General features: G+C 43.8%; 90 protein-coding genes, 2 pseudogenes and 1 riboswitch (1 of these 93 running past the window's edge). Of the genes and pseudogenes, 43 read left to right on the forward strand and 49 right to left on the reverse strand.

What is annotated here, in order from left to right:
- Positions 1 to 5: 5 nt before the first annotated feature.
- Positions 6 to 527 (reverse strand): crossover junction endodeoxyribonuclease RuvC, encoded by a 522-nt coding sequence (gene ruvC / locus AC3CID_RS10170; protein WP_004736470.1) that lies wholly within the window; start codon positions 525 to 527, stop codon positions 6 to 8.
- Between the two features lie 211 nt (positions 528 to 738).
- Positions 739 to 2,511 carry an aspartate--tRNA ligase gene (aspS, locus tag AC3CID_RS10175; protein ID WP_171309080.1) on the reverse strand — a complete coding sequence of 591 codons (1,773 nt, stop codon included), beginning with the start codon at positions 2,509 to 2,511 and terminating at the stop codon, positions 739 to 741.
- Between the two features lie 314 nt (positions 2,512 to 2,825).
- On the opposite strand from aspS, the gene AC3CID_RS10180 reads away from it, so the two are divergent.
- The 6 genes from AC3CID_RS10180 (at position 2,826) to AC3CID_RS10205 (ending at position 9,267) form a co-directional block, all read left to right on the forward strand.
- Complete coding sequence (locus tag AC3CID_RS10180; protein ID WP_065204894.1) at positions 2,826 to 3,731, forward strand: DUF72 domain-containing protein; 906 nt, start codon at positions 2,826 to 2,828, stop codon at positions 3,729 to 3,731.
- A 139-nt stretch (positions 3,732 to 3,870) separates the two neighbouring features.
- Complete coding sequence (cmoA, locus tag AC3CID_RS10185) at positions 3,871 to 4,599, forward strand: carboxy-S-adenosyl-L-methionine synthase CmoA (protein WP_017078176.1); 729 nt, start codon at positions 3,871 to 3,873, stop codon at positions 4,597 to 4,599.
- Between the two features lie 182 nt (positions 4,600 to 4,781).
- Positions 4,782 to 5,753: a tRNA 5-methoxyuridine(34)/uridine 5-oxyacetic acid(34) synthase CmoB gene (gene cmoB, locus AC3CID_RS10190; protein ID WP_054547297.1), complete on the forward strand. Its 972-nt coding sequence runs from the start codon at positions 4,782 to 4,784 to the stop codon at positions 5,751 to 5,753.
- Positions 5,754 to 6,019: 266 nt separating this feature from the next.
- Positions 6,020 to 6,760 (forward strand): ATP-dependent zinc protease family protein, encoded by a 741-nt coding sequence (locus AC3CID_RS10195; protein ID WP_488526505.1) that lies wholly within the window; start codon positions 6,020 to 6,022, stop codon positions 6,758 to 6,760.
- A gap of 17 nt (positions 6,761 to 6,777) precedes the next feature.
- Positions 6,778 to 8,283, forward strand: a complete 1,506-nt coding sequence (locus AC3CID_RS10200; RefSeq protein WP_054547295.1) for an inactive transglutaminase family protein — start codon at positions 6,778 to 6,780, stop codon at positions 8,281 to 8,283.
- 3 nt (positions 8,284 to 8,286) lie between these two features.
- Positions 8,287 to 9,267, forward strand: a complete 981-nt coding sequence (locus AC3CID_RS10205) for an alpha-L-glutamate ligase-like protein (RefSeq protein WP_004736463.1) — start codon at positions 8,287 to 8,289, stop codon at positions 9,265 to 9,267.
- 111 nt (positions 9,268 to 9,378) lie between these two features.
- Here AC3CID_RS10205 and fdhF read toward each other — a convergent pair whose 3' ends face one another.
- From fdhF to cmoM, 5 genes are all read right to left on the reverse strand, one after another.
- A complete protein-coding gene (gene fdhF, locus AC3CID_RS10210) occupies positions 9,379 to 13,608 on the reverse strand; it encodes a formate dehydrogenase subunit alpha (protein ID WP_488526506.1) in 4,230 nt (1,409 codons plus the stop codon).
- Positions 13,609 to 13,941: 333 nt separating this feature from the next.
- Positions 13,942 to 18,402 (reverse strand): chromosome partition protein MukB, encoded by a 4,461-nt coding sequence (gene mukB, locus AC3CID_RS10215; RefSeq protein WP_488526507.1) that lies wholly within the window; start codon positions 18,400 to 18,402, stop codon positions 13,942 to 13,944.
- Complete coding sequence (gene mukE / locus AC3CID_RS10220; protein ID WP_054547292.1) at positions 18,399 to 19,205, reverse strand: chromosome partition protein MukE; 807 nt, start codon at positions 19,203 to 19,205, stop codon at positions 18,399 to 18,401. The genes mukB and mukE overlap by 4 nt, the downstream gene beginning before the upstream one ends.
- Positions 19,186 to 20,523 carry a chromosome partition protein MukF gene (gene mukF, locus AC3CID_RS10225; protein ID WP_488526508.1) on the reverse strand — a complete coding sequence of 446 codons (1,338 nt, stop codon included), beginning with the start codon at positions 20,521 to 20,523 and terminating at the stop codon, positions 19,186 to 19,188. Before mukF ends, mukE begins: the two co-directional genes overlap by 20 nt.
- Positions 20,524 to 20,648: 125 nt before the next feature.
- The gene (cmoM, locus tag AC3CID_RS10230; RefSeq protein WP_171327786.1) at positions 20,649 to 21,434 is read right to left on the reverse strand and encodes a tRNA uridine 5-oxyacetic acid(34) methyltransferase CmoM; all 786 of its coding nucleotides are present in this window, start codon (positions 21,432 to 21,434) and stop codon (positions 20,649 to 20,651) included.
- A 115-nt stretch (positions 21,435 to 21,549) separates the two neighbouring features.
- On the opposite strand from cmoM, the gene elyC reads away from it, so the two are divergent.
- Positions 21,550 to 22,404 carry an envelope biogenesis factor ElyC gene (elyC, locus tag AC3CID_RS10235; protein WP_171310799.1) on the forward strand — a complete coding sequence of 285 codons (855 nt, stop codon included), beginning with the start codon at positions 21,550 to 21,552 and terminating at the stop codon, positions 22,402 to 22,404.
- 226 nt (positions 22,405 to 22,630) lie between these two features.
- Here the strand turns inward: elyC and torR are convergent, their stop codons facing one another.
- Positions 22,631 to 23,344: a two-component system response regulator TorR gene (gene torR / locus AC3CID_RS10240; protein ID WP_054547289.1), complete on the reverse strand. Its 714-nt coding sequence runs from the start codon at positions 23,342 to 23,344 to the stop codon at positions 22,631 to 22,633.
- A 284-nt stretch (positions 23,345 to 23,628) separates the two neighbouring features.
- Between torR and torD the strand changes: the two genes are divergently transcribed.
- The 5 genes from torD (at position 23,629) to AC3CID_RS10265 (ending at position 27,734) form a co-directional block, all read left to right on the forward strand.
- Positions 23,629 to 24,276 carry a molecular chaperone TorD gene (gene torD / locus AC3CID_RS10245; protein ID WP_108149821.1) on the forward strand — a complete coding sequence of 216 codons (648 nt, stop codon included), beginning with the start codon at positions 23,629 to 23,631 and terminating at the stop codon, positions 24,274 to 24,276.
- Positions 24,277 to 24,592: 316 nt separating this feature from the next.
- The gene (gene purR / locus AC3CID_RS10250) at positions 24,593 to 25,597 is read left to right on the forward strand and encodes an HTH-type transcriptional repressor PurR (protein WP_065204902.1); all 1,005 of its coding nucleotides are present in this window, start codon (positions 24,593 to 24,595) and stop codon (positions 25,595 to 25,597) included.
- A gap of 170 nt (positions 25,598 to 25,767) precedes the next feature.
- Positions 25,768 to 25,853: riboswitch (cyclic di-GMP riboswitch) on the forward strand.
- Between the two features lie 127 nt (positions 25,854 to 25,980).
- A complete protein-coding gene (locus AC3CID_RS10255) occupies positions 25,981 to 26,571 on the forward strand; it encodes a TfoX/Sxy family DNA transformation protein (protein ID WP_004736448.1) in 591 nt (196 codons plus the stop codon).
- A 135-nt stretch (positions 26,572 to 26,706) separates the two neighbouring features.
- Positions 26,707 to 27,387 (forward strand): TVP38/TMEM64 family protein, encoded by a 681-nt coding sequence (locus tag AC3CID_RS10260; RefSeq protein ID WP_004736447.1) that lies wholly within the window; start codon positions 26,707 to 26,709, stop codon positions 27,385 to 27,387.
- A 29-nt stretch (positions 27,388 to 27,416) separates the two neighbouring features.
- Entirely contained in the window at positions 27,417 to 27,734 is a 318-nt protein-coding gene (locus AC3CID_RS10265) for a putative signal transducing protein (RefSeq protein WP_017078165.1), read from the forward strand.
- A gap of 148 nt (positions 27,735 to 27,882) precedes the next feature.
- On the opposite strand, the gene AC3CID_RS10270 is transcribed toward AC3CID_RS10265, so the two are convergent.
- From AC3CID_RS10270 to topA, 4 genes are all read right to left on the reverse strand, one after another.
- Positions 27,883 to 28,680 carry an alpha/beta fold hydrolase gene (locus tag AC3CID_RS10270; RefSeq protein ID WP_488526509.1) on the reverse strand — a complete coding sequence of 266 codons (798 nt, stop codon included), beginning with the start codon at positions 28,678 to 28,680 and terminating at the stop codon, positions 27,883 to 27,885.
- Between the two features lie 285 nt (positions 28,681 to 28,965).
- Complete coding sequence (glgA, locus tag AC3CID_RS10275; RefSeq protein WP_488526510.1) at positions 28,966 to 30,420, reverse strand: glycogen synthase GlgA; 1,455 nt, start codon at positions 30,418 to 30,420, stop codon at positions 28,966 to 28,968.
- A complete protein-coding gene (gene glgC / locus AC3CID_RS10280; protein WP_017078163.1) occupies positions 30,410 to 31,627 on the reverse strand; it encodes a glucose-1-phosphate adenylyltransferase in 1,218 nt (405 codons plus the stop codon). The genes glgA and glgC overlap by 11 nt, the downstream gene beginning before the upstream one ends.
- Positions 31,628 to 32,162: 535 nt before the next feature.
- Positions 32,163 to 34,793 carry a type I DNA topoisomerase gene (gene topA / locus AC3CID_RS10285; protein WP_054547284.1) on the reverse strand — a complete coding sequence of 877 codons (2,631 nt, stop codon included), beginning with the start codon at positions 34,791 to 34,793 and terminating at the stop codon, positions 32,163 to 32,165.
- 439 nt (positions 34,794 to 35,232) lie between these two features.
- Here topA and AC3CID_RS10290 point away from each other — a divergent pair, with 439 nt between their 5' ends.
- Entirely contained in the window at positions 35,233 to 35,478 is a 246-nt protein-coding gene (locus tag AC3CID_RS10290; protein WP_004736440.1) for a YciN family protein, read from the forward strand.
- 62 nt (positions 35,479 to 35,540) lie between these two features.
- Here AC3CID_RS10290 and aroA read toward each other — a convergent pair whose 3' ends face one another.
- Entirely contained in the window at positions 35,541 to 36,821 is a 1,281-nt protein-coding gene (gene aroA / locus AC3CID_RS10295; protein ID WP_488526511.1) for a 3-phosphoshikimate 1-carboxyvinyltransferase, read from the reverse strand.
- A gap of 162 nt (positions 36,822 to 36,983) precedes the next feature.
- Complete coding sequence (locus AC3CID_RS10300) at positions 36,984 to 37,439, reverse strand: outer membrane lipoprotein (protein WP_146455903.1); 456 nt, start codon at positions 37,437 to 37,439, stop codon at positions 36,984 to 36,986.
- 53 nt (positions 37,440 to 37,492) lie between these two features.
- Here AC3CID_RS10300 and aat point away from each other — a divergent pair, with 53 nt between their 5' ends.
- The 3 genes from aat to infA all read left to right on the forward strand — a co-directional run bounded on the left by aat (position 37,493) and on the right by infA (position 39,201).
- Entirely contained in the window at positions 37,493 to 38,206 is a 714-nt protein-coding gene (aat, locus tag AC3CID_RS10305; protein WP_488526512.1) for a leucyl/phenylalanyl-tRNA--protein transferase, read from the forward strand.
- A complete protein-coding gene (locus AC3CID_RS10310) occupies positions 38,203 to 38,901 on the forward strand; it encodes an arginyltransferase (RefSeq protein ID WP_108161193.1) in 699 nt (232 codons plus the stop codon). The genes aat and AC3CID_RS10310 overlap by 4 nt, the downstream gene beginning before the upstream one ends.
- Before the next feature lie 81 nt (positions 38,902 to 38,982).
- Positions 38,983 to 39,201: a translation initiation factor IF-1 gene (gene infA / locus AC3CID_RS10315; RefSeq protein ID WP_001040192.1), complete on the forward strand. Its 219-nt coding sequence runs from the start codon at positions 38,983 to 38,985 to the stop codon at positions 39,199 to 39,201.
- Between the two features lie 399 nt (positions 39,202 to 39,600).
- Here infA and clpA read toward each other — a convergent pair whose 3' ends face one another.
- Positions 39,601 to 41,874, reverse strand: coding sequence for an ATP-dependent Clp protease ATP-binding subunit ClpA (gene clpA / locus AC3CID_RS10320; protein ID WP_004736550.1), 2,274 nt, complete (start codon positions 41,872 to 41,874; stop codon positions 39,601 to 39,603).
- Positions 41,875 to 41,913: 39 nt separating this feature from the next.
- A complete protein-coding gene (clpS, locus tag AC3CID_RS10325) occupies positions 41,914 to 42,234 on the reverse strand; it encodes an ATP-dependent Clp protease adapter ClpS (RefSeq protein WP_488526513.1) in 321 nt (106 codons plus the stop codon).
- Positions 42,235 to 42,820: 586 nt separating this feature from the next.
- Here clpS and cspD point away from each other — a divergent pair.
- Positions 42,821 to 43,042: a cold shock domain-containing protein CspD gene (gene cspD / locus AC3CID_RS10330; RefSeq protein WP_004736548.1), complete on the forward strand. Its 222-nt coding sequence runs from the start codon at positions 42,821 to 42,823 to the stop codon at positions 43,040 to 43,042.
- A 336-nt stretch (positions 43,043 to 43,378) separates the two neighbouring features.
- Here the strand turns inward: cspD and AC3CID_RS10335 are convergent, their stop codons facing one another.
- Complete coding sequence (locus AC3CID_RS10335; RefSeq protein WP_065605485.1) at positions 43,379 to 45,604, reverse strand: NADP-dependent isocitrate dehydrogenase; 2,226 nt, start codon at positions 45,602 to 45,604, stop codon at positions 43,379 to 43,381.
- Between the two features lie 321 nt (positions 45,605 to 45,925).
- Here AC3CID_RS10335 and AC3CID_RS10340 point away from each other — a divergent pair, with 321 nt between their 5' ends.
- Entirely contained in the window at positions 45,926 to 46,654 is a 729-nt protein-coding gene (locus AC3CID_RS10340; RefSeq protein ID WP_102552830.1) for a pseudouridine synthase, read from the forward strand.
- Positions 46,655 to 46,791: 137 nt separating this feature from the next.
- Here the strand turns inward: AC3CID_RS10340 and AC3CID_RS10345 are convergent, their stop codons facing one another.
- The gene (locus AC3CID_RS10345; protein ID WP_171327798.1) at positions 46,792 to 47,823 is read right to left on the reverse strand and encodes a porin; all 1,032 of its coding nucleotides are present in this window, start codon (positions 47,821 to 47,823) and stop codon (positions 46,792 to 46,794) included.
- Between the two features lie 516 nt (positions 47,824 to 48,339).
- On the opposite strand from AC3CID_RS10345, the gene dinG reads away from it, so the two are divergent.
- From dinG to AC3CID_RS10370, 5 genes are all read left to right on the forward strand, one after another.
- Positions 48,340 to 50,415: an ATP-dependent DNA helicase DinG gene (gene dinG, locus AC3CID_RS10350; protein ID WP_488526514.1), complete on the forward strand. Its 2,076-nt coding sequence runs from the start codon at positions 48,340 to 48,342 to the stop codon at positions 50,413 to 50,415.
- A gap of 127 nt (positions 50,416 to 50,542) precedes the next feature.
- The gene (locus AC3CID_RS10355) at positions 50,543 to 51,322 is read left to right on the forward strand and encodes a sulfite exporter TauE/SafE family protein (RefSeq protein WP_004736543.1); all 780 of its coding nucleotides are present in this window, start codon (positions 50,543 to 50,545) and stop codon (positions 51,320 to 51,322) included.
- Between the two features lie 22 nt (positions 51,323 to 51,344).
- Positions 51,345 to 51,893 (forward strand): primosomal replication protein, encoded by a 549-nt coding sequence (locus AC3CID_RS10360; protein ID WP_428784947.1) that lies wholly within the window; start codon positions 51,345 to 51,347, stop codon positions 51,891 to 51,893.
- Positions 51,883 to 52,053: a pleiotropic regulatory protein RsmS gene (gene rsmS, locus AC3CID_RS10365; protein WP_004736541.1), complete on the forward strand. Its 171-nt coding sequence runs from the start codon at positions 51,883 to 51,885 to the stop codon at positions 52,051 to 52,053. Before AC3CID_RS10360 ends, rsmS begins: the two co-directional genes overlap by 11 nt.
- 43 nt (positions 52,054 to 52,096) lie before the next feature.
- On the forward strand, positions 52,097 to 53,230 hold the full coding sequence (locus AC3CID_RS10370) for a ribosomal protein uL16 3-hydroxylase (protein WP_076648125.1): 1,134 nt from the start codon (positions 52,097 to 52,099) through the stop codon (positions 53,228 to 53,230).
- A 166-nt stretch (positions 53,231 to 53,396) separates the two neighbouring features.
- On the opposite strand, the gene AC3CID_RS10375 is transcribed toward AC3CID_RS10370, so the two are convergent.
- Positions 53,397 to 55,514: a methyl-accepting chemotaxis protein gene (locus AC3CID_RS10375; protein WP_017078152.1), complete on the reverse strand. Its 2,118-nt coding sequence runs from the start codon at positions 55,512 to 55,514 to the stop codon at positions 53,397 to 53,399.
- A gap of 499 nt (positions 55,515 to 56,013) precedes the next feature.
- Between AC3CID_RS10375 and emrD the strand changes: the two genes are divergently transcribed.
- The 3 genes from emrD (at position 56,014) to xthA (ending at position 60,902) form a co-directional block, all read left to right on the forward strand.
- The gene (emrD, locus tag AC3CID_RS10380; RefSeq protein WP_488526515.1) at positions 56,014 to 57,219 is read left to right on the forward strand and encodes a multidrug efflux MFS transporter EmrD; all 1,206 of its coding nucleotides are present in this window, start codon (positions 56,014 to 56,016) and stop codon (positions 57,217 to 57,219) included.
- Positions 57,220 to 57,834: 615 nt separating this feature from the next.
- On the forward strand, positions 57,835 to 59,925 hold the full coding sequence (locus AC3CID_RS10385; RefSeq protein ID WP_488527291.1) for a S9 family peptidase: 2,091 nt from the start codon (positions 57,835 to 57,837) through the stop codon (positions 59,923 to 59,925).
- Between the two features lie 170 nt (positions 59,926 to 60,095).
- A complete protein-coding gene (xthA, locus tag AC3CID_RS10390; RefSeq protein ID WP_171310789.1) occupies positions 60,096 to 60,902 on the forward strand; it encodes an exodeoxyribonuclease III in 807 nt (268 codons plus the stop codon).
- Positions 60,903 to 61,037: 135 nt separating this feature from the next.
- Here xthA and AC3CID_RS10395 read toward each other — a convergent pair whose 3' ends face one another.
- The 6 genes from AC3CID_RS10395 to AC3CID_RS10420 form a co-directional block, all read right to left on the reverse strand.
- A complete protein-coding gene (locus AC3CID_RS10395) occupies positions 61,038 to 63,794 on the reverse strand; it encodes an ImpA family metalloprotease (RefSeq protein WP_488526516.1) in 2,757 nt (918 codons plus the stop codon).
- Positions 63,795 to 64,019: 225 nt separating this feature from the next.
- Positions 64,020 to 64,697 carry an ABC transporter permease gene (locus tag AC3CID_RS10400; protein ID WP_488526517.1) on the reverse strand — a complete coding sequence of 226 codons (678 nt, stop codon included), beginning with the start codon at positions 64,695 to 64,697 and terminating at the stop codon, positions 64,020 to 64,022.
- A 2-nt stretch (positions 64,698 to 64,699) separates the two neighbouring features.
- A complete protein-coding gene (locus AC3CID_RS10405; protein WP_171314136.1) occupies positions 64,700 to 65,440 on the reverse strand; it encodes an ABC transporter permease in 741 nt (246 codons plus the stop codon).
- Between the two features lie 79 nt (positions 65,441 to 65,519).
- Positions 65,520 to 66,290: an ABC transporter substrate-binding protein gene (locus AC3CID_RS10410; RefSeq protein ID WP_017078148.1), complete on the reverse strand. Its 771-nt coding sequence runs from the start codon at positions 66,288 to 66,290 to the stop codon at positions 65,520 to 65,522.
- 169 nt (positions 66,291 to 66,459) lie between these two features.
- A complete protein-coding gene (locus AC3CID_RS10415) occupies positions 66,460 to 67,230 on the reverse strand; it encodes an ABC transporter ATP-binding protein (RefSeq protein WP_017076713.1) in 771 nt (256 codons plus the stop codon).
- Positions 67,231 to 67,467: 237 nt separating this feature from the next.
- Positions 67,468 to 68,931: a hypothetical protein gene (locus AC3CID_RS10420; protein ID WP_171327808.1), complete on the reverse strand. Its 1,464-nt coding sequence runs from the start codon at positions 68,929 to 68,931 to the stop codon at positions 67,468 to 67,470.
- 434 nt (positions 68,932 to 69,365) lie between these two features.
- Between AC3CID_RS10420 and AC3CID_RS10425 the strand changes: the two genes are divergently transcribed.
- The 5 genes from AC3CID_RS10425 to AC3CID_RS10445 all read left to right on the forward strand — a co-directional run bounded on the left by AC3CID_RS10425 (position 69,366) and on the right by AC3CID_RS10445 (position 76,312).
- Complete coding sequence (locus AC3CID_RS10425) at positions 69,366 to 70,907, forward strand: DUF3360 family protein (RefSeq protein ID WP_017083998.1); 1,542 nt, start codon at positions 69,366 to 69,368, stop codon at positions 70,905 to 70,907.
- A gap of 307 nt (positions 70,908 to 71,214) precedes the next feature.
- On the forward strand, positions 71,215 to 73,491 hold the full coding sequence (pflB, locus tag AC3CID_RS10430) for a formate C-acetyltransferase (protein ID WP_004736530.1): 2,277 nt from the start codon (positions 71,215 to 71,217) through the stop codon (positions 73,489 to 73,491).
- Between the two features lie 202 nt (positions 73,492 to 73,693).
- Positions 73,694 to 74,683, forward strand: a complete 990-nt coding sequence (locus AC3CID_RS10435) for a lipid A deacylase LpxR family protein (protein WP_171310786.1) — start codon at positions 73,694 to 73,696, stop codon at positions 74,681 to 74,683.
- Between the two features lie 164 nt (positions 74,684 to 74,847).
- Positions 74,848 to 75,588 (forward strand): pyruvate formate lyase 1-activating protein, encoded by a 741-nt coding sequence (gene pflA, locus AC3CID_RS10440; RefSeq protein WP_004736528.1) that lies wholly within the window; start codon positions 74,848 to 74,850, stop codon positions 75,586 to 75,588.
- A gap of 223 nt (positions 75,589 to 75,811) precedes the next feature.
- Positions 75,812 to 76,312, forward strand: coding sequence for a YfbU family protein (locus AC3CID_RS10445; RefSeq protein WP_004736527.1), 501 nt, complete (start codon positions 75,812 to 75,814; stop codon positions 76,310 to 76,312).
- A 106-nt stretch (positions 76,313 to 76,418) separates the two neighbouring features.
- Here AC3CID_RS10445 and AC3CID_RS10450 read toward each other — a convergent pair.
- A pseudogene (locus AC3CID_RS10450) lies at positions 76,419 to 76,529 on the reverse strand (MipA/OmpV family protein); the annotation flags it as partial.
- 82 nt (positions 76,530 to 76,611) lie between these two features.
- Positions 76,612 to 77,112 (reverse strand): CPBP family intramembrane glutamic endopeptidase, encoded by a 501-nt coding sequence (locus tag AC3CID_RS10455; RefSeq protein WP_171314133.1) that lies wholly within the window; start codon positions 77,110 to 77,112, stop codon positions 76,612 to 76,614.
- Between the two features lie 254 nt (positions 77,113 to 77,366).
- On the opposite strand from AC3CID_RS10455, the pseudogene AC3CID_RS10460 reads away from it, so the two are divergent.
- Positions 77,367 to 77,598 (forward strand): annotated as a pseudogene (locus AC3CID_RS10460) (transposase); the annotation flags it as partial.
- 73 nt (positions 77,599 to 77,671) lie between these two features.
- On the opposite strand, the gene AC3CID_RS10465 reads toward AC3CID_RS10460, so the two are convergent.
- Entirely contained in the window at positions 77,672 to 78,427 is a 756-nt protein-coding gene (locus AC3CID_RS10465) for a MipA/OmpV family protein (protein WP_488526518.1), read from the reverse strand.
- 354 nt (positions 78,428 to 78,781) lie between these two features.
- Here AC3CID_RS10465 and AC3CID_RS10470 point away from each other — a divergent pair, with 354 nt between their 5' ends.
- From AC3CID_RS10470 to AC3CID_RS10480, 3 genes are all read left to right on the forward strand, one after another.
- Positions 78,782 to 80,716: a PrkA family serine protein kinase gene (locus AC3CID_RS10470; RefSeq protein WP_004736581.1), complete on the forward strand. Its 1,935-nt coding sequence runs from the start codon at positions 78,782 to 78,784 to the stop codon at positions 80,714 to 80,716.
- Positions 80,717 to 80,798: 82 nt separating this feature from the next.
- The gene (locus AC3CID_RS10475; RefSeq protein WP_102512516.1) at positions 80,799 to 82,070 is read left to right on the forward strand and encodes a YeaH/YhbH family protein; all 1,272 of its coding nucleotides are present in this window, start codon (positions 80,799 to 80,801) and stop codon (positions 82,068 to 82,070) included.
- 11 nt (positions 82,071 to 82,081) lie between these two features.
- Positions 82,082 to 83,644, forward strand: a complete 1,563-nt coding sequence (locus tag AC3CID_RS10480) for a SpoVR family protein (protein ID WP_146455931.1) — start codon at positions 82,082 to 82,084, stop codon at positions 83,642 to 83,644.
- Positions 83,645 to 83,849: 205 nt separating this feature from the next.
- Here AC3CID_RS10480 and sohB read toward each other — a convergent pair whose 3' ends face one another.
- Entirely contained in the window at positions 83,850 to 84,917 is a 1,068-nt protein-coding gene (gene sohB / locus AC3CID_RS10485; RefSeq protein ID WP_171327816.1) for a protease SohB, read from the reverse strand.
- Between the two features lie 137 nt (positions 84,918 to 85,054).
- On the opposite strand from sohB, the gene AC3CID_RS10490 reads away from it, so the two are divergent.
- The 4 genes from AC3CID_RS10490 to AC3CID_RS10505 all read left to right on the forward strand — a co-directional run bounded on the left by AC3CID_RS10490 (position 85,055) and on the right by AC3CID_RS10505 (position 91,380).
- Positions 85,055 to 85,795: a YciK family oxidoreductase gene (locus AC3CID_RS10490; protein WP_004736577.1), complete on the forward strand. Its 741-nt coding sequence runs from the start codon at positions 85,055 to 85,057 to the stop codon at positions 85,793 to 85,795.
- A 155-nt stretch (positions 85,796 to 85,950) separates the two neighbouring features.
- Positions 85,951 to 86,658 (forward strand): translesion DNA synthesis-associated protein ImuA, encoded by a 708-nt coding sequence (gene imuA, locus AC3CID_RS10495; RefSeq protein WP_114633794.1) that lies wholly within the window; start codon positions 85,951 to 85,953, stop codon positions 86,656 to 86,658.
- Positions 86,659 to 86,661: 3 nt separating this feature from the next.
- Complete coding sequence (locus AC3CID_RS10500) at positions 86,662 to 88,146, forward strand: Y-family DNA polymerase (protein ID WP_488518104.1); 1,485 nt, start codon at positions 86,662 to 86,664, stop codon at positions 88,144 to 88,146.
- A gap of 141 nt (positions 88,147 to 88,287) precedes the next feature.
- The gene (locus AC3CID_RS10505) at positions 88,288 to 91,380 is read left to right on the forward strand and encodes an error-prone DNA polymerase (RefSeq protein ID WP_488526519.1); all 3,093 of its coding nucleotides are present in this window, start codon (positions 88,288 to 88,290) and stop codon (positions 91,378 to 91,380) included.
- 309 nt (positions 91,381 to 91,689) lie between these two features.
- On the opposite strand, the gene AC3CID_RS10510 is transcribed toward AC3CID_RS10505, so the two are convergent.
- Both AC3CID_RS10510 and mlc read right to left on the reverse strand, forming a co-directional pair.
- Positions 91,690 to 92,631 carry a chemotaxis protein CheV gene (locus AC3CID_RS10510; RefSeq protein ID WP_004736572.1) on the reverse strand — a complete coding sequence of 314 codons (942 nt, stop codon included), beginning with the start codon at positions 92,629 to 92,631 and terminating at the stop codon, positions 91,690 to 91,692.
- A gap of 168 nt (positions 92,632 to 92,799) precedes the next feature.
- Entirely contained in the window at positions 92,800 to 94,017 is a 1,218-nt protein-coding gene (gene mlc / locus AC3CID_RS10515; protein WP_488526520.1) for a sugar metabolism global transcriptional regulator Mlc, read from the reverse strand.
- A 319-nt stretch (positions 94,018 to 94,336) separates the two neighbouring features.
- Here mlc and pyk point away from each other — a divergent pair, with 319 nt between their 5' ends.
- Entirely contained in the window at positions 94,337 to 95,785 is a 1,449-nt protein-coding gene (pyk, locus tag AC3CID_RS10520; RefSeq protein WP_017088594.1) for a pyruvate kinase, read from the forward strand.
- Positions 95,786 to 95,956: 171 nt separating this feature from the next.
- Here pyk and AC3CID_RS10525 read toward each other — a convergent pair whose 3' ends face one another.
- Positions 95,957 to 97,159 (reverse strand): patatin-like phospholipase family protein, encoded by a 1,203-nt coding sequence (locus tag AC3CID_RS10525; RefSeq protein ID WP_114633798.1) that lies wholly within the window; start codon positions 97,157 to 97,159, stop codon positions 95,957 to 95,959.
- A 41-nt stretch (positions 97,160 to 97,200) separates the two neighbouring features.
- Positions 97,201 to 97,290, reverse strand: a complete 90-nt coding sequence (gene cydH, locus AC3CID_RS10530) for a cytochrome bd-I oxidase subunit CydH (protein WP_102466665.1) — start codon at positions 97,288 to 97,290, stop codon at positions 97,201 to 97,203.
- A 145-nt stretch (positions 97,291 to 97,435) separates the two neighbouring features.
- Between cydH and AC3CID_RS10535 the strand changes: the two genes are divergently transcribed.
- Positions 97,436 to 98,029, forward strand: coding sequence for a porin family protein (locus tag AC3CID_RS10535; protein WP_488526521.1), 594 nt, complete (start codon positions 97,436 to 97,438; stop codon positions 98,027 to 98,029).
- A gap of 111 nt (positions 98,030 to 98,140) precedes the next feature.
- On the opposite strand, the gene AC3CID_RS10540 is transcribed toward AC3CID_RS10535, so the two are convergent.
- The 15 genes from AC3CID_RS10540 to yceD all read right to left on the reverse strand — a co-directional run bounded on the left by AC3CID_RS10540 (position 98,141) and on the right by yceD (position 111,252).
- Positions 98,141 to 98,545 (reverse strand): hypothetical protein, encoded by a 405-nt coding sequence (locus AC3CID_RS10540; RefSeq protein WP_488526522.1) that lies wholly within the window; start codon positions 98,543 to 98,545, stop codon positions 98,141 to 98,143.
- Positions 98,546 to 98,773: 228 nt separating this feature from the next.
- Entirely contained in the window at positions 98,774 to 100,204 is a 1,431-nt protein-coding gene (gene ptsG / locus AC3CID_RS10545) for a PTS glucose transporter subunit IIBC (RefSeq protein WP_004736562.1), read from the reverse strand.
- Positions 100,205 to 100,648: 444 nt separating this feature from the next.
- A complete protein-coding gene (locus AC3CID_RS10550; RefSeq protein ID WP_488526523.1) occupies positions 100,649 to 101,416 on the reverse strand; it encodes a TatD family hydrolase in 768 nt (255 codons plus the stop codon).
- A complete protein-coding gene (locus tag AC3CID_RS10555) occupies positions 101,407 to 102,372 on the reverse strand; it encodes a DNA polymerase III subunit delta' (RefSeq protein WP_488526524.1) in 966 nt (321 codons plus the stop codon). Before AC3CID_RS10555 ends, AC3CID_RS10550 begins: the two co-directional genes overlap by 10 nt.
- Positions 102,373 to 102,378: 6 nt before the next feature.
- Positions 102,379 to 103,011, reverse strand: coding sequence for a dTMP kinase (gene tmk / locus AC3CID_RS10560; protein WP_488526525.1), 633 nt, complete (start codon positions 103,009 to 103,011; stop codon positions 102,379 to 102,381).
- Between the two features lie 10 nt (positions 103,012 to 103,021).
- Positions 103,022 to 104,038, reverse strand: coding sequence for an endolytic transglycosylase MltG (mltG, locus tag AC3CID_RS10565; RefSeq protein WP_488526526.1), 1,017 nt, complete (start codon positions 104,036 to 104,038; stop codon positions 103,022 to 103,024).
- Positions 104,035 to 104,913, reverse strand: a complete 879-nt coding sequence (pabC, locus tag AC3CID_RS10570) for an aminodeoxychorismate lyase (RefSeq protein WP_488526527.1) — start codon at positions 104,911 to 104,913, stop codon at positions 104,035 to 104,037. The genes mltG and pabC overlap by 4 nt, the downstream gene beginning before the upstream one ends.
- A 104-nt stretch (positions 104,914 to 105,017) precedes the next feature.
- The gene (gene fabF, locus AC3CID_RS10575; RefSeq protein ID WP_004736554.1) at positions 105,018 to 106,262 is read right to left on the reverse strand and encodes a beta-ketoacyl-ACP synthase II; all 1,245 of its coding nucleotides are present in this window, start codon (positions 106,260 to 106,262) and stop codon (positions 105,018 to 105,020) included.
- Between the two features lie 93 nt (positions 106,263 to 106,355).
- Positions 106,356 to 106,589, reverse strand: coding sequence for an acyl carrier protein (acpP, locus tag AC3CID_RS10580; RefSeq protein WP_012603569.1), 234 nt, complete (start codon positions 106,587 to 106,589; stop codon positions 106,356 to 106,358).
- Positions 106,590 to 106,755: 166 nt separating this feature from the next.
- A complete protein-coding gene (gene fabG, locus AC3CID_RS10585) occupies positions 106,756 to 107,490 on the reverse strand; it encodes a 3-oxoacyl-ACP reductase FabG (RefSeq protein WP_010437280.1) in 735 nt (244 codons plus the stop codon).
- Positions 107,491 to 107,515: 25 nt separating this feature from the next.
- Positions 107,516 to 108,439: an ACP S-malonyltransferase gene (gene fabD, locus AC3CID_RS10590; protein ID WP_017078125.1), complete on the reverse strand. Its 924-nt coding sequence runs from the start codon at positions 108,437 to 108,439 to the stop codon at positions 107,516 to 107,518.
- 79 nt (positions 108,440 to 108,518) lie between these two features.
- Positions 108,519 to 109,469: a beta-ketoacyl-ACP synthase III gene (locus tag AC3CID_RS10595; protein WP_086049072.1), complete on the reverse strand. Its 951-nt coding sequence runs from the start codon at positions 109,467 to 109,469 to the stop codon at positions 108,519 to 108,521.
- Between the two features lie 5 nt (positions 109,470 to 109,474).
- Entirely contained in the window at positions 109,475 to 110,500 is a 1,026-nt protein-coding gene (gene plsX / locus AC3CID_RS10600; RefSeq protein ID WP_017062152.1) for a phosphate acyltransferase PlsX, read from the reverse strand.
- Between the two features lie 9 nt (positions 110,501 to 110,509).
- A complete protein-coding gene (gene rpmF, locus AC3CID_RS10605) occupies positions 110,510 to 110,680 on the reverse strand; it encodes a 50S ribosomal protein L32 (protein WP_004737376.1) in 171 nt (56 codons plus the stop codon).
- A 44-nt stretch (positions 110,681 to 110,724) separates the two neighbouring features.
- The gene (yceD, locus tag AC3CID_RS10610; protein ID WP_004733994.1) at positions 110,725 to 111,252 is read right to left on the reverse strand and encodes a 23S rRNA accumulation protein YceD; all 528 of its coding nucleotides are present in this window, start codon (positions 111,250 to 111,252) and stop codon (positions 110,725 to 110,727) included.
- A gap of 149 nt (positions 111,253 to 111,401) precedes the next feature.
- Here yceD and AC3CID_RS10615 point away from each other — a divergent pair, with 149 nt between their 5' ends.
- Positions 111,402 to 111,983, forward strand: a complete 582-nt coding sequence (locus AC3CID_RS10615) for a Maf family protein (protein WP_488526528.1) — start codon at positions 111,402 to 111,404, stop codon at positions 111,981 to 111,983.
- A gap of 281 nt (positions 111,984 to 112,264) precedes the next feature.
- Here AC3CID_RS10615 and rluC read toward each other — a convergent pair whose 3' ends face one another.
- Complete coding sequence (rluC, locus tag AC3CID_RS10620) at positions 112,265 to 113,209, reverse strand: 23S rRNA pseudouridine(955/2504/2580) synthase RluC (RefSeq protein WP_488526529.1); 945 nt, start codon at positions 113,207 to 113,209, stop codon at positions 112,265 to 112,267.
- 618 nt (positions 113,210 to 113,827) lie between these two features.
- Between rluC and rne the strand changes: the two genes are divergently transcribed.
- Positions 113,828 to 115,343, forward strand: partial view of a ribonuclease E gene (gene rne, locus AC3CID_RS10625; protein ID WP_488526530.1) — the beginning only. 1,667 nt of this gene lie beyond the right edge of the window; 1,516 of the gene's 3,183 nt are visible here — the first part of the coding sequence; it begins with the start codon at positions 113,828 to 113,830; its stop codon lies off the right edge, out of view.

Genomic DNA, 115,343 nt, shown 5'->3' on the forward strand with positions numbered 1-115,343 from the left:
GGGACTTAACGGTAACGCCCTTTTCTTGCTCCTGTTGCTTTACCTGCCAGTGCGACCAAGGTTTTATTGGTGTTGGCGTGCGTGATCGCTACGCCTAGAGCATCGGCAGCATCAGCCTGTGGTTTGGCAGGTAGCTTAAGCATGCTCATCACCATGTTCTGAACCATCGACTTATCAGCGCCACCGTTACCTGTCACCGCTTGTTTGATTAGACGAGCCGCATACTCATGAACGGGCAAATCCGCATTCACCGCTGCCACAATCGCGCTACCACGAGCTTGGCCAAGCTTAAGTGCAGAGTCGGCATTTTTCGCCATGAACACTTGTTCGATCGCGAATACGTCAGGCTGAAACTGAGTAATGATCTCACTCACGCCCGCATAGATTTGCTTTAAGCGACCTGGCAGTTCTTTTTCGGAAGTGCGAATACAACCACTGCCTAAGTAATATAGATGGCGACCATTTTGACGAATCACGCCATAGCCGGTAATGCGAGAGCCAGGGTCAATCCCTAAGATAATAGACATAACTTCAATACTGATTATTTATACATGCTTTATGAGCTTAGTATATCGAACGCAAAAAAAAATGCCCGTCAAATTAACGGGCATTTCGTTGTTCTGCGAAAGAAAAAGTTCTAACAAAAACTAAGTTTTGTTGAAAGCTTAAGTGCTATTTAAGACTTAAGCTCCATCGAAAACTCACTGCTTGATTAGAAAGTTGAGCTTAATCGTTTGATTAGTCTTCTTTCTTCGCTAAGTTAACAGCGATTGCTAGCTCTTCCAGTGATGCTGGGTTTGCTAGGCTTGGCGCGTCTGTTAGCAGACATGCTGCAGCTGTTGTTTTCGGGAATGCGATAACGTCACGGATGTTCTCTGTACCACAAAGAAGCATTGCTAAACGGTCAAGACCGAATGCTAGACCTGCGTGTGGTGGCGTACCGTACTTAAGCGCTTCAAGTAGGAAACCGAACTTCTCTTGCTGCTCTTTAGCTTCGATACCTAAGATACCGAATACAGCCGTTTGCATTTCTGCGCTGTGAATACGTACAGAACCACCGCCTACTTCGTAGCCGTTGATTACCATGTCGTAGGCATCAGAGTTAGCTGCTGCTGGGTTCGATTTTAGCTCTTCCGCGTTCACACCAAGTGGTGATGTGAATGGGTGGTGCATAGCGTGAAGATTGCCTTCGCCATCTTCTTCGAACATTGGGAAATCAATAACCCAAAGTGGAGCCCACGCTTTCTTATCTGTTAGCTCTAGGTCATCACCTAGCTTGATACGAAGTGCGCCCATTGCTTCAGCAACGATGTTCGCTTTATCTGCACCAAATAGGATGATATCGCCAGATTCAGCTTGAGTGCGCTCAAGAAGACCGTTGATCACGTCTTCGTTTAGGAACTTAGCAACTGGAGATTGAATGCCTTCCATGCCAGCAGCACGGTCGTTAACCTTCATCCAAGCTAGACCTTTCGCGCCGTAAATACCTACGTGCTCTGCGTAACCGTCGATTTGCTTACGAGTTAACTTAGCGCCACCTGGTACACGGATTACTGCTACGCGACCTTTTTCGTCGTTCGCAGGGCCAGAGAATACTTTGAACTCAACATCTTTCAGTAAATCAGCAACGTCTACTAGTTCTAGTGGGTTACGTAGATCTGGCTTATCAGAACCGAAACGACGAATCGCTTCAGAGAATGGCATTACTGGGAATTGACCCAGTTCAACATCTAGAAGCTCTTTCCACATATCGTGAACTAGCTTTTCAGTGATGTTACGTACTTCTTGAGAAGACAGGAATGATGTTTCGATATCGATCTGAGTAAATTCAGGCTGACGGTCAGCACGTAAATCTTCATCACGGAAACATTTAACGATTTGGTAGTAACGGTCAAAACCAGACATCATCAGCAGTTGCTTGAACAGCTGAGGAGATTGAGGAAGTGCGTAGAAGCTACCTTTGTGAACACGGCTTGGTACTAGGTAATCACGAGCGCCTTCAGGTGTCGCTTTCGTTAGTACTGGTGTTTCGATGTCTAGGAACAGGTTCTCGTCTAGGAAACGACGAACGAAACTAGAAGCACGTGCACGAAGCTTAATACGATCGCTCATTTCTGGACGACGAAGATCGATGTAACGGTACTTAAGACGCTGTTCTTCAGAGTTCGTTTGGTTGAAATCTAGTGGAAGCGCTTCTGAACGGTTGATGATCTCAAGGCCAGTTGCGTAAAGCTCAACTTCACCCGTCGCCATATCTTTATTTACTTGGCTGTCAGGACGAACACGTACCTCACCAGTAAACTTGATACAGAATTCATTACGCAGTTGGTTAGCGATCGGGAAGATATCTTTCATATCTGGATCGACAACAACCTGAACGACGCCTTCACGATCTCGCATATCGATAAAGATAAGACCGCCTAAATCACGGCGACGGTTTACCCAGCCGCACAATTCTACAGTTTGTCCCGCCAGGGACTTGTTCAGGTTACCACAGTAATGGGTACGCATAATGAATTTCCCAATCTCTTAATTATTTACTAGTTTCCAAGCTGTCAGTGGTCATTCCACACAACAGAGCAAAGGAACATTTATACGCGGAAACTCGTTTAAAATCGACCTTCCACATTCGAATTTATTATGTTTTATCTGGCTTTGCTGCTTTTTAGCCCATCAAGTGCGCAAAGATTCATCAAAACCGAAAAAATTGCGCTAATTATATCTCGAAAGTACCTTAATCAGCAAAACTCTCGTAAAGTAGATTTTCGTTTCAAACCAAAAACTTTTTGTAATGACTGATAGCGTGATGAATAACGGTGTAATAGATGGATGATCGTGTAATAACAACAGAAACTTTACCTCTAAGACTTGGATTAACCATGTGGTCTCATTCCGAGTGGCAAAGTCAGTTCTATGGTAAGGGAACAAAACCTGCTGAACGCTTAGAGAAGTACACACAAGTTTTTCATACGGTTGAAGGCAACACGACCTTCTACGCCACACCGAGTATGTCGACCGTTAACAACTGGAAAGCCGCCAGTCACGATGATTTTAGGTTCACCTTCAAGCTGCCAAAGTTCATCACCCACCAGCAACAACTTAGGCACTGCCAAGCCGAGCTCAAAGAGTTTTTAATGACCATGTCGCCACTGCACGACCGTATTGGCCAATGGACGATTCAGCTACCACACAGTTTTGAACCTAGTATGCTCCCTGCCCTGCAAAAGTTTTGTACCTTGTTCCCCAAAAATATGCAGCTCGGCGTAGAGGTTCGTCACCTTGGTTTTTTTGATAAGGGCGATGCGGAAAAGCGCTTCAATCATTGGTTAATAGAAGAAGGGATCAATCGCATTATTATGGATAGCCGTCCCGTTTTCTCCGCACCACCAACCACAGAAGCGGTGATCGATGCTCATCAGAAAAAACCACGCGTTCCCGTGCATGCGATTGCGACCGCCAATAATCCTATGATTCGATTTATTGGCCACCCAGATCAAGAACCTAATATTGAATTTTTTAAGCCTTGGTTTGCCAAAATTCCAAACTGGCTTAATGAAGGCAAACAACCCTATTTAATGATCCACACCCCAGACAATAATCACGCACCTGAACTCGCTATTGCTATTTATAAGCAGCTACAAAAACAAGTGTCTGAAAATACATCACTTATATTGCCTGATCTCGCTCAATTTCCAGCACAGAAAGGCAATCATCAAATCTCGATGTTCTAGCCCATCACCTATCAGTAACTTCGAACCTTGAGCTAAATCTCAGTTTTCGTGACAGCCGCGCTTTTTTTACGTAAAATACGTCCCCTTTTATTTGGTATGAATTTTGTGCCAATTACGCTGACTGTCGAGAGAAAATGCCATGAGCAACACAGACAATATCTTTTCCGCTCCTATTGATAAAATTGGAGACTTCACCTTTGATGCAAGGGTTGCTGAAGTATTTCCGGATATGATTCAACGCTCGGTGCCTGGCTATAGCAATATCATCTCTGCAATCGGCATGTTGGCTGAGCGCTTTGTAAAGCCACATTCAAATATTTATGACCTAGGCTGCTCTCTTGGCGCGGCGACACTTTCTATGCGTCGCCATATTCAGCAAGAAGGCTGCACCATTTTCGCTGTTGATAATTCGCAAGCGATGGTTGAACGCTGCAAGTTGCACGTTAATGCTTATCGCAGTGACACGCCAGTTGAAGTCATTGAAGCCGACATCCGTGAAGTAGAAATTAAAGACGCCTCTGTTGTGGTTCTTAACTTTACGCTGCAATTTCTGTCTCCAGACGACCGATACGCTCTGCTTGAGAGAATTTATGCAGGCTTGCGCCCGGGCGGGATCTTAATTCTGTCAGAAAAATACGTATTCGAAGATGAAAGTTCAAATGAACTGCTTATCGACCTGCACCATGATTTCAAACGTGCCAATGGATACAGCGAACTTGAAGTAAGCCAAAAACGCAGTGCAATCGAAAACGTGATGCGTCCAGACTCGATCCCTGTCCACAAAGAACGCTTTGATAAGATTGGCTTCTCAAGCAGCGAAGTCTGGTTCCAATGCTTCAACTTTGGTTCAATGTTCGCGATTAAATAGCGCACATACCCAGTCAGATCGAACTAAAACGTCATCCTCAAGAGCGAGGAACGAGCGAGTTGGGGATCTCTATCAAGTACGATAAACCGAGATTCCCTATCATGTTCGTCACTCACTGTAGGGAATGACAAATTTAATTTTTATTTTAGGGTTTATTGACCCTATTAACTCAGTGAAAAACTATGTTTAATTTTGCCAATTTTTATCAACTCATTGCCCAAGACACTCGCCTACAGCCGTGGCTCAATGTTCTTCCTCAACAGCTGACGGATTGGCAAAATGCAGAGCACGGTGACTTCGACCGTTGGTTACGTGCACTGAATAAAATCCCTCAAGGCGTGCCTGACCAAGTTGATCTGAAAAACTCAGTAACCATTGGTAGCTCGACACCATTTCACACGGGTGAACTTAAGAAGTTAGAAAGCTTACTAAAGACCTTCCACCCGTGGAGGAAAGGTCCTTACACCGTTCACGACATTCATATCGATACGGAGTGGCGCAGTGACTGGAAATGGGACCGTGTCCTTCCGCATATTTCTCCATTGAAAAACCGCTCTGTGCTCGATGTGGGTTGTGGCAATGGTTACCACATGTGGCGCATGCTAGGTGAAGGCGCACGTCTAACGGTGGGTATCGACCCTTCTCATCTATTCTTGGTTCAGTTTGAAGCAATTCGTAAGTTAATGGGCGATGATCAACGTGCTCACCTATTACCTTTAGGTATTGAGCAACTGCCAAAACTAGAAGCCTACGACACTGTATTTAGCATGGGTGTGTTGTATCACCGTCGTTCACCACTGGATCACTTGATTCAGCTGAAAGACCAATTGGCATCTGGCGGTGAGCTGGTTCTTGAAACCTTGGTGATTGAAGGTGACGAGAATGCGGTATTGGTCCCTGTTGACCGTTACGCGCAAATGAGAAATGTGTACTTCTTCCCTTCTGCTCGCGCGCTGAAACGCTGGCTTGAACAGGTTGGCTTTGAAGACGTACGTATCGTTGACGAAAATATCACGACAATTGGCGAACAACGCACAACAGAATGGATGACACACAACTCTCTTCCAGATTACCTCGATCCGAACGATCCAACTAAAACGGTTGAAGGTCACCCGGCACCGAGACGTGCTGTTCTTGTCGCGACGAAACCGTAATTTCTATAGGACCAAGCCATTAACTCTGTGGTCACTAAGTCTTAGTTATTTATATGTGTAAGTTTTGATTAGCAAGAGCATGAATTGTATAAAACTTACGCTCATGCTTAACAAATGAACGAACTCAGATCACAATAATTTTCGTAGCGCTCACATAGCGATTCAATATGACCAGACTCTTACAATAGGATGCTTCACGCGTCCTTTTTTGTGGGATAAACTACTAAATAGTCTGAACTATTCTCTAATTCTCAAAGGTTTTTTATATGTTTAAGCGATTATCGCCTATCGTGGCGGTTGGTTTGCTCTCTGGTTGTACCCTCACGAACGGTGCTACCTACCACCAAGAAACTCTCGACGCTATTGCCCGCTCAGAGACAAACATCGCAAATAAGGTTCAAAATCTTGAACTACAACTAAGTAATCAAAGTGATTATATTGAAAGCTTAGAAGACGAAATCACCACTCTTTCTAGTCAATTAGATGTTCATCTGACCAGCATGGAACATAAGGTTATTGAAGAGCTAGAGGAAGAAGAACCCGTCGTCGTTGCCGCTACTCCTGTCACTACTACGTTACAACCGACCATCCTTGGCGGAATCGAAAAAGTGTCTATCGACTCGATCAAACAAAGCTTTGATGCGCGTGTTGATACTGGCGCAACCACCTCTTCTTTAAATGCTGTCGACATCAAAGAATTCGAACGTAACGGTAAAGACTGGGTGAGATTCCATTTGGCCGATAAAGCACAAGCTGTAGAAGACCAAAAATGGATTGAAGCGCCCGTTGTGCGGTATGTGAAAATCCGTCAGTCAACCAATGACCAGACAGAACGTCGAGCTGTGATCGAATTATGGGTAAAAGTTGGAAAAATCCATGAAAAAGCGCAATTTACATTGGCGGATCGCTCTCAAATGAGTCACCCTGTATTACTAGGGCGCGAATTTATCAAAGACATAGCGCTAGTAGATGTAAGTAAAAAGTACGTACAAACGGAAGTTAAATAACAATAGTAGGGTAAGCTATGACGTCAAGAATTCCATTTTATATCTCTATATTCCTGCTTATCGTGGCAGGTATAACACTGAGTATGTTCAGACATACCACCTACGGTGTACCTTGGACTCCAGGGGAAACCAGACAGGTTTGGGACGTTGAAGCTCGTATTGAGTTCAACGCAGTAGGCAAAGAAGCAAAAGTTTCATTAGCAGCTCCTCACACTCAGTCTAATTACACACTTATTGGTGAGTCAGCTTCGTCACCAGGTTACGGCATCTCTTACTTGAACACCGAGTCAGGTCGTCGTGCTGAATGGTCTATTCGCCACGCTGATGGCCCGCAAACTATCTACTACAAGACTCAATTCCTTGTCGATAACCAAGCGAAAGTTGATGCTATCCCACCAGAAGGTGAAATCACGCAACCAAGCTTTGATGGCCCAGAAGAAGCGGCAGCGTTGGCACTGATTGACCGAGCAACTAAGCGCTCAGCAGACAACATCACCTTCACTCGTGAACTTATCAAAACACTTAATGATCCAGACAGCCAAAACTCTGCGCTGATTCTGAATAACATGAGCAAAGTTGAAGCAACACACAAGCTACTTTCAGCAGCAAATATCCACAATAAAGTGGTTGGCGTTATCGAGCTAGAAGATGGCCGTCGTCGTCAATCTATCCAGCAAATGAACCAGATCTGGGATAACGACCAATGGGTTTTATTCTCTCCTGAATCAAGCGAACAGCAAGTTCAGCCAAACCTGCTAATTTGGGATGAATCAAATGTATCTCTATTAGACGTGGTTGGCGGTCAGAACAGTAAAGTACACTTCTCTATGATTGCTCAGGAGGTGACTCCCACTGAAGCAACCAACAGTAAAGTCTCTGCGGATCAACTGTTAAACCTTTCCATTCACAGTCTGCCGTTAGAAGAGCAAGCGATGTTTAAAACCATCATGCTGATTCCTATCGGTGCTCTGATTGTTGTGTTCCTACGAGTCATCATCGGTCTGAAGACGTCTGGTACGTTCATGCCTGTACTGATTGCGGTAGCCTTTGTACAAACACAATTGGTAACGGGTATTGTCGGCTTCCTACTGATTGTAGGTACAGGTCTTATTATTCGAAGTTACTTATCCAAGCTCAACTTGCTACTGGTCGCCAGGATATCCGCCGTAATCATTACGGTAATCATGATTATCTCTGTGTTTACTGTAGTGGCGTTTAAAGTCGGTCTGACTGAAGGTCTATCGATTACGTTCTTCCCAATGATTATCCTATCTTGGACTATCGAACGTATGTCTATCCTTTGGGAAGAAGAAGGGGCGAAAGAGGTAGTGCTACAAGGTGGTGGTTCTCTATTTACCGCTGTTCTTGTTTATTTAGGTATGACTAACCCGTTCATCCAGCATTTAACGTTTAACTTTATTGGTTTACAGCTTGTTATTCTAGCGACCATCTTGCTACTAGGTAACTACACAGGCTACCGCCTAACCGAGCTTCGTCGCTTTAAACCGCTAGCGGAGGACTAAGTTATGTTTGATCAATTTACTTCACCGTTTAAGTTGAAAGACAAAGGCATAATGGGAATGAACAAGCGTAACCATAGTTATATTGGTCGCTACAATGATCGTTCCAAGTATCCACTCGTTGATGACAAGCTTAAGACTAAGATTATTGCTGAACAAGCTGGTGCAACCGTACCAACACTGATTGGCGTTATTGGTCACCAAGCTGAAGTAAAAACAATCCACAAGATGGTTAAAGAGTGGCCGGGGTTTGTAATCAAGCCCGCTCAAGGTAGTGGTGGTAAAGGTATCCTTGTTGTTATTTCTCACAAGGATGGTGTTTATACCAAGCCATCGGGTTCGACTATCAATGAAGAAGACGTAGAGCGTCACATCAGTAACGCTCTCGCGGGTCTTTTCTCACTGGGCGGTAAGAACGACGTAGCCGTGGTTGAAAACCTCATCAAGTTTGACGAGTGTTTTGATGGCTTCAGTTATGAAGGTGTGCCCGATGTACGAATTATCGTATTCAAAGGCTACCCTGTGATGGCGATGATGCGTCTTTCTACTTCAGCTTCTGACGGCAAGGCAAACTTGCACCAAGGCGCTGTGGGTGTGGGCATCTGTATTGCTACAGGCAAAGCCGTTCGTGCGGTTCAATTTGACCACCCTGTGACTCACCACCCGGATACGGACAAAGAGTTGGCACAACTTCAAGTACCGCATTGGGAAAAACTGCTTACGCTAGCATCAAGCGCGTGGGAAATGACAGGCCTTGGTTACATGGGCACTGACATGGTTTTAGACCAAGAAGAAGGCCCAATGGTACTAGAGCTAAACGCTCGTCCAGGATTAGCAATACAGATTGCAAACGGCGCGGGTTTATTGCCTCGCTTGCATCATATTGAAAACCTAGGCACGCCAGCTGAATATCCAAAACCTGCCGAGCGCGTGGCATACGCCGCAAAGCAATTTGGTGTTCACGGTAACGAACTCGCTTCAAACTAAGCGACTAACTCGGTCATTTGACACCGAGTCTAGCTCAAGAAATAAAGCCGCATAACTCTGAGAGTTACGCGGCTTTTTAATGCCTATCGTTAATTAGCTTAACGCTCGGAACTAAACTTCTGTTGTTTCTGCTTCAGACTCACGAATTGGGTCAATGCGGACTGCCGCCACCTTAAACTCTGGGATCTTAGCGTGCGGATCGGTTGCAGTCGTAGTTAAGCGGTTAACTGGAGATTCGACAAAATGGAATGGAATAAATACCACCCCCTTTTGCATTCGCTTAGTGACAAATGCCGCGATTTCAATTTCTCCACGACGGGTTGATACTTTGAGCATCTGGCCATTCGAGATCCCTAACGCTTCGGCATCATGAACACTCACCATCGCACGTGGTCCTGCCAAGTTATCAAGCCCTTTGGTTTTACGTGTCATGGTCCCGGTGTGGAACTGTTCTAGGATGCGACCTGTCGTTAATACTAGCGGGTATTCCGCATCAGGAAGTTCTGCTGCGTATCTAAACGGAATCGCTTCCATTTGACCACGCCCGCGAGTGAATTGAGTCTGGTGCATGATGCGTGTACCGTCAGGGTTATTCTTATTACTTGGCCATTGGACGCCGTTCACCGTAATATTCTCCCAACGTAAACCACCATACTGCGGCGTTACACGTGCTATCTCATTGGTGATATCAGCAACGGTTTTATAGTCCCAACCGCCGTCCATTGCATTGGCTAGCATTTGAATAATCACCCAATCTTCTTTCGCGTCACCGGGCGGATTAACAGCAGGATTAATACGTTGGACTCGGCGCTCTGTATTAGTGAAGTGGCCAGACTTTTCAGCAAACGAACAAGACGGCAGAACCACATCGGCATACTGAGCGGTTTCGGTTAAGAAAATATCTTGAACCACTAGGAAATCTAACGCTTCAAGGCCTTCAATCACATGCGCTTGATTTGGGTCACTCAACACTGGGTTCTCACCCATGACATAAAGACCGCGAACATCTCGATGGCACGCTCCATCAATAATTTCGGTGAGCGTTAACCCCGCTTCCGCTGGTAAGTCAGAAACTCCCCACTCCATCGCGAATTTTTGACGAACTATCGGGTTATACACTTTCTGATAACCTGGAAGGTTGTTCGGCAATGCCCCCATATCACACGCGCCCTGAACATTGGATTGACCACGTAATGGGTTTATACCACCGCCTTCGATACCAATGTTGCCACACAAGAGTTGTAGATTAGCGATTGAACGTACGTTGTCGTGACCAGTAGTGTGTTGCGTAATACCCATCGAATAATACACTGCGGTGCGTTCTGCAGTACCAATCAAACGAGCCATCGCGAAGATATCTTCCGCTTTCACGCCAGTCACTAATTCAACTTTATCAAGTGAGTAGCTTGGTGACATGACTTCCTGCAATAAGGTATCAAAGCCGTCAACACGATCATCAATATAATCTTGATCGTACCAACCGTGTTTGATGATCTGCTGCATCACACCATTAATCAGCATCACATCGGTGCCCGGTCGGTGCGCTAAGTAAAGCTCAGCATGGTCAGCAATATCGATTCGTTTTGGATCAGCAACGATCAATCGTGCTCCACCATGCCTCACCGCTTGCTTGATGTGCGAGCCAATAATTGGGTGTGCTGAAGTCGTGTCTGAACCGATAATAAAGATCACATCTGAATGCTTGATACTTGGAATATCATTGGTCATTGCACCGCTACCCAGCGAAGCCTCTAAACCGGTAACAGTCGAAGCATGACAAAGACGTGCGCAGTGATCGACGTTATTGGTGCCTAATTCGCGGCGTATGAATTTTTGGAAGGCATAATTGTCTTCATTGGTGGTTTTCGCCGACGAGAAGCCCGCCAAAGCATTGCTACCAAAGCCCTGTTTAATCGCGGTAAATTTATCAGCAATGAGCTTAATCGCTTCTTCCCAACTTGCAGGTTGCAACCAGCCATCTTTACGAATTAATGGTGTGGTTAAACGCGCATCACTGCCCACAAAATCGAAGCCGAATCGCCCCTTAACACACAACATGCCTTCATTAACCGGAGAGTCACCGCCTTCGATATAACGGATTTTGTTTGTCTGCTCATCGATATGCATGGTTAGCTTACAGCCCACACCACAATAGGTGCAGATAGTATCGACTTTCTTGAGTAGGTCTGTGCCTCCCTGCTTTCTATCACGAGCATCGACCATTGCACCGGTTGGACACGCCTGAATACAAGATCCACATTGAACGCAGTTTGAGTCGCCCATTAAGGTCTTGTCTGCCCCAAAATTAGGACGACATTCAGGTCTTGATGCAGGCTTGCCATCAAATTGATTCATGAAGCTTAAAACACCATGAACATTCTGTTCGCGACACGCTTGGATACACTGGCCGCAACTGATACAGCGGTTGGCATCAAAGATAATAAATTCTGAACTGTCATCAACTGCAAATTTTTGTCTTGTTAAACCGACCTTCGCTTCTTCTGCGCGTATCGCCTGCCAGTTCTCATTCGAAGCCACATCGATTTTGTACTCTGGATGTGTTTGCGTTGCTTTGTATTCGGTCGAGTAGTCTCGTAGGTCGCAATCGGTATTGGCTTGGCAGCCACATTCTAGGCATCTTGCTGCTTCCGCAATTGCATCAGCATTATCAAATCCTGTTTCTACTTCGTCAAAGCTTTGTTCACGCTGCTCGGGGGTTAGCTCTGGCATGATCTTACGCGCCATACGCTGTATGGATTTGTATTGCTCAGGATCCACCGCTTTGAGCTGCTTGTGCTTTCTTGAATTAAACGGTTTAGCCGGAATGTTATCCATGTCACCATGAAAGAACCGATCAATCGCCTGTGCAGCAATGCGCCCATCCCCCACCGCTTCCACTGCGGTTGCAGGGCCGCGTCGGAAATCACCGATACTAAAGATATTGCCGGTACCTGTATGCATGGTTTGCGGATCGGCATCAGCGGTATTCCAACGAGTAAGAGGAATATCAATCGCTTCATTGTCCATAAAGCTCAGATCCGGCTTTTGCGACACGGCAGCAATAACCGTATCAAACGCTTCAACAAAGAATTCGCCTGTTGGTTTAGGGCTACGACGACCAGAGGCATCTGCTGGTCCCAAAGCCATACGCTCTAATCGTATTTCTGATACATGACCATTTTCATCGGCTATGTTTTCTGCCGGGTTGGTTAAGAAGTGGAATTTCACGCCTTCATGCTCAGCTTCTTCGATTTCGTAATCTTCTGCAGGCATCTCATCTCGAGTCCGACGGTAGATCAGCGTGGTATCAGCGCCATCTCGCACTGCCGTTCTCGCACAGTCAATCGCAGTGTTACCGCCACCGATCACCGCTACTTTTTTACCGGTAATGAACTGCTGATCGGTCACGTAATCTTTCAGGTATTCGACGCCTAGATAACAACCGCCAAGCTCGCTGCCCGGATAATTCATTTCAACTGCTTGCGATGCACCAACCGCTAAACAAACCGCATCAAAATCGTTACTCAAATCAGACAATGTAAAATCAACACCGAGCTTTTTATCACACTCTACCGACATCCCGTTACGACACATCAGTTCGATTTCTTTGTCTAGAATCGACTTAGGTAAACGATATTCAGGGATACCATAACGTAGCCAGCCACCAGCTTTGGGCAATGACTCATAAACACTGACATCATAGCCTTCGTTAGATAGATAATAACCCGCCGTAAGCCCACCGGGGCCACTACCAACAATCGCAACACTCTTGCCTTTAATTGGTTTCTTAGTTGGCATGTAGCTCTCTTGAGCGGCTAAATCTGCGTCGGCAGCGTGTCGTTTGAGTTGGCGAATCGCGATGGATTCATCGACCAAGTTGCGACGACATTCCGTTTCACAGAAAGCAGGACATACTCGACCAATTGAAAGTGGCATTGGTAGTGTCTTTTTGATCACCTCAATCGCTTTAATGTGATCATTTTGAGCAATATGATGGAGGTAAGACTGGATATCAACGCCAGCAGGACAAGCCGTTTGGCATGGCGCCTCACAGTCAGCGTAGTGATCTGTCATGATACGATTTAGTGCTTCTTGTCGATGATCGGTCAGTTGCTTTGACTGAGTCGTAATCTCCAATCCATTAGACACTTCTAGTTCACAAGAACGTGTCATACCAACACCATCTACCTCAACAACACACAAATCACACGGTACTTTATCCGCTGTTTTGTTCAAACCACATAAAGACGGGATCTCTAAACCACATATTTTTGCCGCCTCAAGAACAGTTTGCCCTTGCTCGACGATTCGATATTTCCCATCAATAACGATTTGAATCATACCTAAGTCCTACCTTTACCTTTCGCACACGCGAGTTATCAATAATTAAAATTTAAGTAATACAATATTATTAATATTATTAAATCCATATCATTACCATACATTATTTGTGGTTTTGTGCGTGTGACCTCAAACAAGTTCCATTGATAATAACCATAAGGTATGAGTGGTCTTATCAGTATCGACGAGAGGATTAGGCGGAAGGTGCTCAGTTGTAGAAATTAGATTCAAGGTACAAAAAAGCCCCTAATGATTAGGGGCTTTGAACAAATATCATTGAGTCACTTTCGAGCTTATAGGTGCGCTATCAAGGTTATAACTCGGCTATCAAAGTTATTGCTCAGTTTCTTCGATAAGCTCTTGTACTGGTGATGCTGGTTTGTTTTGAGCAAAACCACGCAAGCCAACAACATGTACGTGTTCGTGATCTTTGAAGACCTTACGAACCAGTTTGTAGGTTGTACCTTTCTCTGGGCTAATGTTTTCAGGTGCTGCAATCAGAAGTTGCATACCCAAGCGGTCACACAGTTCAAACAGCGTAGAGATCGACTTAGAATCCAGACGTGCTGCTTCATCAAGGAACAACAAACGACATGGAACGATGTCTTTACTGCGAAGTCGACGAGATTCCTCTTCCCAGCTCTGAATAACCATCAATAGGATTGACTGACCCGTACCGATCGCCTCACCCGTAGACAGTGCGCCCGATTCCGCTTGTAACCAACCATCTGAACCACGGTTAACTTCAACACTCAGCTCTAGGTAGTTACGGTAATCCAGTAGCTCTTCACCCAGAACTTGCGGAGAACGTTGACCCATATCGATATGCGGGTTCACTCGTTGGAACAACTTCGCCATCGCTTCTGAGAAGGTAAAGCGCGTTGATTCAAACAAGTCTTTGTGTTGCTCTTGTTGAGTCGCTAGCCCTGATAGCAAGATCTCGTGGCTTTCACGGATCTTAACGTTCAGACGTACGCCTTTAACCTGACCAAAGTAAATGTTAGACAAACCTTGGTTCAGCATTCGAATACGGTTCTGCTCGCGCTGAATCGTTTTCTTGATGATACTTGCTACGGACTCAGAGCTGATTGCCAGGCGATTTTCACGCTGCGTCAATTCTTCTGTTAGTCGAGCTAGCTCAACTTCCATCTCTTCGATAGCTTCAACCGGATCATCCGTACGAATAATATCCTGACGAATACGCTCGCGAAGGTGTTGGTAAACCGCAATGTAGAACAAAACCTTACGTTCTGGATGCGCGTTGTCTTCAGAGAGACGCAGCGAATCACGTAGGTCGTCATTGTCAGCGACAGCCAGACGTAGCGCACCCAATGACTTGTCTGACATTGAGCGAAGTTCGCCCGCCGTTAGGTAAGCCAGTTCACGCTTGTGTAAACGACGTTCAACGTCATTCTCACGAGCTAAACGAAGTACTGAACACCAGCCTGCTTTTGCTGCAACTACGAAGGTACGAAGCTCTGTGTACTCTTTCTGAACTTTCTTAAGACGCTTGGCCAGTGCTTTCATCTCAAGTTCAGTTGATGTAATCGTACGCTCGTATTCGCTCTTACGCCCACGAGAAGTATGCAGACGTTCGTGCAGTTCATCGCGACGACGTACAGCACGTTCTTCAGCGCCTTCATCAGCATTGACACCAAACTCTTGTAGCTCTTGTTTGAACTCTTGAACCGTTTCTTGTTTCGCTTGATGTGAGCTCTTCAGTGCTGCCAATACTTGATTGTACTGGTTCATCTGTTCACGAGCTTGTTTCAAGCCATCACGGCCTTTAGTTCGAGCTTGTTCAGCTTGAACCAATTTCGCTTTTAATTGCTCGCTCAGTTCGCTGCTCTTGTTTAGAAGATCAACAGAATCCGCATAGGCAAAGTAGTGACGACGTTCAATCAAGTCAGACAGAGCAAACACTTTACCTTTCAGGCTTTGTAGAGCTTGGTCAGCTTGTTGATATTGTGCTTCCAGTGTCTCGAACTGTTCAGGGTCTGCGTCTAGTGCAGAAACGATCTGCTCTAAAGACGCCAGTGCCTTGCCATGGTTGTTCAAGTACGACTTAGCTTCGCTCAAGCGCTCTAGTTGCGCTTCTAATTCAGCTAGGCGTTCAGCCAATGTTTCGTCTTCTAAAATACGAACCATTGGTGCTAATTTGTCTAGCGCACCTAATGCCTGCTTGCTTTGTAGTAGCTGACTACGTTGCTGTTGCTCTTTAGAATTTAATTCAGCCAAAGAACGTACAATCTGGTTACGCTTGTCACGAATAGACACTAGTGCCTGTTCAGGGTCAGCGTTAAACGCAACGTGTAGGTGCTTAGCAACAAAACTATTGAATGCTTGGTATAGGCGATTCAGCTTTTGTGCATCAAACGCCGCTTTCGCGTGGTTTTCCACAACAACATCACGCTCTTCACGCAATTTCTCTAAACGTTGTTCACGAGCCGCACGTCCAAACAGAGGGATCTCAGGGAAACGAGAGTAACGCATTTGGCGATCGTTCAGCTGAACACACACCGCGCCCTCTAACTCATCAGCATTGAATGAGCTGTCATCAAATGCGTCGACATCACCTTCAAGGATGTAAAGGTCATCTGGACAATCATCAAGATCCACCAGCTTCTCTTTAATACCATCAAGATCAGAGACCACAATCGCATGACGAGCAGGACCGTACATCGCACTGAAATACGGTGCATCACCAATGGTAATGTCGTCATATATTTCAGAAAGCAGAACGCCACCAAGCGTATCCGCTAAACCTTTCAAACGAGGATCGTTAGAGCCACCCGGAGAAGCTAAGCGTTCAATCTCTTGCTCAAGTTCAGCACGGCGAGTTGCTAACTGATCTTTTGCTACTGATTGAGACTTTTCGCCTTCGAGCACTTGTTGCATTTGAGTCATAACCGCTTGGCTATCTTCTAGCTCAGCTTCTGTTTGATCTCTTAGAACTTCAAGTGCGTCGTTCGCCGTGATCCACGCTGGAGCAATAGACTCAAGTTTTTGAATCTCTTGGTCGTGGTTTTGTTGCACACGACGTTGCTCACTCTTCGCTTCACGCAGCTCTTCTTGAGCGTACTCAAGAGACTCGATCTGCATTGCATGGCGTTCACGTTCTTCATCGAAAACCGCTTCGTCAGTCAGTGAGATGTTGTGTTGCTTTTGGTATTCAGTCGCAAGCTCTTTTGCTTGACGCTGCTGCGCCACATCACGAGCCATGTCACGGTGCTGAGCACGCCACTGTTGTTCGTTTTCAACAACGTGTTTTGCGTTACGGCCTTTTTCTAAAGCTTGCTTAGCACTGTTAGACGCTTCTTTACGCTCAACGTCACCAACGATGCTTTTAACAAGAGCGAGCGCTTTGTCGAACTGTGCAGACGCAGCAGAAGACATGTCTAGTTTATGCTTAGTCGACAGTAACGTTTGAGTGCTTGATTCTTCTTGTGCTTTTAGCTCAGAAACCAGAGTTAATGCGCTTTCTGCAGTAATAGACTCATCACCAAGTAGCTGCTTCGTTTTCTCTAATGCTTGAACCGCTTGCTGGTATTGAAGCGCACGAGTCTGCTGAACATCCAACGCTTGTTGGTAGTCAGCAAGCTGAGTTTTCAGGCTATCCACTTCTTCTTCAGTAATGGTTGCCTGCTCTTCAGCAAGAAGTACTCGTTCTTGAGCTTCTTCAACCACCATAATCTGTTCTTCTAGACGCTCATTAAGCTCTTCTAAATCTTCACTGTAGCGAGCAATTTTCTCTTGCTGACGAAGTGCAGTTTGAACCAATTGAAGATGATCCGAAGCCGCTTGATAATCTTGCTCTAGTGCCGATTCTTGATCGACCAACAGCTCAAGCTCTTCTTGAACGCGGTTCAACAAGTTGTTTTGATCAAGCAAGGTTTCGCGAGAACCAAATAGTTCACCACGGAACTTCATAGTTTGATCAAGCTTGTTGCGACGATCGTTGGCATGGCGCATGTAATCTGCTGCCACGTAGTTCGTAGATTCAGTGATCAAGTGCTTGAACAAGTCACGATCCGATTGAGTCGTTTTGATCGCTTCTAGCGTCAGACGGTTTTCGCGTAGTGCTGATTCCATGTCTTGGAATGCTTTCTTCACGCCACCATTTTGCGGTAGAAGGTAATCACGTAGAGAACGTGTAATCGCGCTAGAAATACCGCCGTAAAGCGATGCTTCGATCAGGCGGTAGAACTTAGAACGGTCGCTGCTGTTACGCAGTTTCTTCGGTACGACACCGTATTCAAACATCTGTGAGTGGTAATCAACAATCGAAGAAAACGCTTTAAAATGCGCGCCTTCGTATTGTGCAACCGCCGCTTTTACGTCGTTTAACTGACACACGCGAGCATGACTGTCTGAAACGTTCTGAATCAACACATCCGTTGGTTTTACATGGCTTGGAAGGCCTTGGATTACGAACGGTTTGATGTCTACTTTCTTATCACGACCCGCTACTTGCTGCAGTTTTACTGCAAACAATAGGCGTTGGTTGCGAGAGTTCACCACATCTAGCGCCGCATAACATGCGCCCGGCTGAAGCTTACCGTAAAGGCCTTTATCACGAGATGACTGTGAACTGCCCGCTTCCGTTGTGTTACGGAAATGCAGAAGGCTTTGGTCAGGGATTAATGCTGTGATGAATGCCGCCATTGTGGTCGACTTACCTGCACCGTTACCGCCAGAAAGCGTTGTAACCAATCCATCAATATCAAAAGTGCGAGCAAAGAAGCCGTTCCAATTGATCATGGTTAATGATTGATACTTGCCTCTTTCAATCATGCTTCACCTTCTACTTTTGTTTGTTCGCCATCGTTCGACTCTAAGTCAAAGTCAGCTTGATCGTTAAAAATGTCTTGTTGACCGTTTTCGTCTACATCTGCTTCTAGTTCTGATACCGCTTCTGCTTGTTCTTCATTCAACAAACTGCCTTGGTTAGGCTCTTGGGTATGAACCACAGCTTCACCATCACGGATAAGACGTAATTGCGCTTCTTTCATATCGTCGCCAACACGAACGTCAGCGCCAAAGCGGAATACCGCTTCGCTGATACGGAACTTGCCGGTTTCACCAATCGCAATCAGCATGCCGATACGGCGTAAACGACGCAAAGAAGTACGTACTTTTTCAAAGAGCTTTTCTTTGTCTAAGTCAGAACCAGATGCGCGGTTCGTTGTTAGCTTCATGAGCTTTTTCTCATCCGCTAACGACATCAATTCATCAAACAGTTCTTGATTGGTGAAGATACCTTCATGAGCAAGACGTTCTGGGCTTAGGTATAAGAAACACAACACCTTACCAACCAGCATGTCTAGTTCAGACAACACACTACGGCCAATCAGAGATGTAGAACGCGGACGCAGGTAGAAGAAACCCTCCGGCGCTTTTACCAGTTCCGTATTGTAGCGTTGGTAAAAATGCTGAAGTTCCACTTCAAAATCAGACAGCAACGCGTGGTTGTCTAGGTCTTCGGTTGAAACATGCTTACCTGAACGCAGCATGCTATCTAGCGCAGGGAACAACGGGTTCGCTATCGCTTTTACCAGTTTCTCTGGCATGTAATCATCAGTACTTGTTAATGACATTTGCTTGTACCTTTGCACCGAAATCGTTGATTGCCTGCCAATCCGGCTGAATAGCCTGATAGTCAGACTCTGAGTAACCTAAGCGCACGGCTTGGTCGACAACAATTCTGGCTAAATCAAAATGGTGTGTGCGAGGGTGTACTGCGAGGTAATCGCGTAGCACAAGGCCAAGGTCAATTGGCGCGCCTTGCTGTTTGTGAGCTTTTAACATCTCTGCAATTCGTTCTGAAAGCAGATCATTCACTTGCTCAAATTCTTCGTACTCAACGTCGATTGGCGCTTGTCCCATCACTTCATCATCACGAAGCACGAGCGCTTCATCACGAAGATCGGTCAGCTTCTCAGCATCGGCGTAGGTCAATAACCAAGGCGCATCAAAGTAGTCGGTGACTGACTGACGCAAGCGCTGGCTAAAGGCACGGTTTTTGTCCATATCGATCGCGGTACGGATAAACTTATGCACGTGACGGTCATAGCCAATCCATAAATCGATCGCTTGTTGACCCCAACTGGTGATTCGGTCAAGCTTCATTTGCAAACCGAACAGGGTTTCGCCAACGAACTCGAGTTCATCGTCACCGTAAACAATTTCTTGAATATCGAGGATCTGTGTTTGCAGTTCATCACCCGCCGCTTGCAAGGTATCTTGCAATTCTTTTAGCGTCGCAGAAGTTTCTGATAACAAAGCTTCACAGTTATTAATCGCTTCTCGCCAGTCCTTATTTAAAAGGTCGGCAATTTGCTGCTTAACGGTTTGTTGCTGCTCATCCATAACACGTTGGTTAAGATCAATCTGATCGAAAATTTCACCGACTGAATATTTAAGCACGCCGTAAACGTTCTTTTTCCAATGCCCCGGGGTTCCGCCCTTCTGCGCAGCTTCAATGGCTTTTGCCATCTCATCGGCAACCATAGAAAGCTGAATAGACAGTTTTAATTTAGAGAACTGACGGTGACGTAAGTAATAATCAGAGATACCAACGGCCAACGGTGATAAGCGGTAGATGCTCGCACCATCGGTGATTTCACTGGTAAAGCGGCTGATCAACTTCTGTTTAACTAGCTCATTGATGGCATTGTTGGCACGAAACGCAGACGCTTCGCCAGTATCTTCAAACAGTCGAGTGACAATGGTAAATGCATCGTGCAGTTCACCTTCGCCCAACTCTTCATCGAACCTTTCATTGCTTAGTACTGCGATAGCAATTAAAAATGCTAAACGCTCTGGTGGCAAGTTTAATGAAAAATCATGCTGCTTGACCCAGCCCACCAACTCATCAATTGGCTGCTCTTCGGCAGTTTGAGTCATTTCACTCATTGTGGTTCCTGTTACTGTTCTTCGTCATATCGAACGTATTAGATATGACGCCTATTTCTTTATGACGCGGGCTTGTTACGATTGCATAGCGCATGTTGTGGCTTCTTTTACCACATTCACCGCTGTTATTGCGCAGGTTTTTGAGCCCAAACGTGAATATAACGGCCTAGCGACAGATATGGCTCTTGGCGACATAGCTGTTTTTCTAGTTCCAATACATCTTCAAATTGGTAATCGCCCATGTACTCCATATTACCTATGTAGTCACTGAAAGAGCGAATGCCTGATTTACCACAGATTTCTAGACCGGCGTCTTCTATCCATTGGTAAACCTCTTCTGGCTTCAAGCCTTTTTGTGGTTGCAGCTTAAACCGTTTTCGATGTGGCATCCCATTCAATACATGAGGAATATTGCCACAAATCACATTTTTCAAGACTAATCCGTGATGGTTGTAAAACATTATCGAGGCAACGCCACCGGGTCTTACTTGCTCCAACAATAAATCAAGCGCCTCTTTAGGATCGGCTAACCATTCCATTACCGCATGAAACATCAAAAAATCGACTTTCTCATCGAGATGTTCTGCGACTTTTTGTACCGGAGAATGGATGAATCGATACTGATCTAACAAACCCGCTTCGCTGATACTTTCTTCTGCTAGCTTCAGCATTTCAGAAGAGAGGTCGCAAAGAGAAACGTTATGCCCAAGCGACGCAATTTTTTGCGACATCTGCGCAAGGCCGCCTCCAGCATCAAGCACATGCAGCGGCGAAGCTGATTGCTCAAATTTGCTCAAAGCTTGTTCTAAATCTTCCCATACGATGATCTGACGGATCTCTCCTTTGTCAGAGCCGTAAATGTTTTTTGCAAATTTGTGGGCAATATCGTCGAAATTACGGTCTTCAGTCACGGCTACTTGAGTTATTATGTCCTATCGTGCCTGCTATTCTGTCACAGGAATTTCAGGAATAAAGAGGCGATGTCTCTTTTTACTACTAAGTGATGTTTTTTCGGACTATTCGGATATGTTTGAGCTGAAAAAAGTAGTGTCTTCGTTACTGATGCCACTGCCAGCAATGTTAATTCTCGCTTTTCTGGGTTTAGCCCTAGTGATGTTTACTACCAAAAGGAAGACGGGTTGCCTAATCACCCTTTCAGCCCTCTGTGGTATTTTCCTCATCGCTTTCCAGCCAGTTTCTAATCAACTTTTAATGCCAATGGAAAGGCAACACACCGCTTTTTTACCTGTCGATGAAACCATCGATTACGTGATGGTTCTCGGAAGTGGTCACGTCGTAGACGACCAAATCCCACCAACATCAGAGCTTAGTCGCACCGGTCTAATGCGTTTAAGTGAAGGGATTCGTATTCTACGCCTTTACCCTGGTGCAAAACTCATTTTGTCTGGCTATGGCGCAGGCACTGAAGTGAGCAATGCTAGAATGATGGCCAAAGTTGCGTTGGCACTAGGTGTCTCAAAGCCCGATATCATTCTGCTTGAAACAGCAAAAGACACTTGGGAAGAAGCCCGCCAAGCCGCTGCGTTCGTTAAAAATAAAAGAATGGTACTGGTAACTTCCGCTAGCCATATGACTCGCGCATTGAATGAATTCCATGCTGCCGGCATGAGGCCATTACCAGCACCAACCAACTACCTTGCACAAGAAGGGATTGTTGAACCTTGGAATAAGTACATGCCCAAAGCTCTTTACCTTGAGCAAACTGAACGTTACTGGCACGAAACAATGGGGTTGATGTGGCAAAGCCTGCGTGATTGGCTTGATACAAGTAATGACACCGTTGAAGAACCCATTGTTGTTCCTGAAACATCTCGCTTAGTTGAAGATGACGGTGGTATTTCTGCGGCGCAGCCTCAATAAGCTCAGCCGAATCAGTAAACTGAATTTTATCAGTAGACATAATCTTACCTGTAGACATAGCCTTATCTGTAGACTCGGCCAGATAGGCAAGACTGATTAACCAAGTAATTTGCAGGTTTCCAGTTCATAAACAGTAAAAGCTAAGTAATAAAAAAGCCGAGACATCAATGATGTCTCGGCTTTTTACGTTTAAATATCGTTGTTGATTGGTCATTCCCGAAGGAAATCAATCACCAGCGAACATGTAACCTTCACCGTGAACCGTTACAAAAATTTGTGGATTCTTAGGGTCAAACTCCATCTTCGCACGCATACGACGGATTAACACGTCGATAGTTCGATCGTTTGGAGCATCCACTCGGTGGCTGATCATATTCAGAATGCGTTCACGACTTAATACCTGGTTAGGGTAAGAAGAGAGCGCAACCAACAGTTCATATTCAGCTTTAGTCAGTTTTACCGGTTCGCCGTTTTTGCTTAGCGCACGACGAGGGATATCAAACGTCCACTCACCAAAACGAACCACAGATTCGTCTTCAGTCTCTTCAACCTTACCTGCTGCTGTTTTACGAGCGGCAGAAATGCGCCAAAGTAGGTTTTTAACTCGAACCAATAACTCGCGAAGTTCGAAGGGTTTAGTAACGTAATCGTCAGCGCCCATTTCAAGGCCAACGATTTTGTCGATGCTATCCGTGCGTCCAGTAACTAAAATAATTCCAATGTCTGATTGACTGCGTAATTCGCGAGTTAGCATCAATCCATCTTCGCCTGGTAAGTTGATGTCCAGCATAATGAGGTCAACGTTATTATCTTCTAACACGTTTCTCATTTGAGCGCCGCTTTCCGCTTCGCTTACTGTGTAACCTTCGTTCTGGAAGTATCCGACCAGTTTACTGCGGGTTACCACATCATCTTCTACGACTAATACGTGATAGCTCATCTACACCACTTTTCTTATTTAATAGTTTCAGTGACTATTCTATTCATAACTCGTAACAATTCTAGTGGTACACAAGATAAAAGCCAGAAACATGGATCTTTTTTGATACAAGACAATCTTAAACCTTGCTATTTATCGTCCATCGCAATTCAATATAGGCATTACTACTAACGAGTAACTTTGCGTTTCGCAAATAACCTTGTTATTCAGCCTTGGTGTGCTTTGCACAAGTAACTTCAAGATGCATATAAGTAACACCACAAGACTAAATCAGGATCTAAGAAATGAAAGATACGAAAGCGTTCAACGAGCAAAGAGCAGAAATATACTGGTGGCTATCAAGCTTATTCGCTAAAGAGCTCACTCAAGAAGAACTCGATCACTACCACTCTGTTGAAATTCGTTCTTTCCTAACTGGTTTAGGCGAAAATGAAACACTAAAGCCGGCGATCGATAGCCTAGTGGATGCGCTAAACCGCCTACAAACGCGTGAGGATGCTCAACTAGAATTGTCTGCTGACTTCTGTGACTTATTCTTAAAAACAGATAAGCATGGCGCACTTCCTTACGCTTCTATGTATATCGGTGAGACTGGCCTTTTGAATGATAAGCCAGCAAAAGATATGGAAGAGATCATGGCCAAGCACAACTTAGTGGTGAACCAAGACCTAAAAGAACCAGCTGACCACATCGCTATCGCACTCGACTTCCTTGGCAACTTGATCATCCGTTCTAATGAAACGGAACTTGAAGAAGAGCTAGAAAAATCGTTCATTGTTCAACAGCAATTTATCGAGCAACAACTTCTTACTTGGGTACCAAAGTTCAACGTTAAATGTCATGACGTTGACGAATTCGGTTTCTACGCTTCAGTCTCATCTCTGCTACTTGCATTCTGCAAATTGGACACCCAATACCTTGCTGGTGAATAAGCTTATTGGATGACTCGTTAAATAAATTCAGAAGAATGTGACAATTCACCCGGATTTCCGGGTGAATTTTATTGCGAGTAATTTCTAGTCAGTCTAAAATTGTGACCGCAAACGATAAAATATGAAACATTCACGAAATGCTATGCTTATTATAGTTTTGAGCATTTCGGTGTTAAGACAAGCCGCTCAATAGCGGTTTTTTGTTTTTTAGCACTTTAGTACCCAAAGAGCCCTACAAATTTAAGCTCTTAGTTAGGTAGCTTAACGGCTACTTCATTCCGTACTTTGGGAAAGTAGCTTCTAATAGGATAAAACCATGGCCACTATAAAAGATGTCGCTCGCTTAGCAGGCGTATCAACAACAACCGTTTCTCACGTAATCAACAAAACTCGCTTTGTTGCAGAAGCGACGCAAGAAAAAGTAAATAAAGCCGTAGACGAACTGAACTATGCACCAAGTGCCGTTGCTCGTAGTTTGAAGTGCAATACAACCCGCACTATCGGCATGCTAGTTACTCAATCAACTAACCTATTCTTCTCTGAAGTTATCGATGGTGTTGAAAGCTACTGCTACCGTCAAGGTTACACTTTGATTCTGTGTAATACGGGCGGTATCTATGAGAAGCAACGTGACTACATTCGAATGCTTGCAGAGAAACGTGTAGATGGCATCTTAGTTATGTGTTCTGACCTAACTGAAGAGCTAAGAGGCATGTTAGACCGTCACGCTGACATTCCTAAAGTGATTATGGATTGGGGCCCTGAGAGTTCTCAAGCAGATAAGATCATCGACAACTCTGAGGAAGGTGGTTACCTAGCGACCAAATACCTCATTGAGCACGGTCACTCCAAGATTGCTTGTTTAAGTGGCCACTTAGACAAAGCGGCATGTGTTGAACGCATCGCGGGTTACAAACGCGCACTCAACGAAGCTAAGATTGCTACCGATGATAACATGATCATTGAAGGTAACTTCGAGTGTGATACTGCGGTTCTTGCTGCAGAGAAAATCATTAAGATGGTAGATCGCCCAACGGCCGTATTCTGTTTTAACGACACGATGGCACTCGGCCTAATGAGCAGATTGCAAGAGAAAGGAATTCGTATCCCTGAAGATATTTCAGTGATCGGCTATGACAACATCGAGTTGGCTGAATACTTCTCTCCGCCGTTAACAACGGTTCACCAACCCAAACGTCGTGTTGGTAAGAACGCTTTCGAAATTTTGTTAGAACGCATTAAAGATAAAGACCATGAAAAGCGTGTGTTCGAAATGCACCCTGAAATTGTTGAGCGAAGCACAGTTAAAACGTTAAATTAATTGATAAATTCAGTTTAATATAATTAAGCGCACCTTTAGGTGCGCTTTTTTTATCAACAACATGAATGAACCTGGTATCATACTGGAAAGATCATTAATTGAAGCAATATCACATTTTGAAATAACAAGTGTGAGCCTCATTCAACAAAAACTTTATTCTATTCAATCAGTCACGCACAGGGCAAATCACTTGAAAGAGTGAGACGCAAAGCTTCCGGCCTAAACCACTCGTTGGTATGGTAGCGGGGTTACCGATGGCAAAATGCAGTAACTACTAATAATTTAGTAATTTACGGCTAATTGACAATTTAATTGCAACATTTTGCTAATCTCTCGGACCTGCTTATTTGGTGGCGTAGTTCAAATACACCGAGATAAATAACATGGATAAACCGATACTAAAGGATTCAATGAAATTATTTGAATCCCTAGGAAAAATAAAATCACGCTCGATGTTTGGTGGCTTCGGTCTTTTTGCTGATGACACTATGTTTGCTCTGGTTGTAAATGACCAGCTGCACATACGAGCAGACAAATGCACAACGAAACAGTTCGAACAACAAGGGTTTCAACCGTACGTCTACAAAAAACGTGGTTTCCCTGTCGTTACTAAATATTTCGCTTTACCCGAAGGCCTGTGGCAAGACCAAGAGAAAATCTTGCAGCTTGCAACGACGTCTCTGGGTTTTGCTAAAGAAGAAAAAGCTGAGCAATCTTCAGCTAAGCCTACTCGACTCAAAGATCTGCCCAACCTTCGGCTCGCCACTGAGCGTATGTTGAAAAAAGCAGGGATCGATTCCGTAGAACGTTTATATGAATCTGGCTCTGTAAACGCATTTAACGCCATCAAAGAATCACATGCGTCTTCTGTCAGTATTGAACTACTTTGGGCGCTAGAAGGCGCGATCAATGGCACACATTGGTCTGTTATACCGCAGCAGCGTCGTGAAGAGCTTATCAATCGCGTCAATTAACATTGTAAGTGAAAAACTATATACATAACTAAGCCGCATTTACTGCGGCTTTTTTTATATCTGCTGAAAGTTAATCTATGCTTTGCCTGTCTATCTATACTAATGGTATACATTGAAAATTTAGAGGAAGTATCAATGAGTAAGAAAATGATATTGGGTATTGTGTTGGTCGTAACCATCGTCTTGTTAGGCGTCAATTTCGGCCAATACCTAACGCTTGAAAATGCCAAGGCCCAACAAGCCGTTTTAAATGACTACATTGATAGCAACTTCATTGCTGCCGCTGCTATCTATTTTGTCGCGTATGTAATGATTACTGCTTTCTCAATTCCTGGTGCTGCTGTTGTGACCCTGTTAGGAGCTGCGCTATTTGGTTTCTGGAATAGTTTGCTGCTGGTCTCTTTCGCCAGTGCCATCGGTGCAACCCTCGCATTTCTAAGTAGCCGCTACCTTTTACGTGACTGGATCCAAACCAAATTTGGTGACAAATTAGCAACGATTAACAAGGGCGTTGAAAAAGACGGAGCATTTTACTTGTTTTCTCTGCGTCTGATTCCTGTATTCCCATTTTTCCTTATCAATCTGTTGATGGGTCTAACACCGATGTCCGTGAGTCGTTACTACATCACGAGTCAAATAGGGATGTTACCGGGTACCGCTGTTTTCTTGAATGCTGGTACTCAACTCGCGGAAATTGATTCACTTTCGGGTATCGTGTCCCCTTCAGTACTATTGTCATTTGCCTTACTGGGTGTATTCCCAATCATTGCTAAATGGTTGATGAATAAATTTCGCTCAGCACCTGTGGCTGAATAACGCATATAGCCAGATAAGGTTCTATCTCAATGAAAATCTTCAGTGCATCGAATCCGACAGAAGCCCACATCATTTGTGGATTACTAGAAAGTGTGAATATTGCGTGTGAAGTCCGTGGTGAAGGGTTATTCGGTTTGAAAGGGGAAATCCCATTTACCGAAGAGACTGACCCTTACGTATGGTTATATGAGCCAGAATTGGCGAGCAAAGCCCGGGCAGTTGTTAATGACTACCAGAAACAGCAAGATTCAATCATTTATGAAGAGTGGCGTTGCGGAGAATGTCATGAAGTCAACGAAGCACAATTCGGTTCTTGTTGGCAGTGCGGTGCTGCTTCACCTGAATAGCAGGTTTTGAAAGGTAAAGTGGCTCCAACGGCCTTTTATAACCACTCGGTCAGATACCTCCTCCAAATAAAAACGGGAAGCTAAAATTAGCTTCCCGTTTTTGTCTCAATTCTATTCGAGCGTCTGTTCTGATGAAGAATCGAGATAATCACTGAATTTGCTTTTGAATAAAAGCGATAGATCGTTGATTGAATTCTTCAGGGTTTTCTACGTTACATACGTGTCCACAATTCGGAATTTCTACTAGCTCGCTCGACTTATGCGCCTCTACCATTTCTTTTACTGGCTTGATGAACATGTAGTCGCGCTCGCCCATCAAATACAAAGTTGGAATCGGCAACTCTCGGTCTTTGAAGTACTTCATCAATGGGTTCACATCAGCCGTAAGGATAAACCAGCGTTTAAACTCTTTTTGGCACAGCTTTTTGGCTTCGCGGATAAACAGGTGACGTGATTCTTTTTGGCTTTTTTGTGGCATCACAACGTAAGCAAAAAGGCTGTATAACCACATATAAGGAATGATGTGCTTACTCAAGTTACCCAACTTGATTAAGACTTGAGAGCGAGTGTTGAGTTTGGTCACGGCACCACCTAGCACCATTGAACGTACTCGACCAGCCGCTAGCTCTGCGATATTACGGACAATAATCGTGCCCAAAGACATGCCTACAAAGTGTGCAGAACGGATTTTCAGATGGTCTAACACTTTAAGAATATCAAGCGTCACCGATTTGAACGTATAACGATTCGAAATCAGCCCTTTGAGGATATTGTCTGATTTACCATGCCCTCTCAAATCAATGAGAAGCAAGTTGAAGTGCTGTTTATAAGCTTTGATCTGCTTAAACCAGATGGAGGAACTGCCTCCTGCGCCATGCACAAATACAACCCACTCATCGCTCGTAGGGTGAGTAAATGTTTTATGAAATAGTAAACTCTCAGACATACCTATCGCTTTAATTATTGGAATGGAGCTCTGCCTCATCACAAGGCGATGGCTAAGGATATCACGCAATCAAGAAATTTAAGTGATAATAGTGTCAAACCTAACATTAGTCATGTGAATACCTACCCCACCTTTTCTACCTGACTAAAATGAGTTTGCAAGTTTTGTCTTCCTAAACGTGATGTGATCTGACCAGAAAACAAAAAGGCACTCTACTATCAGAGCGCCTTCTACTATTAAGTTCAGTTGTTATACATCAGCTTATTTTACAGCTAATTCAGCACGTTAAAATGCAGAATGGTACATCGTAAGGTATTCTTTTGCCGCATCTTCCCAACTAAAATCTTGTTGCATCGCGTAAAGTTGAACACGCTTAATTTCAGCGGGGTTTTGTGCATAAAGTAGTAATGAACGATGCAATACTGCCAGTAACGCTTGCGGTGTTGGCTCTTCAAAAGCAAAGCCGGTCGCTATCTCGGGATCCTGATCGTAATCATTCACACTGTCTTTTAAACCGCCCACAGAGCGAACAATCGGTAACGTACCGTAAGCCATGCTGTAGATTTGGTTTAAGCCACAAGGTTCGAACTCCGAAGGCATCAAGAAGAAATCAGAACCCGCTTCAACTAAGTGCGCAAGCTCATTATTATACGCTTCTACAAACGAGAACTGATCTGAGTGAAGTGCCGACAGCTCTTTCAGCTGACTCGCTAAAACTGGATCACCAGTACCGACAATCACGATCTGAAGATCGTTTTTCAAAAACTGTTCGATGATAGGCAGTAAGTAATGAACACCTTTCTGATTAGTCAAACGACAAACCATGCCATAAACCGCACAATCGGTGATGGGGAGGCCAACATCTTGTTGCAGTTTTTGCTTACAAGCTGACTTCCCACGAACCATGCTGTGCTTTGTCGCTTTGAATTTACGAGGGAGGAAAGCGTCCGTTTCCGGGTTCCAAGCTCCGTAATCACAACCATTCAAAATGCCAAAAAGATCCGCGGATCTGTACTGGAATTCTGCTGCCATACCGTGACTGCCTAATTCCGTTTTCAACTCCTCGGCATACGTTGGACTTACTGCGTTCACCTTATCAGCACACATCACGCCGGCTCTCAGCATTGTGACATGCGTGTCACTCACTGAAGCTTCAGGCACATTGTAGCTATGCATTTCTGGTAGAAATTGCAGTTCATCGTATGCGAACACACCTTTGAAAACTGCGTTGTGAATTGAGATAACACTGCGCGTATTTTCAAAGAAATCATGTTGTTGATAACGTGATTTAAGCAAAAAAGGAACAAAGCCTGTATGCCAGTCATTTGCATGAATGATATCAGGTTGGAAGCCAAGCTTGGGAAGCATATCAAGGCAAGCTGCACTGAAGAACGAGAAACGCTCTCCGTTATCTGCGTAAGCTTGATTATTTTCTGCGTACATTTCTGGACGGTCGAAATATTTGGCACATTCGATACCAAAAACTTGAACACCTTCTACACTCAGTTTTTTGACTTGGTAAGCGGTATGAGGCCAATGATCGAGCTCGGTCGATAAAATGACTTCGGCTGCATCAATGTTTGGAATGTTTCTATACGCGGGAATAGTCACTCGAACGTCCTGTTCGAGTGTTTGTAACGCTTTCGGCAGTGCCTTGGCTACATCAGCCAAGCCACCACTTTTAATCAAGCCTTCAACTTCAGACGCTACAAAAAGTACCGAGAGAGTTTTAGTAACCAACTCGCGCTCCTTTAGAAATAACAACTACACCATCGTCAGATACGTGGTAATGCTTTTTGTCTTCTGTCAGGTTTACACCAATTTGAGTGCCTGGTGCGATGTCTGCATCTTTATCAATGATAACGCGACGAAGTATACAACCCTCGCCCACCTTCACATCACCTAATAAAATACTCTCACTAATATCACACGCTGATGCGATATTGCTGCGGAAGCCTAATACACTCTTTTCAATACGCGAACCACGTACGTAACTACCGCTACACACAAGACTATCAATGATCTGAATTCGACCATTAGCCGAGTCAGTAAACGTCGCTGGTGGTAGTGGCGGATAGTAAGTGTGTAGAGGCCATTTACGGTTGTATAGCGAGAATGGTGCATCTTTCTTAAGAAGGTCCATATGTGCTTGCCAGTACGCATCAATCGTACCTACATCGCGCCAGTAAACTTCTTCTTTCTCACCAGTAATACGGTTGGTGCTGAAATCATAAACAAACACATCACCGCGTGGGAACATGTTTGGAATAATGTCTTTCCCGAAGTCATGTGAAGATTCAGGTTTATCTGCATCTTCCGTTAGTTCAGCAAAAAGTTCTTTCGCTTCAAACACGTAGTTGCCCATTGAAACGAGCGCAGACTCTGGGTCTCCTGGAATCGACTTCGGATTTGCAGGCTTCTCTTCAAAGCCAATCATACGGCCTTCAGCATCCACCTCGATAACACCGAATTCTGATGCTTCAGCAAGCGGCATTCGCAGTGCAGAGACGGTTAACGCTGCTTTCTTTTCTTTATGGAAATCAAGCATTTGTTTGATGTCCATTTTATAGATATGGTCAGAACCAAAAATACAGACTTGATCAGGTTCTTCCAGTTCCATAAAGCCCATATTTTGGTAGATAGCATCTGCTGTGCCTTCATACCAACGCTTTCCTTTACGCATTTGCGCAGGAATTGGGTCGATAAAACGATCTGTGATGCCACTGATATTCCAACCTTTTTTCATGTGGTGGAACAGAGATTGTGACTTAAATTGTGTTAATACGTAGATCTTCATAAGATCAGCATTAACGAAGTTGTTCAAAGCGAAATCAATTAAGCGGTAACTACCACCGAAAGGAACCGAGGGTTTGCTGCGAGATTCAGTCAAAGGTCTTAAGCGAGAGCCTTCACCACCAGCAAGAATCATTCCCAATACACCAGCCATTTTATTCTCCATATATCTATAGCTTGTCGATGTCAGTACTCGTAGAGGTGTCTTCCTCTGGGGGATGAGCACTAACACTTATTTCGGTACTTAACGAATATTCATTCACATACAGTGACAATATCCTAAGCCAAACGTTGTTATGCGTGCACTATTCTTTGCACTTGGTTTTATATACGTTATCGACTTTTCGGTCGATTTCAATTTTTAATACGCCATTCTGTGCTATGTAAGCTGATTGCTTTCCTAAGACTTAAAGCAGCTCACACTACACCGTTCGGGCGAAACATTACATTAACACCCGTCACACATCAGGTATACAACTAAACACTGATCTTTGAGTTACAATATTTGAATTAAGTTACATTCTCGTTAAAGTTGCATAAGAAGATATGATTAATCATCTCCATTTATTTTACTCTGTGAATTTAATAAATTCTCGCAATCGACACGGCAAATCAACCAGTTGCATAATTAGTCGTATTTTGGTCAAAAAAAAACAGCCTAATGGCTGTTTTTTTCAAATAACGTTCAGTTACTTCTCTTTAGGCTTTTTACGTTTATCCGTAATTTCCCACTTACCATCGATGTACAACGCAGTCCAACCAGATGGTTTGCCATCCGCTTCAGTACGAACGTAGTTCTCTTTTGTCTTACGACTAAAACGAACGACTGTCGGCTTGCCATCAGGATCAGCAACTGGTGCTGATGTCAGGTATTGGAATTTAGGTGAAATACGGTCTTTAAAACGCACCAGCTCTTCCACTAATGGCGCACGTGTTTCACGTGATTTAGGAAAGTTGCTCGCAGCCATAAATAGACCAGAAGCACCGTCACGAAGTACGAAGTACGCATCTGAGTTTTCACATGGAAGTTCAGGGAAATGCACAGGGTCTTCTTTAGGTGGCGCTACTTCGCCATTTCTCAGAATCTTACGAGTGTTCTTACAATCCTCACTCGTACAGTCCATGTATTTACCGAAACGACCGTTCTTCAGAACCATGTCAGAACCACATTTGTCACACTCAACAAGTGGACCATCGTAGCCTTTGACTTTGAATTCGCCATGTTCAACCACATAACCTTCACAGTTAGGGTTGTTACCACACACGTGCATCTTACGCTTATCATCAATCAGATAAGCATCCATTGCCGTTTCACAAATAGGACAACGCTTTTTCGCTCGAAGTGCTGCTGTTTCAACGTCTTCTTCAAGAACGTTGATAATACCTTCTTCATCACCAAGGTTGATTGTTGTCTTACAACGCTCTTTTGGTGGAAGTGCATAACCAGAACAACCTAGGAATACGCCTGTCGAAGCCGTACGAATACCCATTTTACGGCTACAAGTTGGACACTCAATATCGGTTTCTACGATATGATTTGGCTTCATGCCACCAGCGTCTTCGTCTAAATCCGCTTTTTCCAAATCGCCAGTAAAGTCTTCGAAGAAGTTATCTAGCACGCCTTTCCAGCTTGCTTCGCCTTCTGCAATTTGGTCTAACTTCTGCTCCATACGAGCAGTAAAGTCATAGTTCATTAGATCATTGAAACTGCCATCCAGACGGTCAGTAACAATTTCACCCATTTTCTCAGCATAGAAACGGCGCTGTTCAACTTTTACATAACCGCGATCTTGAATCGTCGAGATGATTGATGCGTAAGTTGAAGGACGACCAATACCGCGCTTCTCAAGCTCTTTAACTAGCGCAGCTTCAGTGAAACGTGCTGGTGGCTTAGTGAAGTGCTGTTTAGGGTCGAGTGCGATTAAGTCTAGCTTTTCACCAACCTGTACAGCAGGAAGAATAGTATCTTCATTTTTGCCCATTGGACGTTGAACGCGAGTCCAACCGTCAAACTTAAGAATACGGCCTTTCGCTTTTAACGTGTACTCATCCGCTTTAACGCTTACTGTCGTTGAATCGTATTGCGCAGGTGTCATTTGACAAGCAACGAATTGATTCCAAATCAGTGAATATAGCTTGTGTGCGTCTGCGTCTACGCCGTTTAGGTCTTCCGACTTAACATCTACACTTGAAGGACGAATCGCTTCGTGGGCCTCTTGAGCGCCCTCTTTGCTGCCGTATACAAGTGCTTTAGGTGGAAGATATTGCGCACCGTACTCAGAACCAATGTATTCACGAGCGGCTTCTACAGCTTCTGAACTCAAGTTCGTTGAGTCAGTACGCATATAAGTGATGTAACCCGCTTCATACAAACGTTGAGCCAGCATCATGGTTTTCTTCACGCCGTAACCAAGACGCGTACTCGCCGCTTGTTGCAGCGTAGACGTGATGTAAGGTGCAGACGGCTTACTCTTAGTAGGGCGGTCTTCACGTTTACATACTTCGTATTGCGCTTTTTCTAAAACGCTAACTGCAGCTTGTGTTTGCGCTTCATTATCAGGTTTAAACGCAACACCGTCTTTCTGAGCGACTTGCAGTCTGAAATCTGTTTTCTCTGCTGTTTTGGTATCAGCATGCACATCCCAGAACTCTTCGGGGATAAAAGCGTTGATCTCGCGCTCGCGCTCAACCAGTAGTTTTACAGCGACTGATTGAACACGGCCAGCGGATAGGCCTCGTGCTACTTTCTTCCAAAGCAGTGGTGACACCATAAAGCCAACAACACGGTCCATAAAACGTCGTGCTTGTTGTGCGTTTACGCCATCAATGTTTAGCTCACCTGGAGTTTCAAAAGCTTGTTGAATAGCATTTTTAGTGATTTCGTTAAAAACCACTCGCTTGTATCGCGTTTCATCACCACCGATGATCTCACGAAGGTGCCATGCGATAGCTTCTCCTTCGCGGTCCAAATCGGTTGCGAGATAAACATGGTCTGCGTTCTCAGCCAGTTTTTGCAATTCAGCAACGACTTTTTCTTTACCAGGTAAAATTTGGTAGTTCGCTTCCCACTCTTGATATGGGTTGATACCCATCTTTTTAATGAGAGCTTTGCGATCTTTTTCTTTCTTGATACGAGCTTTATCTTCTGGGCTCATACCCTTGGTTGAAACTGCAGCAGCCTTTTGACCAGTACTTTGACCCGCCGTTGGTAAATCACGTACGTGACCTACACTCGACTTAACGACAAAGTCTTTGCCAAGATATTTATTGATAGTTTTAGCCTTGGCTGGCGACTCCACTATAACGAGCGATTTACCCATATTGACTCTAACGTCCTTAATCACGATGCTTCAGCACCAACAATTTAGCTTGTGGGCTTTTACGCATGATATTCTAAATTCATTGCTTCTTTTTTTACTATTGTGCGAGATTACTAGAAGATCAACCGCTTTTTTCAAAATTGGATCTGATCGCTCGACAATTCGACGACTCATAGAGAAAAGGGGCACAATATAAAGAAGCTATAAAGTACTCACTAAGAATACTTGCAAGAGCCTATTCATCAGGCATTACGTCTAAACGGGCTCATACTAAGCTTGTCCGCGAATCTAACGCGAGCCCCATTCAATTATTTTTGCCGTAAATCACAAAATAAATTGTGGATGTTTGAAAAGACTCTCTTAATCGGTTGTGAAATCATTGAATTTCTAGTTCGACACCATAAACTCAACGTTATATTCAGTTATCAGAGATAAACTCATGACAAAGAAAGTAATAGCAGAATTTGATTTACTGCTTATCGCAAACCAAATTATCCAATCACATGATGACTACATTGAAGGCATGCGCGCAAACAGCGTAGTAGAAAAAGACGATGTCCTCATCTTCAAAGGTGAATACTTCTTAGACAGCAATGGAATGCCGACAGAGAATACAACCGCAGTATTTAACATGTTTAAATACTTAGCGCACCATCTTTCAAAAGAATTTACGCTTCAACAATAACGAAAAAGCTTGCCATTTAGGCAAGCTTTTTTACTTCCTGGACCTTTATATGCTTAGCATTTTTATTGACTCAGCATTTTCAGCTTGTCGAAGTAGTCAGGGAAAGTCTTTGAAGTACAACCTGGGTCATTAATTGTCACAGGAGTATCGCTCAAGGCAACCAGCGAGAAACACATCGCCATACGGTGATCATCATAGGTATCGATCGCCGCATGTGTCAGTTGAGTAACAGGGTTAACGATGATGTAATCTTCACCTTCTTCTACCTCTGCGCCAACTTTACGAAGCTCTGTAGCCATAGCCGCTAAGCGATCGGTCTCTTTCACACGCCAGTTGTAAACATTACGGATTGCCGTTGTACCTTTAGCAAACAAAGCTGTCGTTGCGATAGTCATCGCTGCATCTGGGATATGGTTATAGTCCATATCGATGCCTTTCAGCTCACCACAACGAGAGATAACGTAGTCGTCACCCCATTCGATTTCCGCACCCATTTTCTCAAGCGCATCAGCAAATTGGATATCACCTTGGATACTGTTTTTACCAATACCCGTTACTTTAATCTCACCGCCTTTAATCGCTGCGGCAGCAAGGAAATATGACGCAGATGATGCATCACCCTCAACCAAGAAATCCCCCGGTGCTGAGTAAGATTGCCCAGTCGGAATTACGAACTCTTGGTAATCGTTGTTGATCACATCCACACCAAATTGTTTCATAATGTGTAGCGTGATATCGATGTAAGGTTTAGAAACCAATTCACCCTCAATTTTGATTGTTACCTCACCTTCAGCTAAAGGCGCAGCCATCAAAAATGCCGTCAAAAATTGGCTAGAGATAGAACCATCGATTGAAACCGTACCGCTTTTAAGGCCAGTACCCGTGATCTTCAATGGTGGGTAATTTTCGTTTTCTAGGTATTCAACGTCGGCGCCGGCTTCTTGCAGTGCTGTCACTAAGTGACCGATTGGTCGCTCTTTCATGCGAGGCTCGCCAGTCAGAACATATTCACCACGCCCCAAACAAAGTGCAGCAGCCAGCGGGCGCATCGCCGTACCCGCATTGCCTAAGAAAAGCTCTAGGATTTTGTCACTTGAGAATGCACCACCCACACCCGTCACTTCACAGACGGTTTTATCTGCAGACAGCTGATAATCAACACCTAATTGCGTCAAAGCATTCAGCATATGGCGAATATCATCACTGTCTAGTAAGTTTGTTAGGCGCGTGGTTCCAGTTGAAAGTGCAGCCAAAAGAAGCGCACGGTTGGAAACACTTTTTGAGCCAGGTAGATTAACTTCCCCGCTCACTTTTTGAATTGGTTGTAACGTAAGGCTTTCCATTAAATCTTATAGTCCTTGTACCACCCGAAGTCACTGGCGCGTATTTATTTTCGGGTGATGAATAATTCTTCGTACTTGCAGACTAACGAACTTTTCCAATGAACTCCAGAGCTAATCCCCTCGATAAAGGCGATTAATTAGCCAACTAAACACATTTACATACTAGTACACGAGATCAACTCGGACGCCGTCTGAAAAATAGAGAATTCGCACATCATCACCTCGGTTAAACAACATCGAGCTATCGACGTCTTGAATGATGTTAACCAACTTGTCATCTTTAGTTTTGACCAATAATTCGACGAGCTTATATTCCACTTTGTATTGTGTGTTACCTCGATTGCGAGCAATCCCGGCGCCCGCCACAGCACCGACGGCCGTTGCGACTTCTTTGCCGGTACCGCCACCAAATTGATTACCAATCAAGCCACCAATAGCCGCACCTAACAAGGTTTCCCAACCATTCGCTTTCGACTCTACGATCTCTTGTTGGGTAATGTATCTGACCGTGTCAATCTCACCATAAACGACCTCATTGACTGGTCGAGCTTGGTTTCTGTTGTAAGCTGCATTTGCCAACATGGGCAAAACAAGTAAAATCCAAAGCAACTTTTTCATGGTAAAACTCCTAAAGACCTCTTGGTCAGTGATTAATCTGTAACGCGGTACTTATGACTATATACCTAACCGAGCTTGATACTACTAGTATAGAGTTTCCTTCGCCTTTCGACGCGCTTGATGAACCTAACGGTCTGCTCGCCTTCGGTGGTGATTTGTCACCCATGCGAATTTTAAACGCTTATAGCCAAGGTATATTTCCATGGTATGGCCCAGGGGAGCCTATACTTTGGTGGAGCCCAGCACCACGAGCGGTATTTAATCCTAAGACATTCGAACCGTCAAAAAGTCTTAAAAAGTTTCAAAGAAAGCATAATTACCGTGTCAGCATCAACCAAGCGACAGACAAAGTGATTGGCTACTGCTCCTCGCTAAGACCCGAAGAAGAAACTTGGCTAAACGGTGACATGCAGTCAGCGTACCGCGAACTTTCTTCATTAGGCTTCTGCCACTCCGTTGAGGTTTGGCAAGGCGACGAGCTTATCGGCGGACTATACGGCTTACAAAGAGGCCAAGTCTTTTGTGGTGAATCGATGTTTAGTCTGAAGACCAATGCCTCTAAAATTGCACTGTGGTACTTTTGTGAACACTTTACACGATTCGGGGGAAAGCTCATCGATTGCCAAGTCATGAACCCTCATTTGAACTCGTTAGGCGCTATCGAAGTAGAAAGAGATGAGTTCCTTAGTGCTTTGAAAATACTTAAAGAAAATCAACTTAGCGATGGATGTTTTAAATCACAATGGCTAGAGGGAACGCCTTCATGAGTTCAGATTTACAACAAATCAGAATTGGATTGACCGATAACCATGCTTGCAGCTACCTGCCACATCTTCAAGAAAGAGTGGCAGTCACGCTTGATGAACACATGCATACTTCAGATAATTATGAAGTCCTGCTCGCCAACGGATTTCGCCGCAGTGGATCGACCATTTATAAGCCACATTGCGATAATTGCTCTGCGTGCCAAGCTATTCGCCTCTCGATTCCCGAGGTCAAGTTTTCCAAAAGCCAACGACGAATCCTCAACAAAGCCAAATCACTGCGTTGGGAATTGAAAGACGAGATGGATGACAACTGGTTTGACTTATATAGTCGCTATATAACCGCTCGTCACCGTTCGGGAACCATGTATCCCCCAAAAAAAGAAGAGTTTCTACAATTCTCTAAAAATGAATGGCTTGCCACAAAGTTCATGCACATCTATGATGATAGCCAGTTAGTCGGCATCGCCGTCACTGATGTGATGTCTCACTGCACAAGCGCATTTTACACCTTCTTCGATCCTGATATCGACATCTCTATGGGAACACTAGGTGTTCTGTTTCAAATCCAGCACGCCCAGAAAGAACAGAAACAGTGGTTATATTTGGGTTATCAAATCGATGAATGTCCTGCGATGAACTATAAAGTACGATTTCAACGTCATCAAAGGCTAGTAAATCAGCGGTGGCAAGGGTAGAATACGCGACAACTTTACATATTTTGATTTTAACGGCACAATCAAGCCGTTGAAAACCGCCAAATTTCGAAAGAGGATTAGATGGCTAAAGAAGACGTAATCGAGATGCAAGGCACGGTCCTTGATACTCTACCAAACACGATGTTCCGTGTTGAGCTTGAAAACGGTCACGTAGTGACAGCACACATCTCTGGTAAAATGCGTAAAAACTACATCCGTATTCTTACTGGTGATAAAGTAACTGTTGAGATGACTCCATACGACCTTTCTAAAGGCCGCATCGTCTTCCGTGCTCGTTAATTTTTAATTACCGAATACGATAAGAAGCGGAGCTTGATGCTCCGTTTTTTATCGACCAAACAAACACTAAAGAAACACCTGGTTAGCTCACTTCGCTCACCAAGAGCCCCAACAATACCTTCAGTCTCTCGTAACATTCCCCTGCAATACACTTTTCCTTAATAACTGTATCACCAATAACAGTGTCACCAATCGCTGTTTGTATATGCGTAGGTTAGCCAGCATAAACGGTTTATGGTCAAACAGTGCCTCAGCCCCAATCCACAGCTTTCTCTTTGTTTCAGCTACTCTATAACTAAAAAAAAACGCACAACCGAAGTCATGCGTTTATTATCGTGATTAGCTGTACCGCGCTCTCAATAAGCAGTTAGCAACAGCTTAAGCTGTTAAAAAATAGGCTTAATGCATAACCTCTTCTTTAGCACCAACATAGATGAAATCTAGATCGTCTTTTATCAGGGATACTTTAACCGTACCGCCATCAACCAAACTACCAAACAGTAACTCATTAGCAAGAGGCTTTTTAAGCTTCTCTTGAATCACTCGTCCCATAGGACGCGCACCCATAGTCTTGTCATAACCTCTTTCAGCTAACCAATGACGAGCATCCTCAGAAACTTCTAAAGACACGCCTCGAGCGTCCAGTTGAACCTGAAGCTCAACAATGAACTTGTCAACAACTTGGTTAATCACACTTGGATCAAGGCTGTTGAACCAAATGACATTATCAAGACGGTTACGGAACTCAGGTGTAAATACCTTTTTGATTTCACCCATCGCGTCTGGCGCATGATCTTGTTGGATCAAACCGATCGATTTCTTCTCAGTTTCAGCAACACCAGCATTGGTCGTCATCACAAGGATCACGTTACGGAAATCCGCTTTACGACCGTTGTTGTCAGTTAGCGTGCCGTTGTCCATCACCTGTAGTAACAAGTTAAAGATATCTGGGTGAGCCTTCTCTATCTCATCAAGTAACACAACAGAGTGTGGATTCTTGATTACAGCATCAGTGAGTAGACCACCTTGGTCATAACCAACATAACCAGGAGGAGCACCGATCAAACGGCTCACAGAGTGACGCTCACCGTACTCAGACATGTCAAAGCGCAACAGTTCAATACCCATCAACTTAGACAGCTGTACAGTAACCTCTGTTTTACCTACACCAGTAGGACCAGCGAATAGGAATGAACCAACAGGTTTATTGTCTGCACCCAATCCTGCACGAGTCAGCTTAATCGCTTCGCTCAATACATCGATCGCTGGGTCTTGTCCGAATACCAACATTTTCATGCGGTCATCCAGTTTCTGTAACGTATCTTTGTCTGAAGATGATACTGACTTCTCAGGAATACGAGCCATTTTCGCAACCATTGACTCAATATCAGCCACGCTTACCGTTTTCTTACGACGGCTTGCTGGTGCCAAACGACTACGAGCGCCGGCTTCATCAATCACGTCAATTGCCTTATCTGGAAGGTGACGTTCATTAATGTATTTAGCTGACAACTCCACAGCGGCACGCAACGCTTTGTTGGTGTAACGCACTTCGTGGTGAGCTTCGTATTTTGGCTTCAAACCGATCAGAATCTTGGTTGTGTCATCTAACGATGGTTCAATAATATCAATTTTCTGGAAGCGACGAGCTAAAGCACGCTCCTTCTCAAAAATGCTGCTGTACTCTTGGTATGTCGTTGAGCCGATGCAACGTAATTTACCGCTGCTTAGTAGTGGCTTAATTAAGTTTGCCGCATCAACCTGACCACCCGATGCTGCACCTGCACCAATAATGGTGTGGATCTCATCAATGAATAGGATTGCGTCTTCTTCTTTCTCTAGTTGCTTGAGAATCGCTTTAAAACGTTTCTCAAAGTCACCACGGTATTTGGTCCCAGCTAGAAGTGAACCAATATCTAAAGAATAAATCACACTACTCTGAATAATTTCAGGTACTTGACCTTCAACAATACGCCATGCAAGACCTTCAGCGATTGCGGTCTTACCCACACCCGCTTCACCCACTAACAAAGGGTTGTTTTTACGACGACGACATAGAACTTGAACCGTACGCTCAAGCTCTTTATCACGCCCGATAAGCGGGTCGATATTACCTTGTTTCGCCACTTCGTTAAGGTTAGTTGCAAAATTTTCTAGACGATCTTCAGAGTTAGCTTCTTCTGCATTCTCTGCGCCACCAAATGAGTCAGACGGTGATGAACTATCACCTTCGTTACTGGCTTTGGTAATGCCATGAGAAATAAAGTTAACAATATCTAAGCGACTAATATCGTTTTTCTTGAGTAAATATGCCGCGTGAGATTCTTGCTCACTGAAAATAGCCACAAGTACATTTGCACCTGTAACTTCGCTACGGCCTGAAGACTGAACATGAAAAACAGCGCGTTGAAGTACTCGTTGGAAGCTCAACGTAGGCTGAGTCTCACGAGTCTCGTCACTTTCTGGGATAAGTGGGGTTGTTTGATCGATAAAAATATCGAGCTCATTGCGAAGAGCATCGAGATCAGCCTGACAAGCTTGGAGCGCTTCCTTGGCCGCATCATTTTCTAATAATGCTAGTAGGAGGTGTTCGACAGTCATGAATTCATGTCGCTTGTCTCGCGCACGAGCAAATGCACCATTTAAACTCGTCTCTAATTCTTTATTTAGCATAAGTACCTCCTAAGGGAACAACAGTGTTGTTCGAGCAATTTATACTTGCTCCATTGTACATAGTAGCGGATGCTCATTTTCCTTTGAGTACATCTTTACTTGCGCTACCTTTGTTTCCGCTATTTCAGCACTGTATGTGCCGCATATAGCTTTACCTTCATAATGAACCTTGAGCATCACTTCCGTTGCTTGTTCGATATCTAGTGAGAAGAATCGCTCTAGGATCTCGATTACAAAGCCCATAGGCGTGTAGTCATCGTTATTCAATACAACGTTATACATCGCCGGTGGCTTTACTTTTGTCTCTTCTTTCTCCAGTAAATCTGAGCCTGGAGATGCCCATTCAAAGTTTCTGCTCATATCGCTTTGCTAAGAGTTATTTTTCGGAAGTCGTGAGTGTTACGTCATTCAAATTTACCACATTCACGCATTACGGTGTACTAAGAAACTGCACCGAGAAACAGTACCAAAAAATATTCCTCTATACTGAGCCTAATCCACCATTTCCATCGCTGCAAATAAAAGATCTCTATTAACAGGATTAACATATGTGATTGATTAAAAAGACACCATAACTATTGATACTAACGATAAGATTACCGCTAAGTTACTATTTAGTTAATAGTTTGCAGTTAATCTCGAATGTGATTTGTTATTAAAATTGATCACTTTTATACCAATTTACTATTGACTGCGCTCAATCATTAGCTACATTGGAGCTAAAAGGTTTTTCTGATACAACTTTATAACAAGATTCAAAATCGAGTAATACGCGTTAAGAATGAACAATAAGGAATAATTACGCAGGGTAGCGTTAATTTCCGTAAGCAATGTATGAGATTCAAGCTATCAGCTGAAATTCTTTAGTTGGTAGGAATGATATCAATCGCACTTACAACAATTGATATAACAACGTTAGTAATAAAATGCATGAGGGATGTATAGCATGGCTACAGGTACAGTAAAATGGTTTAACAATGCCAAAGGGTTTGGCTTTATTTGTCCAGAAGGTGAAGACGGCGATATTTTCGCGCATTACTCCACAATACAGATGGAAGGTTATCGAACCTTAAAGGCAGGTCAGCAGGTCGACTATGAAGTAGAAAGTGGACCTAAAGGCTCGCACGCTAGCTCTGTTGTTCCTGTAGAAGGCAGCGCCGCTAAATAGGCGATGGCCAAATCATGTTGACCTCCATCAGTCCTAATTAACGGCTGACAGGTAAGCAGAATATTGAAACCGCTCATTTGATACCCCTAATACAGGATTAAATGAGCGGTTTTTCGATCTAGAAGCTATAACGTTGCTCACAATACGATTCGCTCGAGGATGTTGCCCCCAAAAAAGTTCAAGGTCTAGGTGTAGCAAAGCATTATGAATACAAAAAGACGCTTTAACGTTATCGTTAAAGCGTCTTTCGTTTTGTCCTGGTCTACGATTTAACTGTCAGACCAAACAACTCGTTAGTAAATCATGACCATAATTTGCTAACGGTGAGTCTAATCACTATGCGTCAATGAATGCGTTCAGTGTTGAGCTTGGACGCATTAGTGATGAAACCAATGCATCATCAAGTAGGTAATAACCACCTAAATCACCGGCTGGACCTTGAGCGTTGTTTAGCTCAGCAACGATAGCTTCTTCACTTTCAGCCAATTGACTTGCCACACCTGCAAACTCAGCAGCAAGGTCAGCGTCAACCGTTTGCTCAGCAAGCGCTTTAGCCCAGTATGCTGCTAGGTAGTAATGGCTACCACGGTTATCAAGCTCACCTACTCGACGTGAAGGAGATTTGTTTTTATCTAGGAACTCGCCCGTCGCTTTATCAAGCGCGTCAGCTAGAACTTGTGCCTTAGCATTGCCAGTGACTACGCTTAGGTGCTCTAGAGATGCCGCTAATGCCAAGAATTCACCTAAAGAATCCCAACGCAGGTGGTTTTCTTTCTCTACTTGTTGCACGTGCTTAGGAGCAGAACCGCCAGCACCTGTTTCAAACAGACCGCCACCGTTCATTAGTGGAACAATCGATAGCATTTTAGCTGACGTACCAAGCTCTAGAATTGGGAATAAATCCGTTAGGTAGTCACGTAATACGTTACCTGTAACAGAAATAGTATCTAGACCTTCTTTGATACGAACCAATGAATATTGAGTTGCTTCAAGTGGAGCAAGGATCTTAATTTCAAGACCATTAGTATCGTATTCAGGAAGGTAAGCTTCTACTTTCTCAATAAGCTGAGCGTCATGTGCGCGAGACGCGTCTAGCCAAAATACCGCAGGAACACCCGATGCTCGAGCACGAGTAACCGCTAGTTTAACCCAATCTTGAATTGGTGCATCTTTAACCTGACACATACGGAAGATATCACCTTCCTCTACGTCTTGCTCAAGAAGCACTGAACCTGAAGCGTCTACAACTTGAACCTGACCAGCAGCTTCAAGGATGAAAGTCTTATCATGAGAACCGTACTCTTCCGCTTTTTGAGCCATTAGACCAACGTTTGGTACACTGCCCATCGTTGTAGGGTCGAAAGCACCGTTCTCTTTACAGAAATCAATAACCGCTTGGTAGATGCTCGCGTAGCTACGATCTGGAATCATTGCTTTCGTGTCTTTTTGCTTACCTTCTGGATCCCACATTTGACCTGAAGAACGTAACATTGCAGGCATAGATGCATCAACAATGATATCACTTGGAACGTGTAGGTTAGTAATACCGCGGTCTGAGTCAACCATCGCTAGTGGAGGCTGAGTTTCGTATACTGCTTGTAGGTCAGCTTCGATTGCCTGTTTCTGATCTTGAGGAAGTGCAGCGATTTTTGCGTATACATCGCCGATGCCGTTATTTACATCAACACCTAACTCGTTGAACAGTTGACCGTGCTTAGCGAATACATCTTTGTAGTAAACCTTAACCGCATGACCAAAAATCACTGGGTCAGACACTTTCATCATCGTCGCTTTCATGTGAAGAGAAAGCAGTACGCCTTGCTCTTTAGCCGATGCGATTTCTTTCTCAAAGAACGCAACCAAAGCAGCTTTGTTCATCACTGACGCATCAATGATCTCTTTATCTTGTAGTGCAAAAGCTGGCTTCAGTGTTTTCTTCGCGCCATCTTTGCCAACAAATTCGATGCTCACTTCTGTGGCACCTTCAATCGTTACTGACTTTTCACTACCGAAGAAGTCTTTGTCATCCATACTTGAAACGTGCGACTTAGAATCTGCAGACCATGCACCCATTGAGTGTGGGTTCTTCTTCGCATAGTTCTTAACAGAAAGTGGTGCTCGGCGATCCGAGTTACCTTCACGTAGCACAGGGTTTACTGCACTACCTTTAATTTTATCGTAAGTCGCTTTAACGGCTTTCTCTTCGTCAGTGTTTGCTTCTTCTGGGTAATTAGGAAGTGCGTAACCTTTTGACTGTAGCTCTTTGATCGTTGCTTGAAGCTGAGGTACAGATGCCGAGATGTTTGGAAGCTTGATAATGTTCGCTTCTGGTGTCTTAGCCAATTCACCTAGTTCTGCTAATGCATCACCAATACGTTGCTCTTCGTTCAAATAGTCAGGGAAGTTGGCAATAATGCGCCCTGCAAGTGAAATGTCGCGAGTATCAACGTTAATACCAGAAGAAGCTGTAAAAGATTGAATGATTGGCAGTAGAGAGTAAGTTGCTAGCGCCGGAGCTTCATCTGTAATGGTATAGATGATCGTTGGTTTTTCAGTAGGCATGAAATTTCCCTATAGTTCTTACAAGCTCATTTAAAGTAGTGAGCATGTTATAAATTGACCAGTAAGCCACTCAAAGAATGAAAACTGCTTACTCGATAGTCGTACTCTATCTTATTTTTCATGCAATCTTGATGACAGCATGAACCAAATCCGTGAGTGCGTTGTTATAATAAAACACGAAGGTATAATTAAACAAATCAGGCTTAAGAGTCCATCAACTTGTTCTATTTTGTGTCTTTTAGGCGCGCAAATGATAGCTCAATTCCGTTTCAGTGAAAACTTTTCAGCACACTTCGTTTACATTTTTGCAAGGTAGTTAACATGTCTACTCGCTCACACAGCGTATCTCGTTCAGACAAACCAGCTCGTGCTGGTGCAACATTAAAACAAAGCGGTAATAGACAAAACCGAAGCAGTGATAAAAATAACACGGGTAATTCGCATAAAAAGTCGCACTCGAGTAAGCACCGATATAAAAGCAAACCTACCAACGTGAAACCTAAGGTGGCAATCGAAGATCGCAAAGTCATTTTGTTCAACAAGCCTTTCGATACTCTCAGCCAGTTCACTGATGGCGAAGGCAGGAAAACACTCGCCGACTTTATTCCGGTTAAAGATGTTTACGCAGCGGGTCGACTTGATCGCGACAGTGAAGGGTTAATGGTCTTGACCAATGATGGCATCTTCCAAGCTAAGTTAACTCAACCAAACTCAAAATCACCAAAGACTTACTGGGTGCAGGTCGAAGGCGCACCTTCTGAGGAAGATTTAGATAAATTGAGAAAAGGCGTGGAGCTAAAAGACGGTATGACACTGCCTGCTCAGGTTGAGGTGATGTCTGAACCTGTTGTGTGGGAAAGAACCCCTCCAGTGCGTTTCAGAGCCGCAATACCGACAACATGGTTAGCGATTACTATCATTGAAGGGCGTAACCGTCAGGTGAGACGAATGACAGCAAATATCGGCTTCCCTACCCTGCGACTTATTCGCTATTCAATGGGCAACATGAACGTGGGTCAGCTTCAACCGGGTGAGTGGAAAGAGATTTAAAGTGATACTTCGATAAGTAGAGAAATGGTCGCTATATAAGCGGCCATTTTTATATTCGTTAATAATTTTCAGGCACAAAAAAGCCAGTCCTAAGACTGGCTTTTATCAACATTTAACAATTACTAATTAAGTAACTATTAGAAGCTGTAGAATGCAGCAGCGAAGATGAAAGTTTCTTCGTCTTTAGAAACACCTGAAGTAGTGTCTTTACCCGCATCAAGTTGCTGAGCGATATCGATACCCATGTCTACGCGGTCATTAAGCGTGTACATTGCTGCAACGTTAATTGTAGAAGTATCATTGTCAAACTTAGCATCTTCAGTAGTTGAGTTAGCATTGTAACCAGCAGCAAGAGTTAGTTGCTCTGTTACTGGGTAGCCAGCAGATAAGTAGTAACCAGTAGTTTCTAGGTTAGTAGTGTTTTTACCAACTAGATCTGACTTGTCACCGTCGTTGATCCAGAAGTTAACACCCAAGTCTAGCTCACCAATCTTAGAGTTACCAGATACAGAGTAAACTTGGTAATCAGCGTCATCACGAGTCTCGTAACCGCCGTATACGTTTGCGATTTCGCTTTCGTAACCAACGTAACCATTCACACCTTTATCGTTTTTAGGTGATGAGTGGCTTTCGTTTGTTTCAAAGTAAGAAACACCGTAAGCGAAACCCGAAGTCGCGCCTTGGAACTTAACTACGTTAAATGCGTCAGATGCATCGCCAGCAGAAGAACCGAACTCGTAAGTCATGTCGCCAGCGCCATCAACTTTATCAAGAGCAGTGTCATTTTCCCAACCGAAAGATGCAACACCAACACCAGTGTCAAAACCTAACCATGCTTTATCAACGTCAGTACCGAATTCGTTTTTAACATCGAAGCCGTTGTCGTTTTCATCAGTTGTCCAGTTAAGTTCGAAATCAGTTTCGAAGTAACCAACGATACGGTTGTTTTTGTAGCTAACAGCTAGAGTAAGAGCTGTTGCCCAGTCATCGTACATAGCGTTAGTTTTAGTATCGTAGTAACCACCCACACCGATTGCGCCAGAAACAGAGAACTGCTCTTTGTGCATTGGGTCAAATTCGAATGTTGGTTTTGCGTTGCCTAGTTCTACGTTCGCGAAAGCTGAAGTTGAAGCTGCTGCGATTGTTAGCGCTAAAAGAGTCTTTTTCATAATAAATCCACTGCCTTTTCTAAGAATGGGAGATCCTTGCCCGGTTCCCTTTTTTTATTTTTTGCGACTGGTCATTACCACTCTTTGTTGGTTAATCACCGTCACTAAATTTCGAGGTCTAGATTGCAAAAGATTATCCTGCGTGTCAAATAAACTAAAAACACATCTAAAAAAAACACAAACCAATAAAAACCAATGACTTACATTTTTTTTCATTGTTTTACGAGTAACTTATCCTTAGTTTTATCAGGAAATATAATAATATAAAAAAGGAACATAACAGAATTTAAATCTATAAAATCCAATAAAAAAACATCAAATCAGAACTTAACACCTACAAGTCAGTCTTTTTTAATATATACATTTCACAACATAAATAAAATCGTTAAGTTCCTGATGGTTCAGTTTTTTTTTGTGAACAAGATCTACCTTTGATTCAAAAGCAGGCTATTTCGCCGCAAATGTACCGACCAGTGATATGTGCTACTATCCTCGCTCCGTTATGTAGGTCACAGTATGCTAACTACTAAAATTCAAAAATCCATTCGCACCAGTTATCAAAACCTCCAAGACCAGTTGGACAACTTTGTACCTCGACGTGCTCAAAATTACCTAGTTGCAGAAATAGCTAAGACACTTTGTGGTCAATACCACAAAAGTAATCGCATGATTGTTGCTGAGGCGGGAACAGGAATCGGGAAATCACTCGCCTATCTCATGGCAACGATTCCTGTCGCTGTGCTAAACAATCGAAAAATCGTCATTTCAACAGCGACGGTTGCGCTTCAAGAACAGCTCGTAAATAAAGATCTCCCTCTATATAGAAGACTTACTGATAGAGAGTTCTCTTTTATACTCGCCAAAGGTAGACAGCGTTATTGTTGTACCGAGAAGTTAGCCGCCGCTTGTGGGGTTGATGGTGGACAAATGGCCATGTTCGAGTCCAAACCAAAAAAGAAAGACATCGAACAACTCCAAACCATGTACCGCAGCCTAACCCAAGGTAAATGGGATGGCGACCGTGATTCGTGGCCAAAACCTATCGACAACATGATTTGGCAGATGATCGTCAGTGATAAGCACAGCTGTAACAACAGTATGCCTACGCACAGAGACTGCCCTTTCCAAAAAGCGCGCTCAGAGCTAGATAAAGCAGACGTGATTATCGCCAATCACAGTTTAGTGATGGCTGATGCTGACCTTGGTGGCGGCGTGATACTGCCTGAGCCAGAAAATAGCATCTATATATTCGATGAAGCTCACCATTTACCGCATGTAGCCAGAGATCACTCCTCTGCAGCTGCGAGCTTAAAAGGCGCGGCATCGTGGTTAGAGCGTTTGAATCAATCCATCACTAAGCTTTCAGGCCTCGCCGACGAGAAACGTGTACATCGATTTAGAAATGAACTGCAAAACTCAGTGCAACAGCTAATCCCTACCCTGACTCAAATGAGCAAACAGTTTGATGCAAGCCACTTTGAAGACGGCTTGTATCGCTTCGAGCATGGCGACTTACCTGATTGGCTAGAGAATGAATCTAAAGATCTCAAGCAACTCACACAAAAGGCGAGCCAAGCCGTTGCGAAGATTGCAGACCTGATTGCAGAACGTGTTAAAGACGGAGAGCTTTCAGCAAAACTGGCGGAGCCTGCGCTTGCAGAAATTGGCTTCTATATACAAAGAACAGAGAACCTTGCCCAAGTTTGGCGTTTAATGGCTGAACCTAAACGCGAAAAAGGTGCGCCTTTAGCGCGTTGGCTTGAACTGAATAAAGAAAGTGAAGGCGATTTCGTTGTGAATGTTTCGCCACTAGAGGTTGGTTGGCAACTGGACCAACAGATCTGGAGTCGTTGTGTTGGTGCAGTACTCGTCTCTGCGACAATGAGAGCACTCAACTCCTTCAACTTTTTCTGCCATCAAGCTGGTATCAGTCAAAAAGCCGAAGACGGTGTACAATTTCTTGCTTTGGCATCGCCGTTTGATTATCAGAACCAAGCTGAGCTGGTTGTTCCTGCAATGAAGTACGAACCACAAGCACCTCAGTTTACTGAATATCTTATTGAAATATTGCCTAAGGTAATAGAAGACAACAAAGCCAATCTCGTTTTATTCTCTTCTTACTGGCAAATGAATAAAGTTGCAGAAGCTTTGGCAACAGATTTCGTTAAAAAGTCGTGGGCATTGCAGGTTCAAGGTGATACTTCACGAACCGAAATCCTAAAAAAACATAAAAAGCTGATAGACCAAGGTAAAACCAGCGTCCTTTTTGGAACGGGTAGCTTTTCTGAAGGTCTTGATCTACCGGGTGAGCTACTTGAAAACCTCGTGATTACCAAGATTCCTTTTGGTGTTCCTACCTCTCCTGTAGAGCGAGCACATTCAGAATATATTGAATCACGCGGCGGTAATCCTTTTATGCAGATTACTGTTCCAGAAGCGAGTAAAAAGCTTATTCAATCTGTGGGTAGATTGCTGCGTAAAGAACGAGATTCTGGTAGAGTCACGATCCTTGATAGACGCATAGTCACGAAGCGATACGGGAAATCCCTACTCGATTCGCTACCGCCTTTTAAAAGAACAATAAAATACTAATTTTACTGCCCTCAAGGTAGTTATGGGCCTGTCATCGCTAGGCCCTGCATTCACAACCCAACATGACTAATCCATTGATTATTCATGTGGCTGCCCTAACAGCCGATAACGAGAACACTAGCTATTTATGGAAATGATTGAGCCAACCATGTTGGTCATACTTGCCTTGGTTGCATTTGCAGCAGGCTTTATCGATGCTGTCGCCGGTGGCGGAGGGATGTTAACGGTCCCAGCTTTGCTATCGCTTGGTTTACCGCCACATATTGCACTCGGAACTAATAAGCTGGCCGCAACGTTTGCCTCATCAACTGCCGCTTTTACTTACTATCGTAAGAAACTGTTCAAACCTGAATGTTGGACCAATGCATTCATATCGACATTAATAGGTGCAACAATCGGCACCCTGACTGTTGATGCCATCAGTACAGAATGGTTAGAGAAGGTATTGCCATTAGTTATTCTTGCCGCTGCTGTCTATACCATTTTTCATAAGACTCCGGATGTGAGCCATAATGTGTCTCCTAAACCGTGCCCGGTACTTAAAAGAAAACAAAAGTACCAAGGATTCATTCTTGGTTTTTATGATGGTGTTGCAGGCCCAGGTACTGGCGCGTTTTGGACGGTGAGTTCTATGGCGCTTTATCGCTTAAATATCTTACTGGCTTCTGGTTTGTCTAAAGCGATGAACTTCACTAGCAACTTCACCTCTTTGGTGACCTTTGCGATTCTCGGTCATATTGATTGGGTTCTAGGTTTAACCATGGGGCTTTGTTTGATGGCCGGTGCATTTGTTGGAGCACATTCTGCTATTCGCTTTGGTGCTACATTTATACGACCTGTCTTTGTGACTGTTGTGAGTGTCCTTGCGATTAAACTGGCTTACGAAGCGTGGTTTGTAAACTTATAGCCACCAGCCAATGGGAAGCGAAATGAACCATTTTTCAAATCTTAAAAGTGTACTGGATACCTTAATTGGGCACAGTTCTCAGGTCGACAAAGCCCGTGGTGCTTATCATCAAGCCTTGTTTGACCGAATCTTATTTAAGTGCAGCTCTTCTATTTTAATGCCCTACGCACTTGAAACTCAAGCAACGTACAACACCATTATTCGTGAACAAAATACAAATCAACTGACCGCATCTCGGGCCAACTACCTGACGGAAAAGCTGACTAACCAGATAGCAGCAATCCAAAGGGAGCTCGCTAACCATGATTTACGCTTAGACCGAAAAAGTAAGTCAGGCAAAAATCTCAACGACCTATACAACGAACTCGCTCAGCACCAAGATTGGCAAAAGCGACTGGTCGATTTAGTACGAGTACGAAAGTTAGCGTTTGATTCTGCGCCTCGCCACAGTAAGAAAAAAGCGGACGAGGCTTGGCAATTAGCAAAAGAACGATTAGAACGCTGTGAAGACTCAATGAAAAATATTGAGAGACTGATTAACTTAGAGAACCCTAAGCGGAATGAACACTGATAACACATCATCACCACTGGATAATGCGCCAGAAGAAGTTAAGTTAGCTGTCGACCTGATCTATCTGCTCGAAAGCAACGAAATCGACCCAAAAGTGGCGTTAGAAGCAATTAAGATTGTCCAACAAGATTTACAAGCCAAACTAGCATCTAGCATCTAGCATCTAGCATCTAGCATCTAGCATAAAAACATACAGGATTCACATGTACCAACTTAGCTTTTCTATGCCCGAATTTCTTGAAAACTACTGGCATAAAAAACCAACCATCTTAAAAGGTGGCTTCCAAAACTTCGTCGACCCAATTTCGCCGGAAGAACTTGCTGGTTTATCGATGGAAGAAGAAGTGGATTCTCGCTTTGTCTCTAACCTCGACAACCAATGGACTGCAGAACATGGTCCATTCTCAGAAGAGAAATTTGGCGAGCTAACTGAAACACATTGGCAATTGATCGTTCAAGCAGCGAATCACTGGCACCAAGGTGCAAATCAGCTGACAGAAGCGTTCCAAGCTTTACCAAACTGGTTATTCGACGACCTAATGATCTGCTACTCAGCACCAGAAGGTGGCGTTGGCCCCCATATTGATCAATACGACGTATTCATCATTCAAGGTCAAGGTAAACGCCAGTGGAAAGTCGGCGCAAAAGATGTGGGCCAATACAAAGAGACAGTCCAAGCTTCTGCACTTCGTCAAATCGAAGGTTTTGAACCGATCATTGATGAAACCTTAGAGCCGGGCGATATCCTTTATATCCCACCGGGTTTCCCGCATGAAGGCAACACGTTAGAGCCATCAATGAGCTATTCTATAGGCTACCGCTCTCCTAAAGAGCAAGAGCTAATCAGCAACTTCGCCGATTTTGTGCTTGCTCATGATATGGGTGACGTACACCTGCACGATCCAGAATTCAAAACGCAAGAAGGCTACGGCAAAATTCGTTCATCGGATTTAAGCAATCTAACTGATATGTTGAAATCTGCATTAGAGCAACCTGAAACCATCAGCGAATTCATGGGATGTTTGCTAAGCCAATCACGCCACCAGCTTGATATCGTCGCTCCTGAGCCATTATGGACAGAAGAAGAGATCGCTCAGCACTTAGAGTCAGAAGGCGAGATCTGTCGAGTATCGGGCTTAAAAGCGCTCTACCATGAGAATGAAAGCAACACGGCTTACATCAATGGTGAAGTGGTCAAGGTTGAAGAAGCGGATTCATCGCTACTAAACGTACTGTGTGATGACTCGGTGATTAACTCAGCAACCACTTTGACTCCTTCAGGTGTAACTGTCGTGACTGAATTGGTAAATAAAGGTTACTGGTTTATCGAAGACTAACTTGGTTAATTGGTTTCGATGAATATCACCGAGCCCTAGAACCTAATAGCCTAATAGCCTTAGAAAAACAGAAAAGGGACAAATGAAATCTTCATTTGTCCCTTTTTCGATTCAACCGTTAGCTAAACTTAAATAGCCAAACCGTGAACTACTAGACCTTCAACTACTAGACCTTGAATTGATTCACCAATTTCTGTTGCTGTTGAGATAGTTGCTCGATTTCGCTGCCCACTTGCTCAGAAGCTGCAGCTTGTTCCAAAATTTTCGCACTTAAGTCGCGAATGTTAACCACACTTTGATTCACTTCACCGGAAACCGATTGCTGCTCTTCTGCTGCTCTCACGATCTGGCTATTCATATCGCTGATCTCTTCAATTGAAGTGAAAATCGAACCAAGATCTTCAACTGCATTTTGAACATGTAACGCAGTATCGTTGGCTAAGATATTACCTTCTTGTATCGCTTCAACAACATCTTGAGTTCCAGCATGAACCTTGTCGATCACCGCTCTGATTTCACCAACCGATGATTGTGTACGACTTGCTAAGTTTCTTACCTCATCAGCTACAACAGCAAAACCTCGCCCTTGCTCACCCGCCCTCGCCGCTTCAATCGCCGCATTCAATGCTAGTAAGTTGGTTTGCTCTGAGATCCCTTCAATAACACTTAAGATTTCGGTGATGTTACCGTTATTTTTAGCTAACTCTTCAACAATAGGAACAGCGCTCGACATACGCTCCACCAGCTTTCTCATTTCTCCAGCTGAGAGCTCGATGACTTGTTGCCCTTGTCGAGCAGAACGGTTCGCTTCACAAGCAGCATCAACTGCAACTTCTGCATTTTGTACCACTAAGCCAGCAGTCTGAGTCATCTCTTCTGCGGCTGTTGCCACTAGATCGACTTCTTTAAATTGAGATTCACTGCTTTCACGTGTACTTGATGCTGATGCCTTAGCTTGGCTTGTCGTGCTCGCCACTTGCTCAGTGGTTTGAATCACTTCTTTAATCGTGTGCTGAAGCTTGTCTAAGAACAGGTTAAACCCTTGTGATAACTGACCAATTTCGTCTTGAGATTTCACTTCCAAGCGCTGAGTCAAATCACCTTCACCAGAAGCGATATCATTGAGCCTTTCGACTACCTGTCGGATAGGCTTAACAATAGACAATGAAGAAAACGCGATAATAGCTAAACCAAAAAGAATAAAGATGACGCCTGCAATCACTTCCGTTTGGATGCCTTCGCTTACTTTAGTACTAATGATTGAATCCAATCGGTTAGCATCGGCAACCACGCTCTCACGCGGGATCTCAAACAACACGCCCCAAGTTTGGTTCGCCGCGGTAACAGGAGCAAATGCGAGTAACCACTCACCATTCTCACTCCATTGAGTCGTGACTTCGCCACCGAAGATAAAGTCGGTCATTAAATCACTGTTGGTATTGTCACTTTGAAAGACCGAGCCGACTGCAATACTAGAGTCATCTGAAGCAATAACCGAACCGTCTAGGCTGACAACATAAACGGCACCAGCGCCATCAAATAAGCTTTGATCTGATTGCGTGACCACACTGGTCAAGCCATCTAGCCTTAGGTCAATACCCAAGAAGCCAATAGCAACATCATCAACTAAGATAGGTACTGAAATTGAAGAGGTAAGTAATGCAGTACCACCGCTGTTCACGACTCGTGGAGTACTAATACACGTTTGCCCTGAAGACAAAGGACAATAAAAGCGTTCGCTATTACTATCATCGCTCAAGATAGGTTCTGACAGAACGTTCGCTAGAACATTTTCGCCGTTATCCGCCACCTTCCAATAAGGAGCAAAACGACCTTTTTCATTAGATCCAACATAGTCCGCATCGACATAATTCGCATCTTCACCATCAAGTAAATCAGGTTGGAAAACTAAATATGCACCTTGAATAGAATCAAAGTTCAAAACTGAGCGACGAACCATTTCATCTAACGCAGTACGAAGCTCTTCACTTGGGGTAAAGTTTTCATCCGCATTGTTCTTTAGAAACTGAGCACTGGCTGCTAACATTTCTGCGCGGTAAACCGCTTCGTCTACATAACGTTGGGTTTCTTGAGCATTAAGCTGAGAAACAGACGCCAGCAACTGCTGAGTTTTATTGATAACTGATTCTGAGCTTTGAGATTTGATGACTTGTTGGTTACTGGTCGCGTTATAGATTGAAAAACCAATAAGAGACAGTGAAGTAATGATTAGACAGCAGCCTGCAAGCAGGGTGATTTTCCACTGTACCGATAGTGAGCGCATTTAATATCCTTATTTAAGCCAAAAGACTTCCATAACCGTAACTACCACATTGAGATGAATTGAAGAGCACAATGTAAGTAAGTTTGACGAATAGCTTAGCGGATAATTACAGCACAAATTGCTTACATATAAAACGAAAGTTTACATAAATGTTAATAGGGCGTGTCTTTTGCCTTTTTTCTGTGATTTCAACTAAATGTATTCACGCAATCATGGGCCATGTAACTGTTGAACTAACACTTTAGGCATAACCATAGCATCGATACTTCTAGGAAAAACATTCCCCCTTTTGATCGTTGAAAATACAACTATTTCAGATTAGTTTTAATAATCCAAACTATAGATTTTTATCTTGATCAACTTCACACTTTTTGATTGCTAACTCGGCACTCAACCTCTAATATCTCGCGCCTAGATTCCCAGAACACTTTATTCATTTGGCTCTCCTCAAAGGAGCGCTAAGGCTTTTTACGTCTTTAATTTTTGGAGAGAAACGCAAATGTCTGCCTCGTTTCCATTAGCGAAACTTACCTTTTTAATCGCTATTCTGACTGCCGTAGGTCAAATGACTCAAACGATGTACGTGCCTTCTATCGGTCATATGTCGGGTGAGTTCTTAGTTTCGGCATCTTCACTGCAAGCAGTGATGGCGTGTTACTTGATCCCTTATGGTCTGTCGCAATTTATTTACGGCCCACTTTCTGATCGCCTAGGTCGTAAACCGATCATCGTGATTGGTTTGATTATCTACATCATCGGTACTTTGGTCGCATTATTCGCTCATGAATATGAATGGTTCTTAGCGGGTAGCTTTATCCAAGGTTTGGGTATCGGTTGTGGCGGTGCGATGTCTCGTACATTGACTCGCGACTGTTTTGAAGGCGCAGAACTACACCGTGCAAACAGCTTGATTAGCATGTGTGTGATTTTCTCACCATTGATGGCTCCTGTATTGGGCGGTTACCTAACAGAAGCTTTCGGCTGGCGTTCTAGCTACTTATTCCTTGCACTGTTTGGTATTGCTGTTGTGATCACCATGATGACGAGCATGATGGAAACACTGCCGAAAGAACGACGCAAGCATGAATCAGTTGCCAACAGCTACAAATTCGTTCTGTCTGACAAACGTTTCCAAGGTTTCTTATTGGTATTAGTCGCAACCTTTGCTGGCGTAGCGGTATTCGAAGCAGCGGCAGGCGTGCTGCTTGGCGGCGTACTTGGCTTACCAGCAACCACAGTAAGCTTGTTGTTTGTCTTACCCATTCCAGGTTACTTAGTCGGTGCAGGCCTATCTAGTTACATCGCACAACGTCGCAGTGAGCGCCGCGTACTGAATGTTGGTCTGGTTGCTATCTTGGTAGGCTCAACAGTGGTATTGATACCGGGTCTATTCGGTCAAACAACAGCATTAACTTTGATTGGCGGTGCAACGATTTACTTCTTAGGCGCTGGTATCTTATTTCCAGCAGCAACAACGGGAGCGCTTTCGCCATTCCCATTCCACGCAGGTACAGGGGGCGCGATCCTCGGTGGTATGCAGAACCTAGGTGCTGGCATCGCAACACTATTGGCATCGTTCTTCCCTGCTCAAGACCAACTGCCACTCGGTTGCTTGATGATTGCAATGTCATTCATCGCCATGCTTGGTTTACGTTGGGTTAATCGTAAACCTGACCATTCAAATGAAATGCCATTGGCTATCTAAAGTAAAACTCGAACCCTGCCCAAACAACGAAGAGGGACATACTGAAAAGTGTGTCCTTTTTTGTTTCGCATTTATTCCTTCCACTCTTGCGTATCAGCAATTTCATTTAACATTACTTTGATTTTTTGAAAACAATAACAGACACTTACGCTGAAAGTGCCTATCCAGAATCCAATTATAAATAACATCACTGGAAGAACACCAACGTACATAGGGCGTGTTGATCTTTCGAGCTGATTTTTGCAGCGAATTGCTGGGTATTTCTACAAGGCAGAGGCTTTGATGTGTAGCTAGCCTACATGAGAAGCCGATAACGCAGTAGAAATGACCAGCAAACGCTGCCCGAAGGGTTCGGCTAAAAGCGTTTTACTCTTTGTTGAGAGAGATTTGCTTAGAATAACTAGGCTACTTCTCCCTCGCCGCGATTAAAACGCTTTTATCTCGAACAAAATTTAACCACGAAGGGTCAACACGCCCTACACTCTCGCAACAAAGGATGCTGTCATTAAAACGAGTAAGGTGCACACTAAGGATATACAGATGCGTTTCGCTTTAACCACATTAGCCGTATCAATAGCGCTTGTCGCCGGATGCAGCAATCAAGGAATAACAACCATGAACCACTACTCTCCATCGCAACTTGTCGCCCAGCAAACACAAGCTCCTATTGCTAAGAAAGTCCCTCATGCAATGACGATTCATGATGACACTAGAATCGATGATTATTACTGGATGCGCGATGACGAACGCCAAGACCCAGAGATCTTGAAACACCTTGAGCAAGAGAATCAGTACGCAGATACGGTGCTTAAACATACAGAAGCGTCACAAAAACAATTATTTGAAGAGATCAAAGGGCGAATCGCAAAAGACGACAATTCAGTACCGGTTCGCAAAGGCAGCTACTTCTATTCGAATGAAGTCACAGGTGACAACGAATACCCAGTTCACTTACGTGCAAAAGACTTTGCAGGCGCAGACAAGCAAATCATTTTAGACGTTAACGCACTGGCAAAAGAACATGAATTCTTCAGTGTTGGTGGCTTGACGATCAGTCCAAACGAAAACTTGTTGGCCTATGGCGAAGATACGCTTAGCCGCCGAATCTACACCATCAAGATTAAAAACCTCACGACAGGTGAATATCTGAAAGATGAAATTGAAGGTGCCTCGAGTGCAATTGCATGGCAAAACGACAACCAAGCCTTCTACTACATCAAGAAAGATCCACAAACATTGCTGGGTTACCAAGTTTTACGACATGTATTGGGCACACCTCAGACAAGCGATGAGCTAATCTACGAAGAAACCGACAGCGCTTACTACACCTCTTTGAGTAAAAGCAAAGACGGTGAACAGGTCTACATTTGGCACTCGAGCACTGAAACCAGTGGTGTTTCGATGATTGATGCCAACAACCCAAACGCGAAAGCAGAAGCTTTCTACCCACGAGAGACTGGCATCGAGTACAGCATCGCTAAGCTAGATGATTGGTATTACATCGACACTAACTACCAAGCCGTCAACTTCCGTTTAATGAAAGTAAACACGGCTGACATGCATGACCGTTCAAAATGGGTCGACGTCATCCCAGCAGACGACGGCACTCAACTTGTAGATTTCGAACTGTTTGATGACCATCTTGTTTACGAACAACGTGCGAATGGCTTGTCTACAGTGAAAGTTCGCCAACTATCAACAGGTAACGAGTTCCCACTTGAATTTAACGACACCGCATTTGCCGCTTACCTAACGAGTAACTATGAATTAGATAACTCAAAAGTTCGTGTCTATTACAGCAGCTTAACCACGCCAGGTACTTACTATGATTTCGATCTAAGTACAGGTGAACCTGAGCTAATGAAGCAGACACCCGTATTAGGTGATTTCGAAGCGGATAACTACCAATCAGAGCGAATCATGGTAACGGCTCGCGATGGTAAGCAAGTTCCTGTCTCTTTGGTTTATCGTAAAGATTTATTCAAGAAAGACGGCACTAACCCTATCTATCAATACGGCTATGGCTCTTACGGCCACACAATCGAACCAACCTTTGGATCGGCTCGCCTCAGCTTACTTGATCGCGGATTCGTTTATGCTATCGCACATATTCGTGGTTCAGAAATGCTTGGTCGCCCTTGGTATGAAGATGGCAAGAAACTGACCAAACAAAACACGTTCAACGACTTTATTGATGTAACCAAAGGGCTTGTTGAAGAAGGTTACGGCTCAAAAGATAAAGTGTTCGCCGTTGGTGGGTCTGCTGGCGGTCTATTGACGGGCGCAATCATCAACCAAGCACCAGAACTGTACCGTGGTATTGGTGCACATGTTCCGTTTGTAGACGTGGTGACGACAATGCTTGATGAATCGATTCCTCTCACCACAAACGAGTATGACGAATGGGGCAACCCCAACGATAAAACCTACTACGATTACATGTTAGGTTACTCACCATATGACAATGTGAAAGTTCAAAGCTACCCGAATATGTTAGTAACAACAGGCTTGCATGACTCACAAGTACAGTACTTTGAACCAATGAAGTGGGTGGCGAAACTGCGTGAAATGAAAACAGACAATAATGTATTGTTGTTCAAAACCGATATGGAAGCTGGTCACGGCGGGGCTTCTGGTCGATTTAAACGACTCAAAGAAGACGCACTTGAATACGCCTTCTTTTTAGACTTGCTAAAAACTCAGTAGGCTCAACGTAACTGTAGGTATTCACACCATTTAACGTCGCCATTTTGTCTTTATAAAGTGGCGACAGAAATTATTAAGCATGGTTAAATACGATGAACCATGAAATCAACCAAATCAAAAAATCTTTGAAAGCTGGTAGTGACAAAGATTTCTGAGAGGTATAAAAACAAATGAAAGTAATTAGCTTTAATATCAACGGCCTTAGAGCCCGCCTTCATCAACTGCAAGCGATTATCGACAAACACCAACCCGACGTGATTGGTCTGCAAGAGATAAAAGTGCACGATGAAGCCTTCCCATTAGCCGATGTTGAAGCAATGGGTTACAAGGTTTACTTCCATGGCCAAAAAGCGCACTACGGTGTAGCAATGCTGTGTAAGCAAGAACCTATCTCTGTGCAGAAGGGTTTTCCTACTGACAATGAAGACCATCAAAAGCGCATGATCATGGCGACGTTTGAAGACGAAAACGGTGAAAAAGTTACCGTGCTTAATGGCTACTTCCCTCAAGGGGATAACATTAAGCATGAAACCAAATACCCGTATAAGCGTGAGTTCTACAAAGACTTAATGACGTACCTGAACGATTACCACAACAAAGATGAACAAGTGATCGTAATGGGCGACATTAATATCAGCCCTACCAATATTGATATCGGTATTGGTGAACCTAATGCGAAACGTTGGTTGAAAACAGGGAAGTGTTCTTTCCAACCAGAAGAGCGCGAATGGTTGAAAACACTGATGGATTGGGGTTTTGTGGACAGCTTCCGTTTACTACACCCTGAAGTGAACGATCAATACTCGTGGTTTGATTACCGCTCAAAAGGCTTCGTGGACAACCGCGGCCTACGCATTGATGTGGTACTTGCGACTCAGAAGCTTGCTGATAAGTGTACTGAAGCGGGCATCGACTACGAGCTACGCGGCATTGAAAAACCATCAGACCACGCTCCGATTTGGTCGACGTTTAAATAGTCATTTTTAGGTAGCAAAACTTAGCCAGATCAAGTAGCAAGCAAATAGTACTCACAACGCTGATCAGAAGCTATAACGAAAGAGAGGAGATAATATCTCCTCTCTTTTTTATATCACTTTTATATATCGTATGGTCTAGTTAAGCGGCCAAATGGTCGTGCCGTCAACGTCTAACGGCGTCTTAGCAAACTCATCTAAACAATATCCTTGATTAGACGATGCAAAATATGTCAAAGGCATGTTACTTAGACTAAGAGCTGTGACTTGTTGCTTCGCTTTGTCACTGAAACTGAATCCCCACATATCTAAGTATTGCGTCATATTCCGTTCTGCAACGTAACTCAATGCGATAAGCAACCAGTCATTGTTTGTAATATCTACCGCTTCTTGTCTCGTATAATCTGAAAAACCAATCGAGCCTTTTCGATCGTTCCAAAGTTCATCACCGCCTTTCAAGCGATTAAACTCTCTCTCAATCAAGTGCAAGCGCCCTAATAAATGCCAACCCGAATTCAATACACCCTGCTGCTCTGCAAGCATCATCATTTGAATGTAGATACGAGCTCCCCAACTCCAACCAGTTTGATTTTGAGCCGCCATAAAAGCACTTGGATCAGGTAGAGTCCGGCTCTGCTGTAAAAGCTGATACTGCCCTTTAAAATCTAAGCCTTGGCAAGAAGATACCTTTCCGGTGTCTTTGTAGTATTTTGATTTACTAAAATACGAATAGTAGTTGGTTGTTGAATGACCATCCCATCCAGAAAATCTGAAACGACCTCTCTCTAAGCCATGCCCTAACTCATGAAGATCACCATGCCCTAACGGGTGAAAAGACCAGTAAGCATCGTAAGGGTTTCCTGAACAGCCGTAACCACAGTTCGCTTGATCGGCATTCATGTGCTTCACGATATCAATATTCGCAATTTCCCAGCCCTTTGCCTCACCGTATTGATGAACTTCAGTAATTTCATCAATCCCAGGACCTCTAAAACCTGCAAGCGCATGAGGAAAGTTATGTACATAACGCTCAGTGGCGAGTGCCATATCATGCGGCTGCGCCCAATCTGAGGCACCGATAGACTCTTTCATCTTGTCTAGTTTAGAATGGACTTCGAACCCAGGTGTAACCAACTCGGCCCAATCAAACTTTCCTTCTTCCAGCTGCGCGACAAAACTGTCGTTGTCGGCTTCACTTCGCCAAACAGGGTGTTGAGCAACATTTTCAAAACGTAGCTCAACATTAATATCATTGGTATCAAAATGAACCTGTAATGTTCCGCCATAGGCAGAAGTCAGAGAAATCGTCTCTCCTGTTTTCACTGGATAGGTTACTGACGTCAAAAACTTCGGCCTAGCATAGCCGTCATCGCCCGAAAATTCGTGAGTCGCGCCACTACGTAGGGTATTAAATGCTATCGATGTCGCTACCTCATTGTTGTCCAAACGAGTCACTTTGATTGTCTTACCCGGCAAAGCATAGACACCAGCCGCACGAAAGTTTCTCTTAGACTCTAAGGAAATAAGCTTGGTGACCAACGGTACATTATCAAAACTCTTAGAACTGAAATTACCTAAGCTTGGTTGCGCTGCATTATACAAACGGCTGTTGTATGTGGCGTAATCACTATAGTAAGAACGAAGAAACTCGATTCTCTCAGTTACGCCTTTACCCATCGGGTATTGAACATCTTGGCGATAACGATCAGCGAGTAACAGCAACAACTTTTCATATTCGTAATCATCGGTTGCAAACAGATCAATTTTTTTACTATCAAGAGTCGTTAGGTGTGAACGAATACTATTCGCCGCAATATAGAATTCTTCATCCATATTGGAATCATCAGGGCAAGATTTGTCATCACACGAATTCAGATCGACGGTGAAACTGTTGTCTTTCAGACGCTGTAAAAGCGCTTGTTGTTGAACAATATTATCCGGCATTCGATCTATCAGCTGTGTAGAATCCCAGTTCGATAAACCGAGCTTACGCCAATAGTTGTCGCCAACGTAAGTCATGTGCATTTCTGAAAATAGCGCGTTACCTAAGTCCGTCATACCGCCATCAAGATGTAGGTATAACACTGGTATATTTTTATTGAACGCCAAGCGTAACCCCGTAATCACATCTTCAATGTCATCACCATCATTCAGCTTTTGGGACAAAACCAGTAAATCAGGGTTATTGCTTTCAACGCATTGACTCAACTTATCGCCATCACAAGCATTGTCGGCATTAATAACCATTGAAGGATTGATATTACTAGTCAACCAATCTCGTGTTGCTTGGTCGTCAGGAAAATAATGAGATTGATCGAGCTGAGCTAATACGACATTTTGTGGCGAATCATTATCAGAAGCCCACTTAACCAAGTTTTCTAACCAAATATCCATATCTTCGTTAACAGAATCTGGAAAGCGCTGCTTAGTTCGAAACGGGTTACTTGCCAATGCTGCATAGCGACTGTTATCTGACGTATAACCCGCAATACCAATGGCAAGCTCTTGGTCGGAATACCCATCTTGCATCGCTTTATTGGTTTGTAAGATGACATCGTTAAAGCCATAAGTTGGTAAGATAATTGCCGTATCGTGTGTTGGATCCCAATGAAGATTGCGTAAAGGCTCTCCTTCAGAATTTTGGGATAATGCTTGCTTAATATGATTGAAGTTCGAGTTGTATTGAGCAACTAATGCTCGGCTGGCATCAATGAACTCTTTGGAATCCTTAACATAAGAAGCATCACCTGTGGCCAACGCCTTTTGAACAGCAGTTTGTGGAACCGGAGTGATAACAGGATCCCCACTTCCACCGTCACTACCACCTCCACATCCTAAAAGTGATAACGCAATAACACAAAGAGCCAAATTGGATAGTAAGTTACTATTTTTCATCATCATTCCATACAACAAAAAAATTTTTCTGAGTTTATCTATCGCCAAACCTAAAGCAATCAATCTCATGAATACGTTAGTTTAATTTGAAGCAAGGTAACTATTTCGTTGGGACGTAACTTCTCGAAAGCTCGTAGAATTCAAAATCACACGACTTGTTTAATGCTATAAAAAACGGCGCTATAGAAGCGCCGTTTTTTTAACTATGATTTGTACAAAGTGCAATTAGCTAAGTGGTCTTAAGTAAGCTAGGTAACGTTTCTCTGCGAATTTGAAAATCGCAATAATGATAAACGTTAACCCCATGTAGAACAGGCCTGCCGTTAGAAACGATTCAAATGGTGCGTAGTAACGTGAGTTAACCAAACGTGCTGCGCCCGTCAGATCCATAATCGTTACGATACCTGCTACCGCCGAGCCATGAAGCATAAAGATAACTTCATTACTGTACGCCGGTAATGCTCGACGTAAAGCGCTTGGCAGAATGATACGGCGGTATGTCTTGGGTGTGCTCATACCATAAGCTTTTGCTGCTTCAACCTCACCTTTCGGTAAGCCGTTGATAGCGCCACGAATGATTTCAGCGGTATAAGCCGACGTGTTCAGAATAAACGCGACCAATGCACAGAACCATGCGTTTTCCCATAGGGTGTCTTTTACAGGGAAGAACTGATCCATTCCGTAGTAAATCAGGTACAACTGCACCAATAATGGCGTACCACGGAAGAAATAGATGAACGACCAAGCTGGAGCGTTAATCAGCATATTTGGGCTGTTACGAGCAATAGCTAATGGTATTGCTACACATAAGCCAATGATCAAAGCGACGCAAACCATCCAAGCCGTTGTCCATAAACCACTAAGGTAAATCGGCAGGCTTTCAATTATCAATGAAAAGTCCATAACTACCTCGCGTGGATACTGAATTTACGTTCAACCAACTTAAGCAAGCCCGTCGAAACACTGGTGAAGAATAGGAAAATAAGAGCCACTGTCATATAAAAGGTAAATGGCATTTTGGTTGAACCAGCAGCCAATGCACTAACACGTACCATGTCCTCTAGGCCGATAATCGAAACCAACGCGGTGGTCTTAAGTAGAACCAACCAGTTGTTACCAAAACCCGGCAGTGCGTGACGAATCATTTGAGGTAACAGAACACGGCGGAACGCTAAGACGGGTCCCATGCCGTAGGCCTTTGCCGCTTCCATCTCACCGCTGTCGACAGCCATGATTGCACCACGGAAAGTTTCAGCCATGTAAGCACCAAAGATAAAGCCAATGGTTAAGACACCAGCAATGAATGGGCTGACATCGATATAATCAGGTAAGTAAGCGGTCCATTCATGGTTAGGATCACTTGATGTGAACCACTCATTGAGCCACTCATTGATGGAATACAAACTGTTGTTTAAAAGGATTTGTCCACCAAAGAAAATCAGCATCATCAAGACGAGATCGGGGATGCCTCGAATGACAGTTGTGTAGAGGGTTGCAATTGCACGAGCCCAGCGATAAGGCGCAAGTTTTGCTAAGGCACCTAGCATACCAAGAACCATAGCTAAAATTAGCGACAGCAAGGCAACTTCGATTGTAAGCACCGCCCCTTTCAGGATCGAAGCTTCATATCCTTGTAAATCAAACATAATGAATTCCAACAGAACTGCGAAAAAGTTGGTAAGACAGGGAGAGGAGAACCTCTCCCTTAAGAATTGACGCTAGATATTACTGACCGTATACGTCGTAGTTGAAGTATTTAGCTGCGATATCTTGGTAGATGCCTTTTTCACGTAGTGAAAGGATTGCCGCATCTAATTGCTTAGTCAGATCTTTGTCTTGCTTACGTAGAGCAATACCAAAACCATCGCCGAACCATTTAGGATCTGTTAGTGATGGGCCAACAAACTCGTAGTCTTCACCACCCGCTTTGTTTAGTACGCCTTCTTCTAGAGCCGATGCATCACCCAGTACAGCAGCAACACGACCGTTAGCTAGATCAAGGTAAGCTTCATCGAATGAACCGTAACGAACGATCTCTACTGTGTCGCCGTAGTTGTCTGTTAGGTACTTATCGTGAGTTGTTGCACGTTGAACGGCAATTTTTTGACCACTTAGATCATCAAAGTTAAGGCCTGCACCTTTTTTAGCGATGAACTTGTTTGGGATAAGTGCGTATTTGCCAGTGAAATCGATCTTTTTCTTACGCTCTTCCGTGATAGACATTGCCGCGATGATCGCATCATATTTACGAGCAAGTAGAGAAGGAATAATGCCATCCCAATCTTGTGCAACGATCTTACACTGCACCTGCATTTCGGTACAAAGCGCGTTAGCCATGTCAACATCGAAGCCTTTTAGTGAACCATCAGCTTCCGTCCAGCTAAATGGAGGGTAAGCACCTTCAATACCGAAACGTACTGTTTTCCATTCTTTTGCTTGAGCTACGCCCGTTGCAGCAGTTGCAGCAAGTGCCGCGACTAATAACCACTTTTTCATATCCCTACTCCTGTGATTTAGGTTTTTATGTTTTGCTAATTTTAATATTGTGTTTGTTGTTACTTATTAACTTACTTGTTGTGTTTTATTGTTCATACCGTCGCCATTTTCCTTAGCGGCGGTATTTCAATTCTGATTCGCGCTAACGATTTATCTCTAAGTAAACCGATTAATAAATCGAAGAGATAAACTGTTTCAATCGCTCAGATTCAGGTTCCGTAAACAGTTTAGCTGGATCACCCTGCTCTTCCACTAGACCTTGATGCAAGAACATCACGTGGTTTGATACGTCACGAGCAAAAGCCATCTCATGTGTTACCACAAGCATGGTTCTTCCTTCTTCTGCTAGATCACGCATTACACCAAGAACTTCACCGACTAACTCTGGGTCAAGCGCCGATGTTGGCTCATCAAATAACATAACTTCCGGATCGACCGCTAACGCTCTTGCTATAGCTGCACGTTGTTGTTGTCCACCAGATAAGTGTCCTGGGTAGTAATCTTTGCGCTCGTACAGGCCTACTTTCTTCAGCAGTAACTCTGCATTTTCAATCGCTTGTGCTTTGGGCACACCTAATACGTGAACTGGTGCTTCGATAACATTTTCGAGAACGGTCAGATGAGACCATAAATTGAATCCCTGAAAAACCATTGCCAGACGAGAACGGATTCGCTGTACTTGTTTTTCATTGGTAGGAACAGAAACACCTTGGCGGTTGTTTTTCATTTGAATTAATTCACCATTAACCCAAATCTCGCCAGCAGTTGGGGTTTCTAAAAGGTTGATACATCTAAGGAAAGTACTTTTACCTGACCCTGAAGACCCGATAATCGATACTACATCGCCTTTGTGCGCAGAAAGTGAAATTCCCTTTAAAACTTCATTTTGACCAAACGTTTTGTGTAGATCCTTTATGTCCAGCGCTGGTACATCTTTCATGCGCTTTCTCTCCCAAGTTTGTGAAAATGCAAGGTACTCCGACCTTTTCATGCGATACAAACTAGCACCACACGAAATAACATGCAACAAATTATTAACCTAATAGTTTAGAATAAATAGCGATTCACTCTGACTTATTATGCAAAAGGTAGCGTTTTCCTCTCAATTACATGAATAGCAGTTATAAACAAGCCCCGATTAACGGGGCTTGTTTGTTTTATTTTTGTTAACTAGGCGCTATTTTGTAAGCATCAAATAGCCTTGGTTCTGAACCTTTACACCCGTTTTGTTTAGTGTAACTTCATTAACAACAAGCCCATCTAAATCTTCATCTAAGTCCGTTACATTACCGTGCGCAAACGCAGTCATGAAATCATAACCTGTAATCTCCGACTCTGCTGTCTCAACAAGAACAGTCTGATGAATGGGATCTGAGGTAGGATCTAACTTCAATTCAGCCTTAACAGTATCTGAGTAGTCGTAGTAGTGAAGCTCTGGTAAAACAATTGTATCTTCCAAATGAGTAAATACTTTATGTGTCAATTTATGAAGGCCGCCACTTAGGCTTTCTGTTGTATAGGCAACTCTCATTTTTCCGACTTCATCTGTAAAACTAAAATCAAGGTCTAGGTTATTACCAGCAAGGTTTGGTGAGTCAGTCGGCAACGAACTTAAGTCATAAAATGAGTCTGGAGCGATATCTACGTCCCAAGAACCTTCAACATATAACTTCTTGTTGAGATCAATATTCCAGCCATTAAGCGGAGTGTCTGATTCAACATTTAAGCTCCAGTGTTCAGTATTTGGCTCATCCGGACTTGTAAAGTCACCTTGCGTGCTTGGAATTGTTGCTATGCCATAACTAAAATCACCCTGACTAACCTTAATCTCAACATTCGAGTAATCAAAGTCATTTGTGTGCGTCAATTGAGCTTTGTTTCCTGCCATATCAACCAGTAACAATTGATCGGCGTTACTCCAAGCTCTTACACCATATTGATGCAAATACCCATCTTTAAATTGCGTAACAATGGTTGATTCAGGTGTCCCATTAGGCAGAGCCCGTACATCTAACTTATCAATCGAATACGTCGGCACAGACTCTTCTTTTAGCTGGGATTGAAAGTTATAATCTCCACCACCAGAAGCTACGGCAAGGTAAGACAAGTCATTTCGTGTTGTCTTACCAAAGTTATCACCTTTATCGCAACTACTAACAGCTTCACGATTCATACCAAACGTAGTTGTTCTCAGAGTAAGATCTTCCAAATATTCTTTAGAAAATGTATTAGCTGTGAAGTGTGTGTTGTTCGCTTCGCGAATTTGGAACGTAACAAAGCCACCATCAGGTATACCTTCCAAGGTAAACGAGAGCTTCAAATTGCTTGGGACAATTAAATCACCAACCATTGAACCAGCCGCATCCGAATAGTATGCAACCACATTTTCATTGTTGAGCTGTGACTCAATTGCTGGTTGGTAAGTCAACACCGTCGCTTGCTGACTACTATTCTCTCTTCGCTCGTATACGGTACAGTTCGAAGTGTTGCTACTTTCAAGGATTGTATTCGGGGTAGAGAACGAAAATTCAAACTTTGTTGATGGTGTACCGCCACCGCCGCCACCGCCGCTTCCGCCGCCACAACCAACCAGTAGTCCTGAAATCATTGCCGCTAGTGGCAACATTAGTGTCTTTTTCATCTGTTATCGTCCTGTTTGTGGCAACAGCTCGCCAAAATTAAATATCTGACAACAATAAAGCAAAAAGTAAGCCAATCATTCAGCTCATAATTTATAAAGGATGAAAAATGTGACAAGACGATGAAAACGTCAATTTGTGAAAACAAATTACACCTTTTATCAACGGTACGTTAATGAATCGCTGCGTTTTGTAGCTTTCTTTCACATACACTCATAAAGTGATCAAGATCAATCACCCTAAAGGGTAAGCTTGTTAGACTCCTCAATACAAAATAAGGCATTAAAAATGCCAAACATTTCTTTTAACTTAGCTACATAAAGCACATCAAAACCGTGCAACATAATGTTAATAAGTTATAACTAAGAAATAACGCAATTACGCGAACTTATTTAATTCAATTTTAGAATTACTAACATAAAAATATGAGGAATCTATGTCAGACGTTGTGAATAATGCGAACTCTGAAGTAGAAGAGAAAAGCTATAAAGAGCTACACCGCCCTTCTTCGGAATTTGAGAGCCGCTCAGATTATCTAGATCACGAACTTCAAATCATGAAGCCTCGCCGCTTCGGTTTAAACCTTCCAGGCCGTGATTTCCGTTTTGAACTTGAAGACCTTGTTCCTGCACTTGCTGGTACCATCGGTATCATCGCGATGTACTCAGCAGTAATGATGTCTTGGGCTGATGGCCTAACTCAAGCTTGGGATCACGTAAACCTAGGTAAAGACTTCGCAATTGAAGTTGCTCGTGTAGAAATGCTGATTCCTGCACTGCTGTTCTGTATTCTTGCTTCTGGTTTCTTCAACCCTAAAGCAAACCTTGCCGGTAACCACGGCCCAATGATTCCTCTTATTGGTACCATCGCTCTCGCTGGTGCTCACCCTCTTGCATTGGCAATCCTTATCGGTGTCTTCGGTCTAATCCTAAGTTTCCTAAAAGGCGGCTCCAAGCTGGTTAACCTGACTTCGGAAGGTACCGCTGGCGGCTTGCTCATTTTCTTAGGCCTAACAGGCACCATGAGCCAAATTAACTCGATTCAAGCATGGGCGGTTGGTCTTCAATCTTCTACTGTTGAAGCGGGCAGCATGGGTTACGTTGGTTTAATCGTTCTTGCTATTACGATTGCTATCTACGCTTTCTTAGCAAAAGTGAACAAGCGTTGGCTGGCTATCCCAGTTTGTGCATTCACAGGCCTTGCTATTGCATTAGCACTAGGTGCTGGTTTCGATATCGTATTCGAAACTGAAATGGGTATTCCAAACCTAAACCCAGTTTACTGGTGGGGTTCTACTTCTGAAGGTTGGATGCTTGGCTTGCCAAACGTTGAACACTTCATTGCTTCTTTACCATTCGCAATTCTTGCTGTAGCAATGTGGTCGCCAGATTTCCTAGGTCACCGTATCTTCCAAGAACTGAACTACCCTAAACGTTCTGAAAAAGTACTTATGGATGTTGATGACACAATGACTATGTGTTCAGTTCGTCAAATGGTGGGCACTGCAGTTGGTGGTGGTAACATCACTTCTTCTTGGGGTACTTACATGATCCCAGCAGCAATCGCGAAACGTCCAATTCCTGGCGGCGCAATCTTGCTTGGTTCTTTATGTATTATTGTTGCGATTCTTGGTTTCCCAATGGACGTAGCTGTATGGCCACCAGTGATGCGTGTTGCGCTGCTTGTAGGTGTATCTCTGCCTCTACTTGAAGCGGGTATGCAAATGGTTAAGGATTCAAAAGATTCTCAAGCAGCTGGTATCTGTATCTTCGGTTCTGCGGTTGTTAACCCAGTATTAGCATGGGCACTGACTATGCTTCTAGATAATAACGGTCTAATTGGTGATAAAGAGCGTGCGAAGCGTCTATCATTTGTAGACAAGATTGTTATCCCAGTTGGCGTTTTGGTTATCTGTTTAGTAGCAATGCTTGCAGTTGGTATGCTAGAAAGTCAATATGGCCTAAAAGCTTGGCTATAATGGTTCTAACTACACAAAAGTAGTATTGGTATTAAAAAAAAGTTTGGGTGGCAACCCCTGCCACCCATTTTTTTTCAACTTTTTTTGGCATTTATTGATTTAGTTTAAGGTTTACAGAAATTTTTTAGCGTAGTCTTGAATACATAGAGTAAAGACAACATATAAAAGGTAGTGACAATATATATAACCATATGATGCGAATATGCTCATATATATTGTTATTAATAAGAGTGTACTACCCTTACGAGGGGCGCTGGCTCAACAGTGTTAATGTACGTATTTTTTCTACTAAAAAGGTAGGTATGTCATGGCAGAGCAATTTGCTAAAGCTTGGGAAGATTTTGCTGCAGGTGAGTGGCAAAGCGAAGTAAACGTTCGTGATTTCATTCAAAAGAACTACACGCCGTATGAAGGCGACGAGTCTTTCCTAGTTTCTGAGGGTACTGAAGCAACTAACAAGCTTTGGTCTTCGGTAATGGAAGGTATCAAACAGGAAAACGCAACTAAAGCACCTGTAGATTTCGATACTTCTGTTATCTCTACCATTACTGCTCACGATGCAGGTTACATTGAGAAAGATCTTGAGACTATCGTTGGTCTACAAACTGAGAAGCCACTAAAACGTGCAATCATCCCTAACGGTGGTGTACGTATGGTTGAAGGTTCTTGTAAAGCATACGGTGAAACTCTTGACCCAATGGTTTCAAAAATCTACTCAGAATACCGCAAAACACACAATGCAGGCGTTTTCGATATCTACACTCCTGATATCTTAAAATGTCGTAAGTCTGGTGTTCTGACTGGTCTTCCTGATGCTTACGGCCGTGGTCGTATCATTGGTGACTACCGTCGTGTTGCACTATACGGTATCAACTTCCTAATGAAAGACAAAGCGGCTCAATTCGCATCTCTACAAGAGCGTTTCGAGAACGGCGAAGATCTTTCTGCAACAATGCAATTGCGTGAAGAGATCTCTGAGCAACATCGTGCTCTAGGTCAAATCAAGCAAATGGCTGAGAAATACGGTTTCGATATCTCTGAGCCAGCTCAAACTGCTCAAGAAGCTATCCAGTGGACTTACTTCGGCTACCTAGCTGCTGTTAAGTCTCAAAACGGTGCTGCAATGTCTCTAGGTCGTACTTCGACTTTCCTAGACATCTACATCGAGCGTGATATCGCTGCTGGCAAAATCACAGAAGACCAAGCACAAGAAATGATCGACCACTTCGTAATGAAGCTGCGTATGGTTCGTTTCCTACGTACTCCTGAGTACGATGAGCTATTCTCTGGCGACCCAATCTGGGCTACAGAGTCTATGGGTGGTATGGGTGTTGATGGTCGTACGCTAGTAACGCGTTCGAACTTCCGTTTCCTTAACTCTCTATACACTATGGGTCCTTCTCCAGAGCCAAACATCACGGTTCTTTGGTCAGAGCAACTGCCTGACGGCTTCAAGCGTTTCTGTGCGAAGGTATCTATCGATACTTCTTCTATCCAGTACGAAAATGATGACCTAATGCGTCCTGATCTTGGTTCTGATGATTACGCAATCGCTTGTTGTGTATCACCAATGATCGTTGGTAAGCAAATGCAGTTCTTCGGCGCTCGTGCTAACCTTGCAAAAACTATGCTTTACGCAATCAACGGCGGCGTTGATGAGAAGCTTAAAATGCAAGTTGGCCCAGTTGGCGACAAGATCACTGACGAAGTACTTAACTACGATGACGTAATGGGTCGCCTAGACACATTCATGGATTGGTTAGCTAAGCAATACGTGACAGCTCTAAACAGCATTCACTTCATGCACGACAAGTACAGCTACGAAGCGTCTCTAATGGCTCTTCATGACCGTGACGTTCGTCGTACTATGGCTTGTGGTATCGCTGGTCTGTCTGTTGCTGCTGACTCACTGTCTGCAATCAAATTCGCGACTGTTAAACCAATCCGCGACGAAGATGGCATTGCAACTGACTTCGAAATCGAAGGCGATTACCCTAAATACGGTAACAACGACTCTCGTGTAGATGACATTGCTTGTGAACTAGTTTCTACGTTCATGAACAAGATCCGTAAGCTTAAGACTTACCGTGATTCAATCCCTACACAGTCAGTTCTTACCATCACGTCTAACGTGGTATACGGTAAGAAGACAGGTAACACTCCAGACGGTCGTCGTGCTGGCGCTCCTTTCGCTCCTGGTGCTAACCCAATGCACGGTCGTGATGAGAAAGGCGCTGTAGCTTCACTAACGTCTGTAGGTAAACTACCGTTTGCTGATGCTCAAGATGGTATCTCTTACACTTTCTCTATCGTGCCAAACGCGCTAGGAAAAGAACAAGACAGCCAACGTGCTAACCTTGCAGGCCTAATGGATGGTTACTTCCACCACGAAGCTGGCATTGAAGGTGGTCAACACCTTAACGTTAACGTTCTTAACCGCGAAACTCTTGAAGACGCAGTTAAGCACCCTGAGAAATACCCTCAGCTAACGATTCGTGTTTCTGGTTACGCTGTACGCTTCAACTCTCTAACTACAGAGCAGCAAGCTGACGTAATCGCACGTACATTTACTGAGTCTCTATAAGCTCACGCTAAATAGATAAGTAAAATGATATTAGCCCCGCCAATGTGCGGGGCTTTTTTATATCATCCAGAAATTTATTATTTCGCCTTCACTATACGAAACGTCAGATTGAGCAAAAAACCCGTCATCTATTCACTTTTTTTTCACACCTAAACTCTAATTACGGTACTATCTTGGTTCATAATTTAAGAGTAACTGCTCCATGAAATACCTGCGTTGTTTACCCCTGCTCCTTCTCTCTTTTTCATCTTTAGCATCTGAGCGTTCTACGCTAACTTTCGCTTTAGATAATGATGGTATTTTTGGTGTCGACCAAGACTATACCAACGGCTTATTTCTGGGTTACACATCGTCAAGTATTACGCCATACAATTGGGTGAAACCATTGAGTCTCTCTTACTGGGGCGCAAGCTCTCTAGATAAATGGGAAATCACCATTGGCCACAAGATGTATACGCCTTCTGATATTGAGTTAGAAACGCCATCGGCTAATGACCGCCCATACGCAGGTTACCTACATACAGAATTCAACTACATCAGTTTGAACCCACAACAAGCCCAACGTTTTAACATTACCTTCGGTACAACAGGCGAACGTGCACTGTCTGAAGATGCTCAAAAGTTGGTTCACTCGATCACAAAATCAGATGAGCCTATGGGTTGGGAATATCAGGTTGACGATGAGTGGGCGGGGAGCGTTGGTTACTTAAGCCATTTCAACCTAATGCGTAATCAAGCACTAGCAAATACAGACTTCGAGATCTCTAACATTTCAGAAATTAATGTGGGTAACTTTAGAAGTGATATCCAAACGGGCTTCATGTTCCGTTGGGGTACCGACTTAGGTGGTAACTTTGGCGCGGCTAACATCAGCACTGAAAACCCATTTAAAGCTGGCATGATTGGCGCATCCAATACGGGTTGGTTTACCTATGCTGGCCTCGAAGGGCGTTACCGATTCAACGACCTGACTATCGAAGGCGATCGTTCTGAAATCGAAGATAATTGGCCGAATCCAGAACAATACGATGTCACTTTAGAGAACATCCAAGCGACAGCCGTACTGGGTTTTGCTTGGTATAACCAATACGTTGGTGCCTCTTTCGCGCTAACGGCCAAAACGCCTGATTACAAAGAAGCGAAAGAATCGATTTATACCACTGGTGGCATAACTATGTTTGCTTTCTTCTAACCACCAGTAAGGGCTTTCGTCCTTTACTTTTCCAGTTTAATACAGGCAATCATCTTCACCGGTGATTGCCTTTATTTTTAAAGGCCTCGTTACCATTTGACCCTATTTTATGTACCGTTTTTGTAATAAAATACACGGTATAAATTCCTCTACGAGAATAGCTCATGTCTACAACTGGTCGCATTCACTCATTCGAATCTTGTGGTACTGTCGATGGCCCTGGTATCCGCTTCATTGTGTTTCTTCAAGGCTGCTTAATGCGTTGTATGTACTGCCATAACCGCGATACATGGGATCTTCATGACGGAAAGGAAGTAACGGTCGAAGAGATCATCAACGAAGCAAAATCATACCGTCATTTCATGAAAGCCTCTGGTGGTGGTATCACCTGTTCTGGTGGTGAAGCGATGCTACAACCTGAGTTTGTTCGTGACTTTTTCCAAGCGGCGCAAGCTGAAGGCATTCACACTTGTCTTGATACTAATGGCTACATTCGTAAGCACACTGAAGTGGTCGATGAAGTACTAGAAGCCTCTGATCTAGTGATGCTGGATCTTAAACATATGCGAGATGAGATACACCACGATTTCATTGGCGTATCAAACAGACGTACTCTGGATTTTGCACGCTACCTACACAAGATTGGCAAGAAAACTTGGATTCGTTACGTGATTGTTCCTGGCTACACGGATACTCCTGAAGATGCTCATCTTCTTGGTGAATTCATTAAAGACATGGATAACATCGAGAAAATAGAACTGCTTCCATACCATAAGCTTGGTGCTCATAAATGGGAAGCGCTTGGTTATGACTACCCTCTTGAAGGTACAAATCCGCCAAGCAAAGAGAAAATGGACGAAATTGTTGCTGTTCTAAGCCAGTACCATTCAAACGTAAAATACTAATCTAGACTTTTACGTTCATAGTGTTTTTAAACGCCTCAATTTCGATTGGGGCGTTTTCTTTTGTGGCTCAAACTATCCTTTCACTTTTCTTTACAACTTTTGTTTATCAATTCAAAAAATCATATTAAATCCGTGTTGAGATCATGTTTCCACTCGTAGGAATGCTGTTACTCTTACTGCAACAAAAGAATATAACATTTAGTTTTTTAGTGAGGCTCCTCCCATGGAAATGACCAATGCTCAGCGTCTAATTCTATCAAATCAATACTACCTAATGTCTCAAATGGATCCTGAGAACTCCGCTAAATACCAACGTCTACAAACGGTTGTAGAGCGCGGTTACGAACTTCAAATGCGTGAACTTAATAAAGAATTTGGCTGTTTGACTGAAGCCGAATGTCGCGAAGTTATCGACATCATGGAGATGTACCATGCCATGCAAGAGTCGAACAAAATGCTTGCAGAACAAGAACGTGCTGAAGTTGATCAACGTCGCCTACAGTTCCTAGGTTTTGATATCGCTTCTGAAGCTCAGAGCGTACATTACGTGCGTTTCCTTGTTGATTCTGAAGGTCTTTACCCTCAATTCGACAAAGCAGATCACCACTTTAATAGCCAAATGCCAATGCTAGAGAAGTACCGTCGCATGCTAACAACATGGCGCAACTGCCCTCGTCAGTATCACCTATGTGCGACAGAGCTATCTCAAATCTTTAGTGCTTAATACATTTATTGATCAGCTCTAGCTTTTAAAAAATTTCAAAAAAGGGTTACTCATCATGAGTAACCCTTTTTTAATGTCCGCATTTAGAGAAAAAAATACAAAGCCACTAAAAGACGTAAGCAACACCGACGTTTGCGGCCATGTTAATGCCACTTTCAAGTATTGGGCTATTTTCAATATCACCTTCAAGGTTGGTATAACGAACGCCACCAGTGATTGTCTTTAAAGAAATGGCATTGGCTGCTTGATATTGGAGAGTGTCGCACTTCGCAGTTGAATTCGGGCATATAGAACTTGTCTTATTTTAAGTCAAAGATAATAAACAATAATGGCATAACCACTGCTGAAATTACATTCCATAACATATGAGAAATAAAGACAGAAAGGCAAGCATAAATATTGCCATATCTCATCCGTACATATTCATATGTTAAAGCTAGAGCAAGTCCAGTTGCCAATACTATAATTGCGTTTATCGTAGAATTACCTAGGTGACACAAAGAAAATATAGTAGCTGAACCTAAAATTGAGAATGTTGGGCTTCCTTGTGCGTGACGAAGAATCGTTTGTATAAAACATTGAAATATTAGAGTTTCAGTAAATGGTGCATCAATTAGTATAAAAAACAATGCAGAAAAAATTTCATCATCACTAGTGTCCAGAAGAATATTACCAAAGCCATTTAGAAGGAAATAATCAAAAAAAACAAAGATCAATGCCCATAGCCATGCTAACCCGTAAACGCGAATAAAAAACTGTTTACTATTTAATTCTAACGCATCGTAAATTAAACAATTCATCCTGAAAACCAAGTTAAATCTCCATATTTAATACTCATTAAAGCTATTTAACCCATATCCCTCAGCATAAATAAAATAGCTATTAATTTTTATTTATAATAATTAATCATATTATTCTCGTGCAAAACGTGACACGTGAGGCATATACACATGACTTATATGAAAAATAAGATTTCGAATGTAATTGACATCTAGATAAAATAGGTTTCATCGAAAAGAAGGGGCTCTGGGAGGTGTGATATGAACAGGTATAAGAGAGTGGAATTAAGCCATTGAAAGAGTTCGATCGAAAACTGAGTCCTTATCTTCACGGTATTATCGCATCGGCAAGTTCCCCGTTAAATACTTGCACATTGGAATGTGGGTAAACAACAAGATAAAGCTAATCAAGTGAATATAGCACTTATTATCTGAAATCGGGGGTATCGAGATACAGCCTACTTCTTCTTGAAGATAAAAGTGGCTTTCTCTGGTAAGCCGCGGTGAACCAATAAAAAGGGTTACTCATCATGAGTAACCCTTTTTTAATACCCGTATACAAAGAGAAAAACCAAAGCAACTAGAAGACGTAAGCAACACCGACGTTTGCGGCCATGTTAATGCCACTTTCAAGTATTGGGCTATTTTCAATATCACCTTCAAGGTTGGTATAACGAACACCGCCGGTTACTCGGATATTTGGCGTCACGTGCAAATAACCACCTAAGCCAATAAAGTACTGACCATCCCAGTCTGCATCGAATTCATTTAAATTGGTTCTCGCCGCTTCTGCTGAGCTCACCCCATACAGGTGATTATTCAAACGTTCACTGTTATAGGCATAACCAATAGAGGGTGTAATCGCCCACCCATTACGACGAATCGGCAAACGCCACGCTGCTTCTGCATAGATGCCATTGTGCCTAAACCCTAAGTCAGAGCCAGCTGTCGCTTCAAACATCCCCACCAAGGTGATCACTTGGTAGCTGATACCACCTAACACTGATGCTTTACGTTCATCTAATTTTTGAATATCAACGTTATCAGAATCACCCGGCTTTAATGTTCTAGAATCATAAACCGCTCGAAACACAATATTCTGTGGTGAGCCAGCAGGAAGTAAGCGATAACCTGCACTGAATCCACGCATGAAAAAGTGCTCACCTTCATAACCAATCATAGGGATCACAGCACGATTTGACGGTGTATCTTTATAGACAGCAGGAGAATAAGAAGCGGCAACACCCAGTGACCACTGCGAGATTTTTGCATGTGTTGCTGTCGAAGCCAGTAACGCAACACTGATAGCCACTATCTTAAACCCATTATTCTTCACTACATCTACCTATTTATTGAGCAATTTTTGATAACGCCGCGCATTATATGGTACTTCATTCCAAGAAATCAATAGAGCTCAGTTATACATCTAATACACATAAATCCAGTGTGAGTATTATTAAGCGACCTAAAATCACAAAACAAACGGCTAGATCCTCTCGAATGTAAAATAATTGGATTCTACACGCCTCAAGTTGCCTATTGCGTTCACTACGTTTTTCACACGCAAAATTGTAAATAAATACATAATTGTTAAGCAAAATTGTGGAAGCGGGTCTAATCTTAAAATGTAGGGAGAGCCTATTTTTCAATCGCTCATCAGTTTTGACTGGTTAACAAGGGGAATGTGACTATGAGTATTTTTGACCACTATCAATCACGTTATGAAGCAGCCAAGGAAGAAGAGCTCACATTGCAAGAGTTCTTAGGGCTGTGTAAAGACGATAAAAGTGCTTACGCTAACGCTGCTGAGCGCTTACTACTGGCCATCGGCGAACCGGAGGTTATAGACACCGCTCAAGACCCCCATCTAAGTCGTATTTTCTCGAACCGTGTCATATCGCGCTACAGCGAATTTAAAGATTTCTATGGCATGGAAGATGCGATTGAACAGATTGTTTCTTACCTAAAACACGCTGCACAAGGTTTAGAAGAACGTAAACAGATCCTTTATCTACTTGGTCCTGTGGGCGGTGGTAAATCTTCTCTTGCTGAAAAACTCAAAGCACTGATGCAAAAACTACCAATCTATGTGCTGTCTGCTGATGGTGAGCGAAGCCCAGTAAATGATCACCCCTTCTGTCTATTCGACGTAAACGAAGATGGCGATCTTTTGAAACAAGAGTACGGAATAGAGAAGCGCTACATACGCTCTATCATGTCACCTTGGGCGGCAAAACGCCTCCATGATTTCGGTGGTGATATCTCTAGATTCAAAGTCATCAAACTACGCCCTTCGATTCTCGACCAAGTTGCGATCGCGAAGACAGAGCCTGGTGATGAAAACAACCAAGATATTTCGTCTCTGGTTGGTAAAGTCGATATTCGTAAACTTGAGCACTTTTCTCAAGATGACCCTGATGCCTACAGTTACTCTGGTGCACTGTGTAAAGCCAACCAAGGTGTGATGGAATTCGTAGAGATGTTCAAGGCGCCAATCAAAGTCTTACACCCACTCCTAACGGCAACACAAGAAGGTAACTTCAACGGTACCGAAGGGCTTTCTGCACTGCCATTTGACGGGATGATTCTAGCTCACTCTAATGAATCTGAGTGGCAGACCTTCCGTAACAACAAAAACAACGAAGCCTTCCTCGACCGTGTGTACATTGTAAAAGTCCCTTACTGTCTGCGCGTCTCTGAAGAGGTTAAGATCTACCAGAAACTGCTTGAACATAGTGAGCTGTCCAAAGCCCCTTGTTCACCGAGCACACTCGATCTGCTATCGCAATTCAGCATCCTATCGAGACTGAAAGAGCCTGAAAACTCTTCTCTGTTCTCAAAAATGCGTGTTTACGATGGTGAAACTCTAAAAGACACCGATCCCAAAGCGAAGAGTTACCAAGAGTACCGAGATTATGCTGGCGTTGACGAAGGAATGTCTGGGCTATCAACGCGTTTCGCCTTTAAGATTCTGTCTCGAGTGTTCAACTTCGACCAAGCCGAAGTGGCGGCAAACCCGGTTCACTTGTTCTACGTAATTGAACAGCAAATCGAACGTGAGCAGTTCCCTCAAGAAACCGCTGAGAAGTACCTTGAGTTCTTGAAAGGATACTTAGTACCACGTTACGTAGAGTTCATTGGTAAAGAAATTCAGACCGCTTACCTAGAGTCTTACTCTGAGTACGGACAGAATATCTTCGACCGCTATGTCACCTACGCTGACTTCTGGATTCAAGACCAAGAGTACCGCGATCCAGAAACAGGCCAGCTATTTGACCGTGCTTCTCTGAATGGTGAACTAGAGAAAATCGAGAAAACAGCCGGTATCAGTAATCCTAAAGACTTCCGAAATGAGATTGTGAACTTTGTGCTTCGTGCCAAAGCCAACAATAACGGTCAAAACCCAGTTTGGACAAGCTACGAGAAACTGCGCACTGTGATTGAGAAGAAAATGTTCTCCAACACAGAAGAGCTACTTCCTGTTATTTCGTTCAATGCTAAGACCTCAACGGATGATCAGAAAAAACACGACGACTTCGTTGCTCGTATGATGGAAAAAGGCTACACCGAGAAACAAGTTAGACTGCTATCCGAGTGGTACCTAAGAGTTCGTAAATCCTCATAACCAAACTGTACTGAGCTGTTCAAGTGAGCAGCTCGTACATAATAAAAAATAGGATCGCGACATCAGCTGAGAGGGAGTTCTTATGGCACAATTTATCGATCGGAGGCTCAATGGCAAAAATAAGAGTGCTGTGAATAGACAGCGTTTCTTACGACGCCATAAAGAGCAAATCAAAGAATCTGTGGCCGATGCAGTCAACCGACGCTCAATCACCAATACTGAAACCGGTGAAGACGTCACTATTCCCCATAAAGACATCAAAGAGCCAAGCTTTCACCAAGGTCAAGGCGGCGTAAGAGAACGCGTTCACCCAGGTAATGACCAGTTCATCACGGGCGATAAAATTGAACGTCCTAAAGGTGGCGGTCAAGGTGGTGGCGCAGGCCAGGGTGACGCAAGCCCTGATGGCGAAGGCCAAGATGAATTTACATTCCAAATTTCAAAAGATGAATATCTTGATATTCTCTTTGAAGATTTAGCTCTTCCTAATCTAGAGAAGAATCAGGTCAACAAAATCACCGAATGGAAGACACATCGCTCTGGTTATCAAAGCGCGGGGATTCCTTCCAACATTGCTATCGTTCGTTCACTGCAGCAATCTCTGGCTCGTAGAACCGCGATGACCGCAGGTAAAAAGCGCGAACTTAACCTACTGATGGAGCAGCTTGACCAAGTTAAAATGACGGAACCCGCACAACCCTTTGAAGAAAGCCGTTTAAAAGAAGAGATTGCCGAGTTACGTAAAAAAATTGAAAGCGTGCCATTTATTGACACCTTCGACCTGCGTTTTAAAAACTACGAGAAGCGCCCTATTCCATCTAGCCAAGCCGTTATGTTCTGCCTAATGGATGTATCTGGCTCAATGGATCAAGCCACGAAAGACATTGCGAAGCGCTTTTATGTCCTTCTGTATCTGTTCCTAAACCGCACCTACGAAAACGTCGATGTTGTGTTTATTCGTCACCATACTCAGGCTAAAGAAGTCGACGAACATGAGTTTTTCTACTCACAAGAAACAGGTGGCACCATCGTTTCCAGTGCACTGAAACTGATGAAGGAAATTGTCGCAGACCGCTATCCTGCAAATGAGTGGAATATCTACGCAGCACAAGCTTCTGATGGAGATAACTGGGCTGATGACTCGCCTCGCTGTAAAGAACTGCTGGTCAATACGCTATTGCCGACTTGCCAATATTACTCTTACATCGAGATTACGCGCCGTTCACACCAAACGCTTTGGCACGAGTACGAGAAGCTAGAAGCGAGCTTCGATAACTTCGCCATGAAGAACATTAAAACGGTGGATGATATTTTTCCTGTGTTTAGAGAACTGTTCCAAAAAGAGACAGCGTAAGGGGGCTTGCCATGACAGCGAAATCAAACGTTGCAGAAAAAGACAAAGCGACACAGAAGAGAAACGACAAGATGCTGCCTGATGGTCCAGATTGGACATTCAACCTATTGGAACAATATCACGTAGAAATTAAGCGTGTGGCTCAGCATTACCGTTTAGATACTTACCAGAACCAAATTGAAGTGATTACTTCCGAGCAGATGATGGATGCTTACTCGAGCATCGGTATGCCGATCAATTACAATCACTGGTCATTTGGCAAAAAATTCATTCAAACCGAGCAAAACTACAAGCATGGTCAGATGGGATTAGCGTACGAAATCGTGATCAATTCAGATCCTTGTATCGCATATCTGATGGAAGAGAACACGGTCACGATGCAGGCGCTCGTAATGGCTCATGCTTGTTACGGCCATAACTCTTTCTTTAAGGGCAACTACCTATTCCAAACCTGGACCGATGCCAGTTCCATCATCGACTACCTATTATTCGCTAAAAAATACATTACCGATTGTGAAGAAAAATACGGTGTTGCCGAAGTCGAACAACTTCTCGACTCTTGTCATGCCCTCATGAATTACGGCGTAGACAGATACAAACGCCCTGAGAAGATTTCCATAGCTGAAGAGACAGCAAGGCAAGAAGAACGTGAAGCGTACCTGCAATCTCAAGTCAATGAGCTGTGGAGAACTGTGCCTAAAAATCAAGACAAGGAAAAAGAGACCAAAATCCGCTTCCCTAGCGAGCCTCAAGAAAACATTCTCTACTTTATCGAGAAGAACGCACCACTACTTGAACCTTGGCAGCGTGAGTGTGTTCGCATTGTTCGCAAGGTGAGCCAATACTTCTACCCTCAAAAGCAAACTCAAGTAATGAACGAAGGCTGGGCAACCTTCTGGCACTACACCATTCTTAACCACCTTTACGACGAAGGCTTGGTGAGTGACAAGTTCATATTAGAATTCCTACACAGCCACACCAGCGTGGTCGCACAGCCCGCCTACAACAGCCCTTATTTCAGCGGGATAAACCCTTATGCGCTTGGCTTTGCGATGTTTAGAGACATCCGACGTATCTGTGAAGAACCAACCGATGAAGACAAAGAGTGGTTCCCTGAGTTAGCCGGAAGTGATTGGCTAGAAGCGGTGCACTTTGCCATGCACAATTTCAAAGATGAAAGCTTTATCAGCCAATATCTTTCACCAAAGATCATTCGAGACTTTAAACTGTTCTCTGTGCTCGACGACGACCGCAAAAACACCATTGAGATAAGTGCTATTCACGATGACCCAGGCTATCGCTTGATTCGTGAAAAGCTTGCGGCTCAATACAATCTAAGTAACCTTGAACCGAATATTCAGGTGTTTAACGTCGATGTTCGTGGTGATCGCTCGATGACACTGCAGTATGTGCCTCACGGCCGTATCCCGCTTGATAAAGGCTACGACGAAGTGATGAAACATCTCTATCGTTTATGGGGCTTTGATGTAATTTTGGAGGAGGTCAAAGATACTGGTCATAGAGAAATTCTGACCACTTGTCCAAAACGCAATGATTATGGAGCAAAGATTTAATACCAGCCACGGGAAGTAAGTGGTTGGTATAAGACTCCGCTCCCCCTACAACATAGTGGTTAAACCCGCTCGGAAGTGGAGCAATAAAAAAGCGCATAAGTCTGATGACTTATGCGCTTTCTTTTTAAGGCTTAAACGTCTTCAATAGACGCAAGGCACTAAACCTAGATACTAGAGCTAAAGCTAAAGCTAAAGCTAAATAAGCTTAAACAATCGGCTTTTGGCCGCGTTCAATCAGCTTCATCAGCACGCTGTCTGCAGATTTACCTGCCACGCCCGCTAGTTTGTCTGACAGCTTTTTCTTCTGTACGTAGTGAATCGCTAGAACCGTTTTGTCCTTACATGCCGCTACGACTAAATCATCAGAAGTGCTGATCTCATCCACCAGCCCAAGCTCATGTGCTTGTGTACCAAACCAGTGTTCACCGGTTGCTACTTTTTCAAGATCTAACGCCGGGCGGTGGTCGCGGATGAAGTCTTTGAATAGACCATGTGTCTCTTCGAGCTCTTCTTTAAACTTCTCGCGTGCTTTATCGCTGTTCTCACCAAACATAGTAAGCGTGCGTTTGTACTCACCCGCCGTTAGCTGTTCGAACTCAATGTCATGCTTTTTAAGCAATTTATTGAAGTTTGGCAGTTGAGCAATAACACCAATAGAGCCAACAATAGCAAAAGGTGCAGATACAATTTTGTCCGCGATACATGCCATCATGTAACCACCACTCGCGGCTACTTTGTCTACCGAGATAGTCAGAGGCAGGCCTGCTGCTTTGATACGATCAAGTTGAGAAGATGCCAAACCATAGCCGTGAACCATGCCACCGCCAGACTCAAGTTTAAGCAATACTTCATCGCCTTCACGAGCCACAGACAGAACCGCCGTTACCTCTTCACGTAATGAAGCCACTTCTTTCGCATCAATGCTGCCGTTAAAATCAAGAACGAATAGATGTGGTTCACGCTTGCTATCAAGCTCACCCTCTTTCGCTGCTTTTTTCACTTCTTTGCCACGTGATTTTACTTTTTCTTTTTCCGCTTTCTTTTCTGCTTTATCACGGGCTTTGATGAAAGCATCATCATGCAAATGGTGCTCTAGTTGTTCAATCGTTTGTTTGTGGTGTTCAGATAGGTTCGTGATTTCCAGCTCACCTTTAATCGCGCTTGATTTTCCACCCACCGATTTAGCAATCACTAAAATTGCAATGATGGCGATTACAACGGTCGCAATCTTGGCTAAAAACAAGCCGTAGTCCAACAAAAATTCCAATGTCATATCCCCTATTGTATGAATTAGTGTATTGTAACCATCTTGTCACGATTACCAAGAATTTCTCATCATTCCTGCGTTTATCTGTGTGATTAAACACCAATGGAATGACGAACATAATAAAAGAAAGAAGGATAAGCACAGTGGATTACCCAATCTCTACAGATGCCCTCAAAGATAAAGTAATTTTGGTTACAGGTGCCGGTGCTGGCATTGGTCGCCAAGCCGCACTAAGCTTCGCTCAACATGGTGCAACTGTCATTCTGTTAGGCCGCAATGTTAAAAACCTTGAATTCATTTACGATGAAATCGAAAGTGCTGGTTACCCTCAGGCTGCGATCATTCCGCTAGACCTCAAAGGAGCAACAAAGCAGAACTACATTGATATGGCTGAAACCATTGAATCACAGTTCGGTCGTTTAGACGGCCTACTGCATAACGCAGGTGTGCTTGGCACGTTAAGTCCATTTGATCAAATCGATGAAGAAACGTTTGATGGCGTTATGCAAATCAACGTTAAAGCTGAATTTCTAATGACTCAAGCATTACTGCCTGTCATTAAGAAAGCTGAAGCGGGTCGTATTGTCTTTACCTCTTCAACGGTTGGTCACTCTGGCCGTGCGTTCTGGGGCACTTACGCGATTTCTAAGTTTGCTACCGAAGGCATGATGCAAATCCTAGCGGACGAACTTGAAGACACCAACATCCGTGTAAACGCGATCAATCCTGGCGGCACTCAAACACGCATGCGTGCAAAAGCGTACCCAGGTGAAGATGCGAACAAGCTGAAAACGCCACTCGACATCATCCCGCTGTACCTACACTTAATGAACCCAAGTGTGACAGACATTAATGGCCAATGTATCGATGCTCAACCTAAGTAACTGATATCATTAACCAACAGTAAGAAGCCGCTTCCATAGCGGCTTTTTTTGCATCTAAATCAATCATCTAATATTTAGTTCATCTGATTTTCGTCATTTTTCTTTGCATCTTTTTCATTGTCAAATATACTGTATAAATATACAGGTATTTAATTATGCATGAACTAATAAAAAACTTACAAGACCGCCAGCTAATCTGGACAGGGTTACAATCAACAGCGCAAGGAAGCACTACTTCAACAGGCTATTCTCAATTGGATAAACAGCTTGATGGTGGCTTTCCGACGCATGGTGTTATTGAGGTTGAATCGCAACAAGGGATCGGCGAACTTCGCCTGCTTACACCCTATTTAGCTCAACAAAACTCACAAAAATTGGCCATCTTCATTAACCCACCGGGGAAGATCTGTGCTGAGTTTTTTAGCAGCCAAGGTATTGAACTAGAGAACATCCTCGTTATCCAACCTCAGCGCGATCTCGATGCATTGTGGGCAGCAGAGCAGTGCCTTAAAAGCGGCGCCTGTCACTCGGTATTGCTATGGGGAGCCGATCTAGAAATACACCAAACCAAGCGCCTGCAAGCAGCAAGCGAAACCGGTAAGTGTCTGCAATTTCACTTTAAGGCCAGCAGCCATAATCAGTTATCCCTACCCGTTTCTCTAAGTATGAAGCTGTCTTCTCACGCCCAAGGGTTAAAGGTTGAGGTCACAAAAAGGAAAGGCAGTTGGTCATATGGCTTCTTTATTCTAGACATGAGCCAAAATTGGCCGTTACTCACTGAAAAAATCACCCTTCAAGACAGTTCACATAGTGCTTTATCAAATAACACCGTGCTGGCTTTTCCTATTGCGAAACAAGGCTAGCGTATGTTGTGGCTTTATCTGCACTTTCCATCTCTGCAGTTGGATACTTTGTTTAATTCTGAGCTATCTAACTCCGAGAAAGTTCACTCTAATGAAGAGTCACACGAGCAACCTATTATCATCGTGGATGAAAAAGATCACCGTGTGCTGCAAGCTAACCAAGCTGCTCTGCAATCGGGAATTTCACTTGGTATGGGGCTAGGGTCTGCGGCGGCGCTTTGCCATAACTTACACGTCCACCCTTACAGTATTGAGCTAGAAAAAAGCAAGCTCAAAGAGATCGCTCAATGGGCGTATTTGGTCACTTCTGACATGGCTTTACTACCACCGAATGGTTTGTTGATTAAAGCTTCTAATATGCTGTCACTTTACGATGGGTTAGATAACTACTGGCATGAGCTCAAAAGCCACTTAGAAACGCTCAATATCCAGTTCAGCTTCGCGACGGGTTACTCACCACTTTCTGCGATCCTTTTGGGCAAGCAATCCATCAACCAAGTCACTAATAATGTTGAGCAAATGAAAGCATGGGTCAATCAACAAGCATTGAGTTCTAGTGAGTTGCCAACTAAGCAAGTGGAGCGCCTGAACCGCGTCGGCATTAACTTAGTGGATGACCTATTGAAACTGCCTTTGCAAGATGTCGCACGTCGCTTTGATATCGATTTAGTGAATTATGTTGGTCGCCTTAACGGACAGTTCAAGCACCCGATTGATTTCTATCATCCACCGGAGAATTTTCAGCAATATCTCGAGCTATTGTTTGATATTGAAAACATCCTGTTTATCGAAAAGCCGTTACTGAAATTATTAAATCAACTCGAGTGTTTTTTGAAACTACGCGACCGAGTGGCTTTCGAGTTAACGCTGACTTTGCATCTGAGAGATAAAGACGACCACCCTGTCTCTTTCTATTCAGCACAAGGCGATTACCTTGCTGCAAAGTGGGCGAACCTGACTCATCTAACCTTAGAATCACTGAAGATCACGGCACCGGTTCAGGGGCTGACTCTCTCTTTGATTCGTCATGGAGAACCGCAAATGGCCTACCGTGATCTTTTTGATGGCAATACAGGAACACTTGCCGCGTTAGATTTGCTCTCACTACTGCAAGCAAAGCTTGGGCAACCCTGTATTCAAACACCGAAAATACAGCACGACCCAAGGCCAGAAAAGGCCAATCAGTACTCGCTCCCAACACTGAGTAAGTCTGTGGCAAAGAGGCAAACACCCACAGAGTTCGAACAGAAAATAGCAACTCCCAACATCAGCCAACAGCGACTCAGGCCCAGTATTTTGCTGCCAGAGCCCGAAGCCTTAACCGAAAGCGTCACCCTGTCTCAAGGTCCTGAGCGCATTGTTTCTGGCTGGTGGGATGGCGAGAAAATCATTCGTGACTACTTTATTGCTCACAGCGAAAACGGTCGGTGGCTATGGATCTTTAGAACGCCAGATAAACAGTGGTTTTTGCACGGCTTATTTAGCTAGCTTGTAGGAAAGTAAGTCAGTAAGAAAGCTCGTCTGTAAGAAAGTCAGTGAGAAACTTCGTTAGCTCGTCCGTTCCACTTACTCAATTTCAACATCCCTTTTCAATCATGTTCACTCGCAATGGTTAAGTGAGATTACGTTATGTCTCAGCAATACTCAGAGCTATTTTGCCAAAGTAATTACTCCTTCCTTGAGGGAGCCTCACACGCAGAAGAGCTTGTTTTACAGGCCGACTTCTTACGTTACAAAGCACTCGCTGTCACTGATGAGTGCTCAGTGGCGGGCGTCGTTAAGGTTCACTCTGCAATCAAGCAACATAAACTGTCGCTCAAGCAAATTGTCGGGAGTGTGTTTTGGTTAAATGAAGAGTGCCAAGTAATCTTGATATGCCCAAACAGACAAGCCTACGCCGAACTGTGCCGTATTATTACCAACGCGAGACGTCGTAGCAGTAAGGGACATTATCAGCTCTCTGAGTGGGATATCATGTCGGCTAAGCACTGCTTCATTCTTTGGCTTCCTCAACAGAAAAATGAAGACGCGCACTGGGGGCAATGGCTCTCCCAACACCATTCAGGTCGGCTTTGGATCGGCTTGCAACGACACCTAAAGCAAACCGACCAGCAGTACACAGATTACTGTGTTGAGCTGTCACAACATCACCACCTTCCTATTACTGCCTGTGGTGGCGTGCTGATGCACAACGCTAATCGCTTACCCTTGCAGCATTCACTCACTGCGATCAAGTATCAACGTCCCATTACTGAAGTGGGCAGTCACTTACTGGCAAATGCTGAGCGCTGTTTACGAAGCATCAATAAGCTCTCACGTATTTTCAAAGCAGAGTGGCTAGAAGAGAGCAACCGAATCTCTGAGCTGTGCGAATTTGATTTAGACAGCTTGCGCTACGAATATCCTAGTGAACTGATTCCTCAAGGTGAGACACCCATGAGTTATCTGCGCATGTTGGTCGAGAGAGGGAAACAAAATCGTTTCCCACAAGGTGTGCCTAGCAACATTCAACAAATCATAGATAAAGAACTCGGATTGATTGATGATCTCGACTACCCTTTCTTCTTTCTCACCATTCATGACATCGTGATGTTTGCCAAAAGCCAAGGAATTCTTTACCAAGGTCGAGGTTCTGCGGCTAATTCCGTGGTCTGTTACTGCCTAGAAATCACCTCTGTCGATCCAAGACAGATCTCGGTGCTATTTGAACGCTTCATCAGTAAAGAGCGCGATGAGCCGCCCGATATTGATGTCGACTTTGAACATGAACGCCGTGAAGAAGTCATCCAATACATCTATCAAAAATACGGTAGAGAACGGGCTGCACTTGCTGCAACGGTCATCTCTTATCGCTTTAAAAGTGCGGTTAGAGATGTCGGTAAAGCATTGGGACTACAAGAAACTCAACTTGATTACTTCATTAAAAACACCAATCGCAGGGACAAAAGCCTAGGCTGGCAGGCTCAGTTAACTCAATTGGGGCTACAACCTGACTCCTTAAAAGGTCAGCAGTTTATCCACTTGGTTAATGAGATCATCGGCTTCCCACGTCACTTATCTCAACACGTCGGTGGCTTTGTCATATCCTCTGGGCCTTTGTATGAACTGGTTCCTGTCGAGAATGCCGCGATGCACGATCGAACCATCATTCAATGGGATAAGGATGATCTAGAAACCTTGGGGCTGCTTAAAGTCGATGTGCTTGCACTGGGTATGCTCTCTGCGATTCGTAAATGTTTCGACCTCATCAAACACATTCATGGTCGCTCGCTAACGATCGCAGAGATCACCCGCCTCAAAGACGATCCTCAGGTTTACGGCATGATTCAACGGGCAGACACAGTAGGGATATTCCAAATTGAGTCACGAGCGCAAATGAGCATGCTGCCAAGGCTTAAGCCGAGAACTTATTACGACTTGGTGATTCAAATCGCTATCGTGCGTCCAGGGCCTATTCAAGGCGATATGGTGCATCCGTTTCTAAAACGCCGAGATGGTATTGAGCCCATCAGCTATCCATCTAAAGATGTGGAATCGGTACTGTCACGCACTTTAGGCGTGCCGATATTCCAAGAACAAGTGATTAAGCTCGCGATGGTCGCTGCAGGGTTCACCGGTGGTGAAGCCGATCAGCTCAGACGTGCGATGGCCGCTTGGAAAAAAAATGGCAACGTCTTTAAGTTTAAAAACAAGCTCATCGACGGGATGCAAAAGCGTGGCTATGAGACAGAGTTTGCCGAACAGATCTTTAAACAGATATGCGGCTTCGGCGAGTACGGTTTTCCTGAAAGTCACTCGGCTTCATTTGCAGTATTAGCGTATTGCTCAGCTTGGTTGAAATGCTACTACCCAGAATGTTTCTACGCTTCTTTGCTGAATAGCCAACCCATGGGCTTTTATAGCCCATCGCAGTTAGTACAAGATGCCCAACGACACAATATGGTGATTCTTCCGGTATGTGTGAATGCCTCACAAGACAACCACATAGTCGTTGAACATCAGAATGGTTTAGCGATTCGCTTAGGGCTGCGACAAATCAAAGGATTCAGCGAACATGGAATTCAAAGTGTGCTCGCCAATCGCCCGCAATCCGGTTATCGCCACCCTAGCCAAGTGAAACAGTTGTCGATGAATAAGAAAGATATCGAGCTACTGGCCTCCGCAAATGCGCTGAATAATGTCTCGGGAGACCGCTTCCAGACTCGCTGGGCAATGATGGACTCAGCCTCTGATCTGCCTTTGTTTAACCAAGTCGATAACTATGCAGAAGATGATAATGGCGAGCTCTCATTGCATCAACCCAGTGAGATGCAAGATCTACTCGAAGATTTCACCAGTGTCGGGATTTCATTAAACAAACACCCAATCACTTTGCTCGAAGAAGCCAATCGATTAGGTCGATTCACACACATGAAGGACTTAATACAACAAAGACACAAATCCATGGTCACCGTTGTTGGATTAGTCACGGGTAAACAGTCACCCGGCACCGCAGCTGGTGTCACCTTTGTCACATTGGAAGATGACACAGGTAATATTAATGTTGTGGTCTGGGGAGCCACCGCCCGCGCGCAACAGCAAGCTTATCTCACAGCCAAGGCTTTAAAGGTACAAGGGATATTAGAAAAAGAAGGGGAAGTCGTGCATGTTATCGCGGGTAAGCTCATCGATATTACCGAGGAGATTGTTGGCTTGAACACCAAATCTCGAGATTTTCATTAGCGATTCAAATAGCCCTTTCATAAATGCCAGAAAAGGAAAAGGGAGGCATCAGCCTCCCTTCAATTTAAATCGTTGAGTTATGACTCAACTTCAGCTTCCGTACGTCTTTTCTTAAATTCCCTATACAGTAATAAGCTCAAAGTCATTACGACTTTAGAAGTCAACCATATCATTAAGAGGAACTACCTTAGATTGTGTGTGAAAAGTTACGCTAGTAGTTGAGCATATTTCGTTAAGAAAAATATGCTGCATGAATATTAGCAAACACTTTCCATAAGGTCACTCAAAATAACCGTACAGCAGTCTTAATTATAAAATTTGACGCATTCGCTCTTGAGTCACTTCAACCAGAAGGTCCGGTTGGAACTTAGAAATAAAGCGATTACACCCTACTTTCTCAACCATGGCTTCATTAAAACTTCCACTTAATGAAGTATTTAGCGTGATGAATAGGTCATGCATTCTTGGATCCGTACGCACTTCATGCGTCAGTTTATAGCCGTCCATTTCAGGCATTTCAGCATCGGTGATCATCAACAATATTTCTTGATTGATGTCTTTACCTTCATCACACCAGCCCTTAAGTAAGGTCAGTGCTTCTAAACCATCACAACATTCAATAATGTTCAAACCCAGTTGCGATAAGGTACCTTTAATCTGGTTACGCGCGGTTGAAGAGTCATCAACGATAAGTACATTACGTCCAACCATTTCATTGGCAAGTTGCTCATCTAAAACACCGTCAGAAATCGAAACATCATAATCAATGATTTCAGCGAGTACCTTTTCAACATCAATAATCTCAACGATTTTGTGCTGCTCTTCTTCTTGAATATGCGTGATAGCAGTCAGGTAATTGGCACGACCCGTTGTCTTTGGAGGCGGCTGAATTTCAGTCCACGTCGTATTCACGATATTACGCACTTGTCCAACTAAGAAACCTTGTACAGTTCGATTGTATTCCGTGATGATCAAGTTATTTTCTTGAGTCTCATCTCGTGACGGTGGGAAGCCAATCGCGCTGCGCAAATCGATAACAGGCACCGATTCACCACGTAGAGACGCAACACCCGTAATATGGTGGTGAGAGCCCGGCAAGCGAGTGAGTACTGGCACTTTTAGGACTTCTTTCACTTTAAATACGTTAATCGCAAAAAGTTGACGACTGTTTAAGCTGAATAACAAGAGCTCCAGACGGTTTTCACCGACCAGTTTGGTTCTCTGATCAACCGAATTTAAAACGCCAGACATACAACACCTTAGTGACAAATAATAACTGTGGCTACAATAGCCTACTTCAATAGGTTAAAGCAAAGCGCCAATGCACAGAATGCTTAAACTAAGTACAACAAATGATGTTATACAAAGCTTAAGTACATGGAAAGGTTTCGGGTGAGGCTAAAAGACGAGTATAAGGCGTTAACCTTCAACAACTTTCATTAACAGTTGGCCATCATATAAGGCTTGTTTAACAAGCGCAGCACCAGGCATGGTTGCTTGTTTATAGAATCGAGATTCCACCAGCTCTAAATCTTGATGGTAAACCGATAAACTCTGCTCTTCGATACACTTTTGAATCGCAGGGTACAACACGCTTTTAGCCTGATTGATAACACCACCCACCAAGATTTTCTCAGGGTTGAAAAGGTTAATCACAATCGCTATCGCGGCACCTAAGTAACGACCTAGCTGTTCAATAACTTCAACAGCCAATGGATCGCCATCAGCAGCGGCAGCACAGACCTGTTCAATAGTGACATCTTCAAACACAGTTAAGGACGATGCTTCACCATTAGCCAGTCGCTCTTTTACTTGATCACGGATCGCCTGAGAACTCGCGACTGTTTCTAAGCAGCCTCGGTTACCACAATGACAAAGTTTGCCCTGCTTATCGATCTGGATATGCCCAAGTTCACCGATATTACCGTGGCGACCTTGCAACACTCGGCCGTCGAGTATGATCCCGGCGCCGACACCATGGTGAATCGAGATAAGAACTGAATTATCGTTGTCTTGTGAGTGACCAAACAGCTTCTCTGCTAATGCCCAAGCTCGGGTATCATTGGCAATAAAGACAGGCAGACCTGTTTCTTTGTAAATCTCAGGACCCAACGCTAAATTTTTAACGTTGTAGTGCGGCATCTGCAACACAATACCTTGCTCAGAATTCACAAGACCCGGTAGCGTAACCGCAATGCTTGTTACCCTATCGAGTTGCTCAGCATAGGTTTGGAAAAATTCATCAATTTCATGTAGAAGACGCGCAAGCACATCATCTTGGTCACGTTCATGAATATCAATCTTGGTATCGATAAGCACGTCGCCGCCCAATTCATGAAGCGCGATCGTCAAGTATCCGCGACCAAGACGCATCGACAGAAACTGCCAACCTTCGTTATTGGTTTGCAGACCGACAGCAGGACGCCCACGAGTCGTGGCTTCTTGAACCGTCGTTTCGTGAATAAGGTGAGCTTCAATGAGTTCACGGGTAATTTTAGTAATACTCGCCGGAGCCAACTCACTTTGCTTGGACAGATCGATACGAGAAATAGGACCTTTAAGGTCAATTAGTTTATATACACGACCAGCATTGACCTGTTTGATATGATCAATATGGCCCGGTTGAGCCATGTACATTTTACGCTCCAGAAATCATCAACGAGTTAATTTTTTTACTTTGCGAAGTAATTGTGAAGTCACTTGGTATATCGCCGTGACCAGTATCACGTATATACATGAATCTTTGTGTATCGAGTCAAATAGTTCGAGGAAAATTAACACCAAAATCGATAAATTGAGACTTAATTTTCAGAATAAAACATCGTTATTGAGCTCTGAATTCAATAATTAGAGACAAATAATGAAATATCTCCCTAGCTCCCAATAAATAATCAATTAATGCATATACTTAATTCAGTCTTTTAAAAGATTACTTGGCCTCACTCTAGGAGTATTCATGACAGCCGAATTAAGAAAAACGAAAATCGTCACAACGCTAGGCCCTTCTACTGATAAAGGTAACGTGCTTGAAGAGATCATCAGAGCCGGTGCCAATGTCGTCCGTATGAACTTCTCTCACGGCACCAGCGACGACCATATACAACGCGCAGAAAACGTCAGAGCAATTGCAAAAAGACTTGGCACTCAAATCGCTATTCTCGGTGACTTACAAGGCCCCAAGATTCGAGTATCGACATTCAAAGATGGTAAAATCCAACTTGCTGTGGGTGACAAATTCACTCTCGACAGTAGCCTAGGTTTAGGTGCAGGCAACCAACAAGCGGTCGGTCTTGATTATAAAGAATTACCTAACGACGTTTCAGCTAACGACATCCTGTTACTCGACGATGGTCGTGTTCAGCTGAAAGTGACCGAAGTCGAAGGCTGTCGCGTTCATACAGAAGTGATCATTGGCGGCCCACTGTCAAATAACAAAGGCATAAATAAAAAAGGCGGTGGCCTTTCCGCAGAAGCGCTGACAGAAAAAGATAAGCGCGACATCGTCACCGCAGCCCAAATCAAAGTGGATTACCTCGCAGTGTCTTTCCCACGCAACGGCGCAGACATGCACTACGCTCGTCAGCTTGCACGAGAAGCGGGCTTAGAAGCTCACCTTGTAGCAAAAGTAGAGCGAGCAGAGACGGTAGCCACTGTTGAGAACATGGATGACATCATAATGGCCTCAGATGTGGTCATGGTGGCTCGTGGTGACCTCGGAGTAGAGATTGGCGACCCTGAATTGGTCGGAGTACAAAAACAGCTTATACGCCGTGCTAGAGCGCTTAACAGAACCGTCATCACCGCAACTCAGATGATGGAATCAATGATCTCAGCACCAATGCCAACCCGTGCCGAAGTGATGGACGTTGCCAATGCGGTACTTGATGGAACAGATGCGGTCATGCTTTCAGGTGAAACCGCTGCCGGTGATTACCCGGTTGAAACCGTAAAATCGATGGCAGAAGTCTGTATTGGCGCAGAGAAAATGGCGGGCATTAATAACCAATCTAATTACCGTATTGACCGTACTTTTGTCACCGCCGAAGAAACTGTCTCAATGGCAACCATCTACTCTGCAAACCATATGGAAGGCATTAAGGGCGTAGTCACGCTCACCGAGTCAGGCCGTACTGCACTGATGATGTCTCGTCTAAGTGCTGATATGCCTATCTACGCGCTGTCTCGTAACGAAGGAACACTTAATCGCTGCACCTTATACCGCGGTGTGACACCTATCTACTTCGAGACAGAAGCCGAAGATAGCTTTGACATTGCCCTATCTACGCTCACTTGCCTAAAAGAGAAAGAGCATCTTAAGTTTGGCGATCTCGTGATCGTCACTCAAGGCGACATTATGGACGTGGCAGGATCAACCAACTGCATGAGAATCTTGCCTGTCACTTAATCAGTTAGTGTTTGATTAGGTCAGTTCGTTGATCAGCGACCCAGCCAAGATCAAAAAAGGGTTATTGAACTAAGTTCAGTAACCCTTTTTCATATCAGAACACGACTCACTAACGATCGGGTTAAAACAGCATGATGAGCTAACAGTATGTTAACTTATCAACTTCAAGCATTACTTCTCAGCAGCAATGGTTGCCAACTGTGGCATGTGTGAACTGCGGGCATTTTCCGTAGAGGTATAAGTTTCTACAAATCGGTAACCCGCTTCTAAACCCATGTCGTAATCGTGCAGTAAATCTTCTTTATTACTCATTAATGAACTTGATTTCAGCGGCTTACTTGGGGCAATTTGCACGACAAACGCATCGTCTGGTGGGGAGTTCAAAAAATCCTGAGTCAATGAGTAAGTTTGGTAATGTACCATTAGCATATCAGCCAAACCGGAATCAAACTTATCACCAATTAAATGACTTAATCTATAGATGTCATCCGCCCCAAATAGCCATCGACCACCATTAAGTAAATCCAAATGTGATCTGTCGCGCTTCTGTTCTTTTGAACTGAGGATTTGTTGTTGAAAGAACGAGCTCCAATCGGTTTTCCACTGTTCCACTTTTTGCTGCCAATGACCTTGAACACTGTCAAAAGATTCCCGGAACCATTCCAGCTCTTCAGCTGATATTGGTTTGGGTGTTTTTAATCCCGTACTGTTAACTTGAACTCGAACCTCTTCCTCTAAAGGTGGCTCAGTTCTGATCACTACAATGGAACGGGCTTGTCTACGCCACGCTTCTTGAACCGGGATACAAGCGGATACACCACCATCAACATAAGCGTTATCGCCAATGAATATTTCATCGCTATACAAACGTGGAATGGCGCAAGTGGCAATCATCACCTTGTACCAGTCTTCACCAAGCAAAGGGAAATAATGATCTCGAAGATCTTTCGAAGCGGTGACCGCTGCAAAAAAATGTCTGTCACCCAGCGTTTGCCTGCCGAGGTCAAGATCAAGCTTATAAGGGTACGCCATGATTTGTTCTAACGCCCATTCTAATCCTAGGTTCTTTCTGTGTCGTATATAAGAAAAGAGATTAAAGAACTCTGGTGAAGTCGTGAGGTCGAGAACGAAAGAGCGGCCAAGGCCTTTATCGCGGCACAGATAAGCGCATAAGTTGAGAGCGCCCGCTGAGGTACCAAAAAATTCATCGAAGGGGTCAAAATTAGAAAGAAGAAAGGCATCCAGCACTCCAGAAGTAAAAATACTTCTCTGTCCGCCACCTTGAGCGACCAGTGCTGTTTTCCCAGCAATAAACTTAGCGTAGTAATCCAAGTCTATTGCTGCATCAATATTGGTTATAATCCCACTATTCATGATTCCCTGAGTATAAAAACTCAGCCTCGCAATAGATGGTATTAGCTACCAATCGCAATAAAACCAAATGAAAGAATGATGGTATAGATGATCACTGTTATTTGTAGAGCATTTTTCAGATTATGGTCCATAGACACCTCTGGCTTATTATTAATTTGTCGAGTCTCTATATAAGTTCTATCAGGTGTGTGAAGTATCTTCAAGAATCGTCGAAATTAGTCGCACAATATTGATGTAACCATCACAATTAGTAAGTGTATGGATAAGGATATACTCATGAATAACAAAGCAAATATGATTGCGCTTGTTGCGCTCATTTCCGCTTCAAACTTGTATGCCGCACCGGAAATTATTATCACTCCGATGATTGGTTATACAGGTGGTGGTAGCGTCGAAGACCAGGATGGTAATACTTATGATATGAAAGGTTCGGAAAACTATACCTTTGCGATTGAAACGCCACTTGAAAAAGGACGCATCGGATTTTTCTATTCTAATCAAAGCTCTGAATTAGAAACGCTCAACCTAAGCTCTTCCATCCAATACCTTCACTTTCAAAGCAGCATCTACTACCCTGCTTCCTCTGTGTTGTCTGGCTATCTAGGGCTCGGTCTTGGGGCTTCTTACGTTGATGTAGACTGGGCAAAGGATAAATATGGATTCTCAACTTCTATCTTTGGTGGTTTAGAGTACAAATTTAGTGACCGCTTAGCGTTAAATACACAAGTACGTTGGCTAGGTACTGTGGTCGACAACGACACCTCCGGTGTTTGTAACGTACCGAGCAATGGCCAAGACTGCATCATCCGCTTTGATACTGACTGGATGAACCAATTCCAAGCCAATGTTGGATTGAGTTTTACCTTCTAGGTTGAGTCCCCATATTGGATCAATAAGTATTTAGATTAGAAGTATTCTAACGAAATGAAAAAACCAGCTTGATGCTGGCTTTTTCATTATAAAAACGGTTTTCAGTTCAACTTAGAACTTGTAGGTCACACCTAGTGCGCCGCCTACTTGTAACTCAACACCTTTGTACATGTCGAGCTCTGGGTGAACTTGTGCGTAAGCATTCCAACCTTCGTAGAAATTCACTTTCACGCCTAGCGGCAAACGCAAACCAAAGTCATCATTCCATTCAGCCCAAGCACCAGCACCTACATACCAGCTCAACGGAGCTTCAGTTGCAAACTGACCACGCTTAAAAATATAGTCAAATGCAGCGCCGTCATTGCCAATCGTAGCACGGTATTTCTGATCAAATTCCACAACGACACTCAGGTCTTGGTCGATGGCGAGTCCAACTTCCAAAGCTGGGGCTTCAGAAGCGTGAGCAAACGAGGCTCCGCTGCAGCACATAAGGCCGATCAAGTAACGATGTTTCATAATATTCTCAGACTGTGTTTAAAAAAGGGAGTTTACTAGAATCTCAGCGAAAGGTGTCATCGCTAGGTAAAAGATAAAAGACACGAAAAATTTGGGAACGACCATCAATTGATCGAGTTGAGCGGTAACTCTCTGAGTTGATGGGGATTAAACGCAGAAAGGTCTTTCATAGAGCAGAAAAAAAAAAGGAGGCCTCTCGGCCTCCTTTCAATTTATTGAATCAGTGAATTAACCGTTGTTACGGATCCACTCATCCATGTCTGTCTTAAGATTGTCAGACTTAGTACCGAAGATAGCTTGTACGCCACCAGCAACTACAACAACACCTGCAGCACCTAGTTTCTTCAGTTTGTCTTGGTCAACAGCTTCTGTATCAGCTACTGCAACACGTAGACGAGTAATACAAGCATCAAGACCAGTGATGTTCGCTTTGCCACCGAATGCAGCAACTAACTCACCAGCAAGCTCAGTACCAGTTGCAACGATGTCGTCTTCTGACTCGTCTTCGCGACCTGGAGTTTTAAGGTCAAGTGCTTTAATCACAGTGCGGAATACAATGTAGTAAATTGCAGCGTAACCAATACCACATACAACCATTAGGCCCATCTTAGACGCGTTGCCAGATAGAACTAGGAAGTCGATTAGACCGTGTGAGAAAGATGTACCGTGTACAAAACCTAGAGTGTTCGCAAGAACGTATGCAGAACCAGCTAGTAGAGCGTGGATTGCGTACAGTACTGGAGCAACGAATAGGAATGAGAATTCGATTGGTTCAGTGATACCCGTTAGGAATGAAGTCAACGCAGCAGAAGCCATGATACCCATTACTTTAGCGCGGTTTTCAGGCTTAGCTGAGTGTGCAATTGCGATTGCAGCAGCAGGTAGACCGAACATCTTGAACATGTAACCACCAGCTAGCTGACCGAAGCCATTGCCCGCTGCACGAGATGCGTCATCAGCAACTAGGTAACAAGTAAGAACACCGTTTTGAGTTTCGCCAGCAGCGTTTACACAAGTACCAGCTTCAAAGAAGAAAGGTACGTTCCAAACGTGGTGAAGACCAAATGGAATTAGAGAACGCTCAACGATACCGTAGATACCAAACGCCACTTGTGGGTTTTGGTGAGCAGCCCAATCAGAGAACGCAGAGATAGCGCCGCCAACTGGTGGCCATACTACAGATAGTAGGATTGCTAGACCAATCGCAGAGAAACCTGTGATGATTGGCACGGCACGCTTACCAGCGAAGAAGCCTAGGTACTCTGGTAGTTGAATACGGAAGAAACGGTTGAATGCCCAAGCAGCAACACCACCGACTAGGATACCACCTAGTACACCAGTATCGATTTTATCAACGCCCATTACACCAGCCATTACGCCAAGTGTAGCAGTCATGATGCCGTAACCAACGATAGCAGCTAGACCAGCTACACCGTCGTTATTAGTAAAGCCAAGTGCTACACCTACTGCAAACAGTAGTGCCATTTGACCGAATACTGAACCACCCGCTTGTTCCATTAAGTTTGAAACAATTTCTGGAATGAAAGGAAGGTCTGCTGCACCGACACCTAGCAAAATACCCGCAACTGGTAAAACTGATACTGGTAGCATCAGAGACTTACCAACTTTCTGCAGGTTAGCAAAAAGGTTCTTAAACATGTTTATGCTCCTGATAAAGATAAAATAATTATATGGGTTCTAACGGCACACCCCCGTAGCCTATATGTTAGCACCCAGTGAAAATGTAACCATGTATTGCATTATATTTTCTGCCGCTAAATATATATTGATGCGGAACTAACTTTCTAGTCACTTACGAAATTTAGTTTCAAAACACGTCTTGGATCACATGTCAAATCTAGAAATGCAATGCTTTACAAGCAATTAAAGCATTGAAATATAAATGTATTTTTTGATGGGTGTATTATTTTACTGGGTAAATAAAATAGGAGCTAATGTTATTTTTAGTAACAAAATTACAAATGATGTAAATAGTGCTCTCAAGTTCAACATAATTAGTAAACATTAAAAAAAAACGTACTTTTGGTGATCAAAAACACAAAAAGGGAGCTTTCGCTCCCTTTTATTTGTTTAGTTAGTTTTTTATCGCAAAAAAAGTTTTCGGTAATTTTTGGTTGTTTGTTCAGCAACCTCTTTCATTGACAGCCCTTTCAACTGCGCGATATAAGCCGCCACTTCGACCACATATGCAGGCTGATTCTGTTTACCTCGATATGGAATCGGAGCCAAGTATGGCGAATCCGTCTCGATCAGCAACCTATCTAGCGGTAAGTTTTTCACAACGTCTTTAAGTTCTGTGGCTTGTTTAAAGGTCACAATACCTGAGATCGAAATATAAAAACCTAATTCCATTGCCGCTTCAGCGAATGCTTGATCTTCAGTAAAGCAATGAATCACACCACCGCACTTCTCTGCTCCACCATCGCGTAAAATAGCTAACGTATCTTCACGCGCGTTACGCGTGTGGATGATCAAAGGTTTATTAAGCTCAACAGCCAACTCAACGTGCTGCTTGAATCTAAGCTGTTGCAGTTCTGCCGTGTCTGGCTGGTAGTGATAATCTAAGCCTGTCTCACCTATCGCCACAACCTTTGGATTGCTCGCATACTCACGTATTCTTTCCAGACAGAAATCGCTCTCTACATCGAGAGGGTGAACGCCACAAGAAGCTTTAACATTATCAAACGGCGAGATCATCTCAAGCATGTTTTCAAACGAGTCTAATGTCACACCGACAGAAAGCAGTTGGTCTACGTTTGCTGCCTTCGCCTTATTAACCACGTCTTCTACACTGGTGTGTAAATCTTGGTAATCCAGTTTGTCTAAATGACAGTGGGAATCTACGAACATGTTTCCTCGCAAGTGGCAATCAGCCAGTTCATTATGAGTAGCTCCGTATTGAGCCCGGGGTGTTGCTTTAACTGCTCAATCAATATCAACAGTTTATTCGATGCTGCGTAAGCACTTTGATAAGACATTACCTCAACCAAAGCTTTCGCACTCGGAGTCATCGCCTGATTCGCCAAACCAAAATGCAGCTTTTGCACGTCAGACAGTAAGTGCCATAGCCAGCCTAGTTGAACCAAAGGGTCTTTACTAAGCTCTGTGGAAAACTTCAGCATGTCAGGTTGAGTGCCTTTGATTACATTGACAAAACCATCGAGCACTTTTGTTGAGGCTTCAACACCGCCTTGCTCATACATGGCTTTCGCTTTCAAAGGCGCGTTGTCATTGAGCGCTAGAATATACTGCGGAACCGCTTTACCTACTTCCCCATCTAGCCAAGCCGATCCAGAATCCAACTGCGGGCTAACCACATTGAATTGCTGACAGCGGCTAATAATAGTCGGCATTAAGCGATTACTGTTACGAGTAGAAAGAATGAAGATGCACTTACTTGATGGCTCTTCTAGAGTTTTCAGCAATGCATTGGAAGCCGATTCGTTCATCGCCTCTGCAGGGTTAAGCAAGATAACGCGCAAACCACCTAACTGAGACGATTGTTGAGCCCAGCGGTTACTCGCACGTACTTGGTCAACGGTAATCGATTTACCTTCTTTCTCAGGTTCAATCACATGGAAATCCGGATGACTCCCCGACTTCATCAATTCACAACTGTGGCAAAATCCACACGACTCGCTTTCGTAATTAGTACACATCAATGCATCGGTAAGTTGGCTAATCAGCGCATCAACGCCAAGCCCTTCCGGTGCATTAACAATCACAGAGTTAGGAAAACGCTCTGCATCGAGACTTTTTTTCCACTCACTCCATACCGGTGTGAGCCAAGAATACACTTCAGCCATGACTACCTACTGTTTATTGAGCCAAGCACTGAGCGCGACTTTAATATCAGCAGCCACTTGCTCAATCTCTTGCTGTGCATTAACCACAAGAACCGTTTCGTCTTGTGCTGCAATCTCAAGGTAACGTTCACGCGTACGATCGAAGAATGAGATATCCATCTTTTCGATTCTATCGAGCTCACCACGGCCTCTAGCACGTTCAAGCCCTACTCTAGGGTCCAAATCCAAGTATAGGGTTAGATCTGGCTTAAAACCGCCTAGCGTGGTTTCTTTCAGTGATTCCATCGTAGTGCGTGCGATCTGACGACCACCACCTTGATAAGCTTGAGATGACATATCATGACGATCACCCAACACCCATTGACCGCTGTCGAGTGCAGGCTTGATGACGTTTTCTACTAATTGAACACGCGCCGCATACATCAGCAGCAATTCGGTCATGTCTTGAAGCTTCTCGCCTTCGTGTTCTTCTTTGACCAATGAGCGCATCTTCTCGGCAAGCACGGTACCACCGGGTTCACGAGTATTAACGATGTCCGCGACACCAGCGGCTTTCAATGTCTCAACGATGGCATTGATTGCTGTACTTTTGCCAGCACCTTCAAGGCCTTCAACCACGATAAATTTCGACTGATTCATAATTCTTTCTTTATTTGTTTTTTCTTAATTGCTTTAAGTAAGCTCGTACTGCACGGTTATGCTCAGTCAAACTCTTTGAAAATACGTGACCACCCGTTCCACTCGCAACAAAATACAGGTAGTTGCTCTTCTCTGGATTCAGAGCCGCGTTAATAGACGCTTTACCCGCCATTGCAATCGGCGTCGGTGGTAAACCACTCATTGTATAGGTGTTGTACGGCGTTGGTGTGCGTAGATCTTTCTTACGAATATTGCCTTTATAGCTATCGCCCATGCCGTAGATAACCGTTGGGTCAGTTTGCAGACGCATACGCTTGTTCAAGCGGTTAACGAACACAGAAGACACACGCTCACGCTCAGAAGCGACAGCAGTCTCTTTTTCGATGATAGACGCAAGAATCAGAGCTTCATAAGGCGATTTAAGAGGCAGTTTATCGGCTCTATCTTCCCACTCATCATTGACCACGTTCATTAGATCTCGGTGGGCGCGTTTCAACAGATCTAAATCCGTTGTGCCATAGGTGTAGTGATACGTTTCCGCTAAGAAAAGACCTTCAAGCTTTTCATTTTCAATACCCAATTTTTCAGCGATCTCTGTTTCAGTCACACCGTCCAACGTCTGTTGAATGAATTCGTTATCTTTTAGCTGAACAAGCCACTCATCAAAACGACTGCCTTCGACGAAAGTAATCGTGAATTGGTGCTCTTTTCCTTCGACCAGCACTTGTAGCGCTTGCTCAAGGGTTAAACCTGGCTCAAGCAGGAATGTACCCGCTTTTACGTCAACCAACTCAGGGTGTAGCTTACGAATCAGTTTCTCGTAAGGAGACGCTTCAAACAGGCCGTCATTAATCAGCTGAGCGAGAACGCGGTTAAAGCTGCTGCCTGAAGCAACAGTAACCACCTGTGGTTTTTCTAATTGAATAACTTGTTTCAGGTTATCTTGCGCTTGGTTGTAAACGTAAAACCCAGCAGCACCGGCTGCAATTAGGCACAAGATAATAAAAATAAATAACTTTTTGATCACGAGTTTAGTTGTCCTTGAAGGCTACGAGTAACGGTCCCAATCGTAAACTGGGTATCACTAATACGGGTAACGGGGGCAATCCCTAAAATAGAGTTGGTCATGAAAACCTCATCAGCTTGCATGAGTTGAGATAAGCAGTAGTCACTAATAGTAACGGAAAGTTCAGCTTGATTCAGCGCGGTTAACACTTGCTTACGCATAACCCCAGCGACGCCACTTTGTGTGAGTTGAGGAGTGTGAATCATCTGCCCTTTACGCCAAAACAAATTGGCCATGGTGGTTTCAATCACATTACCTGAGATATCAAGAACCACACCATCAACTTCGTCGGCCTGATCCATTTCATCTTTCATCAAGATTTGCTCAAGGCGATTATTGTGCTTATGACCGGCCAATAGTGGGCTCAAACCTAATGCTTGTTGGCAGATGCCAAGCTCAACACCAGAATCTTGCCACGCTGAATAATGACTTGGGTAATCAAATGTACTGATGGTTATCGTTGGCTTGGCGATATTCTTGGTACTGTAGCCACGACCGCCTGCCCCACGGCTAACGTGCAGCTTGATCCCTGCTTTTTCATTATGAGGCTTGTTTCTACCTTGAAGATTCGTTGAACCATCAAGGCTCTTTGTTCCATGAAGATCATTATCTTGGATATGTTGAAGCGCATTATCGAGCCAAAGGTTAACCACATCCCAATCAAGTGCGGAAATGCGTAACGCTCTAAGGCAATCATCGACACGACGCTGATGATCGTGAAAATGTTGAATCTGACCATCTCGGACAAGCATTGTCGTGAAACAGCCGTCTCCGTACTGAAACGAGCGATCCAAGATATCGATAGTTTGTCGGCTTTCTCCATCAACCCAGAACATGTTTTTCCCCATAAAAAGAAACGGCTCAATGCTAAAGCATCAAGCCGTTTAAAAACAAGTCTAATTGTGACTATCTACGAGTGTTTATGTCTTTAATAAGATGATTAAATCTTTTTGAAGATCAAACAGCCGTTTGTACCACCGAAACCGAATGAGTTACATGCAGCATATTCCATACCGCTAACTTTACGCGCAGTGTGGGGTACTAAGTCAATATCTAAGCCTTCTTCAGGATCATCCAAATTGATTGTTGGTGGAACAATTTGATCAATTAGAGACATCGCTGTGATGATCGCTTCAGCAGAACCTGCAGCACCTAGAAGGTGGCCTGTCATTGATTTCGTAGAAGAAACCAAGACTTGCTTGCTGCCTGCTTCGCCAAGAGCACGCTTGATGCCCTTAACTTCCGCTACGTCACCTGCAGGAGTCGAAGTACCGTGTGCATTAACATAACCGATTTGTTCACCAGTAATGCCAGCATCACGCATAGCCGCTTCCATTGCTAGTGCACCACCAGAGCCATCTTCACTTGGAGATGTCATGTGGTAAGCGTCACCCGACATACCGAAGCCAACTAGCTCACAGTAAATCTTAGCGCCACGAGCTTTAGCATGTTCATACTCTTCAAGAACCATCATGCCTGCACCGTCACCAAGAACGAAGCCGTCACGGCCTTTGTCCCATGGACGAGAAGCTTTTTGAGGCTCATCGTTACGAGTAGACAGTGCTTTAGCCGCACCAAAACCGCCCATACCTAGTGGTGTAGATGCTTTTTCAGCACCACCCGCTAGCATTGCGTCAGCATCGCCGTATGCAATCATACGAGCCGCGTGGCCAATGTTATGTAGGCCAGTCGTACATGCTGTAGAGATCGCGATGTTTGGACCGCGTAGGCCACGCATGATAGACATGTGACCCGCAATCATATTCACGATCGTCGACGGTACGAAGAACGGGCTGATTTTACGAGGGCCTTTTTCAGTTAGAGCCTTGTGACCGGCTTCGATCAAACCAAGACCACCAATACCAGAACCGATAGCAACGCCTACACGAGGAGCGTTTTCTTCAGTAATAGTTAGGGCTGAATCATCTAAAGCTTGAATACCTGCTGCGACGCCGTACTGGATGAACAAGTCCATCTTACGAGCATCTTTTTTAGTCATATACTCTTCGCAGTTAAAGTCTTTAACTAGACCTGCAAAACGAGTTGAGAAATTGGTTGCATCAAAATGATCGATATTAACGATACCACTTTGACCAGCTAGCAGGGCTTTCCAAGAAGATTCTACAGTGTTGCCTACCGGCGACAACATACCCATGCCAGTGACAACTACACGACGCTTGGACACGATATTACACTCCGGGGATTGAGGTGATTTAAGATGAGGATAGATGAGTTAGATAAAACACAGGCGGTCAAGGTGACCGCCTGGGAGAGATTATTACTGAGCGCTAGTTACGTAATCGATAGCAGCTTGAACAGTAGTAATTTTCTCAGCTTCGTCATCTGGGATTTCAGTGTCGAATTCTTCTTCTAGAGCCATTACTAGCTCAACTGTGTCTAGAGAATCTGCACCTAGGTCATCAACGAAAGAAGCTTCGTTTTTAACTTCAGCTTCGTCTACACCTAGCTGTTCAACAATGATTTTCTTTACGCGTTCTTCGAGGTTGCTCATTTTTTCTTTTCCTTTACAGAGTTCGCTTTATGCGATGTTTTCCGTAGTTTATTCAATCTATTGAAAGTTGCAAGGTCAACTTTTCTGGTCAAACCACAATTTTCACGATTTTAACCGAAATTACGTATGATCTTGACTTAAATCATGCACAAATGTTGCACATAATTTACACCATGTACATACCGCCATTGACGTGAAGTGTTTCACCTGTGATATAAGCTGCCGCAGGTGACGCCAAAAATACCACAGCTTCAGCGATTTCGCGAGGGTCACCTAGTCGACCTGCTGGTACATTCGCCAAAGTTGCTGCACGTTGGTCATCATTTAGCGCTTTAGTCATGTCTGTTTCGATGAAACCTGGCGCTACAGTGTTCACTGTAATACCACGAGACGCAACTTCGCGAGCCATTGATTTAGTGAAACCAATCACACCAGCTTTTGCTGCTGCGTAGTTAGCTTGACCAGCGTTACCCATAGTACCTACTACAGAACCAACGTTTACGATACGGCCTTGACGCTTCTTCATCATGCCACGCAATACAGCTTTAGACATGCGGAAGATAGGCGTTAGGTTAGTATCAATGATGTCATTCCATTCATCGTCTTTCATACGCATGAGAAGGTTATCACGAGTGATACCTGCGTTGTTAACCAGAATGTCAATCGCACCGAATTCATCGTTGATGGTTTTCAGTGTAGCAGCAATTGAGTCAACATCAGTGACATTAAGAGCAAGACCTTTACCGTTCTCACCAAGGTACTCGCTGATTGCAGCAGCGCCGCCTTCAGACGTAGCAGTACCGATAACTTTAGCACCACGCTCAACTAAAAGCTCAGCGATTGCACGACCGATGCCACGGCTTGCGCCTGTAACTAGTGCAACTTTGCCTTCTAAATTCATCATAACTTCTCTATTAATTGGTTATTTACTTAGCAGCGTCTAGTGATGCAGTGTCATTAACTGCAGCAGCTGTCATAGTTTTAACAATACGTTTTGTTAGACCAGTAAGAACCTTGCCTGGGCCTAATTCTAGTAGCTTTTCAACGCCTTGCTCATTCATCGCTTGTACACCTTCAGTCCAACGAACCGGGCTGTATAGCTGACGAACAAGTGCGCTTTTGATTTTTGCAGGGTCTGTTTCAGCAATAACATCGACGTTATTGATAACAGGCAGTGCCGGTGTGTTGAACTCTAGAGCTTCTAGAGCAACCGCTAGCTTGTCTGCTGCAGGCTTCATAAGGGCACAGTGAGACGGCACAGATACAGGTAAAGGAAGAGCACGTTTAGCGCCTGCTTCTTTACATAGTGCACCAGCGCGCTCTACTGCTGCTTTGTTACCCGCGATAACAACTTGGCCAGGTGAGTTGAAGTTAACTGGAGACACAACTTCGTCTTGTGCCGCTTCTTCACACGCTTTAGCAATCGCTTCATCATCTAGACCGATGATTGCGTACATTGCACCAACGCCCGCAGGAACCGCTTCTTGCATCAGTTGACCACGTAGCTCAACCAGCTTGATCGCTTCTTTAAAGTCGATAACACCCGCACACACTAGTGCTGAGTATTCGCCTAGGCTGTGGCCTGCAAGGTTTGCAGGTTGCTCTAGACCAAGCTCTTGCCATACACGCCAGATTGCAACAGACGCTGTTAGTAGAGCTGGTTGAGTACGGAAAGTTTCATTTAGATTTTCTACTGGACCATCTTGAACCAATGCCCATAGATCGTAACCAAGTGCTTCTGAAGCTTCAGCAAATGTCTTTTTAACAACATCATACTGTTCGCCTAGGTCAGCAAGCATACCGATAGCTTGAGAGCCTTGGCCTGGGAATACGATAGCAAATTTGCTCATTGTAATTTTCCTTAAGCAAAGCAAAAAATTGAATAAGGCACATAAGTTATGTGCCTTGTTTGTTGATTATCGCTTGGGGTTAGAATTTAACTAACGCAGAACCCCAAGTGAAGCCGCCGCCAAATGCTTCAAGTAGAAGCGTTTGACCACGTTTAATTCGCCCGTCGCGAACAGCCTCATCAAGGGCCGTTGGTACGGTAGCCGCCGACGTATTGCCGTGCTTATCAAGAGTAATCACTACTTGATCAAGCGACATTGTCAGCTTTTTCGCGGTTGCCGAGATAATACGGTAGTTAGCTTGGTGTGGAACTAACCAATCAAGCTCTGACTTATCCATATTGTTCGCCGCTAATGTGTCTTTAACTAGCTTAGAAAGCTGAGTTACCGCCACTTTAAATACTTCGTTGCCCGCCATGTGCAGCCATTTGTCTGCATCACCGCCACGCTCTGGAACTTCTAGGCTTAGAAGCTCACCGTATTTACCATCAGAGTAAATGTGAGTCGACAAAATACCTGGCTCTTCGCTTGCGCCTACAACTACCGCGCCTGCAGCATCACCAAATAAGATGATAGTGGAGCGGTCAGTCGGATCACAGGTTTTTGACAGTGCGTCCGCACCGATTACCAAAACGTTTTTACACATACCTGTCTTGATATGTTGATCAGCAACAGACAATCCATAGACAAAGCCAGAGCACGCCGCAGCTAAATCAAACGCAGGGCAGCCTTTGATACCAAGCTTACCTTGTACCTGACATGCCGAAGACGGGAATGTATGGCTACTGCTGGTTGTCGCAACGATGATTAAATCAATATCTTCTTTGTCGATACCTGCCATTTCAATGGCATTTTCAGCAGCGTAAAACGCCATATCTGCAACGGTTTCGTTTTCCGCTGAAATACGACGCTCTTTAATACCTGTTCTAGCAACGATCCACTCATCGCTAGTCTCTACCATTTTCTCTAAGTCTGCGTTAGTACGCACCTGAGATGGCAAGTAGCTGCCAGTACCTAAAATTTTGCTATACATGAAGACTAATAATGCCTCTCGAGTAAAACCGCTTCCAAACGATCGCTAATGCGGCTGGGGACTTGTCGTTTGACCTCGTGTACTGCTTCACCAATCGCGTTGACGACTGCAGACACATCAGCACTTCCATGACTTTTAATGACAATGCCGCGCAATCCTAACAAACTTGCGCCGTTATACTGGTCGGGGTTCAAGGTTTTTAATTCAGTAAATAGCTCAGAAAACAACATTCTGGCGATCCAACCCTTTATTGTTGAAGCCATCATGCGCGTTTTTAGCTTATCAATAAAGAGCTGAGCCGTACCTTCGCACGTTTTTAAGCAGACATTGCCCACAAAACCATCACATACGACGACATCAGCAGCATCTTGAAGTAATTGATTACCTTCAATATAGCCTATGAAGTTCACAGACTGAGTATTAGACAACATTTCCGCGCATCGTTTCACAAGGTCATTGCCTTTGATTTCTTCGGCACCGATATTCAAGATAGCGACACGTGGAGCGCGACCTAAATGTTGTTCCGCTAATGCACTGCCCATTACAGCAAACTGAAACAGTGAATCTGCGTCACTAGAAACGTTCGCTCCTAAATCAAGCATCCATGTACGGTTGCCAGAAGCAGTAGGCAAAGCTGAAACCAACGCAGGCCTATCAATACCGGGAAGGAGTTTGAGTCTGAAACGAGATAACGCCATCAGTGCACCAGTGTTACCACCACTCACACAAGCATCAGCCTGTGATTCGGCAACCAAATCGATAGCAGCACGCATAGAACTACCCTGACTATTACGTAAGGCTAGGGAAGGTTTTTCAGAATTGGAAATGACTCGATCACAATGCTGGATACTCAAACGAGAATCAGGCATTCGACCTAATGAAGATAATTGAGATGTGATCGCATTTCGATCACCTATGAGAATGACTTTTAGCTCTGGGAAATACGACAGTGCCTGCACGGCGGCAGGCACTGTTACACGAGGACCGAAGTCCCCGCCCATTGCATCAAGCGCAACGGTTAGATTTTGCAAAGGTCAACCTTACTTGTTGATAACCTTTTTGCCGCGGTAGAAACCTTCGGCAGTCACGTTGTGACGTAGGTGAGTTTCACCTGAAGTTGCGTCTACAGAAAGTGCAGCTGTAGTTAGCGCATCGTGTGAACGACGCATGCCACGCATTGAACGTGATTTCTTGCTCTTTTGTACGGCCATTGACCCTACTCCTATGTAAATTCTTAAAGATACTTATTAATAAGTTACTTCTTTAAGTTTTTTAAAACATCAAATGGATTCGGCTTTTTATCTTCCTCAATTTCTTCAGGAAGTTCACCAAACACCAAGTTATTTGAGTTAACGCTACATTTCGCATCGTCGTGCATTGCTATTTGTGGCAATCCAAGGATGAACTCGTCTTCAACTAATTGAATCAGGTCTAACTCACCGTACTCGTTCAGATCTACCAAATCGTACTCTTCCGGTGCTTCCTCTTCACTTTTCTCGCTGTAAACAGGAGTATAAGTAAATTGGACATCGCACTCATGTGCGAAAACCTCATTACAACGTTGACACTCTAAATCGACTTCGACGTTAGCTTTACCAGAGATAACGACTAATCGTTGTTCATCAAGCCCAAATGACATTGAGACTTGCGCGTCACGTTTTACGCCTTCAGTTGTTTCGGTTAAACGCTTTAAAAGACTGACTTGAATGATACCATCCATATCGAGTCGTTTTTGAGCCGTTCTTGCCGGATCAACTGTACGCGGTATTTTTTCCTTTTGCATAGGGCGCGAATCTTATCTTCCAAATCGTGTTTAGTCAAAGGAAATGGCAAAAAAAATGTACTTTCCTACCTTTCCTGTTCAGAGCATTATGAATAGCAGGATAAGTTACGTTATCCTGAACTAAATGCTTACACGAATTGTAAATTAAAATGAGAAATTACCAACTAGTTTTAGCTTCTACATCTCCATTTAGGCAAGAGATCCTCAAAAAACTACAGTTAGACTTTGTCACAGCGAAGCCTGACTGCAATGAAACACCACTTCCAGAAGAGACACCTCAACAGTTAGTGATGCGTCTTGCCGAGACAAAAGCCAAGTCTTGTACTGTCGAACAACCAAGCCTAGTGATTGGTTCCGATCAAGTGTGTGTCGTTGACGGGGAAATCATTGGTAAGCCACACACTCGTGAAAAAGCGATTGAGCAGCTATCTCGCCAAAGCGGTAAAAGCATCACTTTTTATACTGGGATAACCGTATGGAACAGTGAAACCAATAAAGCCGACACTCGCTTAGATACCTTCATCGTGCATTTCCGTGATTTAACACAACAGCAGATCATTTCTTATGTTGAGAAAGAACAGCCTTATTACTGCGCGGGCAGCTTTATGTGTGAAGGGTTAGGTATCGCGCTATTTAAACAGATGGAAGGTAAAGACCCGAATACCTTGATCGGTTTACCTCTGATCGATCTGGTTGATATGTTAGAAGCGCAAGGAATGAGCGTACTATAACGGAGACCCTCTCTTTGTTAGAGATTCCCTACTCCTTCCTTCGTCAGTCTAGGGAAGGACGAAGATAGCTACATTATCCAATCAGCTCATGATGTAGGACCTGACTTTAAAAAGTCGTCATCCTCAAGAGCGAGGAAAGAGCGAGTTGGGGAGCTTCTACAACAGATGAAAACAGAAAAGGTTGACGAATTTCGTCAACCTTTTTTGTTAGTAGATAGGCAAGGCTAGAAACAGCTAACCCTTTCGTATCTCGTATCTCGTATCTCGTATCTCGTATCTTCTTAAAGCTTACGTAGACCAGTGAGTGCTCTCTCTAGCCTTTTTTCCATTGGAGCAGAGATATCCATCTTCTCTTCTCTACCTGGGTGGGTAAACTTAATGTTGGCGGCATGTAAGAACAAACGATTCAATCCTACTTTACCCGTGTAAGCATCAAAACGACGATCACCGTAACGGTCATCCCAAGCAATTGGGTGGCCAGTGTACTGAGCGTGTACTCGAATTTGGTGCGTACGGCCAGTAATTGGGCTTGCCTGAACTAACGTCGCATCTTGGAATTTTTCCAAAACCTTAAAACGAGTTTCAGAAGCCTTACCATTCGGGTTAACGCGAACAATGCTGTTTACTTCATTTTTCAATAAAGGGGCATTAACCACTTTACAGCTGTTCTTCCATTCGCCCATCACTAAAGCGAAGTAGTATTTTTGAACCGTTTTTTCACGGAACTGTGCTTGAAGGTGTCTTAGCGCAGAGCGCTTCTTAGCAACAAGCAAAATGCCAGACGTATCTCTATCAATACGGTGCACTAATTCAAGAAAACGAGCATCAGGGCGAAGTGCACGCAATGCTTCAATCGCGCCAAACTTTAGCCCGCTACCACCATGAACCGCAGTTCCTGATGGTTTATTCAGAATCAGCATGTGATCATCTTCATAAATGATGCACTGTTCTAATTCAGAAACCTTATTGAGTTTCGTGCTTGGCACGTTCTCTTCTGTTTTCTCTTCAATAGTGACTGGCGGGATACGAACTAAATCACCTGCTTTTAGTTTGTATTCAGCCTTGATGCGTTTTTTGTTTACGCGGACTTCGCCTTTACGCACGATTCGGTAAATCATGCTTTTCGGGATGTTTTTTAATTGGTTGCGTAAGAAGTTATCAATACGCTGACCAGCCATATCTTCGTCAATGTCGACAAATTGGACTTGGGTTCTAATTTCGCTCATTGGGCCATTGTATCACTGTCACTTTTGATAATTGAGATTTTCTTAACCCTATTCTGAACTTATTTATCTATAATCCCTGCCGATCTATCCCTAAAAGGTCATTGAAGTTCTATATTTCTTTGATTCTTCGAACAAAAAAGCACCAAGCTTCCTGCAAATTAAAATATCAATTGATAAATTATTTATAGACAGTGAGTTAGAGCTATCAAAACCTAAACAAAAACTGTTTTTTTTACCGCATTACGACAAAGCAGATTGCTGTGTTTACCGACCACTGCTATAGTTCACAGCTGCTATCAATGGATTGACTAATATTTAAACAGCTAACCATTCATAAGCAAGTAAATGAGTAGATGACTCAGATTAGACAGTGCTGCAATCGGCGTAAGACACGGTCAACTGAGTTCCTTATCGCTCTACTCACGTACACTCATGTTGAGTATTCACCGCCACATCGCGGATCATAGGCTAACTCCCTATGATGACTGACGTGCCCCAGAGCATCCCTACTCCAGCCGGGAGGCTGCACCGATAAAGCCATGGGATCTGGCACCATGAGAAACGAATAAAGCGATAAGACCAATGATGAAAATAAGAAAAGACAATGAGAATTTCTAAATGAAAAGAATGTTAATTAACGCAACTCAAAAAGAAGAGTTGCGTGTCGCTTTGGTTGATGGCCAGCGACTGTTCGATCTAGATATCGAAAGTCCAGGTCACGAGTCAAAGAAAGCGAATATCTACAAAGGACGTATTACCCGTATTGAACCAAGCCTAGAAGCGGCATTTGTTGATTACGGCGCAGAACGTCACGGTTTCCTCCCTCTTAAAGAAATTGCCCGCGAATACTTCCCTGAAGGTTATACATACCAAGGCCGTCCTAGCATTAAAGAAGTGCTAAGAGAAGGACAAGAAGTAATCGTACAAGTTGAGAAAGAAGAACGTGGTAGCAAAGGCGCTGCACTGACAACTTTCATCTCTTTGGCTGGTAGTTACTTAGTTCTTATGCCTAATAACCCTCGTGCTGGCGGTATCTCTCGTCGTATCGAAGGTGATGAACGCACTCAACTGAAAGCAGCATTAAGCACTCTTGAGCTTCCTCAAGGCATGGGCTTAATCGTGCGTACAGCAGGTGTTGGCAAAAGTGCAGAAGAGCTAGAGTGGGACTTGAACGTTCTATTGAATCACTGGGGCGCTATTAAGCAAGCTTCTGATTCAAATGCAGCTCCTTTCCTTATTCACCAAGAAAGTAACGTTATCGTTCGTGCGATTCGTGACTATCTACGTCGTGATATTGGCGAGATTCTAATCGACAGCAATACTATTTTTGAACGTGCACAAGCGCACATTCAATTAATACGCCCAGATTTCATGAATCGCGTTAAGAAATACGATGGTGAAGTGCCACTATTCAGCCATTACCAGATTGAAAGCCAGATCGAATCAGCTTTCCAACGTGAAGTTCGTCTTCCGTCTGGTGGTTCTATCGTGATCGACCCAACAGAAGCTCTAACTTCTATCGATATCAACTCTGCTCGTGCAACAAAGGGCAGCGATATTGAAGAAACAGCGCTAAACACTAACCTAGAAGCAGCCGATGAAATTGCACGTCAATTACGTCTACGTGACCTAGGTGGTCTTGTTGTTATCGACTTCATCGATATGACTCCGGTTCGCCACCAACGCGAAGTTGAAAGCCGTCTACGTGATGCCGTTCGTTTAGATCGTGCACGTGTTCAGATTGGTCGTATTTCTCGCTTTGGTCTTCTAGAGATGTCTCGTCAACGTTTGAGCCCATCACTAGCAGAAGCAAGCCACCACATTTGTCCTCGTTGTACAGGTACTGGTGTTGTTCGTGATAACGAATCTCTAGCACTTTCTGTTCTACGTTTGATTGAAGAAGAAGCTCTAAAAGACAACACAGCACAAGTACTTGCTGTTGTGCCTGTTCCAATTGCCTCTTACCTTCTGAACGAAAAACGTCGCTCAGTAAACCACATCGAGAAGAACCAAGAAGTTAAGATCACTGTTGTTCCTAACTCTGACATGGAAACACCACACTTTGAGGTTATCCGTGTTCGTGAAGGTGAAGAGTTCGATCTACTCTCTTACTTGTTGCCTACCAAGCTAGAAG

The organism is Vibrio sp. QJM3NY_21 (assembly GCF_057785975.1).

What these genes read in the sequence shown, in the direction of transcription:
- ruvC (WP_004736470.1), bottom strand. Translation starts at nt 527, where the DNA reads ATGTCTATTATCTTAGGGATTGACCCTGGCTCTCGCATTACCGGCTAT.
- aspS (WP_171309080.1), bottom strand. Translation starts at nt 2,511, where the DNA reads ATGCGTACCCATTACTGTGGTAACCTGAACAAGTCCCTGGCGGGACAA.
- AC3CID_RS10180 (WP_065204894.1), top strand. Translation starts at nt 2,826, where the DNA reads ATGGATGATCGTGTAATAACAACAGAAACTTTACCTCTAAGACTTGGA.
- cmoA (WP_017078176.1), top strand. Translation starts at nt 3,871, where the DNA reads ATGAGCAACACAGACAATATCTTTTCCGCTCCTATTGATAAAATTGGA.
- cmoB (WP_054547297.1), top strand. Translation starts at nt 4,782, where the DNA reads ATGTTTAATTTTGCCAATTTTTATCAACTCATTGCCCAAGACACTCGC.
- AC3CID_RS10195 (WP_488526505.1), top strand. Translation starts at nt 6,020, where the DNA reads ATGTTTAAGCGATTATCGCCTATCGTGGCGGTTGGTTTGCTCTCTGGT.
- AC3CID_RS10200 (WP_054547295.1), top strand. Translation starts at nt 6,778, where the DNA reads ATGACGTCAAGAATTCCATTTTATATCTCTATATTCCTGCTTATCGTG.
- AC3CID_RS10205 (WP_004736463.1), top strand. Translation starts at nt 8,287, where the DNA reads ATGTTTGATCAATTTACTTCACCGTTTAAGTTGAAAGACAAAGGCATA.
- fdhF (WP_488526506.1), bottom strand. Translation starts at nt 13,608, where the DNA reads ATGATTCAAATCGTTATTGATGGGAAATATCGAATCGTCGAGCAAGGG.
- mukB (WP_488526507.1), bottom strand. Translation starts at nt 18,402, where the DNA reads ATGATTGAAAGAGGCAAGTATCAATCATTAACCATGATCAATTGGAAC.
- mukE (WP_054547292.1), bottom strand. Translation starts at nt 19,205, where the DNA reads ATGTCATTAACAAGTACTGATGATTACATGCCAGAGAAACTGGTAAAA.
- mukF (WP_488526508.1), bottom strand. Translation starts at nt 20,523, where the DNA reads ATGAGTGAAATGACTCAAACTGCCGAAGAGCAGCCAATTGATGAGTTG.
- elyC (WP_171310799.1), top strand. Translation starts at nt 21,550, where the DNA reads ATGTTTGAGCTGAAAAAAGTAGTGTCTTCGTTACTGATGCCACTGCCA.
- torR (WP_054547289.1), bottom strand. Translation starts at nt 23,344, where the DNA reads ATGAGCTATCACGTATTAGTCGTAGAAGATGATGTGGTAACCCGCAGT.
- torD (WP_108149821.1), top strand. Translation starts at nt 23,629, where the DNA reads ATGAAAGATACGAAAGCGTTCAACGAGCAAAGAGCAGAAATATACTGG.
- purR (WP_065204902.1), top strand. Translation starts at nt 24,593, where the DNA reads ATGGCCACTATAAAAGATGTCGCTCGCTTAGCAGGCGTATCAACAACA.
- AC3CID_RS10255 (WP_004736448.1), top strand. Translation starts at nt 25,981, where the DNA reads ATGGATAAACCGATACTAAAGGATTCAATGAAATTATTTGAATCCCTA.
- AC3CID_RS10260 (WP_004736447.1), top strand. Translation starts at nt 26,707, where the DNA reads ATGAGTAAGAAAATGATATTGGGTATTGTGTTGGTCGTAACCATCGTC.
- AC3CID_RS10265 (WP_017078165.1), top strand. Translation starts at nt 27,417, where the DNA reads ATGAAAATCTTCAGTGCATCGAATCCGACAGAAGCCCACATCATTTGT.
- AC3CID_RS10270 (WP_488526509.1), bottom strand. Translation starts at nt 28,680, where the DNA reads ATGTCTGAGAGTTTACTATTTCATAAAACATTTACTCACCCTACGAGC.
- glgC (WP_017078163.1), bottom strand. Translation starts at nt 31,627, where the DNA reads ATGGCTGGTGTATTGGGAATGATTCTTGCTGGTGGTGAAGGCTCTCGC.
- topA (WP_054547284.1), bottom strand. Translation starts at nt 34,793, where the DNA reads ATGGGTAAATCGCTCGTTATAGTGGAGTCGCCAGCCAAGGCTAAAACT.
- AC3CID_RS10290 (WP_004736440.1), top strand. Translation starts at nt 35,233, where the DNA reads ATGACAAAGAAAGTAATAGCAGAATTTGATTTACTGCTTATCGCAAAC.
- aroA (WP_488526511.1), bottom strand. Translation starts at nt 36,821, where the DNA reads ATGGAAAGCCTTACGTTACAACCAATTCAAAAAGTGAGCGGGGAAGTT.
- AC3CID_RS10300 (WP_146455903.1), bottom strand. Translation starts at nt 37,439, where the DNA reads ATGAAAAAGTTGCTTTGGATTTTACTTGTTTTGCCCATGTTGGCAAAT.
- aat (WP_488526512.1), top strand. Translation starts at nt 37,493, where the DNA reads ATGACTATATACCTAACCGAGCTTGATACTACTAGTATAGAGTTTCCT.
- AC3CID_RS10310 (WP_108161193.1), top strand. Translation starts at nt 38,203, where the DNA reads ATGAGTTCAGATTTACAACAAATCAGAATTGGATTGACCGATAACCAT.
- infA (WP_001040192.1), top strand. Translation starts at nt 38,983, where the DNA reads ATGGCTAAAGAAGACGTAATCGAGATGCAAGGCACGGTCCTTGATACT.
- clpA (WP_004736550.1), bottom strand. Translation starts at nt 41,874, where the DNA reads ATGCTAAATAAAGAATTAGAGACGAGTTTAAATGGTGCATTTGCTCGT.
- clpS (WP_488526513.1), bottom strand. Translation starts at nt 42,234, where the DNA reads ATGAGCAGAAACTTTGAATGGGCATCTCCAGGCTCAGATTTACTGGAG.
- cspD (WP_004736548.1), top strand. Translation starts at nt 42,821, where the DNA reads ATGGCTACAGGTACAGTAAAATGGTTTAACAATGCCAAAGGGTTTGGC.
- AC3CID_RS10335 (WP_065605485.1), bottom strand. Translation starts at nt 45,604, where the DNA reads ATGCCTACTGAAAAACCAACGATCATCTATACCATTACAGATGAAGCT.
- AC3CID_RS10340 (WP_102552830.1), top strand. Translation starts at nt 45,926, where the DNA reads ATGTCTACTCGCTCACACAGCGTATCTCGTTCAGACAAACCAGCTCGT.
- AC3CID_RS10345 (WP_171327798.1), bottom strand. Translation starts at nt 47,823, where the DNA reads ATGAAAAAGACTCTTTTAGCGCTAACAATCGCAGCAGCTTCAACTTCA.
- dinG (WP_488526514.1), top strand. Translation starts at nt 48,340, where the DNA reads ATGCTAACTACTAAAATTCAAAAATCCATTCGCACCAGTTATCAAAAC.
- AC3CID_RS10355 (WP_004736543.1), top strand. Translation starts at nt 50,543, where the DNA reads ATGGAAATGATTGAGCCAACCATGTTGGTCATACTTGCCTTGGTTGCA.
- AC3CID_RS10360 (WP_428784947.1), top strand. Translation starts at nt 51,345, where the DNA reads ATGAACCATTTTTCAAATCTTAAAAGTGTACTGGATACCTTAATTGGG.
- rsmS (WP_004736541.1), top strand. Translation starts at nt 51,883, where the DNA reads ATGAACACTGATAACACATCATCACCACTGGATAATGCGCCAGAAGAA.
- AC3CID_RS10370 (WP_076648125.1), top strand. Translation starts at nt 52,097, where the DNA reads ATGTACCAACTTAGCTTTTCTATGCCCGAATTTCTTGAAAACTACTGG.
- AC3CID_RS10375 (WP_017078152.1), bottom strand. Translation starts at nt 55,514, where the DNA reads ATGCGCTCACTATCGGTACAGTGGAAAATCACCCTGCTTGCAGGCTGC.
- emrD (WP_488526515.1), top strand. Translation starts at nt 56,014, where the DNA reads ATGTCTGCCTCGTTTCCATTAGCGAAACTTACCTTTTTAATCGCTATT.
- AC3CID_RS10385 (WP_488527291.1), top strand. Translation starts at nt 57,835, where the DNA reads ATGAACCACTACTCTCCATCGCAACTTGTCGCCCAGCAAACACAAGCT.
- xthA (WP_171310789.1), top strand. Translation starts at nt 60,096, where the DNA reads ATGAAAGTAATTAGCTTTAATATCAACGGCCTTAGAGCCCGCCTTCAT.
- AC3CID_RS10395 (WP_488526516.1), bottom strand. Translation starts at nt 63,794, where the DNA reads ATGAAAAATAGTAACTTACTATCCAATTTGGCTCTTTGTGTTATTGCG.
- AC3CID_RS10400 (WP_488526517.1), bottom strand. Translation starts at nt 64,697, where the DNA reads ATGGACTTTTCATTGATAATTGAAAGCCTGCCGATTTACCTTAGTGGT.
- AC3CID_RS10405 (WP_171314136.1), bottom strand. Translation starts at nt 65,440, where the DNA reads ATGTTTGATTTACAAGGATATGAAGCTTCGATCCTGAAAGGGGCGGTG.
- AC3CID_RS10410 (WP_017078148.1), bottom strand. Translation starts at nt 66,290, where the DNA reads ATGAAAAAGTGGTTATTAGTCGCGGCACTTGCTGCAACTGCTGCAACG.
- AC3CID_RS10415 (WP_017076713.1), bottom strand. Translation starts at nt 67,230, where the DNA reads ATGAAAGATGTACCAGCGCTGGACATAAAGGATCTACACAAAACGTTT.
- AC3CID_RS10420 (WP_171327808.1), bottom strand. Translation starts at nt 68,931, where the DNA reads ATGAAAAAGACACTAATGTTGCCACTAGCGGCAATGATTTCAGGACTA.
- AC3CID_RS10425 (WP_017083998.1), top strand. Translation starts at nt 69,366, where the DNA reads ATGTCAGACGTTGTGAATAATGCGAACTCTGAAGTAGAAGAGAAAAGC.
- pflB (WP_004736530.1), top strand. Translation starts at nt 71,215, where the DNA reads ATGGCAGAGCAATTTGCTAAAGCTTGGGAAGATTTTGCTGCAGGTGAG.
- AC3CID_RS10435 (WP_171310786.1), top strand. Translation starts at nt 73,694, where the DNA reads ATGAAATACCTGCGTTGTTTACCCCTGCTCCTTCTCTCTTTTTCATCT.
- pflA (WP_004736528.1), top strand. Translation starts at nt 74,848, where the DNA reads ATGTCTACAACTGGTCGCATTCACTCATTCGAATCTTGTGGTACTGTC.
- AC3CID_RS10445 (WP_004736527.1), top strand. Translation starts at nt 75,812, where the DNA reads ATGGAAATGACCAATGCTCAGCGTCTAATTCTATCAAATCAATACTAC.
- AC3CID_RS10455 (WP_171314133.1), bottom strand. Translation starts at nt 77,112, where the DNA reads ATGAATTGTTTAATTTACGATGCGTTAGAATTAAATAGTAAACAGTTT.
- AC3CID_RS10470 (WP_004736581.1), top strand. Translation starts at nt 78,782, where the DNA reads ATGAGTATTTTTGACCACTATCAATCACGTTATGAAGCAGCCAAGGAA.
- AC3CID_RS10475 (WP_102512516.1), top strand. Translation starts at nt 80,799, where the DNA reads ATGGCACAATTTATCGATCGGAGGCTCAATGGCAAAAATAAGAGTGCT.
- AC3CID_RS10480 (WP_146455931.1), top strand. Translation starts at nt 82,082, where the DNA reads ATGACAGCGAAATCAAACGTTGCAGAAAAAGACAAAGCGACACAGAAG.
- sohB (WP_171327816.1), bottom strand. Translation starts at nt 84,917, where the DNA reads ATGACATTGGAATTTTTGTTGGACTACGGCTTGTTTTTAGCCAAGATT.
- imuA (WP_114633794.1), top strand. Translation starts at nt 85,951, where the DNA reads ATGCATGAACTAATAAAAAACTTACAAGACCGCCAGCTAATCTGGACA.
- AC3CID_RS10500 (WP_488518104.1), top strand. Translation starts at nt 86,662, where the DNA reads ATGTTGTGGCTTTATCTGCACTTTCCATCTCTGCAGTTGGATACTTTG.
- AC3CID_RS10505 (WP_488526519.1), top strand. Translation starts at nt 88,288, where the DNA reads ATGTCTCAGCAATACTCAGAGCTATTTTGCCAAAGTAATTACTCCTTC.
- AC3CID_RS10510 (WP_004736572.1), bottom strand. Translation starts at nt 92,631, where the DNA reads ATGTCTGGCGTTTTAAATTCGGTTGATCAGAGAACCAAACTGGTCGGT.
- mlc (WP_488526520.1), bottom strand. Translation starts at nt 94,017, where the DNA reads ATGTACATGGCTCAACCGGGCCATATTGATCATATCAAACAGGTCAAT.
- pyk (WP_017088594.1), top strand. Translation starts at nt 94,337, where the DNA reads ATGACAGCCGAATTAAGAAAAACGAAAATCGTCACAACGCTAGGCCCT.
- AC3CID_RS10525 (WP_114633798.1), bottom strand. Translation starts at nt 97,159, where the DNA reads ATGAATAGTGGGATTATAACCAATATTGATGCAGCAATAGACTTGGAT.
- cydH (WP_102466665.1), bottom strand. Translation starts at nt 97,290, where the DNA reads ATGGACCATAATCTGAAAAATGCTCTACAAATAACAGTGATCATCTAT.
- AC3CID_RS10535 (WP_488526521.1), top strand. Translation starts at nt 97,436, where the DNA reads ATGAATAACAAAGCAAATATGATTGCGCTTGTTGCGCTCATTTCCGCT.
- AC3CID_RS10540 (WP_488526522.1), bottom strand. Translation starts at nt 98,545, where the DNA reads ATGAAACATCGTTACTTGATCGGCCTTATGTGCTGCAGCGGAGCCTCG.
- ptsG (WP_004736562.1), bottom strand. Translation starts at nt 100,204, where the DNA reads ATGTTTAAGAACCTTTTTGCTAACCTGCAGAAAGTTGGTAAGTCTCTG.
- AC3CID_RS10550 (WP_488526523.1), bottom strand. Translation starts at nt 101,416, where the DNA reads ATGTTCGTAGATTCCCACTGTCATTTAGACAAACTGGATTACCAAGAT.
- AC3CID_RS10555 (WP_488526524.1), bottom strand. Translation starts at nt 102,372, where the DNA reads ATGGCTGAAGTGTATTCTTGGCTCACACCGGTATGGAGTGAGTGGAAA.
- tmk (WP_488526525.1), bottom strand. Translation starts at nt 103,011, where the DNA reads ATGAATCAGTCGAAATTTATCGTGGTTGAAGGCCTTGAAGGTGCTGGC.
- pabC (WP_488526527.1), bottom strand. Translation starts at nt 104,913, where the DNA reads ATGTTCTGGGTTGATGGAGAAAGCCGACAAACTATCGATATCTTGGAT.
- acpP (WP_012603569.1), bottom strand. Translation starts at nt 106,589, where the DNA reads ATGAGCAACCTCGAAGAACGCGTAAAGAAAATCATTGTTGAACAGCTA.
- fabG (WP_010437280.1), bottom strand. Translation starts at nt 107,490, where the DNA reads ATGAATTTAGAAGGCAAAGTTGCACTAGTTACAGGCGCAAGCCGTGGC.
- fabD (WP_017078125.1), bottom strand. Translation starts at nt 108,439, where the DNA reads ATGAGCAAATTTGCTATCGTATTCCCAGGCCAAGGCTCTCAAGCTATC.
- AC3CID_RS10595 (WP_086049072.1), bottom strand. Translation starts at nt 109,469, where the DNA reads ATGTATAGCAAAATTTTAGGTACTGGCAGCTACTTGCCATCTCAGGTG.
- rpmF (WP_004737376.1), bottom strand. Translation starts at nt 110,680, where the DNA reads ATGGCCGTACAAAAGAGCAAGAAATCACGTTCAATGCGTGGCATGCGT.
- yceD (WP_004733994.1), bottom strand. Translation starts at nt 111,252, where the DNA reads ATGCAAAAGGAAAAAATACCGCGTACAGTTGATCCGGCAAGAACGGCT.
- AC3CID_RS10615 (WP_488526528.1), top strand. Translation starts at nt 111,402, where the DNA reads ATGAGAAATTACCAACTAGTTTTAGCTTCTACATCTCCATTTAGGCAA.
- rluC (WP_488526529.1), bottom strand. Translation starts at nt 113,209, where the DNA reads ATGAGCGAAATTAGAACCCAAGTCCAATTTGTCGACATTGACGAAGAT.